Genomic DNA, 115,343 nt, shown 5'->3' with positions numbered 1-115,343 from the left:
CACGATCAACCCGGGCGCCCAGATCAGCCCACACTTCGACTCGATGCTCGCCAAGCTCACCTGCCGCGGCCGCGACTACGCCGCCGCCGTCGTGCGGTCCAAGCGCGCGCTGGCGGAGTTCCGCATTCGGGGCGTCTCCACGAACATTTCGTTCCTGCAGGCCGTGCTCGACGACCCCGACTTCGCCGCCGGTGACCTGAGCACCTCGTTCATCGACGAGCGTCCGGAGCTGCTGCGCGGCCGAGAGTCCAAGGACCGCGGCACCAAGATTCTCAACTGGCTGGCCGAGGTCACCGTCAATCAGCCCAACGGCGCGCCGCCCACCACGGTGCACCCGCGCGACAAGCTGCCCCAGCTCGACATCACCCAGCCGGCCCCGGACGGCTCACGCCAGAAGCTGCAGCTGCTCGGCCCGACCAAGTTCGCCGCCGACCTGCGCGGGCAGACCGCACTCGCTGTCACCGACACGACGTTCCGGGATGCCCACCAGTCGCTGCTCGCGACGCGGGTGCGTACCAAGGACCTCGTCGCTGTCGCCCCGTATGTGGCCCGGCTGACGCCGCAGCTGCTGTCGGTCGAAGCGTGGGGCGGCGCCACCTACGACGTGGCACTGCGTTTTCTCGGCGAGGACCCGTGGGAACGCCTCGCGAGCCTGCGTGAAGCCCTGCCGAACATTAACCTGCAGATGCTGCTGCGCGGCCGCAACACCGTCGGCTACACCCCGTATCCGACGGAGGTGACCGACGCGTTCGTTCGGGAGGCCACCGCCACCGGTGTGGACATCTTCCGCATCTTCGACGCCCTCAACGACGTGTCGCAGATGCGTCCGGCGATCGACGCGGTGCTGAACACCGGCACCGCCCTGGCCGAGGTCGCCGTCTGCTACACCGGCGACCTGCTCGACCCGGCCGAGAACCTCTACACCCTCGACTACTACCTGCGCCTGGCCGAGCAGATCGTCGCCAGCGGCGCGCACGTGATCGGTATCAAGGACATGGCCGGGCTGCTCCGTCCGAGCGCTGCCGAGAAGCTCGTTAGCGCGTTCCGTGAACGGTTCGACCTGCCCGTGCACGTGCACACCCATGACACCCCGGGCGGCCAGCTCGCGACGCTGCTCGCCGCGGCGCGCGCCGGTGCGGACGCCGTGGACGTGGCATCCGCTCCGATGGCCGGCACGACCAGCCAGCCGTCGGCATCCTCTCTCGTCGCCGCCCTCGCCCATACCGAACGCGACACCGGCATTTCGCTCAAGGCCACGACCGACCTCGAGCCGTACTGGGAAGCCGTGCGCACCCTGTACCGCCCGTTCGAATCGGGCCTGTCCGCCCCGACCGGCCGGGTGTACTCCCATGAAATTCCGGGCGGGCAGCTGTCGAACCTGCGCACCCAGGCCCTTGCCCTCGGCCTGGCCGACCACTTCGAACTGATCGAAGACATGTACACCGCCGCGAACACCATCCTCGGCCGGGTGCCCAAGGTCACCCCGTCGTCGAAGGTCGTCGGTGACCTCGCCCTCTACCTCGCCGCGGTGAAGGCCGACCCGGCCGACTTCGAGCAAAACCCGGACAAGTACGACGTGCCTGACTCCGTGATCGGATTCATGGCCGGCGAACTCGGCGAGCTGCCCGGCGGCTGGCCGGAGCCCTTCCGTACCAAGGTGCTCGCTGGACGCAACGTGCGCGTCGGCGTCACCGAGATCACCGCGGGGGAGCGCACCGCGCTCGAAGCCACGGGCGCCGAACGTCGCTCGATGCTCAACCAACTGCTGTTCCCGGCGCCGACCCGCCAGTTCGAACAGGTCAAGGAGACCTACGGTGACCTCTCGGTCATCGACACGCTTGATTACCTCTACGGCCTGCATCAGGGCCAGGAACACGCCGTCGAGATTGAAAAGGGCGTTCGCCTCTACGTCGGCCTCGAAGCCATCGGTGAAGCCGACGAGAAGGGCATGCGCACCGTCATGACCATCCTCAACGGCCAGCTGCGCCCCGTCTTCGTGCGCGACACCAGCATTACGGTGCAGACTAAAATCGCTGAGAAAGCGGATGCCAACCAGCCCGGCCAGATCGCCGCGCCCTTCTCCGGCGTGGTCACCCTGCAGGTCGAAGAAGGCGCCCAGGTCGAAGCCGGCCAGAGCGTCGCGTCGATCGAAGCCATGAAAATGGAAGCCGCGATCACCTCGCCGATCGCCGGAACCATCGAGCGGGTCGCCATCCCGCTCACCCAGCAGGTCGATGCCGGCGATCTGCTCGTGGTGGTGCGTCCACGCTAAGATTAGGGCCGTTATCGATCAGTTGAGGATGTGCCGTGCCAGACAAACGTACTGACGACCAGAGCGAGCCCGCGCGCCCCGTGTCGGCCACCGCCAAACGAACCCGGGACGAGCATCGCGGTACCGATGACCGCGGCGACGAGTACCACAGCGAGCTGCCACCGCACACGATCGACAACCTCGCAGCCTCCCTGCCCGAGAGTTTGAGCGTTCCCATCGACGTGCCCGCCGCTCCGCGGCGGGCCGTCGCCCTGGGGGGACTGAGCACCTCCGCGGCGACGGTCCGCGCCCTGCCGACCCCGGCCACCCACACCGTCGAAATCAACACGCCGGCCCCAGCCAGGGCGGCTGGCGCCAGTTCCGCCGTCGAATCGCTTTCCAGAACGGATGCCGCAGCGTCGGTTCAGCGCGATCGCATCCGCTCCGAAAACGGCTCAGCCCCCGAGTCGGCGTCCATGCTGACCTCGGATCGCCTGCTCACTGTGAACCGCAAGACCCGCAAGGCGCCGCAGGGCGCCTGGCCGGAATTCATCTACGCGCTCTCGCTGCACCTGGTCAATCTCGGCGACTCGCCCAAGGTGCGCGCCTACAAGGAGATGGATGAGCGCATTCGTCGCAAGTTCGAAGGCGGCACCCGGTTCGTGCCGATCCTCACCCGCAAGGGCGGCGTCGGCAAGACCACCGTCACGACGCTGCTCGGCATGGCGCTGGCCGACGCTCGCGACGACCGCATCATCGCGATCGACGCCAACCCCGACCGCGGAACGCTCTCCGAACGCGTGAGCAAGCAGACCCGCTCGACCGTGCGCGATGTCGTCTCGAAGGCCGCATCGATCGGCAACTTCACCGATTTCTCCACGCTCGTCTCGCGCGATGAAACCCGCCTCGACATTCTTGCTTCGGACACCGACCCGCTGCTCTCCGAAGCCTTCGATGAGAACGACTACAACGTCGTCGCCGACCTGGCCGCGCGTTACTACTCGATCGCCCTCACCGACTGCGGCACCGGCATTGTGCACTCGGTCATGCGCGCCACCCTGCAGCGGGCCGACTCAATCGTCATCGTCTCCGGCGGAAGCGTCGACGAGGCGCGTTTGGCCTCCGAGACCCTGACCTGGCTCGAAGCGAACGGCTACGGCGACCTCGTACGCAACGCGATCGTCGCGCTCAACACGGCCACGCAGGGCACCAACCTGGTGCGCCTCGAAGAGATCGAGTCACACTTCCGCTCGCGGGTGCGAGAAATCGTGCGCATTCCCTACGACCCGCAGCTCGCCGCCGGCAGCGTCGTGTCCTACAAGGACCTCAGGCCGATCACTCGGCTGGCTGCGCGCACCCTGGCCGAGCTCGTCGTCGAGGGTCTCCCCGCCGACCGCAGCGCCTAACCCGACCCGCACAGGGGATACGCTGAATCCGTTTGAACCAGTCGTGTCCTCCTGCTCAATCTGCCTCATCCGCTCACCCCGAGGAGTGTCCCCGTGCCCGAACGTCAGATCCGTCTCTTCGGGGATCCGGTACTGAAGACCGTCTCCGACCCCATCGACGGAATCGACGACCGCGTTCGCGGCCTCGTGCGCGACCTGGTCGACAGCGTGCGCCTACCCGGTCGGGCTGGCGTCGCCGCCTCCCAGATCGGTGTCAACCTGCGCGCCTTCAGTTACAACGTCGACGGCGACATCGGCTACATCCTCAACCCCACCGTCGTCGAACTCTCCGGCGAACCCGACTTCGTGGACGAGGGCTGCCTGTCCGTTCCGGGCCTCTGGTACCCCACCAAGCGCTACCCCTTCGCCCGGGTGACCGGAATCGACCTCGACAATAACCCGGTCGAGCTCTCCGGCACCGGAATTATGGCTCAGGCGCTGCAGCACGAGACCGATCACCTCGATGGCTTTCTTTACATCGACCGTCTCGACAAGGAAAACCGGCGAGCCGCGATGAGGGAAATCCGCGAGTCCAACTGGTTCTAGCCCCTGACCCCCGCGTACTGACCGGAGCGTGAACGGTCGGCGCTGACCCGGCACGGGCGAAGCCCCGTGAGATGAGGGAACGGGGTAAGTAATCCGCGGGGTTGTGAGTTCACGGTTTGAGCGATCAGCGGAGGGCTTTTCCCGGACCCGACCCGCCAAAAACCGCGCTGAGCCCGACCCACGCGGGCCGGGCCCAATCTCGAACTACTCCCGCAGCGAGATTCCCTCAGTCACCGGCGCGTTCGAGTACATCGTGTCGATCTCCTGAGCGAAGTCGCGCAGAATGATGTTGCGCTTGATACTCATCTTCGGCGTCAGGTGCCCGCTGTCCTCGGTGAGCTCGACCGAAAGCAGCGTGAACTTGCGAATCGATTCCGCCCGCGACACACCCTCATTGGCATGGTCGACCGCGCGCTGAATTTCTGCGAGCACGGTTTTATTGACGGATGCCTGTTCCAGCGTCATTCCGGCGTCCTCTTGATGGTTGTTCAGCCAGACCGGCAGCATGTCGGGGTCGAGGGTGATGAGCGCTCCGATGAAGGGCTTCTGGTCACCGACGACGATCACCTGTCCGACCAACGGGTTCGCCCGGATCGGGTCTTCGAGGGCGGCCGGAGCGACGTTCTTGCCGCCGGCCGTGACGATGATCTCCTTCTTGCGCCCGGTTATGGTGAGAAAGCCGTCGGCGTCGAAGTCGCCGATGTCGCCCGTTTTGAGCCAGCCGTCGTCGAAGGTGTCTGCCGTGGCCTGCGGGTTCTTCCAGTATTCTTTGAAGACGTTGACGCCCTTGACTTCGATCTCACCGTCGTCCATGACACGCACTGAAACGCCGGGCAGTGGCGGTCCGACCGTGCCGATTTTGGCCCGAGTGGCCAGGCCAACGTTGGCGGGGGCGGTCGTTTCGGTCAGGCCGTAACCCTCGAGAATGACGATGCCGAGGCTCTTGAAGAAGTGGCCGAGGTGGGCGCCGAGCGGGGCCGAGCCCGAGACGGCCCAGACGACCTTGCCGCCCATCGCAGCGCGCAGCTTGCTGTAGACGAGCTTGTCGAACAGGGCGAACTTGATCTTCATGCCGAGCGGAATCGACGTTCCCGCCTGTAGGAGCTTGGAATGCTCGACGGCGACGTGGGCTGCGGAATCGAAGATCTTGCCCTTGCCACCGGCCACAGCCTTCTGCTGAGCCGAGTTGTAGACCTTTTCAAACACCCGCGGCACGGCGAGCAGAAAGGTGGGCTGGAAGCTGCCCAGCGCCGCCAGGAGGGTTTTGGTGTCGGCCTGGTGCCCCACGCGCACCCCGGCGTGCACGCACAGCACCGAAATGAAGCGCGCGAAGACGTGGGCGGTCGTGATGAAGAGGAGGGTTGAGGCGCCCTCCGGGTGCACCAACACCTCTTTGAGTGCGACCGCTGCATTGCGGCTGGTCTCGAGGAAATTGGCGTGGGTGAGGACGCAGCCCTTGGGCTTGCCGGTCGAGCCGGACGTGTAGATCAGGGTGGCCATGTCATCGCCGACAGCGAGGTCGCGGCGGCGTTCGATTTCGGCGTCGGTGACGTTGACACCCCCGGCTACGAGCTTGTCCAGGTCGCCCAGGTTGATCTGCCAGACCGAACGGATGTCGCTGAGTTCCGGATGAACTTCATCGAATCGGGCGAAGTGATCGGCGGTCTCGACGATGACGGACGTGGCGCCCGAGTCGCTGAGGTTCCACTGCACCTGGCTCGGGGAGCTGGTCTCGTAGACCGGAACCAGAATCGCCCCGGCAAACCAGACCGCGAAGTCGATCAGGGTCCACTCGTAGCGCGTCTTGCAGATCAATCCAATCTTGTCACCTGGCTCAATGCCGGCGGCGACGAGGCCCTTGGCCAGCGCCACGACCTGGGCGTGGAATTCCTTCGTGGTGACGGGAAGCCACTGGCCGTTGCGCGGCAGAGAGAACAGAACGAGGTCTGGAGTCGCAGCGAGGCGGTCCATCAGGAGGTCGGTGATGTTGGCGCCGGGATCGGCGGGAACAACGGCGGGCATATCAAACTGTTTCACGGCAACTCCTTTGGTACCGGCTGAACGTGCCAACTGCCCAGCGCCTAAGAATTCTTAGGGTGAGCGGGTGTTTCGTCCAGCGGCAAACTGGTTTACTACACTCTAGAGGGTGTCCTGCACAGCCGCCCGGCTGGCAGGCACCGCTTCCCAAATGCCCCAAACGAAAGGTGCCCCGTGCACGCCATAGGTATCGATATCGGGGGCACCAAGATCGCCGGAGCGCTCGTCGACGAAGCGGGCACGATCATCCGCTCTGAGCGCACGCCGACCACCCCCGGCAACCCGCGCGAAATTGAAGACGCCGTCGTGGCCATGATTCAGAGCCTGTCCGAGGGCGAGAACATCGTCGCTGCCGGCGTTGCAGCGGCCGGGTTCATCGATTCTGCCCAGTCGACCGTGTATTACGCGCCGAACATCAATTGGCGTAACGAACCGTTCCGCGACAAGCTCGAGGCGCGCCTGGACCTGCCCATCATCATCGAGAACGACGCCAATGCCGCCGGCTGGGCCGAATTTCGCTTCGGCGCCGGACGCGCCTACACCGACATGGTCACCCTCACGATCGGCACAGGGGTGGGCGGTGCGATCGTGACCAACAACGCACTGTTTCGCGGTGGATTCGGCGCCGGCGCTGAACTCGGCCACCTGCGCGTCGTTCCCGACGGTCTGGCCTGCGGCTGTGGCGCCCACGGTTGCCTCGAGCAGTACGGCTCCGGCCGGGCACTGCTGCGCATCGCCAATGATTTTGCGGATGCAGGCGGGATCGGCCTCGGCTTGGCTGCTGCCCGCGAGCGGCGCGGCAAACTCACCGGCAAAGAGGTCGGACGGCTAATTCAGGACGGCGACGGCGGAGCCATTGCGGCTCTGCGCCAGCTCGGCGGCGCGCTCGGGCAAGGCTGTGCGAGTCTGGGCGCTGTGCTCGACCCGCAGGTCTTCGTGTTCGGCGGGGGAGTCGCCGCCGCCGGCGAGCTGCTCCTCGAGCCGATCCGGGCGGCCTACCTCGAACACCTTCCGGCCCGCGGGTATCACCCGGAGGCCGAGTTCGCCATCGCCCAGCTCGTCAACGACGCCGGCGTCGTCGGTGCGGCAGACCTCGCCCGACTGCACGCCGTGCGTTGAGTGGGCGTTGAGCGGGCGCTCAGCAGGCCTGGCGCGCGGGTGCGGGAGACCGCGGCGGTGACCGGTCTGGTCTGGCCGCGCGCGGCATCCGCTTGGATAGCGCAGGCGGACTAAGCTTTCACAGCAGGATGAAGGAGTGCGAATGTTCTATTGGATCATGAAGAACATCGTCATCGGCCCGCTGCTGCTCTCGCTGTTTCGCCCCTGGATCATCGGTCTGGACCACATTCCGAAGACCGGCCCGGTCATTCTGGCCAGCAACCACCTGTCGTTCATCGACTCGGTTTTTCTGCCGCTCGTCGTGCCCCGCCGCGTGGCTTTCCTGGCCAAAAGCGACTATTTCACCGGCAAGGGGCTCAAGGGCTGGGCAACGCGGCAGTTTTTGACCGCGGCCGGGCAGCTGCCGATCGACCGCTCCGGCGGCAAGGCCTCCGAAGATTCGCTCAATACCGGCTTGCGTGTCCTGCGGGATGGCCGAATTCTCGGCATCTACCCAGAGGGCACCCGCAGCCCGGACGCCCGCCTGTATCGGGGACGCACCGGTGTGGCACGCATGGTGCTCGAGTCGGGCGTCACGGTCATTCCGGTCGCCATGATCGACACCGAGAAGGCCATGCCCACCGGAACTCGTATTCCCCGGGTGCGCCGAATCGGAATCGTGATCGGCAAACCGCTCGATTTTTCCCGGTTCGAGGGCATGGAGGGTGACCGGTTCGTGCTGCGCAGCGTCACCGATGAGCTCATGCACGAGCTACGGCAGCTGAGCACGCAGGAGTACGTGGACGTCTACGCATCCTCCGTCAAAGAGAAGCGGGCCAGTCTTTCGCGATAGGCTGCCAGAAGTGCTGTCTGCGCCGTGCGCGTTGCAGCACCTCATCCATTTCGTAGCCGGCGCGCGTTACCGGTCCAGCAGAGAAAACAGGAACTATCCCGTGGTAGACCCCACCGAGCCCATTGTTGCCGCAGAAGCCTCTGTCATCACGGGTCTCGACCACTGGCGCACCCTACCGATCAAGCAGCAGCCGACCTGGCCGGACGCCGACAAGGTGGCCGCGGCATCCGCCGAATTGGCGACGCAACCGCCGCTGGTCTTCGCCGGTGAGGTCGACATTCTGCGTGACCGGCTCGCGCAGGCCGCCGGCGGGCAGGGATTTCTGCTGCAGGGCGGCGACTGTGCCGAAACGTTCAGCGGCGCCACCGCCGACCAGATCCGCAATCGGGTGAAGACCGTGCTGCAGATGGCGGTCGTACTCACCTACGGCGCATCGATGCCCGTGATCAAGATGGGGCGGATGGCTGGCCAGTTCGCCAAGCCGCGCTCGAGCGACTTCGAAACCCGCGGTGACGTTACCCTGCCCGCCTACCGCGGTGACATCGTCAACGGCTACCCGTTCACCCCCGAATCGCGCGAAGCCGACCCCGACCGGCTCGTCAAGGCGTACCACACGGCAGCATCCACTCTCAATCTCATTCGCGCGTTCACCCAGGGTGGCTTCGCCGATCTGAGGCAGGTGCACAGCTGGAACCAGGGCTTCGCCAAGAACCCGGCCAACCAGCGCTACGAGGGCCTGGCCAAGGACATCGACCGCGCCATCAAGTTCATGATCGCCTGTGGCGCCGACTTCGAAGCCATGCGGCGCACCGAGTTCTACACCAGCCACGAAGGCCTGTTGATGGACTACGAGCGCCCGATGACGCGCATCGACTCCCGCACCGGCACGCCGTACAACACTTCGGCGCACTTCATCTGGATCGGGGAACGCACCCGCGATCTCGACGGCGCCCACGTCGACTTCCTCTCCCGGGTGCGCAACCCGATCGGGGTCAAGCTCGGCCCGACCACGTCGGCCGACGACATGCTGCGCCTGGTCGACAAGCTTGACCCGAACCGGGAGCCTGGCCGCCTCACCTTCATCACCCGCATGGGGGCCGGCAAGGTGCGCGATGCCCTGCCGCCGCTGCTCGAGGCGATCAAGGCGAGCGAGGCGTCGCCGCTCTGGGTGACCGACCCGATGCACGGCAACGGTGTCACCACTCCGACCGGCTACAAGACGCGTCGGTTCGACGATGTCGTCGACGAGGTCAAGGGCTTCTTCGAGGCGCACCGCGCCGTCGGAACCCACCCCGGTGGAATCCACGTCGAACTCACCGGCGACGATGTCACCGAGTGCCTCGGCGGCTCCGAGCACATCGACGAGGCCGCCCTGGCGACCCGCTACGAGTCGCTCTGCGACCCGCGCCTGAACCACATGCAGTCGCTCGAGCTTGCCTTCCTGGTGGCCGAGGAGCTAGCTGCTCGCTAGCCTCTTCTTATCGACCGGGCCCGGGCCCGGAAAGCGGGCCCATGATCAATCGTGGGCCCGCTTTCACAAGGTGGGCCCAGTGAGCGGATGCCTGCATCCGCGTTCCTAGCGCGGCCCGCGTCGGAGGCGGGTCATTCGCTCCCCGCTCAAACATTGAGGTGTTCCGGGGCATTGCACGAAAAGCGTGCTCAACGCCCCGGAACACCTCAAAACTCGCAACTCCGCGAACAACCCGCCTCCGCCGCTTCCGCACAGCCGCTCTGAAGCCAGGGGTTTCGTCGCGCCGTGAGTTTTCGAGGCAGAGCCTCGTCGAGGTGTGAGTTTTGATCGTTTCAACGGCCGAAATCGGGCCGAAGCTCACGCCTCGGTGATCAGAACTCACGGTTCGGTGTTCAGAACTCACGGGTCGGCGAGCGGATGCCGCTCCCCGCGACCATCCGCGCCCCTTTAATGACGTCACTTGCCCCGGAAAGATCGGGGCCATATGGTCTCGTATTTGGCTGCGCTTTGCACTGGAGCCAGCAAACCGCAGGTCAGCGACGCTACGCGAGCTCGCCGGTCAGTCTGATTGTGGTTCCCTTTACCGCGGACGTACCAGCCGGAGGGTCGGTTGCCTTTATGACAATGGAGAATCCAGGTACGTCCCATAGTGCGCTGTAGTCGAGTTTGAATCCCAGTGCGCTGAGAGTGGCTTTGCCATCAGCCCAAGTCATACCCACGACGTTCGGCACGATGACCGGCTCGGGGCCGCGTGAGATTACGAGGGTGAGCGTGGCGCCCTCGCGAATCGTGCCCTCGGGAACCTGCGCGGTGATGACGTCGCCCTCGGGCACGGTGTCGCTGTAGGTCTGCTCGCCCGAGACGACGAGCAGGTTCTTTCCGGCCAGAATATCGGTGGCCTCGGCCACGGTCTTGCCGTCGACGTTTGGAATCGCCCCGAGCGACACGACGAGGTTCACGGTCAGGCCTTCGAAATACTCGCCACCGGCTGAGACATCGGCACCGTCGGTTTCCTTGCTCGCGGCCACGACGGTGCCCTCGGGCACGTCACCGTTGAAGACTGGGTCGATGCTGCCGACCACGGCCTTCAAATCGGTGATCAGAGCGGATGCCGCCTCCTGCGTAACGCCGGCCAGCGTGGGCAGCGTGATCGGTTGCAGGCCCTGGGAGACGATGACCGTGACCGGGCTGTCCTGGGGAACCCGGCTGCCGGCATCCGGATCGGTGCCGATGACGATCCCCTCGGCGACCGTGGCGCTGAAGGCACCACCGAGCTCGGGCTGGAGGCCGAGTTCAGTCAATTCAGCCGAGGCTGTTTCGGGGGAGGCCGACGCGAAATCGGGCAGCATCACGTCGGAGCCCGGGCCAGAGCCAAAGTACCAGCCGGTGCCGCCGAGAGCCGCAGCGACGAGAACGACGAGGGCGAACAGCCAGAATCCGCGGCGTTTGCGCTTGTCGGCCTTCTTACCCAGCAGCTCGCCGCTGTCGGGCGGTCCCACCGGGCCGGTGCCGACCGGGTGAAAGCCGAGCAGGGTTGCGGCGGGCGGTTTGGTGGGAGCGAGCTTGGGACCAAAAACCTGGGTTTCGGCATCCGCCAGAGCGTTGGCGCCGGTGAGCACGCTCGCGGGCAGCACCATGGTCGATTGCAGGGCCAGCTCCTGGGTGCCGCCACGCACGAGTGCGCTGACATCGTGCAGTTGGTCGAGCATGACCCGGGCGTCGCGGGGACGATCCTCTGGATCGCGGGCGGTGGCCCAGAGCACGAGTTCATCGAGTTCGCGGGGAATTGAGTCGACCTTGCTGCTCGGCATCGGCACGGTGTCATTGGCGTGCTGATAGGCGATCTGCATCGGGGCTTCACCCACGTACGGCTGCTCACCGGTCAGCATCTCGAACGTCATGATGCCGAGGGCGTAGATGTCGCTGCGGGCATCGGCGACGCCGCGGGTGACGAGTTCGGGGGAGAGATAGGCGATGGTGCCGAGCAGGGCCTGACCGGTGGCCGTGTTGTTGTTGACGGCGCGAGCCAGGCCGAAGTCGCTGATCTTAATGCGACCGTCGTCGGCCAGCAAGACATTCTCGGGTTTGACGTCGCGGTGCACGATGCCGGCCTTGTGGGCGGCGGCGAGCCCGCTGAGCACGGCTTCGAGAATGTCGAGGGTCTGTTCGGGGGTGAGCCGGCCGTAATCCTTGAGCAGGTCGCGCAGGGTGATGCCGGGCAGGTATTCCATGACCAGGTAGGCCATATCGGCGTCCTGGCCCTGGTCGAAGACGTTCACGACGTTCGGGTGTGCGAGCCGGGCGGCCGAGCGGGCTTCCTGAATGAAGCGGATCTTGAAGGCGCTGTCGTCGGCCAGATGGCCGTGCATGATCTTGATCGCGACGCGACGTTCCAGCCGCAAATCGGTGGCCAGGTAGACCGTGGCCATGCCGCCGCGCGCGATCCGCGAGCGCACCTGATACCGGCCGTCGATAAGACGGCCAATCATCGGGTCGGTCGAGGGAACGCTCACTCCTTGATTCTAGGTAATAGGGTGGCGACCCCGGCGCGCGGCGCGCAGGGTTCGCCGGGGAGACACCCGGTCGGGGCGCTGAATTCGGTCAGCCGATTTCGACGAGCCAGGCCTGCGCCGATGTTTCCCACTTCGCGTAGTAGTCGGGGTAGGCCGAAATCTGCACTGCCTGGGCGGCCTGGGTGACGGTCATCGACTCCCAGCCGGGGATGTCGAGCAGACCGCGCGTGATGTCGGGGTTGGGGTTGGACGCGCCGCCGAAGAAGGCCAGGCTGGCCCGTACCGGGTCCATGACCTGTTCCGGGGTGCCCCAGCCGGCGCTCGGGCGCTGTTGGAACAGCCCGAGGGAATCCCGGTCGCCGTAGTCGACATTGCGCAGCCCTGACTCCTGGGCGGCGGCGGCCAGCGCGATCACCAGACCGGCATTGTTCACGCCCGCGCCGCGCCCCGTCGCCACGATGGTTTGGGCGTTCTGGCGCATTTCGGCGGTCATCGGCGTGACGATGCCAGCGGTGGCGCGAGTGATGGAGGCCGCCGGGGCCACGGTCACGGGCAGGGTCAGAACCTGCCCGGGGTAGATGATGCTCGACCAGCCGAGTCCGTTGGCGTCGAGCACGGCCTGCACGCTCACCCCGGCCGCATCAGCGACCGCGGTGATGGTCTCGCCCGAGGCAATCGTGTGGGTGGCGGCGGCAACCGCAACCGCCGGTGCGACGTACACGGCGGCCTCCATCGCGGCAGCAGCGGCCAGCAGCACGACCTGGCCGGGGTAGATCACGCTGCTGCCGTCGAGGCCGTTCGCTCCAAGCAGGTCGGCGGTCTTCAGCCCGTGTGTGGCTGCAATGCCGCTGATCGTGTCGCCGCTCTGCACGACATAATTCGTCGAGACCGGTGCAGCGGATGCGGCCGGCGCCGCCGCCTGAGTCAGGGTCAAGACCTGGCCTGGAAAGATCAGGGCCCGGGAATCGAGACCGTTCAGTGCCAGCACGGCCGCCGTAGACAGACCGAACCGGCCAGCGATACCACTGACGGTGTCGCCGTCCACGACGGAGTACTGCGCCGGTGCGATCTGCACGGTGGCAGCGACCGACGTGGGAACGGCGGCGAGAACCGGAGTGGACTGGGCGAGCTTCGTTTTCAGTGGCTTCTTGGCGAGCCCCTGGGCTTCGGCGGGCGCTGCGAGGTTGAGGCTGATGGCCAGGGTGCTGACCAGCACAATGGGCACAGTGAGCAGGGCCTGGCGGGACCGCAGGTCTGCGGCCTTCTTCACCCGACGCTTCGTTCCGGTGGCAACAGGAGTGCCGGCACGATCAACAGCGCTCAGCTCAGCACCGCTCAGCTGAATACCGGCGTGTGCAGCGCCAGTCTGCGGAACGGTGGCGCGCGGTGCAGCCGGCGCCGCGGCATCCGTCTTAGTTTGTGTTTTCACCCTGGTCGACATGGTGCTCCGTTTCATTGTGTGCATCACGCTCGATGTGGACATCAAGTTCGCAGCAACGGCTGCGGTGCAGCAATCCCCACCTTGAGGTTTTCATAAATATGAGAGGGAGTCAATTGACACGGAGCCGCGAATTGGCACTGATCACGATAAAAAGCTCCACAAGGTTTTGTACCGGCCCCAAAATCATGGGAAGCTACCAACGTGAGTGATCTGTCTTCAGAGCCCGAGTGGCTTACTATTCCTGCCCTTGTCAACCTCCTCGGAATGAGCCAGAGCCGCGTGCGGCACCTGATCGACGACAAATACCTGCTGGCTATCCGGCGGGACAACGTCGTGTCGGTTCCCTCCCTGTTTCTGCGTGACGGAGCTCCCGTTCCGGAACTGCGCGGCACGCTGTTCGTGCTGGCCGATGACGGCTTCACCGACATGCAGGCCATGACCTGGCTGCTCGAGGTCGACGACAGCCTCGGCGTTGCTCCGATCGAAGCCCTCCGCGCCGGACGCAAGGCCGAGGTGCGCCGCGTCGCCCAGGCGCTCGCCTAAGCGCCTTCGGTACGGCCCGCCGGCGACCGGCGTGCGGCGCAAAATGACCTCATGATAAAACGGATGCGCCGATCACGACGGCTGCGCCGGTCAGTATGCCCGACGCGTCACGCGATCGGTCAGATCGAGCAGGGTCTGCCGGGCCGTTGCAGTGATCGGAGCGGTTTCCAGCACGTTCAGCGCTTCTGCGACCTGGGCGGCGATCAAAGTTTCGACCCGCTCGACCGCGCCGCTGGCCGTGATGAGCTCCTGAAGGGCGCGAATCTGCGCCTGATCGAGCGTCGGGTCGCCGAGCTGGGCATCCAGTGCCTGTCGATCCCGGTCGTTTAGCCGCTCCCGAGCCAGCGCGATCAGCACGGTGCGCTTGCCCTCGGTCAGGTCGTCCCCGCTCGGTTTTCCGGTCACCGCGGCATCACCGAACACCCCGAGCAGGTCGTCGCGCAACTGATAAGCCATTCCGAGCGGCAGGCCGAAGGCCCGCAGCGAGCTGAGCTGGTCGGCTGACGCTCCGGCCAGCGCGGCCCCGATCACGAGCGGAGCCTGCACGCTGTACTTGGCTGACTTGTAGACGATGACCCGCAGGGCACGGTCGAGCAGCTGCGATTCGGGCTGAGCCAGCCAGGCGCGTTCCTCGAGAATGTCGAGGTATTGCCCGGCCGTGACCTCGGTGCGCATGTGATTGAACTCAAGCCGAGCGCGCCGGGCCGACGGTCGGTCGGCGACCGCATCGAGTCCTTCGTCGAGCAGCTCGTCACTCCATCCGAGGAGCAGGTCGCCGAGCAGAATCGCCGATGCCCGTCCGAACGTGACCGGACCGCCGGACCAGCCCTCATTCTCGTGCAAACTTTCGAACAGTTTGTGGGCGCTCGGCGCCCCGCGTCGGGTGTCCGAGTTGTCAATAATGTCGTCGTGCACGAGCGCGGCGGCATGAAAAATTTCCAGGGCGCTGGCCGCCGAGACGACCGCCTCGAGCGGTACCGGGGCAGTGGATGCCGCGCCTCGCCCGCCGGCTGCGGCCGCCGGTGGTTTCGCCCCCGACTGGCCTGCATTTGGGCCCGTATCGGCCACACGGACGCTCTGCGCGCCCCAGTAACAAAACTGGGCTCGAAACCGCTTTCCACCGCTGAGAAACTGCCGTGAGAAGTCTGTTAGAGGCGTCAGATCGGAGCTGATCAGGGTCACAATTGGTTCGCGGGACATGAGGAACTCGTCGATGCGAGATTGAACCAAGTCGACCAGGCGTTTGCTTTCAGGCACTCGTATAGCCTAGCCACCATGGCGGGGTTAGAATTGAGTAGTTCGACCGTACCCGGTTCGAATTTTGCAGTTCAAATTTTTCAACCCACCCGCTCGATCCCGTAACTGGAAGGGAATGAGATGCCGCTTTCGGAACAGGAGCAGCGACTCCTTGAAGAGATGGAGCGCAGCCTCTATCACAACGATGCCAACTTCGTCGCCAGCGTTGGTGCGTCGCGACTTCGCCCGAACTATCGTTCCATCGCCATCGGTGTACTCCTCGCCGTCGCGGGCATTGTCGCGCTCATTCTGGGAGTAGCCATTGCCCAGCTCTGGCTCGGCATTCTCGGCTTCATCGTGATGTTCGGTGGCGTTCTCGTCGCCGTCTCGCCCGGCAAAGCCCTCCGTGGCGTTCCCGGACCGTCCGCACCCGGTCGTCGACCGGCGCAGGCCAAGTCCAACCAGGGGCTGATGGATCGCCTGAACGACCGCTGGGACCGCCGTCAAGACGGTCAGTAGCGCGAACGGTCAGTAGCGCGAACGGTCAGTAGCGCGAACGGTCAGTAGCGCGAACGGTCAGTAGTGCGAATGGCCTTTTGTCACCTGAGCTGAGTCCTCCACCGGGTTTCCAGAACTCAAGAATTTGCAGCCCCAAAGGGCCGATCATCCGATCGGCCCTTTTTTTGTGCCCAAAAACCAGCAATAGGCATCCATTTTCAATGAGTGTGCTCCCTTTTCCTCCACAGCAAGTGGCCAATGAATTCGGGGCAGTTTGCTGATTAGGTTCAGAAACAGGTCAGAATTCTTCGACAAGTGGTTGAAGGTGGAGTAAAGTGGAGACAGACCTGAATCTGGCCGGAAGAAAGGGGTACGCGTGTTCCTTGGCACGTACGCCCCCCGGCTCGACGAAAAAGGTCGAATCATTCTTCCCGCGAAATTTCGGGAGGAACTCTCCACCGGCGTGGTGATGACGCGCGGGCAGGAACACTGCATCTACGTGTTCAGCACCCGCGAATTCGAAACGCTCCATGACAAGATCCGTCAGGCCCCGGTCACGAGCAAGCAAGCTCGCGACTACCTCCGGGTGTTCCTGTCCGGAGCGAGTTCCGAAACGCCGGACAAACAAAACCGCGTCACCATCCCCGGCAATCTCCGCAGCTATGCGGGGCTTGACCGGGAACTGACCGTCATCGGCGCTGGCAGCCGAGTCGAGATTTGGGACAGCGAAGCGTGGGCCACATACCTCGCCGAGCAGGAAACCTCGTACGCCAACACGACGGAGGAGGTGATTCCGGGACTCTTCTAGCCCCTGGCGCCTGACTCCTCGCCGTTTTTGCCCTGACACACTTCCCCGGTGCCAGGACGAAATGGAGGGGAATCAGGCATCACGGACTTTCCCGGCATTATGGCCAGCAACGACATTCCCAGCAACAAGATCCACACCCCGGTACTGCTCGAACGCTGCGTCGAGCTGCTTGCCCCCGCGCTCGAACAACCCGGAGCCGTGCTCGTCGACGCGACGCTGGGAATGGGCGGTCACGCCGAAGCGATCCTGTCCCGCTTTCCGGGGCTCACGCTCGTCGGCCTCGACCGTGACACCGAGGCCCTCGCCATCGCCGAGGAACGCCTCAAGGGATTCGGCGACCGGGTCCACCTCGTGCACACCGTCTATGACGGCATCGGCGAAGCCCTCGACGGGCTCGGCATCACCGAGGTCGCCGGCGTCTTGTTCGACCTCGGCGTCTCCAGCCTGCAGATCGACCGGGTCGAACGCGGCTTTTCCTACTCGAAGGATGCCCCGCTCGATATGCGCATGGACGGCACCGCCGGCCTGACAGCCGCGAGCATCCTCGCCGATTACAGCGAACGCGACCTCAAGGGCATCTTTCAGGACTACGGCGAAGAGAAACTGTCCGCCCGCTACGCCAAGGCCATCGTCGAAGCTCGCGAAACGACTCCCTTCGTGCGGTCGGCACAGCTCGTCGACGTGATCACGAAGGCGACCCCGGTCGTGGTTCAGCGGCAGGGCCACCCGGCGAAACGAGTTTTCCAGGCGCTCCGCATCGAGGTCAACCAGGAGCTCGCCGTGCTCGAGCGGGCCATTCCCGCAGCGCTCGAACGCGTGCAGGTCGGTGGGCGCATCGTCGTCATGGCGTACCAGTCGCTCGAAGACCGCATCGTCAAACGGGCCCTCGCCGCGGCATCCGGTTCAACCGCCCCCGCCGGCCTGCCGGTGGAACTCCCCGAACACAAACCGCTCTTCAGCCTGCTGCTGCGCGGAGCCGAACTGGCATCCGACGAGGAGAAGGCCATCAACCCCCGCGCGACGCCGGTTCGGCTGCGCGCTGCTGAACGACTGAGAAGGGCCGCCGCATGAGCGACAACCTGGCACGCGTATCGTTTGCGGTCGAACGTGAAAAGTTCGAGACGCCGGAGCGTCGCCCCTTTCGCATCGTCTCGTCGAACCCGAGACGCCGGGCGCGCCCACGCATCTTCTATGCCCTCACCGCGGTGGCCGGCATGGCTGCGATCATCGTCGCCCAGCTGCTCCTGAGCGTGGGCATCTCCCAGGGAGCCTACGAGATCTCCAGCCTTCAGTCGAGCCAGTCCGAACTCGGCCGCACGGCCGCGGGCGTCAGCGAAGACCTCGTGCGGGTATCATCGCCGCAAAGCCTCGCCGCCAACGCCGAGGGACTCGGCATGGTCACCAACTCCAACCCCGTCTACCTGCGCCTGTCCGACGGCGCTGTTTTGGGCGCTCCGGCCTCAGCGTCGGGTTCGCAGGCCGGGGCGGCCAGCCTCGTTCCGAACGCCCTGCTGACCGGCACCGCCCTGCTGTCGCAGCTGCCCGACGACGCAGCGGCGGCAACGGGCGCTGTCGCGATCACGAGTGCTCCGGTAGTTCCTGCAGGACTCGCGGCGCCCACTACCCGATAGTTTCTCCGTGTCGACCATGATGGGCAGATGAGCGTGCGCAACAGCAGTGCCCGAACCAACCCGACCAACACCCGGTCCAGTCGTCGACGCACCTTTTTCACCATCGTCGTGCTGTTCGCCGTCATCGGTGTGTTCGTGGTGCGACTCGTCGATATTCAGGTGGTGCAGGCCGATTCGCTCACCAAGGACTCCGTGGGAAACCGTTCAGTCGGCCAGGTGATCTATGGCTCGCGCGGCGAGATCGTCGACGGGAACGGTGTGGTGCTTGCCGGAACGGTCATGCGCTACAACATCACCATGTCGCCGGTCAACGCCACCCCCTTCAAACGCACGGTCGACGGAAAAAAGGTCGAGGTCTCGGTGGCCGAGGCGGCCGCCGAAATCGGTGCCGCCACCGGGCAGACCGGTGACGCCATTCTGCTGACTATTTCCACCGCCCTGGAGGCCAACGCCAAGGCTAATTTCGCCTACATCGCCCAGAAGGTCGACGTCGACGTGCTGCGCGCCGTGCAGGAGCTGCACATTCCGTGGACGTACTCCGAGAACAGCCCGAGCCGGGTCTACCCGAACGGGGCCGTCGCCGGCAATCTGCTCGGCTTTCTGTCGGGGGAGGGAGTGCCGCAGGCCGGCCTCGAATCCGGGCAGGACGCCTGCCTGGCCTCCACCAACGGTTCGGAAACCTATGAAAAGGGAGCCGACGGCGTGCGCATCCCGGGTAGCAGCGTCACGAGCACCGAGGCCGTTGACGGCGGCGACGTCGTCACCACCATCGACTCCGACCTGCAATGGTTCGTGCAGCAGACCCTTGCCGCTCGGGCGCAAGAGACCGGAGCCGCCTGGGCGAACGCGGTCGTGCAGGACGCCAAGACCGGCAAACTCCTCGCCGTCGCCGACTACCCCTCTGTCGACCCGAACAATGTGGGCGGTACCGAAAACCCCGACGATCGCGGATCCCGGGCCTTTACCCAGTCTTTCGAACCGGGGTCGACCTTCAAAGCGCTCACCGCGGCATCCGTTCTCGATGCCGGCGTTGCCACACTCGATACCGGCGTCGTCTCGCCCTACCGCTACCTGCCCTCCAACGGCGCCAATATCAATGACAGCCACTCGCACCCCGACCAGAACATGACCCTCACCGGGGTGCTGATCGACTCCAGCAACACCGGCATGTCCAAGTTCGGCGAGATGCTCACCAATCAGCAGCGCTACGACTATATGAAGGCCTTCGGAGTGGGCACCGCCACGGAGACCGGATTCCCGCGCGAAGACGGCGGCATTCTGCACCCCGCCGACGAATGGGACAACCAGACCAGCTACGCGACCATGTTCGGGCAGGGCCTGACCACGAGCGCCCTTCAGATCGCCAGCATCTACCAGACCATCGCCAACGACGGCGTGCGCATGCCGGTGCAACTGGTGGAGGGCTGCAGGCAGGCCGACGGCACGCTGACCAATGTGCCCGATGCCACCGGCACCCGGGTGCTCTCCGAAAGCGCGGCGAACGACACGAGCGACGTGCTCGAGATGGTCTATCAGAAGAGCTGGGTGAACAGTAAGTGGAACATTCCGGGCTATCGCGTCGCCGCTAAGACCGGCACCGCCCAGATGCCCGACGGGCACGGTGGGTACTCTAGCGGGTACCTCGTTTCGGTTTCCGGGTTCGCCCCGGCCGACGATCCACAGTACGTCGTCTCGGTCAGCATCGCCGATCCTGTTAAACTGAACACATCTGCCGCACCGGCTCCGGTCTTCCAGGAGATCATGAGCCAGGTTTTGAAAAAGTATCGGGCGGTTCCCTCCGGCGCGAGTGCGCCCGATCTCTCGTCCACCTGGTAAGAAAGCGAGCCCTGCGTGTCTGAATTGGCGCCGTCGGCTCTCCGTCCCGAGCATCCCGTTCCGCGGTCGTTGTCGGGATTGGTTGCCGAATTTGATCTAGAACTACGTGGAGACATCGACGGTCTCGAAGTCACCGGGGTGAGCCTGAGCTCCCGCACGGTGCAGCCCGGTGACCTCTACGTCGGTGTACCCGGAGCGCACCTGCACGGAGCCACCTTCGCCGCCGCTGCGGCAGAGGCCGGTGCCGTGGCTATCCTGACCGACCCGGCCGGGGCGCTGCTGGCCGCGGGCAGCGGGCTCCCCGTGCTCGTCACCCCGGATGCCCGCGCAGCGCTCGGCGCCGTCTCCGGGTGGATCTACCGCACCGCCGACAACCCGGCGACCCTGTTCGCGGTGACCGGCACGAACGGCAAAACCAGCGTGGTCTACCTGCTCTTCGGCATCCTAAACCAGCTCGGCATCGTCTCTGGGCTGACCTCCACCGCCGAGCGCCGCATCGGTGACCTCGCCGTGACCAGTGCGCTGACCACCCCGGAGGCGAGCGAACTGCACGCCCTGCTCGCCCGCATGAACGAGGCCGAGGTGCGCGCGGTCGGCATCGAGGTGTCGGCCCAGGCGCTCAGCCGCTACCGGGTCGACGGGCTGGTCTTCGACGTCGCCGCGTTCACCAACCTCAGCCACGACCACCTAGACGACTACGCGGCGATGGACGACTATTTTCAGGCCAAGCTCGAGCTGTTCCAGCCCGACCGCTCGCACCGCGGCGTCGTCACCGTCGACACCGACTGGGGCCGGCGCATCGCCGACGAATGCCGCATCCCGGTCACGACGATCACCAACCACACGGACATTGACGCCGACTGGCGCATGACCGTGGTCGGTGAAACCGCCAGCCACACCGATTTCGTGCTCGACGGGCCGGACGGCCGGCGCCTGCGCACCCGGGTTCCCCTGCTCGGCTGGTACATGGCTGCGAACGCCGCCCTCGCCATCGTCATGCTGGTCGAATCCGGCTTCGACCTCGAGGCGATTCAGCACACCCTCGACCGAGACGGCGGCATCGTCGCTTACATTCCCGGCCGGGCCGAGCGCATCTCCGGCGACCGGGGCCCGCTCGTCTACATCGACTACGGGCACAGTCCGGACGCCTTCCTCAATACCCTCGAGGCCCTGCGCAAATTCACCCCCGGCAAGCTGATCATGCTGTTCGGCGCTGACGGTGACCGTGACACCACGAAACGCGCCGATATGGGCGCTATCGCTGCCCGGGGCAGCGATATCGTGGTCGTGACCGACTTTCACCCGCGCTACGAAGACGCCGCGAGCATCCGTGCTGTCTTGCTTGACGCAGCGCGCGCGGCCGTTCCCGACGGCGAGTTCTACGAGGTGGCCAACCCTCGTGCGGCATTCCGCACGGCGTTGTCACTGGCACACGAAGGAGACACCATTCTGTATGCCGGCCCAGGCCATGAGGACTACCACGAGGTACAGGGCAAGAAACTGCCCTACTCCGCCCGCGAGGATGCCCGCGAAGCGCTGCGTTCGGCGGGGTGGCTGTAAATGATTGCCCTCGCCCTGACCGAGATCAGCGAGGCCGTCAACGGTGCGCTGCACCTGGCCGGTCCGGCCGAAGCCGCTGACCAGATCAGCGGCTCGGTCCAGACTGACTCCCGCCTGATCGAGCCAGGCTCCATCTTCGTTGCCAAGCCCGGTGCGGTGACCGACGGCCACCTGTTCGCGCCGGTCGCCGCCGAGCGCGGTGCCGCCCTATTGATCGTCGAGCGAACGCTCGACCTGCCGGTCACCCAGATCGTCGTCGCCGATGCCGTGGCCGCGCTCGGCGCCCTCGCCGCGGCCGTGGTCGCCCGGGTACGCGCCGCCGGAACGCTCAAGGTGGTCGCCGTCACCGGCTCGAACGGCAAGACCACCACCAAGAACCTGCTGCGCAGCATGCTCGAACGGGTCGGCCCGACCGTCGCCCCGCGCGGATCCTTCAATAACCAGGTCGGCGCGCCGATGACCATGCTCGAAGTCACGGCCGAGACTCGTTTTCTCGTGATCGAGATGGGCGCCAGCAGCGAAGGTGCGATCGCGCACCTGGTGCGCCTGGCCCGGCCCGACGTGGGGATCGTGCTGACCGTCGGCCTCGCCCACGCCGGCGAGTTCGGTGATCTTGATGCCACCGTTCGCGCCAAATCCGAGATGGTCACCGACCTGCTGGAAACGGATGTCGCGGTGCTGAATGCAGACGATCCGCGCGTCGCGCAGATGGCCGCGCTCACCCCGGCCCGCATCGTGCGCTTCGGCGAGTACGGTCAGGTCGACGTGCGCGCGAGCGACCTGCATGGAGGCCGCACCGGCACAACGTTCACCCTGCACCTCGCCGGCGGGCAGAGCGCTCCGGTCGTGTTCCGGGTGCTCGGCGAACACCACGTTATGAACGCCCTCGCCGCTGCCGCCGCCGCTGAAGTACTCGGGGTCTCGCTGCCCGACATCGTCGCCGCGCTCGAGGCCACGACCCGGGCCGAACGCTGGCGCATGGAGGTTCTCGGCGGCAAGGACGATGTCACCGTCATCAACGACGCCTACAACGCAAGCCCCGACTCGATGAGCGCCGCGCTCAAGACTCTCGCCCAGATCGGCACCCCCGGAAAGCGCACCATCGCCGTGCTCGGCGAAATGGCCGAACTGGGCGAACTGGCCGGTGAGGAGCACGATCGTATCGGCCTGCTCGCCGTGCGCCTCAATATCTCGCAGGTGATCGTGGTCGGGCGGGGTGCCCGCCGCATGCACATCAGCACCATCAACGAGGGGTCCTGGGACGGTGAGTCTGCCTATGTCGACACGCCGGACGAGGCCTTCGAACTGGTGCGCAGCTCAGTGAATCCGGGCGATACCGTGCTCGTCAAGTCATCCAACTCCGCGGGTCTGCGGTTCCTCGGCGATCGACTGGGAGACTTGTTCTCGTGAGAGTCCTGCTACTGTCCGGCGCGTTTTCACTCGCCTTCACCCTGTTTCTGACGCCGCTGTTCATTCGGCTGTTCAAGAAGTTCGGCTGGGGCCAGTTCATTCGCGACGATGGGCCGAAGAGCCACCACGCCAAGCGCGGCACCGCCACCATGGGCGGAATCATCATCATCCTGGGTGTGTTGATCAGCTATTTCACCGCCATGCTGATCGAGCAACGACCGTTCACCCCCTCGCCGCTGCTCGTGCTGTTCATGATGGTCGGCCTCGGACTGGTCGGGTTTCTCGACGACTTTCTGAAGACCCGCAACCAGCGCAGTCTCGGCCTCGGCGGCTGGTCCAAGGTGCTCGGGCAGGTCATCGTCGCCGGTGCCTTCGGCGTGCTGTCGCTGCAATTCGTCGACCGCAACGGTCAGACCCCCGCCTCGACGAGCGTGTCCTTCATTCGGGACCTGCCGCTTGACTTCATGAAACTGGGCACGTTCATCGGCATCGCCGTGTTCCTGCTCTGGATCTGCCTGATCGTGGCCGCGACCTCGAACGGAGTGAACGTCACCGACGGTCTCGATGGCCTCGCCACCGGAGCATCCATTTTCGCCATTGGATCCTTCGTTGTGATCGGGTTCTGGCAGTCCAACCAGAGCTGCTTCGGGGGAGCGGATGCCGCCGACCAATACAAGTGCTACCTCGGCCCCGACTCCTTCGACCTCGCCATCGTCGCCGCAACCATCGTCGGCGGCCTGATCGGGTTTCTCTGGTGGAACACCTCACCGGCCAAGATCTTTCTCGGCGACACCGGCTCGCTCGCCCTCGGCGGGGCGCTGGCCGCCCTCGCCATTCTCAGCCGTACCGAACTGCTCCTCGTGCTCATCGGTGGCCTGTTCGTGATGGAAGCCGGCTCGGTCATCGTGCAACGCGCGTACTTCAAGATCACCCACGGTAAACGCATCTTCCTGATGAGTCCGGTCCATCATCACTTTGAGCTCAAGGGCTGGGCCGAAGTCACGGTTGTCGTGCGGTTCTGGATCATCGGCGGCCTGCTCGTCGCCGCCGGTGTCGGCTCGTTCTACCTCGAATGGCTGTCGCAATAGTGAACTCTGAAACCCCCGCTGCCGGCGACCGCCTGAACGGGCTGGTCAGCTGGCACGCCGACTGGCGAGGCCTGCGCGTCGCCGTGCTCGGTCTCGGCGTGACCGGCTTTGCCGCCGCCGATACCCTCGCGGAACTGGGCGCCGACGTGCTCGTGCTCGCCTCGCCGGGCGCCGACGAACGCTTCGACCTGCTGGGGGTTCTCGGGGTGCCGTTCGTGCAGGCTGACCTGCGTGAGGTGCCGGCTGAGCTGGCGGCGCAGCTACCGGAATTGATCATCGTCTCGCCGGGATTTCACCCAGATCATCCCCTGCTGCTCTGGGCGGTGGAGCACAACGTGCCGGTCTGGGGCGACATCGAGTTGGCCTGGCGGCTTCGCGACAAGGTCGGCACTCCGGCCGAGTGGATGCTCGTCACCGGCACCAACGGCAAGACCACCACGGTGCAGCTGACCGCCACGATGCTTGCCGCGCACGGCAGCCGGGTCGCCCCCTGCGGCAATATTGGCGTGCCCGTACTTGACGCCATTCGTGACCCGCAGGGCTGGGACGTGCTCGTCGTCGAACTGTCGAGCTACCAACTGCACCACTTGCCCGCAAACGGCCCGGGCGCCCTACGTCCCTGGGCCAGCCTCTGCCTCAACATCGCCGATGATCACCTTGACTGGCACGGCTCCGCTGCGGCCTACCGCGCGGACAAGGCGAAGGTGTACCTGAACACGGCGGTGGCCTGCGTCTACAACACAGCGGATGCCGCGACCCTCGCGATGGTGCAGGACGCCGACGTGCAGGACGGCGCCCGCGCGATCGGTTTCGGTCTCGGCGTGCCCGGACCGAGCGAATTGGGGATCGTCGACGGCATCGTCTGCGACCGGGCCTTTCTCGAGGACCGCTTCGAACGGGCCCTGGAACTGACCACCGTGCCGCACCTCGTCGCGGCCGGGCTCGGCGCCCCGCACGTGATCATGGACGTGCTCGCCGCGAGCTCCCTGGCCCGATCGTTCGGGGTCGAGCCGGCGACCATCCACCGCGCCCTCGAAACCTTCCACCTCGACGCACACCGCATCGAAACGGTCGCGATCGCCGACGATGTGGAGTGGATCGACGATTCCAAAGCCACCAACCCGCACGCCGCCGATGCCTCGCTGGCGGCCTATGAGTCAGTCGTGTGGGTGGTCGGCGGGCTGCTCAAGGGCGTCGACATCGCCGAGCTTGTGCAGAAGCACATCGGCCGACTACGCGGCGCCGTCATCATCGGCGTCGACCGGGTGGCAGTCCGCGAAGCATTCGCGCGACACGCCCCCGACCTGACCGTGTTTGAGATTGACGCGAACGACACTGTATCCAACGACGGCGAACCGGTGATGACGGCTGCGGTGCGGCTGGCAGCCTCGATCGCGCAGGCCGGCGACACCGTTCTGCTCGCACCGGCCGCCGCATCGATGGATCAGTTCGAGAGCTATGCCGAACGCGGCCGGCTTTTCAATCAGGCAGTACACGACTTCTTGGGCAGGTGACGCGGATGGTACAGGTGCCTCGCAACCCCGCCTCTCGCTCGCCCGGGCAGAACCAGGGCAGCACGGGCGCCACACCCGGAAAACGCCCCAATCCGGGTGCGCGCCCCGGGCGCCCGGCGCGGATTCCCGAACAGGCGGCGGCGGGCGGTGCACAGGTCCGAATCAATCTCGGTCGGGTGTTCAAGGCCGAGGGCGGCAACTACTTTCTGCTGCTCGGCACCACCCTGTTCCTGGTGGTTTTCGGTCTCATCATGGTGCTGTCGTCGTCGTCGGTCGATTCCTTTCTGGCCGATATGGGCTTCTTCGGCGGGATCCTGCGCCAGGGTATGTTCGCTCTGATCGGCATTCCGCTCATGCTCGTCGTGAGCTGGCTGCCGCTCGCTTTTTGGCGTCGCGTGGCCTGGCCGGCGATGCTGATCACCTGCTTCTTTCAGTTTCTGGTCGTGGCCACCGGCCTGGGCGTCGGCACCGGCGGCAACACCAACTGGCTGAACATCTTCGGCATTCAGTTTCAGCCGTCCGAGGGCATCAAGGTTGCCCTGGTCATCTGGCTCGGCGTGATCCTCTCCAAGAAGCAGCACCAGCTGCACGACTGGAAGCACGTGTTCATTCCAGTCTTCGGTGTCGGCGGCGGCGCAGCATTTCTCGTCATGCTCGGCGGTGACCTCGGAACCACGATGATCATGGCCGGCATTTTGTTCGGTGCGCTGTTCTTCGCCGGCGTCAAACTGCGCCTGCTCGCCGTACCGTTGCTGGTCGGCGTCGGCGCAGCGGTTGTGCTGGCCATCGCGAGCCCCAACCGGCTGACTCGCATCACGAGCTTTCTCAACGAGGGCTGCACGGAACTGGTCGGGGAGATCTCCTCGAGTTGCTGGCAGCCGCTGCACGGCACCTGGGCCCTGGCCAACGGAGGAATCTTCGGCGTCGGCCTCGGAAACTCCAAGGCCAAATGGTCCTGGTTGCCGGCCGCCGACAACGACTACATCTTCGCTATCATCGGCGAAGAACTCGGCCTGATCGGCTGCATTGTCGTTCTCGGCATGTTCATTCTGCTGGCCTTCGCCTTTTTGCGCATTATGCGCGCGGCCACGACCGTGCAGGCCAAGGTCTCCATCGCCGCCGCCATGGTTTGGATCATCGGACAGGCCTTCGTCAATATCGGCGTGGTGCTCGGGGTGTTCCCCGTGTTGGGTGTACCGCTGCCGCTCATCTCGGCCGGTGGTACTGCCCTGCTCACCACCCTCGTCGCGATCGGCATCGTGCTCTCCTTCGCCCGCGGCGACCGTTCGAGCGACGCCGAGAGCGCCTTTCACGACACCGATCTTATTGAGGCTGACCGAGCATGACTACCTACCTTCTGGCGGGCGGAGGCACCGCCGGCCACGTCAACCCCCTGCTCGCCGTCGCCGACCGCATTCGCGCCAGCGAAGCGGATGCCACGGTGTTGGTTCTCGGCACCGCCGAAGGTCTCGAGGCGCGCCTGGTTCCCGCCCGCGGCTACGAACTCATCGTCGTTCCCCGGGTGCCGTTTCCGCGCCGGCCGAACCGGGCGGCCCTGGCCTTTCTGCCACGCTTCAGCGCGGCCGTGCGCGGAGTGGCCGCGGTCATTCGCTCTCGCAAGGTCGACGTGGTCGTGGGCTTCGGCGGGTATGTCTCCACGCCGGCGTACCTCGCGGCCCGGCGTGCGGGGGTGCCGATTGTCATCCACGAGGCCAACGCCAAGCCGGGCCTGGCCAACAAACTCGGCGCCCGCCTGACCGAGTACGTCGGTGTCGCTTTCGCCGGCACCCCGATTCGGCACGCCCGCTTCGTCGGAATGCCGCTCCGGCCCGAAATCGAACAGCTCGACCGGTCGGCCGTTCGCGCCGAGGCCCTCGCGTTCTTCTCGCTTGAGGCCGATCGTCCCGTGCTGCTGGTCACCGGGGGATCGCTCGGCGCGCGCAAGCTCAACGCGACCATTCTGGCCTCGGCGCCCGCGCTCGTGGCCGCCGGCTGGCAGGTGCTGCACATCACCGGGTCCAATTCCGAGATCGTCGACCCCGGCGTGCCGAACTACCACCTGGTCGCCTACTGCGATCGCATGGACCTGGCCCTCGCCGTAGCCGATTTCGCCGTGACCCGGGCGGGAGCGGCGACGGTCAGCGAACTCTGCGCGCTCGGCATTCCGGCCGTATACGTGCCGTATCCGGTCGGCAACGGCGAGCAGCGCTTTAATGCCGCGCCGGTGCTGGCCGTCGGCGGCGGTGTGCTGATCGCTGACGCGGACTTCGTGCCGGCCTGGGTTCGCAGCGAGCTGGTGACCCTGTTGGGTGACCGGCCGCAGCTGGCGAAGATGGGGCGGGGGGCGGCATCCGTCGGTGTGCTGGACGGCACGGCCCGCATGCTCGACCTGGTGCACGGGGCGCTCACGACTTGAGTGTCGGTCGGCACGCGTAACCTAGTGCCCGCACGAACTGTTTTATTTGCTTCGATCGAGAAGAGCGCACCACCGTGATCAAACCAGACCTCACCCTGACCATTCCCGAGGACCTCGGACGTGTGCACTTCGTGGGCATCGGAGGCTCCGGAATGAGCGGAATCGCCCGCCTGTTCCTGAACCAGGGCTATACGGTCACCGGCTCCGACGCCAAGGATTCGCCCAACGTGCAGGCGCTGCGGGAACTCGGTGCGAGCGTGTTCATCGGTCACGATGCGGCCAATGTCGGCGCGGCCGACACCCTCGTCGTCACCGGCGCGCTCTGGCAGGACAACCCGGAGTACGTGCTCGCCAATGAGCGCGGCCTGCCGGTGCTGCACCGCGCGCAGGCCCTCGCCTGGCTCATTCGCGAGCACCGCCTCGTTTCCGTCGCAGGCGCCCACGGCAAGACCACCTCCACCGGAATGATCGTCACCGGGCTGCTCGGCCTCGGCCAAGACCCGAGCTTCGTCAACGGCGGCGTGATCGAATCCCTCGGGACGAGTTCCGCCAGCGGAGCCGACGACCTGTTCGTGGTCGAAGCCGACGAATCCGACGGCTCCTTCCTGCTGTACCGCACGGCGGTAGCCCTGATCACAAACGTCGACCCCGACCACCTCGACCACTACGGCTCACTCGAAGCGTTCGAGGCCGCGTTCGTCCAGTTCAGCACCAAGGCCAGCGAGCTCGTCGTCATCTCCTCCGACGATGTCGGCGCCGTGCGGGTCACCGCAACGATCACCGCCGGCCGGACCGAAGCGGATGCCGCCGCGCGCGTGATCACGTTCGGCGAGCACCCCGAGTCCACCGTCCGCGTGCACTCCATCACCACGACCGGTCCGGTGAGCTTCAGCGTCGCCTGGCAGGGTCAGGATTACAGCGCCACCCTGCGCATTCCCGGCAAGCACAACGCCATCAACGCGGCCGGCGCCTTCGCCGTGCTGGTCGGGCTCGGCTTCGAACCTGCGGCGAGCCTCGACGCGATCGCCGGCTTCGGCGGTACCCAACGCCGGTTCGAACTGCACGGCACCGTCGGCGGCGTCAGCGTCTACGATGATTACGCCCACCACCCGACCGAGGTCGCCGCAGCCCTCGCGGCCGCGCGCACCGTCGTGGGGGAGGGCCGCATCATCGCGGTGCACCAACCGCACCTGTACAGTCGCACCCGCCTGTTCGCCCAGGAATTCGCCGACGTGCTCGAGAACTTTGCCGATCAGACCATCGTGCTCGCGGTGTACGGCGCCCGCGAAGACCCGGAGCCCGGCGTGACCGGAGCGCTCGTGTCCGAGCGGTTCCGCGACCCGTTGCACGTCGCTTACGTGCCGGACTGGCAGGATGCCGCTGATTACCTCGCCAGCATCGCCCGCGAGGGCGACTTCGTGGTCACCCTTGGCTGTGGTGACGTGAACCGCATCGTTCCCCAGCTGCTCGCTGCACTCGAACAGGCACGCGGATGAGGTGGCGGTGAGGCGGCCGGCCGGCTTCGAGCGCCCGGCCAAGGCGACCCCGACCCCAGCGGCGAAACCGACTCGGGTTCAGTCGGACGCTCCGTCGACCCCTCAGCCCACTCCAGCGGCGAAACCGGCTCGCTCTCAGTCGTCGGTTCAGGCGACTCCAGCGGCGAAGCCCTCGCGTGCCCGGCCGCAGGCGGAGCCGAACCAGAAATCCGACGGCCCGACCGGCGCCGCCGCGGGTTCGGTAACGACCCCGAAGGCGTTCCCCCGGGGAGGCGCCGGCGGGAAGAGCGGGTCGCATGACCCCTCGACGGTGTCGCCGACACCGTTCGTAAAGCCGTCCTCGAAGCCGTTGCCCCAGAACTCGTCGACACCGTCCGCAACGTCGTTCGATGGCTCCCACACGACGACGGAGCCGATAGTCATCCCGGGGGCCGGGGCATCCGGTTCACCGGTTTCAGCAGATCTGAGCGAGCCTGTCACCGCGGCAGACCTGGCCGCACTCACGACCCCCAGGTCCACGACGGGCGCAGCAACCCCGGCGATGCCCGTGACCCGGCGGACGTCGACGACGGCCGCGCCAGCCGGGCTGCCGAGCGGCGGAACCGCGGGGGTCCGCGCAGCACGGTCGGTCTTGCGGGCAGCTCAGCGCGCCCGCAAACGCTTCGAACGCGCGGAGGTACGTCGGTTCACCGGGCGTACCCGGCGCCGTCGTATCGCCTGGATCGCCGGGGGCGGCAGCGTCGCTCTCACTTTTGGTCTCATCATCGGCGCCGCCTACTCGCCGCTCATGGCGCTGCGCACGATCGAGGTCGTCGGCACCAGCCGCATTCCCGCTGGCGACGTCGCGGCCGCCCTCGCCGACCAGCTCGGCACCCCGTTACCGCTTCTCGACGCGGACGAGGTCAAGACCGAACTCTCCCAGTTCAAGCTCATTCAAAGTTATGTCACCGAGAGTCGCCCGCCGGGCACGGTAGTGGTGCGGGTCATCGAACGGGTTCCGGTGGGCGTGCTCGCTGGTGCGTCCGGCTTCGACCTCGTCGATTCCGCTGGCGTCGTTGTGGAAACAACGCCGGAGCGCGCCGTCGGCTACCCGCTCATCGAAGCTCCGGATGGCGTCGACAGCGCCGGATTCACCGCCGCTGCCGCCGTGCTCGCCGTGTTGCCCGAAAGTATCCGCACGCAATTGGATTCCGTCACCGCCGTTACCACGGATGACGTTACGCTCAGCCTGCTCGGCGGCGAACGGGTGGTCTGGGGCAGCGCGGAGAAGTCGGAGTACAAGGCTGTCGTGCTCGCCGCTCTGCTGGTCGGCCACCCGGCCGGCACGGTCAACGAGTACGACGTCTCCTCGCCCGACAGCGCCGTGCTGCGCTAATGCGCCGTGAGCCTACCGCGACCGACTTGGGTGGCCGCTACGGTAACCGCAGCAGCGGCCATCCGCTTTGGGCGCGGGCGCGGTCGCGAGCATCGTTGGCGCATGAGGCGCAAAATAGACGGCCAAGCGGCTCGCAAGGAGCCGTGCGGAGGGTCGCGGCAACGGATTTTGCGTGTACTTCGCGACACGCGGGCGTGCCTCCCCATTCGCGCGCCTCGCCCGCATACTTTCGTAATCAGGAATTGCATACTCAGCATAACTTTAAACCTCGACTAGAGGTTTAGGGTTCCACCCGGAGGCCGGACGTGTCAAACAATCAAAATTATCTAGCCGTCATCAAGGTTGTCGGCATCGGCGGTGGTGGCGTCAACGCCGTCAACCGCATGATCGAACTGGGCCTCCGCGGTGTCGAGTTCATCGCCATCAATACGGATGCCCAGGCTCTGCTCATGAGCGACGCCGACGTCAAGCTCGACGTCGGTCGTGACCTCACCCGCGGCCTCGGTGCTGGCGCGGACCCCGAGGTGGGTCGCCGTGCCGCCGAGGATCACGCCGAAGAGATCGAGGAAGCCCTCGCCGGGGCCGACATGGTCTTCGTCACCGCCGGCGAGGGTGGTGGCACCGGAACCGGTGGCGCCCCCGTCGTTGCCCGCATCGCCAAGTCGATCGGTGCCCTCACCATCGGCGTCGTCACCAAGCCGTTCGGCTTCGAGGGCAAGCGTCGTCAGGCTCAGGCCGAGACCGGCGTTGCCTCGCTCAAGAACGAGGTCGACACCCTCATCGTCGTGCCCAACGATCGCCTGCTTGAGATCAGCGACCGCGGCATCAGCATGCTCGAGGCCTTCGCGACCGCCGACCAGGTGCTCCTCGCCGGCGTGCAGGGCATCACCGACCTGATCACCACCCCCGGACTGATCAACCTCGACTTCGCCGACGTCAAGTCGGTCATGCAGGGTGCAGGATCCGCACTCATGGGTATCGGCTCCGCTCGCGGCGCCGACCGTGCCATCAAGGCTGCCGAACTGGCCGTGGCCTCGCCGTTGCTTGAGGCCTCGATCGACGGCGCGCATGGCGTGCTGCTGTCGATCCAGGGTGGCTCCAACCTTGGAATCTTCGAGATCAACGACGCGGCCCGCCTCGTGCAGGAAGCAGTGCACCCCGAAGCGAACATCATCTTCGGAGCCGTCATCGATGACACCCTCGGCGACGAGGTACGCGTCACTGTTATCGCTGCCGGGTTTGATGGCGGCGAGCCCGGCGCCAAGGCGGTCGAGGTGCGGCGTGCCGACCTCGTTGCTGCCGGCATTGCGGCCGGTGCCGGTACGGCAGCCGGAGCGGCATCCGCTGGAGCAGCCGGCGCGCCGGCCACCGACTCGGGCAGCTACAGCGATGGCGAGCTTGCGGCCTCAGTCTGGGGTGGTTCCGACTCCGCGAACGGCGTCACCGTGGCTGACCCGGCCTTCGAAGAAGAGGCCGACGACCTGGACATCCCCGACTTCCTCAAGTAGGACGAGATCCCTCCCGGGGCCGACTCAGTCGGCCCCGGGTATCGTGCCTTAATCGCCTGAAACGAAACGAACCGAACATCATGAGCATGGTATCTCTAGGCGCGGCACCGGTCGATCTGGCCACCCGTCTCGAAACCGTGCGCTCTGGTGTGACCGACGCCGCCCGCGAGGCCGGTCGCGATGCGGCCGAGGTCACGACGATCGTCGTCACCAAGTTTCATCCGGTGTCGCTGATCGAAGCGTTGTACGCCCTCGGGGTGCGCCACGTGGGGGAGAATCGACACCAGGAGGCGCAGTCCAAGGCCGCTGAGCTCGCCGAGCTCTGCCTGACCTGGCATTTTGTCGGACAGGTGCAGGGCAAGAAGGCGCGCCAGGTGCGCGCCTACGCCGACGTCATCCACTCGGTTGATCGGGACTCGCTCGTGGCCGCACTCGCGTCGGGGGAATCGACCATCGATTGCTTCATTCAGGTCAATTTAACGGATGATGCGGCTCGCGGCGGCGTGGATCCCGCGAACCTGCCGGCCCTGGTCGACACCGTTCTCGCCGCGCCCGGCGTGCACCTGCTGGGGCTCATGGCCGTTGCGCCGCTGGCGGAGGAACCACGCCGCGCGTTTGCGCGCGTGCGCGAGCTCAGTGAGCAGATTCGCAGCCAGGCCCCCGCGGCCACGGCGCTGTCGATGGGTATGAGCCAGGACTACGCCGCTGCCGTGCTCGAAGGGGCGACACACCTAAGAATTGGCACCGCAATCACCGGTAATCGTCCGGCGTTCAGTTAATCTCGAAGAAGCAAACCAACACGGAGGTCGACATGTCCAACCCGCTCAAGAAAACCATGGTCTACCTGGGTCTGGCAGACGAAGAGCTGGAGTACCAGGTGCCCGCCGGCGCCCAAGGTGCTGCCAACACGAACCACGTGAGCGCGGTGCCGGCCCGTGGGCACGACAACACGCCCCACGGTACCGCCGCGCACTCCAGCGCAGCCCAGAACACCGCCGGTCGTGCACCGGTCACCCCCCTGCGCAAGACTTCGACCCCCCAGAATGTGGTTGCGTCCGAAATGAATGAAATTCTCACCGTTCACCCGCGCGCTTACAAGGACGCCCAGGTCATCGCCGAATCCTTCCGTGACGGCATCCCAGTCATTATCAACCTGTCGCAGATGAGCGACGGCGACGCTCGCCGCCTCATTGACTTTGCCAGCGGCCTGTCTCAGGGACTGTACGGCAAGATCGAGCGGGTCACCGCCAAGGTCTTCCTGCTGTCGCCGTCCCACGTCGTCGTCTCCGGCGACAGCACGACCGAAGAGGGCGCTGAGGACAGTTCCTTCTTCGCGCAAGGCTAAACTGAACTGTGACTGGTATACCGATTCTCGGGAATCTCTTCTACTTCCTGTTCTTTATGTACTTCCTCGTGCTGTGGGGTCGATTCATCATTGACCTCGTGCGCGGCGTGAATCGTTCGTGGCGGCCGCAGGGCTTCTTGCTCGTGCTGGTGGAGCTCGTCTACACGCTGACCGATCCGCCGGTGCAGTTCTTTCGAAAACTGGTACCGCCGCTTCGGATCGGTCCCATCGCGTTGGATTTCGGTTTCACACTGACGATGCTGTGCTGCATCGTGGGCATGTCTCTGTCGGGCTTACTGTAAATAGCCCCACCGGGGCATGTATCCTTGTCCGATGATGGTTCGCCGTGAGCCCATACTCGCTCGTCGGCAGCTCGGGTCGTTCCTAGGACCCAGTCATTCAACTGCTCAAGTCATTCATAGGCTCGCAGCAATCAATTGCTCGAGTAAGTCAAATGTTCGCAACAAATATTAGTTTTGAGGGTGAAAAGCCATGGCGCTAACTCCGGAAGATGTAGTCAATAAAAGGTTCCAGTCGACCAAGTTCCGCGAGGGATACGACCAGGATGAGGTCGATGACTTCCTCGATGAGGTCGTCGTTGAACTGCGTCGCCTGACCAAGGAAAACGAAGAACTGCGCGGCGGGGCCGGCTCCGAAGCTGCCCCCGCAGCCGAGTCCGCTCCGGTCGCGGCAGTGGTCGCCGAACCGGTTGCCGTCGCTGCGCCCGTGGCCGCGGCTGCGCCGATCGTACCGACGCCGATCGACGAGACCGCCGGCACGACCAACCTGCTGCAGCTGGCTCGCCGCCTGCACGAGGAACACGTCAAGGAAGGCGCCGAGAAGCGCGATGCCCTGATCGCTGAAGGTCACGCCACCGCCGCTCGCGTCATCGCCGAAGCCGAGATACAGCAGCGCGTTCAGCTGCAGAAGCTCGACCTGGAGCGCACGGCGCTCGAGGGCAAGATCGATGGCCTTCGCACGTTCGAGCGCGAGTACCGCCTCAAGCTCAAGAGCTACATCGAGGGTCAGTTGAACGACCTCGACGCGAGCTCGGTCGACTCGCCGTCGTCCGACTCGAGCTCGAAGCCCAGCTTCCAGGGCTTTGGAGCCTAGGGCCCGAACGAAGAAGCGTTCGCGAGCGCTTATCGTTCTAGCCCTCGTCGCGCTCGGCGTTTACGCGCTCGATCAAATCAGTAAGTATCTCGTCGTCGCGTCGATGACGGAGGGCTCCGTCATCCGGGTTCTGAACGATGTGCTGCAACTGCACTTCGTTCGGAACCCGGGTGCCGCGTTCTCCCTCGCAAGCGGATCCACCTGGATCTTTTCGATCATCGCCGCGGCCGTCGTGGTGTTCATTATCTGGTTCGCCCGGCGCATCCGCTCGCTCGCCTGGGGACTCGTCTTCGGCCTGCTGCTGGGCGGTGTGCTCGGCAACCTGACCGATCGCCTGCTGCGCGAGCCCGGTTTCGGACTCGGCCACGTCATCGACTTCATCTCAACGCCCTGGATGCTGCCGGCGATCTACAACGTGGCCGACATGGCCATCGTGACCAGCATGGCCATCTTCATGATCCTGACCATCCGCGGCATCGGCCTCGATGGCAACAAGGTCGTGGCCGAAAGCAAGAAGACCGTGTCAACCTTGAAACAAACGGATGCTTTGACTCCAGAAACACCCACCACCGCACCAACCGCAGCTGCACCGGCCGAAACACCGACCACCGAGCCGCGCCCATGACCGGCAGCTCGGAGAGTCGCTCCCTGCCCCTGCCCGACGGGCTGGAGGGCGTGCGCGTTGACGCCGGTCTGGCCAAGCTGTTCGGATTCTCCCGCAGCTTCGCCGCCGAGGTCTCCGAAGCCGGCGGCGTCGTGGTCGACGGCACCGTTGTCGGCAAGTCCGACCGGCTGCGAGCCGGAGCCTGGATCGAAGTCACCTGGCAGCCCAAGCAGCCGCTGCGCATCATCCCCATCGCTGTACCAGACCTGACGATCGTGCACGACGACGAGAGCATCGTCGTCATCAATAAGCCCGCCGGGGTCGCCGCGCACGCGAGCGTCGGCTGGACCGGGCCGACCGTTCCGGGCGCCCTCGCGGCGGCTGGATTCCGCATCGCGACCTCCGGCGCGGCCGAACGCGCCGGCATCGTGCACCGCCTCGACGTCGGCACCAGCGGACTCATGGTCGTGGCCAAGTCTGAGACGGCCTACACGGCGCTCAAGAAGGCCTTCCACGACCGCGAGGTGCAGAAGATCTACCACACCGTCGTGCAGGGTCATCCCGACCCGCTGACCGGAACGATCGACGCCCCGATCGGTCGCCACCCGCGGTCGGACTGGAAGTTCGCGGTCATGGCCGATGGCAAGCCGTCGATCACCCACTACGAGACTCTCGAAGCTTTCCCATACGGTTCTCTGCTCGAGGTACACCTGGAGACGGGGCGCACCCACCAGATTCGGGTGCACATGACGGCCCAGCGGCATCCGTGTGTCGGCGACGCCATGTACGGCGCCGATCCATCGATCACCGCCCGGCTCGGCCTGAAACGGCAATGGCTGCACGCCAAGCAGCTGGCTTTCACCCACCCGGACAGTCACGAATGGGTCACCTACAACGCCGACTACCCGGCCGACCTCTCGCACGCCCTCGGCGTGCTGCGCGGAGATTAGCCGCAGCCTCCGCTAGCCCAGAATCAAGCGAGGCGATCGACCCCATCGAACACCGTTCCATCAACTGCTCGGAGCAATCGTGAGTAACCCGGCCAGCGCGACCGACTCGTTCGTGCATCTGCACGTGCACAGTGAATATTCCATGCTCGACGGAGCGGCCCGGGTGAAACCCCTGATCAAGGCTGCCGTCGACGAGGGGATGCCGGCGGTCGCGATCACCGACCACGGCAACGTGTTCGGTGCATTCGACTTCTGGAAGAGCGCGACCGATGCCGGCATTAAGCCGATCATCGGCACCGAGGCGTACATCACGCCCGGCACCGATCGGCGGGACAAGACCCGGGTGCGCTGGGGCACGAGCGGCCAAAACCGGGACGACGTCGGTGGCGCCGGCTCGTACACCCACATGACGCTGCTCTCCGAAAACACCGAGGGCATGCACAACCTGTTCCGACTCTCGTCGAAGGCGAGCCTCGAGGGCTACTACTTCAAACCGCGCATGGACCGCGAGCTGCTCAGCCAGTTCTCCAAGGGCCTGATCGGCACCACCGGCTGCGTCGGTGGCGAGGTTCAGACCCGGCTGCGCCTCGGCCAGTATGAGGAGGCCAAGAAGGCCGCCGGTGACTTTCAGGACATCTTCGGCAAAGAGAATTTCTTCTGCGAGATCATGGACCACGGCATCGACATCGAACGCCGCACCATGACCGACCTGCTCAAGCTGGCCAAGGAACTTGACCTTCCGCTGCTGGCCACCAACGACTTGCACTACACCCACGCGCACGATGCGACCGCCCACGCAGCGCTGCTCTGCGTACAGTCGGCATCCACTTTGGACGACCCGAACCGGTTCAAGTTCGACTCCAATGAGTTCTACCTGAAGACCGCGGCGCAGATGCGGCATATGTTTCGGGACCACCCCGAATCCTGCGACAACACGCTGCTCATCGCCGAGCGCTGCGAGGTGGAATTCAACACCAAAGCCAACTACATGCCCCGCTTTCCCTGCCCGGAGGGCGAGAACGAGGAAAGCTGGTTCATCAAGGAGAACGAGATCGGGCTGGCCAAACGCTACCCGAAGGGCATCCCCGATGACGTGCGTAAGCGCGCGGACTACGAAATCGGCATCATCGTGCAGATGGGCTTTCCCGGCTACTTTCTTGTCGTCGCCGACTTCATCATGTGGTCCAAGCAGCAGGGGATCCGCGTCGGTCCCGGTCGCGGCTCGGGCGCCGGCTCGATGGTCGCCTACGCGATGGGCATCACCGACCTCGACCCGCTCGTGCACGGACTCATCTTCGAACGGTTCCTCAACCCCGACCGCGTCTCCATGCCCGACTTCGACGTCGACTTCGACGAGCGTCGCCGCGGTGAGGTCATCAAGTACGTCACCGAGAAGTACGGCGAGGAACGCGTCGCCCAGATCGTCACCTACGGCACGATCAAGGCCAAGCAGGCCCTGAAAGACGCCTCGCGCGTGCTCGGCTTTCCGTTCGGAATGGGCGACAAGCTCACCAAGGCCATGCCGCCGGCCATTATGGGCAAGGACGTGCCGCTGACCGGCATGTTCGATAAGGACCACCCGCGCTACCGCGAAGCGGCTGATTTTCGGGCCGTGATCGACAGCGATCCAGAGGCCCGCACCGTCTTCGACACCGCGCTCGGCCTGGAAAACCTCAAACGCCAGTGGGGCGTGCACGCGGCCGGCGTGATCATGTCGAGCGACCCCCTGATCGACATTATTCCGATCATGAAGCGTGAAGCGGATGGCCAGGTCGTCACGCAGTTTGATTACCCGGCTTCCGAAGCCCTCGGACTGATCAAGATGGACTTTTTGGGGCTGCGCAACCTCACCATTATCGACGACACCCTCGACAATATCGCTGTGAACCGCGGCCACCGGCCCGTGCTCGAAGACCTCGGCCTCGAAGACCCCGCCGCCTACGAACTGCTCGCCCGCGGCGACACGCTCGGTGTGTTCCAGCTCGACGGCGGCCCGATGCGGGCCCTGTTGCGGCTCATGAAACCCGACAACTTCGAGGACATCTCGGCCGTCATCGCGCTGTACCGCCCGGGGCCCATGGGCGCCAACTCGCACACCAACTACGCGCTGCGCAAAACCGGCGTGCAGGAGATCATCCCGATTCACAAGGAGCTCGAAGAGCCCCTCAAGGACGTCATCGGCACCACCTACGGCCTGATCGTGTACCAGGAGCAGGTTATGTCGATCGCGCAGGTGCTCGCCGGCTTCACGCTCGGTGAAGCCGACCTGTTGCGCCGGGCCATGGGTAAGAAGAAGAAGTCCGAGCTGGACAAACAGTTCGAGGGCTTCTCCAAGGGCATGCAGGACCGCGGCTATTCGATGGATGCCGTCACCACGGTCTGGAATATTCTGCTGCCGTTCTCCGACTATGCCTTCAACAAGGCGCACTCGGCCGCGTACGGCGTGCTCTCCTATTGGACCGCCTACCTCAAGGCCGTCTACCCGGCCGAGTACATGGCGGCCCTGCTCACGAGCGTCGGCGACTCCCGGGACAAGCTCGCGCTGTACCTCAACGAGTGCCGCCGCATGGGCATCCAGGTGCTAGCGCCCGACGTGAACGAGTCGATCGGATTCTTTGCGGCGGTGGGTACGGACATCCGTTTTGGTCTGGGTGCTGTGCGTAACGTCGGTTTCAACGTTGTGGAGGCCATTCGCGGCGCCCGCGAGGAGAAGGGGCGCTTCGAATCGTTTCACGACTTTCTACGCAAGGTGCCGCTGCCGGTGGCCAATAAGCGCACGATTGAATCATTGGTCAAGGCCGGGGCGTTCGACTCGCTCGGCGCCACCCGTCGGGGCATGGTCGAGATTCACGAGTCGGCCGTCGAGTCGGCCGTCAAGATCAAGCGTGAAGAGAGCAACGGCAATATCGGGTTTGACTTTGACAGCCTGTTCGACGAACCACAGGACACCGAACAGGTGCCAGACCGGCCGGAGTGGAGCAAGAAAGAGAAACTCGCCTACGAACGTGACATGCTCGGACTGTACGTGTCCGACCATCCCCTCGCCGGGCTGGAGATACCGCTCGCCAAGCACGCCAGCACCACGATCGCCGACCTGATCGCGTCGGAGTCGACCGAGGACGGCGACACGGTGACCGTGGCTGGCCTGATTACGAGCGTGCAGCATCGCATCGCGAAGAAGTCGGGCAACCAGTACGGCATGATTCAGGTCGAGGACTTCGGCGGCGAGATCACCGCCATGTTCATGGGCAAGGCCTATCTGGAGTTCGCGCCGGAGCTGATCAGCGATTCGGTCGTCGTGGTGCGCGGTCGGGTAAGCCTGCGCGACGACGGGATGAACCTGCACGCCTTCAGCGTGTTCCAGCCCGAACTCGGCCAAGGTTCGGACCAGAGCATGGTCGCGATCACGGTGGGGGAGGCGCGGGCGACGACCGACACGGTGAGCGCGCTCGGCGAGATTCTCCAGCGCCACGCCGGCGACGCCGAGGTGCGCCTCAAACTGGTCAAGGGTGATGTGGCGCGGGTGTTCGAGTTGCCGCACCGGGTGAAGGTGAGCGCGGACCTGTTCGGCGAGCTGAAGAGCATCCTCGGGCCCAACTGCCTGACCTGACCCGGTTCACTGGGCTGCAGATGACTGACAGGATGCCCGCTTAGGCTGGATACATGCACAAGCGAGAGCCGATCTACTCGACCGCTATCAGCGCCGGACGCGCCCTGTTCGGCGTGCTCCGGGTACGCCAGAACGTGACCGGGCTGGAGCAACTGCCCGCCACCGGCGGCGCCGTGCTCGCGATCACCCACTTCGGCTACCTGGACTTCGCCCTGGTCGAGTGGGTCACCTGGCTGCACAATCGCCGACACATCCGCTTCATGGCCAAGAAGGGCGCCTTCGACCAGCCGCTGGTCGGGCGGCTGCTGCGTGGCATGAAGCACATTTCCGTGGATATGGAGAGCGGCGGCGAGGCTTACGGGCAGGCCGTGACCGCGCTTCGCGAAGGCGAACTGCTTGGCGTGTTTCCCGAGGGCGGCGTCAACGCCTCGTTCACCGTGCGCCAGCTGAAGACCGGCGCGGTGCGCATGGCCCAGGCCGCGAACGTACCGATCATCCCGGTGGCCGTGTGGGGTGGTCATCGCCTGATGACCAAGAACCACCGCTCGACGCTGCGGCAACGTGTCGGCGTTCCGGTCAGCATCCGCTTCGGCACGCCGTTTCAAACGGATGCTGCCGGCCAGGACGATGACGCAGCGGTCGCCACCCTTCGGCTCCACGCTGCCCTGCAGTCCCTGGTCGATGCCCTGCAGTCGGAGTATGCGGTGCCGGGCTCTGGCCAGTGGTGGCAGCCCGCGCACCTCGGCGGAACCGCGCCGACCCCGGCCGAGGCCGCGATTGTCGAAGCCGAACGTCGTCGTCGCAAAGCCGCCGCAAAGTTAGCCGCCCAGAAGTAGCCGCGCGGCTCGACCAGGCCCGGACCAAGGGTGCCCGCGCTGGCGGGCACGGCCGCTACCCACAGGGAACCACGGCAGCTTTAGACGGCGGCGCCCGGTACCCGGTAGGTTCGCTCGTGGTAGAGCAGGGCCTCATCGTCGGTGCCCATGCCGCCGCCCTCGATCTGCACCACCACCACGGCGTTATTGTGCACCGATACCCGTTCGACAATCCGGCCGATCATCCAGCTGGTCACCCCGGTCAACACGGGAAGCCCATAGGGCCCCGGCTCCCAGTGATCACCGACGAAGCGTTCGGCATGTGGGCCGGCCAGTTTCTCGGCAATCGCCCGGTTCTGGGCCCCGAGCATGTGGATGACCACGCGCTCGGCCACAGCAATCGCAGCCCAGGAGCTGGCCGACCGGGCCATATTGAAGGTCGCCAGCGGCGGAACGGCCGAGAGTGAGGCGAGGGAGGTGGCGGTGAAGCCGACCGGACTACCGTCGGGCGCGAGCGTCGTGACTGCGGCGACCCCGGCGGCATGACGGCGGAACGCGTGCTTGAACGCCGCCAGGTCATCGGGAGCATTCGGGTCAGCTGCAAGCGGCGGGCCGGCGGGCAGAGTAATAGCGGCTTCACTAATGACTTGGGGTTCAACGTTGCTTTGCATACTCAACCAACAATCTGTTTCACCTTCAGCCTATTCCCGGGCACGGAGTGTCACGGCGTGTTCGGCAGTCCGAGCGGCTGCGCCGGTCGGCGCGCAGCGTTCACGGATAGGCTGGGACACGATGATCCAGACTATTGACCTTCGCGGCACAGAGCCGACCCCCGCCGACCTCCTGGCGTCCGTACCCCGCGCGCTGACCAGTGTCGCCGTCGCCGCCGATATCGCCGCCGAGCTCATTGCCGACGTGCGCGAGCGCGGCGAGGCTGCCCTGCTCGACCAGGCTGAACGTCTCGACCGGGTGCGCCCCGAGCAGGTGCGCGTTCCGGCCAGCCACATTGCCGACGCCATCGCCGGGCTCGACCCGGCCGTGCGCACCGCCATCACCGAGACCATCCGCCGGGTTCGCCTGGCCAGCGCCGCCCAGGTGCCCCCGCACGTGACTACCACGATCGAGGCCGGCGCCACCGTCACACAACGCTGGCAGCCGGTGAACCGGGTCGGCCTCTACGTCCCCGGCGGCAAGGCGGTCTATCCGTCCAGCGTCGTGATGAACGTCGTACCGGCGCAGGTCTCCGGCGTGCGCTCGATCGCGCTCGCATCGCCGCCGCAAAGCCACTTCGACGGCCGCGTGCACCCGACCATCCTCGCCGTAGCCTCGCTCCTCGGCGTCGATGAGATCTACGCCATGGGCGGCGCGGGCGCGATCGGCGCCCTCGCCTACGGCGTCGAAGACATCGGCCTCGACCCGGTGCAGATCGTCACCGGACCGGGCAACGTCTACGTTGCCGCCGCCAAACGCCTCATTCGCGGCCAGGCTGGGATCGATTCCGAAGCTGGCCCCACCGATATTCTCGTGATAGCGGATGCCGCCGCCGACCCGCTGCTCGTCGCCGCCGACCTGGTCAGCCAAGCCGAGCACGACGAGCTCGCCGCGGCGGTGCTCGTGACCGACTCGTTTGACCTCGCCGAGGCCGTGGCGGCGCGCCTCGCCGTGCTGGCAGCATCCACTACCCACAGCGAACGGGTTCGTGCTGCGCTCGGCGGCCGCCAGTCGGCGATCGTGCTCGTCGACAACCTGCAGATCGCGGCCGCGTTCAGCAATGCCTTCGGGCCGGAACACCTCGAAATTCAGACCGGCGACCCCGATGCCGTGCTGGCCGAGATTGAAAACGCCGGAGCAATCTTTCTTGGCCCGTATTCGCCGGTCAGCCTCGGCGACTACGTCGCCGGATCCAACCACGTGCTGCCCACCGGGGGACAGGCCCGGTTCTCCTCCGCACTCGGCGCCTACACGTTTCTCCGGCCGCAGCAGGTCGTTCGCTACAGCCGCGAAGCCTTGCAGGGCGTCGCCGGTCACATTGCGGCGCTCTCCAACGCCGAGGCGCTCCCCGCGCACGGCGACGCCGTGACCGCGCGGTTCGCTCCCCAGTAGGCCCCGTCGCGCGAGAGCGGCCTGCTCTCGCGGAGCAGCGGAGCAGCGGGGGATGCCGGGACCGGTAGACTGGCAGCACAATGTTTTGCCCGTTCTGTCGCCACCCCGATTCCCGAGTCATCGACTCGCGCACGAGCGACGACGGCCTCTCGATTCGTCGTCGTCGTCAGTGCCCCGAATGCGGTCGCCGCTTCAGTACCACCGAAACAGCGAGCCTGAACATTATCAAGCGCAGCGGCGTGGTCGAGCCGTTCAGCCGCGAGAAGATCGTCACCGGCGTTCGCAAGGCCTGCCAAGGCCGACCGGTCACCGACTCCGACCTGGCCATGCTGGCCCAGAAGGTTGAAGAGACGATTCGGCAGACCGGAGCGGCACAGATCGAGGCCAACGACATCGGGCTGGCCATCCTCCCGCCGCTACGCGACCTCGACGAGGTCGCGTACTTGCGCTTCGCGAGTGTGTATCAGAGCTTTGATTCTCTCGACGACTTCGAAAGCGCCATCGAGCAGCTGCGCACGGAGCACAAGGCCGCTCAGGCCAGCAAACGAGCGCAACCAGCGGATGCTGCCGGCGCCGCGGCCGCGTCAGCGGAGTCCACGTCCACCAGTTCCACTAAACCGTAGGTGTAAGGTCCAGGGCGCGATGTATCCACTTTTCTTCAAATTCGTGCTCACCAGGATGGACCCCGAGCGCGCCCACCACCTCGCGTTCATCGTCATCCGTCACCTGCCGAGCCTCGGAATCGGCCGCCTCGTGCACCGTTTCACCCGGCCGCGCACCGACCTCGGCGTCGACACCCTCGGCCTGCACTTCGACTCACCGTTCGGCGTCGCCGCTGGGTTCGACAAAGACGGCGAGGCCGTCATCGGACTCGGCCAGCTCGGATTCGGGCACGTCGAGGTCGGCACCCTCACCGCGCTCGCCCAGCCCGGCAACCCGACCCCGCGACTCTTTCGGTTGGTGGCCGACCGCGCCGTCATTAACCGCATGGGCTTCAACAACCACGGCGCCGCGGCCGCTGTCGATCGACTCGCTCGCGTGCGTGCCGTGCCGGGGCGCCCCGTGCTCGGCATCAACATCGGCAAGAGCCGTGTCACCGCCGTCGAGAATGCGACGGCCGACTACCTACAGAGCGCTAAAACCCTCGCCGCTCTCGCCGACTATCTCGTCGTCAACGTGAGCTCGCCCAACACTCCAGGCCTGCGCGGCCTGCAAGAGCTTGACCAGCTCGCCCCGCTGCTGATGGCGGTCAAACAGGCTGCCGGCGATACCCCGCTACTTGTGAAGATCGCCCCCGATCTGGCGGATGCCGAGGTGGCCCGCATCGCCACCCTCGCCGTCGAACTGGGCCTCGACGGAATCATCGCCACCAACACCACGATCTCCCGCACCGGCCTGAAAACGGATGCGGCGACCGTCGACGCAGCCGGAGCCGGCGGCCTGTCTGGCGCCCCGCTGGGGGCCCGCTCCCTCGCCATCCTGCACCAGATTCGCGCTGTCGTGCCGGCCGGGTTCTGTGTCATCTCGGTTGGCGGCGTCGACACGGCAGCCCAGGTCGCCGAGCGTCTCGCCGCCGGAGCCACCCTCGTGCAGGGCTACACCGCGTTCCTCTACCGCGGTCCGCTCTGGGCTCGCCAGATCAACCGCGGCCTCGACCGCCTGCTGGCGCCGACGGGCTGAGCGGCCGGGCCGGGCCAGTGCGGCGTAGAACCGGGCTAGCGGAGGCAACCCTTCTTTTTTAGACATCCGTTCGAAACAAAGTCGAACTCGAATCGATATCTGCCCCGCCTAAACTGCCATTTCTGGTGCTGTTCTGCCCAGGAAATTCATGATCCACAGCGTCTGTACCACCGCAGCGCCCTTGCACCCTCGAGAGGAATCCCGCAATGACACCATCCAGAGGCTTTTCCACCCATAATCGAGCGGTTGTCCGGGTGGTCAAGGGCGTCGCCACCGCCGCCGTGCTGGCCTTGGCACTGACGGCCTGCGCGGGCAGCGATACCCCGGATGCCGCGGGTACGGCCGGGGAGGGTGCCTCCTTCGGCGACGCGAGCATCCAGTTCAGCTGGATCAAGAACGCCGAGTTCATGGGCGAATACCTCGCCGATCAGAACGGTTACTTTGCCGAGGCCGGTTTCGATGCCGTGGACATGATCGAGGGTCCGGCGTCCATTGAAGCTGCCGTCATCTCGGGCAACGTCGACGTCGGCATCGGCAACGCCATCTCCACCGGAACGATCATCGCCAACGAGGGCGCTCCGCTGAAGATTATCGGCGCCACCTACCAGAAGAACCCGTTCACGATTCTTTCGCTCGCCGACAAGGGCAATATCGCCGGTCTCGACGATCTGCTGGGCAAGACCATCGGCGTGCAGGCGAGCAACCTGAGCCTGTGGGAAGCCTTCCTCGAAATCAACGACATCGACGAGGATTCCCTGACCACCCTTCCGGTGCAGTACGACCCGACCCCGCTGTTCAACGGTGAGGTCGACGGTTGGTTCTCCTACCTGACCAACGAGTCCATCGACGCCGAGCTTCTCGGGCTCGACCCGGTCAACCTGCCGCTGGCCGACTTCGGCCTGCCGTTCGTCGCCGAAACCCTCACCGTGACCGACGACGCGATCAAGAACGACCGGGAGAAGCTCAAGGCCCTGCTGGTCGCCGAGATCCGTGGCTGGACCGACGCTATCAACGACCCGGCCGCCGCGGCGAAACTCACCGTCGACACCTACGGGCCGACCTTCGATCTCACCATCGAGAAGGAAACCCGTCAGGCCGAGATTCAGTCCACCGACCTCGTGGTGAGCGCGGACACCCTGGCCAACGGGCTGTTCACGATCAGCTCTGAGCTGCAACAGCAGAGCATCGACACGCTCGAAGCGACCGGCCTGACGATCACGGCGAGCCAGTTGTTCGATCTCACCCTGCTCGCCGAGGTCTACGCCGAGAACCCCGACCTGCTCGCGTACAGCAAGTAGCAGCCCGGTCGGCCGGCTTGCGGGTCGCGTCAGTGTTCCGCAAGCCGGTCTGACCGGAACGTAAAATGGGTACCGGACGAGAACCAATCGCTGTCGCCGCTAAGGAGTAAGAAGACGTGAGTAGTACTGATGCCGGTGTTCGTGATTCAGCGGTCCGCGCCGAGGCGGAGGCGGCCGCTTCGGGAACCGGCCTGCATATCTCCCAGTTGCACAAGGTCTTCGCCGCCGGGCGCAAAGAGGTCGTCGCCCTCGACAATGCCAACCTGCACACCGACATGGGCAGTTTTCTCTCCCTGCTCGGGCCGTCCGGGTGTGGAAAATCCACCATTCTGCGCATCCTCGCCGGGCTCGAGCAGCCAACGAGTGGCACGACCAGGGTGGACGGCAAGAGCCCGCAGGAGCTGCGTGGCGGGCACCAGCTCGGCATCGCCTTCCAGGATTCCGCCCTCCTGCCCTGGCGCAGCGTGCGCTCGAATATCCGTCTGCCGTTCGAAGTCGCTCGCATTCCCGTCGACGATGCCTACATCGATGAACTGATCGCCCTCGTCGGACTGCAGGGCTTTGAGAAGGCCAAGCCCGCGCAGCTCTCCGGCGGCATGAAGCAGCGCGTGTCCATCGCCCGGTCGCTTGTACTCAAACCCTCGGTGCTGCTGCTCGACGAACCCTTCGGGGCCCTCGACGACATGACCAGGCAGCGTCTCAACCTTGAGCTGCTGCGCATCTGGACCCAGAAGCCGGCCACCACGCTCTTGGTCACCCACGGAATCGCCGAGGCGATCTTCCTCTCCGACCACGTCGCGGTAATGAGCGCACGTCCCGGTCGGGTCAAGGAAGTCATCGACATCGACCTGCCCCGGCCCCGGTTGCCGGAGATGATGCGTTCGCCCGAGTTTCACTCCCTGCATGACCGTGCCTCCGACCTGCTATTTAGCGATGCCGCCGTGCAGGGCGACGACCAGTGATTCGAAGTTCGCTGCGCGCCCTGCCCGCCTGGGCGACCGGGCTGATCGGGGTCGCCGGCGTTGTCGCACTGTGGTGGATCAGCGCCGTCACTGTCTTGGCCGAGGTCGGCTCGATGCCGGGCGGCGCGGTGCCGACCCCGCTGGATGTGCTCCGTCAACTGCTCAGCGATGGGCCGGCCTTCTACCTGCCGCACGTCAGCGTCACCGTGCTCGAAGCGCTCATCGGCTTCGCCTGGGGCAACGGGCTCGCCCTGGCCCTCGCCGGCCTCGTGCTGCTGCTGCCGCGCATCGAGAAGATCGCCATGCAGATCGCCGTGATCACCTACTGCATCCCGATCGTCGCCATCGGCCCGATCGCCTACATCGTGATCGGCGCGCCGAGCGCCGGCGACCCGGCGGGGACGGCGGTTTTTCTCGCGGCCATATCCGTGTTCTTCACGACCGTGATCGGTTCCCTGGTCGGTCTCAAGGCAGCGGATGCCGCGAGCCTCGACCTCATCACCGTGTACGGCGGCAGCAGATTCACGCAGCTGCGCAAGGTGCGCCTGATCGCGGGGCTGCCCAGTGTGCTGACGGCGCTGCAGATCGCCGCGCCGGCCGCCTTCATCGGGGCGATCCTGGGGGAGTACCTCGGCGGGGTCAGCCGCGGCCTCGGCATCGCCATGCTCGTGGCCGGTTCAACGGCCAACGTCGACCGGGTGTGGAGCCTCGCGCTCGTCGCAGGAGTCACCGCGGGGCTCGGCTACACGATTTTCGCCGTCATAGTGCGTTTCGCCACGCCGTGGACGACCGGACGGAGCAGTCGATGAGTTTCGCACGAGTCGCAGTCACGACCGTACTGCGCGGACTGCTGACCGGGCTCGTCACCCTCATTCTCGTGCTGCTCGCCTGGCAGGCACTGCTCCTCGTGCTGGACATTTCTCCCTTCCTGGCCAAGGGACCCCTCGACGTCTGGACCTGGCTCGTCACCGTTCCCGAGGCCGCCGATAATCGGGCCCTCATTCTGGGCAACCTCGTGGTGACCCTGAGCGACGCCTTTCTCGGGTTCGTCGCCGGGCTCACCTGTGCCCTGCTGCTCGCGGTCGTGTTCACCCTGTCGCGGGGTATCGAGCATGCCCTCATGCCCATCGCCCTGCTGCTGCGGTCGGTGCCGCTCGTGGCCCTCGTGCCGATCATCAGCCTCATCACCGGGCGCGGACTCACCACCGCGGTCGTGATGGGCGCCATCGTCGTTCTGTTCCCCGCCCTCGTGAACATCGCCTTCGGTCTGCGGTCCTCCTCACCGCAGATCAGCGATGTGATCACGGTCTACGGCGGCAGCGCCGTCACGACCCTGCGCAAGGTGGCATTGCCGAGCTCCCTGCCCTCGTTCTTCGCCGCGGTGAAGATCTCGGTGCCCGGCGCTATCACCGGGGCACTCTTGGCCGAGTGGCTGACCACCGGCCAGGGCCTCGGCAACTCGATCGTCGCCGCTGTCGCCAAGGTGCAGAATTCCGAGGTGTGGGCCTCGGTCGTGGTGATCACCATTGTCTCGCTCGCCCTCTACGGCCTGGCCCAGGTCGTCGAGAACCTGGTGCTGCGCCGCATGAGCATGGATCAGAGCACCGCGGGGTAACCCAACGCGATCACAATCGCTGGTCCTGTCAAAGCCGCTCAGATCAGGCCGGGCTCAAATCAGGCCGTGCTCGGCCAACTGGCTGGACAGGCTGGACCCATCGGGGCCGTACACCCAGGGGGCCTCAGGGCCGCCCTCGATGAGCACGGCGTCGCGGGAACGGCCGCCGGCGAGCACGGCCTCGCTCGCAGAGAGCTGGCGAATGGCCACGGCGGCGACGCTTCCGGGGTAGTCGCGTTGAAAGTCGCTGTAGATGGCTTCGTCGTGCTGGCCGTCGTCACCGATCAGAATCCAGCGGATTTGCGGAAACTGTTCGGCGAGCAGCCGCAGGTTGTCGCGTTTGTGGGCACTCCCGCTGCGGAACCAGCGGTCGTGTGTCGGGCCCCAGTCTGTCAGGAGCAGTGCCCCGGCCGGGTACAGGTTGCGGGAGAGAAAACGGGACAGGGTCGGTGCCACGTTCCAGGCTCCGGTCGAGAGATAGATGACCGGAGCACCCGGGGTGAACGACGCGAGCCGTTCCAGAAAGACCGCCATGCCTGGGGTCGGCACCCGGGCATGCTCGTCGAGCACAAACGTGTTCCAGGCTGCCAGCAGGGGCCGGGGGAGGGTTGTGACCATGACGGTGTCGTCGACATCAGAAACGACACCGTAGCCGACCGTTGGGGCAACGATGAAGATGGGGGCGTGCTGAACGTCGGAGAATTCGGTGTGCAGTCGGGCGACGTGCCACCCCGGGGGCAATGACACGGGCACCACGGTGTCGACGACCCCGCCCCGGTCGGCCTGCACGTGATGGGTTTGGCCATCGATCTCGATCGTGACCGTGACGTCATTGACCGGAACGCTTGTGAAGCTGCGCCAGCCTCGAATGCCGGCGTCGCGGCCATCCGCTCTCGGACGCTTTTGCCGTTTTTCCGGCTTGTCCGGCTTGGCCAGCAGAACGCGGCAGAGAATGCGCACCCACCCGGTGGAGCCATAGCCGGAATACGGAATGACGGTCGGTCGGTAGCCGCGGCGACGGGCGGAGTGTTCCCGCCGATCGTGCAGCCAATCCTCGATCCGAGCGGCACGGTGCATGATTCGCACGGGACTGGTCGCGTTCGGCGTGTTGTCTCGGGACTCTGGCACTCCCTCATTCTGCCATGCTTGCTGTGCATCCCCCGATCAGAGATGTATAAATGGGGTTTTACCCCGTATGATGATGACTTATCTTCAAGGGGGATAAATGCCGCTTAATGGCCTATTGGGTGAAGACGCTGGCGCCACACCACAGCAGGTGCGCGCTGAGCCGATTCAGCAGCGCAGCGCAGCACGGTTGTCCGGTTTGCTCGATGCCGCAGCTGCGGTCGTGGACGAGGTCGGTTTCGACCGCATCACGACGGCGATGATCGCTGAGCGTGCCGGTGCGTCGATCGGTACGGTCTATCGCTATTACCCCGACCGGGTGGCTGTTCTGCACGCCCTGCACGAGCGTGCCGTCGTGCGTTTTCGGCAGCGCGTCGTCGACGAGCTCGGCGCAAGCACCCTTACCACCTGGTGGGACGCTGTCGACTGTGTCGTCACGGCCTTCGTCGGTCTGTACCGTTCAGAGCCCGGCTTTCGCATCGTCAACTTTGATGACCGAGACGGTGTGCCGGCAGCGGATGCCGCGGCCGACGTTGATTTCTTCGCCCGCCGCCTGGCTGATGTGCTCGTGAACGAGTTCAATCTGCCCGCAGGCCCGGAGCTCATCTTTCGCCTCGAAGTCGCCGTCGAAATGGCCGACGCACTATTGGCACGTGCTTTCCACAGCGAGCCGCTCGGTGAAGAACGGTTTATCGCCGAGTGTCGGCTGGTGTTGCGCGAGTACCTCGACCGCTATTACAGCCCGCGGGCGCTCAGACTCCTCGCCGCTGCGTCGTAGCCTCTGCTCGTCATAGCGGCTCTGCGTCGATCTGCCGCTGCATTGCTCGGTGGGGTGGTCGGAATTTGAGGCAGTGGGTTGCCTGTTCGCTCCGGGATGAATTCTTTTTGCGCAATCTGTTTTGCCTGTCGCGTAGAAAAGTGGTTGGGTTAGCATCTGGTTTGTCTGACCCGACTTGATGCGAGGAGCGAGCCACCACGATGATTGAATTCCACTCGGTGACCAAACGGTTCCCCGACGGCACGGTTGCCGTCGATGGCTTCAGCCTCGTGCTGCCCTCGCGCAAAACCACCGTATTGGTCGGAACCTCGGGGTCGGGAAAGACAACGCTGCTGCGCATGATCAACCGGATGGTCGACCCGACGAGCGGGTCCATCGAGATTGACGGGGCCGATATAGGCACACTCGAACCGGTCAAACTGCGGCGTGGGATCGGCTACGTCATGCAGAACTCGGGGCTGCTTCCCCATCGCAAGGTCATCGACAACGTCGCCACCGTGCCGATGCTATCGGGGATTCCCAAGAAGAGAGCCCGCGCCGAGGCTCTGCAGTTACTCGACACGGTCGGTCTTGATCGATCGCTCGCCAACCGGTACCCGAGTCAGCTCTCCGGCGGCCAGCAGCAACGAGTCGGAGTGGCGCGCGGCCTCGCGGTCAATCCCAACATTCTGCTCATGGATGAGCCCTTCGGCGCCGTTGACCCCATTGTGCGGGCGGAACTGCAGCAGGAGTTGCTGCGCCTGCAGCGGGAACTCGGAAAAACGGTCGTGTTTGTGACGCATGACATTGACGAGGCCTTTTTGCTCGGCGACCAGGTGGTGATTCTGCGTACCGGCGGGCTGATCGCCCAGGTGGGGTCCCCGGCGGAGATCCTGGCCAATCCGGCAGACGATTTTGTGGCCACCTTTGTCGGAGCAGACCGCGGCAAACGCGTGCTGCACCTCGAGTCCCACTTGGACGGCGACGTGCTTGTCGACGCCGATGGACGGCTCGCCGGCGTACTCGCGGGTGGAACGTCCCCCAGTGCCGCCGCTGGAGCAAAGGCCGCGCCCGAAGAAAAGACCGCCCTCGAAGTAAAGGCCGGCCCGTTCGCGGGATCGGGTGCCCCGGCGCAGGGTGGGGATCCCCGGTGACCTGGATATGGTCAAACCTGGACCTCATCTGGGATCGCACTCTCGATCACGTCGTGCTGAGCGTTCCGCCCATCATCCTCAGTTTTCTCCTGGCTGTTCCCCTTGGCTGGCTGGCATACCGCTTCCGCGTTGGGCGCGGCATCATTCTCTCGGGCGTAGGCCTGCTGTACGCCGTACCCTCGCTCCCACTCTTCATTGTGCTTCCTTTCATCGTGGGAACGACCGTTCGTTCGCCGCTCAATCTCATCATCGCCCTGACGCTCTACGGTGTGGCGCTCATGGTGCGAGTGGTGGCCGATGGTCTCGCCTCCGTCGACCGAAACGTTCGACAGTCCGCGATGGCGGTGGGCTTCTCCGAGTGGACCCAATTCTGGCGGGTGGAGTTTCCACTCGCGGGTCCGGTCCTGCTGGCCGGGTTGCGGGTCGTCGCAGTGAGTACGGTCAGTCTCGCTACGGTGGGCGCTGTCATTGGTGCCCAGAGCTTGGGCAGTCTGTTCACCGACGGTTTTCAGCGCGGCATCCAGGCGGAAATCATTGCCGGGATTATCGCCACGGTCGTACTCGCCCTGGCACTGGACGGGGCTCTCGTTCTTCTCGGTCGTCTTCTCATGCCGTGGACGAGATCTGCGCCATCGACGGCGCGCGCGCCGTTGCGCTCTGACAAGGAGGCGGTGGCATGAACTTCTTTGCAGATGCAGTCGCGTGGCTGTTCGATCCGACCAACTATGTGGGATCGAATGCCATCGGCATCCGGGTATTGGAACACCTGGGCTTTACTTTACTCACACTTGTCTTTGCGTCCGTCATCGCCATACCGCTGGGCTTCTTCATTGGACACACCGGACGCGGGCGTGGCTTGGCTGTCGGAACTGCAGGCGCTTTCCGTTCCATTCCGACCCTGGGGTTGCTCACGCTTGTCGCTCTGTCGGTGGGAATCGGTCTGACCGCACCCTACGCGGCCCTCACGGTGCTCGCGATCCCACCCATTCTCGCGGGGGCATACACCGGCTTTGAAGCGATTGATCGCGCGACCATCGATGCCGCCAGAGCCGTGGGGATGTCGGAGGGGCAGATTGTGCGCAAAGTGGAGCTTCCGCTCAGCCTTCCCCTCTTGATGGGTGGGTTGCGCTCGGCCACGCTGCAAATCGTGGCCACCGCCACACTCGCTGCCTACGTGGCCGACATCGGACTGGGCCGCTTCCTGTTCACGGGGTTGAAAAATCTCGATTATGCGCAGATGCTGGGCGGGTCCATTCTCGTTATTCTGCTCGCGCTGCTGCTTGAGGGCATCTTTACGGTGCTTCAGAAATTGGTTGTTCCCCGCGGAGTTGCGGCCGGACGCCCCACAGACATCTGGGCCGGTTTCACCAAGCTGGCCCGGTGATGGAATTCGCCATCATGAAAGGAAAACGCATGTTCACAGCAAAAAAAGGCCGACTCACGCTCATCAGTGTGGTCGCGGTTGGGGCCGCAGTAGCCCTCGCAGGGTGCGCGTCCGGTGATCCCCTGGGCAGTGGAAGTGGCGCCACAAGCGCTGCCGACACGCTCGTTGTGGGTTCCCAGGACTACTACTCCAATGAGATCATCGCCGAGATCTACTCGCAGGCATTAGAGGCCAACGGTTTCACCGTCGACCGCACGTTCCGGATAGGCCAGCGCGAGGTGTACCTGCCCGAGCTGGAAGCAGGCGGCGTCGATGTATTCCCCGAATACACCGGTAGCCTGCTGCAGGCACTCGAACCGAACGCTGTCGGTGGCACGAGCGACGCGATCTACACCGAGCTTCAAGCGGCGCTTCCTTCTACCCTGCGCGTGCTGGACAAAGCGGCGGCCTCAGACCAGAATTCCTGGACCGTAACCCAAGCCTTCGCGGAAAAATACAACCTAACGGACATTGCGTCACTGAAGAATGTCACCGAACCGCTCATGGTTGGTGGCACCTCTGTGCTGGAGACACGTCCGTATGGGCCGGCCGCCCTCAAGGCGAAGTACGGCATCGAAACCGCCGGTTTCACCCCGATTGAGGATGGTGGTGGCCCGCTGACCGTTAAGGCTCTTGTTGACAACGCTATTCAGCTGACCAATATTTATACGGCAAGCCCCAACATCAAGTCAGACAAGCTCGTGGCCCTGAGCGACCCAGATGGTCTCTTCTTCTCGGACAACGTCGTGCCTTTGGTTTCCGAAAAGGTCACCGACAAGGCCGCGTCGGTACTGAACAAGATCAGTGCTGCCCTCAGCGCTGAGGACCTGGTGAGCCTCAACTCTGAGAGCGTCAATGACCAGAAGTCCGCTGAGGCCATCGCGGCGGCCTGGCTCGAAAAGGCAAACCTCTTCTAGCAGAATCGTTTCACCCAAAACCCTCATAACGTCCCTTCTTGGGCGGTGTGAGGGTTTTGTGCGTCTATGCCCGCAACAGCACGATGGCTGGGGCGAGGGCGAGCGCGATCGCGGTCACGAAGACGGCCATGGTGGCGAGGCGGGACAGGGGAAGAGCCTGGTTCATGAGCCGGTACACCCGCGGAGCGACGAGTGCGCGCTCCGGCGACGAGATCCATGGCTCGTCCGACTCGCCATCCGACGCCGCGGCGAGGACCTCCGGTTGTTGCCCCAGCCCCACGAGCGCGATAGCGGTAGCAAGTGTGCGGTCGTCCACGTCGCGGCGTGCGCGATCGTCAGCGATCATTTCAACCAAGAGCGCCACGGCATTTTCGGCGCGATTGGCGATGGGAAACCAGGGTAGGGCGCTGTGCCAACTCTTGAAGGCCAATAACACCAGGTGATGCTGCTGAACCAGGTGGGCTCGTTCGTGGGCGATCACCGCACGCACCTGGTCGGCGTCGAGCAGGCGGAGCAATCCCTTAGACAGCACCGTCGCGGAATGACCAGCACCGGGAAGGCAATAGGCGACCGGGGCAGGATGGTCGATGACGCGCATTCCCGGTTGGCCGTTCAGAGGATCGCTGAGCAGGGCGATGAGAGTGTAGTGGCGGCGTCGCTGTCGCTCGGCGCGCACGAAAGTGGCGACCAAATTCAACAGCAGGTGAGTGCTGAGCAGAATAGCTGCCCCGAGCGCGAGCACGTGGGTGAAACGCGTATCGGCCGGAAGAGTGCCGGACCGCAGGCTGTAGCCGAGGGCGATGACGCTCTGTGGCAGAGCATTACCGAACGGGACAAGACCGTAGAGCAGCAGGGAGCCGATCATCGACATGCCACCGGACAGGGCGATGGCCTGCCAGAGCACGAGGGCGACGTCCGGGGAGCGCGCGGGCCAATCCGAGCGGGCCAGCACCAACGGAAAAGGCCAAGCGAGAATCACGGCGATGACGCCAAGCAGGGCGGCGCTGATGATCATGGGTATCGCAGTTAAGGTCTGGCGGAGTTAGAGGTTGTCGGTCGTCGCAACGCCGAGGAGTTGGCGCAGCGTGTCTGCCTCCTGAGGGGTGACGCCTCCAATGAACCGCACGAGGGCCGCTTGGCGGTCCGGCACCTGCCCGAGTACCTCATGCATGAGCCCGGCCGTGTGGGTCGCACGGGTCATAACAGCGGTGTACGTGTGTGGGCGCACGCTGCGGTCGCGGGTCACGAAACCCTTTGTCTCAAGTCGAGACAACACCGTCAGAACGGTTGTGGTCGCAAGTGGCTTCGTGGGCTTGGTCGCAGGACCCGGGCGCATCAAAGAATCCTTGAGGTCGTTGGCGGTCAACGGTGTGGGGGAGTCCCACAGGACATCCATCAGAAGCCGCTCAAGCACGCCCAAATTCGCCATACGCAGCATCTTACGCGGTCGAACTGTAATTTCTACGTGTCGTAGAAAATTGCTGTCATATGCAGGTTTCTACACAGCGTAGAAGTGTAGTGTTCTACACAGCGTAGAAATTATGCGTAATGCGAATAAATGCTGGAGGGCATATGAACGAGTGGTTGGATCCGTTACTCCTCTCACGGTGGCAGTTCGGTCTTACGACCGTCTACCATTTCCTCTTCGTGCCTCTCACCATTGGCATGGCCCTCACGGTCGCCATCTTCCAGACGGCGTGGGTGCGCACCGACAAGGCCAAGTACTTGCAGCTGACGCACTTCTTCGGCAAAATCTTTCTGATCAACTTCGCCATGGGCGTCGTGACGGGAATCGTGCAGGAGTTTCAGTTCGGTATGAACTGGTCGGATTACTCGCGCTTCGTCGGTGACGTGTTCGGGGCCCCGCTCGCGTTCGAGGGCATCCTTGCCTTCTTCCTCGAGGCGACGTTCATCGGCCTGTGGATCTTTGGCTGGGACAAACTGCCGAAGAAGGTGCATCTCGCCACCATCTGGCTCACCGTGATGGGCAGCATCACGTCGGCTTACTTCATCCTCGCGGCCAACGCCTTCATGCAGAACCCGATCGCGTATACCATCAACGCGGAGAAGGGCCGGGCCGAGCTGACTAGCATCGGGGAACTGCTCACCAACCCGATCGCACTGGCGGCGTTCCCGCACACCATCTTCGCGTGTTTCATGGTGTCGGCAGGCCTGATCATTTCGGTGGCGGCCTGGCACCTGGCACGTAACCAGCATTTTGAGACCATGCGCCCAGCTCTCAAATTCGGTCTGTGGATGATGGTCCTGGCCGGCATTGGTACAACTCTCGCCGGCGACCAGCTCAGCCTCGTGATGGGTGAGGTACAGCCGATGAAAATGGCAGCCGCCGAGGCGCTCTACCACACGGCCACCGGAGCCAACGCGTCGTTCTCCCTCTTTACACTCGGCACGCCCGACGGTGTGCACGAACTCTTCTCGATCCGCATCCCGTACCTGCTCTCGTTCCTCTCGACCCACACCTTCGACGGCACCGTGCAGGGCATCAACAACTTGCAGGCGCAGTACGTTTCGACGTACGGCCCCGGCGACTACACGCCCACCATCTGGATCACCTATTGGGCGTTCCGCTGGATGATCGCTCTCGGTCTCGTACACATGCTCGTGGCCGTCGTTGGGCTGTTTCTCACCCGCAAGGGACGGATGCCGAAGCAGAATTGGGTATGGAAGCTCGCTATTTGGAGCTTCCCCGCTTCGCTACTCGCGATGACGGTCGGCTGGGTATTCACCGAAATGGGCCGCCAGCCGTGGCTCGTGTTTGGTCTGCTGAGAACGCAGGACGGCGTTTCACCCGGCGTGACCGGCGTGGAAATTCTCATCTCCCTGATCGCCTTCACGGTGCTCTACGGCATTCTCGTGGTGGTCGAGTTCAAACTCATCCTGAAAGCCGTTCAGAAGGGGCCGGACGATGCTCCGGTTCTCGACGCCGAGTCCGGCGAAGTCAAGCACACCGCCACGGTCTATTAAGACGGGTCGAGGGGAATACAAAATGGATCTCACAATTCTTTGGTTCTGGATCATCGCTGTCATGTTCGTTGGGTACTTCGTGCTCGATGGATTCGATTTTGGGGTCGGCATGTCTCTTCCATTCCTGGGCCGGGACGACACCGATCGCCGCGTTCTCATCAACACCATCGGTCCGGTTTGGGACCTTAACGAGACCTGGGTGATCGTGGCGGGGGCGTCGTTGTTCGCGGCGTTCCCCGAATGGTACGCAACGATGTTCAGCGGTTTCTACCTCCCGCTCGTGCTTATTCTGGTGGCCCTGATCGTGCGCGGGGTGTCGTTTGAATACCGGCACCAACGCCCCGAATCTTCGTGGAAGAAATGGTTTGACGGCATGATTATCGTCGGATCGGCCGTTCCGGCATTGCTCTGGGGTGTGGCTTTCGCGAACATCGTGCGCGGCGTGAACCTCGACGTCAACCACAACTACACCGGTACCTTCTTTGACCTACTCAACCCGTATGCCCTGCTCGGTGGGGTCACCACTCTGCTGCTGTTCTTTGTGCACGGTGTGGTCTTCATCTCGCTCAAAACCGAGGGTGACATTAGACTGCGGGCACGCAAGCTCGCCACCAAAGCCGGCATCCTGACGATCGTTGTCGCGGCTACCTTCCTGGTGTGGACAGTCTTTGCCTACGGCACCGTGGCATCCGCTCTTCTGGCCGCCGTGGCGGCTGGTGCACTGATCGCATCGTTCCTCGCCAACCTGCGCGGGGCCGAGCGGCTCGCATTCGGCTTGATGGCCGGCACTATCGGGTTGGTCGTGCTGAGCCTGTTCGCTTCGCTGTTTCCCGAGGTCATGCCGGCGAGTAACGACCCAGCCAACAGCCTGACCATCGCCAACGCCTCCTCGTCGGCGTACACGCTGGGTGTGATGAGCTGGACGGCACTGATCGGAATGCCCGTCATTCTGCTCTATCAGGGTTGGACCTACTGGGTGTTCCGCAAGCGCATTGGTCGGGCCCATATTGAGGTCTCTGTTCACTAGCTCGCCCCTGACGAGTGCCCCGTTGACCAGCACACCCGTGACACGGGCTGTGGGAGAATAAGCCAGTGCGCCCCCTGGATCCTCGCCTTCTTCGTTATGCCTCAGCGGCGCGCCGGTTTCTTCTCATTGGCGCGGTGCTCGGGTTCGCACAAACCCTCGTTGTCGTCGCCTTCGCGTGGTTTCTCACCCGAGCAATCACCCTCCTGGTGGCGGGGGAGCCCCTCACTGAGATCGTACCCACGCTGGTCGCCCTGGCCGCGGTCATTGTGCTGCGGTCTCTGCTGATCTGGTTGCTGGAAGTCGCGGCCAACCGCGGTGCGGCGCAGGTAAAGAGTCAGCTGCGCGCCAAGGTCATGGCCAAGCTCGCCGAGCGCGGCCCCGACTGGGTCGCCTCGCAGCAGAGTGCACGCCTGGCGACCGTTGTCACGACCGGCCTCGACGCACTCGACAACTACTTCGCGCGGTATCTGCCGCAGCTGTTGCTGACCGCGATCGCCACGCCGATTCTGATCGCGGTAATGCTCTGGCAAGACCTGCCCAGCGGCCTCACCGTCATCATCGTGATCCCGCTCATCCCCGTGTTCATGATTCTCATCGGCCGGGTCACCCAGTCGGTACAGCAGGACCAGTGGCAGGCACTGCAACGCCTCTCCACCGGGTTTCTCGACGTGGTCGGCGGCCTCGGCACCCTCAAGATCTACGGCCGGGAACGCCGTCAGTTTGATCGCATCCGTTCCATCACCGAGCAGTACCGCACCCGTACCATGAAGGTACTGCGGGTCTCCTTTCTGAGCGGCTTCGTGCTCGAACTGGCCGCGAGTCTCTCGGTCGCTCTCATCGCCGTGTCGATTGGCCTGCGGCTCATCGACGGCGAGCTGCTGCTCGGCGTCGGGCTGTTCGTCCTGCTGCTGGCCCCCGAGGCGTTTCTGCCGGTGCGCCAGGTCGGAGCGCAATTTCACGCCGCGGCCGACGGCCTGGCCGCTGCCGAAGAGCTGTTCAAGATTCTCGACGACGACTCCAATAAAGCGGATGCCCCGGCGTCGGTCGATCCTGCGGCTGCGCCGGTCGCGCTGGGAGGCCTCGGTGCCGGCGCGCTGCGCCTGGTCGACGTGTCTATTCGGCGCGGCGACACCGTCGTGATCGACCGGCTGGACGCCGAATTCGCCTCCGGGCAAATTAGCGTGCTGCGCGGCGTGAGCGGAGTCGGCAAGTCCACCCTCGTCGCCGCCCTGCTCGGCTTCGTACCCCTGACCGGCGCAGTGACGCTCGGCGGCGTTGCCGTGGCAGCCGGGCCGAGTCGGCCGTGGCTGGCCTGGGCCGGCCAGCGACCCGGCCTGGTCCGGGGAACGGTGGCTGAGAATGTGGCGCTGGGGGCGGCATCCGCTGGCCAGGGCACGCCCACCGGGACTCTGGTCGCTCAGGCCCTCGACTGGGCGGGGGCCGCTGAGGTTTCACCGGCCACGGTGCTCGGGGTCAACGGCGACGGGCTTTCGGGCGGGCAGGCGCAGCGCGTCGCCGCCGCGCGGGCGATCTACCGGGCCCTCGCGACCGAGTGCCAGGTCGTGATTCTGGACGAACCCAGTTCGGCGCTCGACGTCGACGCCGAGGCCGGCCTGCTGGCCGGGCTGCGCCGACTGGCCGATCAGGGCCGCGTCGTGATCGTGGTCAGCCACCGGCCGGGCGTCCTGGCCGCAGCTGACCATATGATCGAGCTGCAGGAGCTGATTCATGTCTGACCGGACGCCGAGCCCGACCGCGCGCGACGTACTGCGGCTCGCCCAGCCGCGCCCGCTCTGGTTCGCTCCAGGCCTGCTGGCCGGCGTGACGAGCGCCGTCATGGCGGTGGCGCTGCTGGCCTGCTCGGCCTGGCTCATTATCCGCGCCGCCGAAATGCCGTCCCTGGCCTATCTGGGCTTGGCCGTCGTCGGCGTGCGTGCCTTCGCCATCTTTCGGTCCGTGTTTCGCTACCTGGAGCGCCTGACCAGCCACGATGCCGCATTCCGGCAACTCGCCGAACTACGCCTGGGCATCTTTCGTCGTATCGTTCCGGTCGCCCCGGCCGGCCTGGCCCAGACCGGGCGCGGCGATCTGCTCACCCGCCTCGTGCGCGACGTCGATGACCTGCAGGACCTGCCGCTGCGGGTTGTGCAACCGCTGCTGGTCGCGGGAATCACCGCCCTGCTCAGCGTGATCGGCATCTGGCTGATCGTGCCGGCCGCCGGCATCACCCTGCTCGTCTGCCTGCTGTTGGCCGGAGTGCTCGGCACCCTCTTTTCCGGCAGCCTCGCTGCCCGGGCAGAGCGGGAGCTCGCACCGCTCCGCGGCACCCTCGCCGATGAGGTGCTCGAAATCGTGGAGAACCTCGACGTGCTCACCGCCTTCGACGCCCTCAGGCCGCGTCTCGCCGCGCTCGCCCGCACCGATGAGCGCCTGCGCCGGGCCACCCTGCGCCGCTCGGTCGGAGTGGGTGTGCAATCGGCCGTCGTTGCGCTGTTTGCCGGTGCGGCAACGCTGGGCGCGCTCTACTTCGGCATACCCGCGCTCAATGGCGGCGGCGGACTCCTCAGCCCGGACCTGCTCGGCCCGACCCTCATCGTCGCCGTGCTCGTGCCGCTGGCCGTATTCGAGGTGTTCGGAATGATTCCGCTCGCCGCCTCGGCCTGGCGCCAGGTGCGGGTGAGCGGGCGGCGCGTCGCCGAGGTTGTTCCGGCTTCGCCACCGGCTGAGATTCCCGTCGATGTTCCGAACCCCCGGCCGTTGCGGGCAACCCCGGTCATGCTCGAACTGACCGACCTGGGTGCCAGCTGGCCCGGCCAGACCGAACCGGGCGTGGCCGGTGTGACCCTTCGGCTCGCGCCGGGGGACCGGGTGCACCTGGCCGGACCGAGTGGTGCCGGCAAGACCACCCTCGCGCAGGCCCTGGTGCGGTTTCTTGACTACACCGGTTCGTACCGTCTGAACGGGGTCGAAGCCCGCCTGCTCGCTCAGACCGACGTGCGGCGGGTGGTCGGACTGTGCGAGCAGCGCCCGTGGTTATTTGACGACAGCATCCGTCAAAATCTGCTGTTTGCCCGCGATACTGCCACCGACGCCGAGTTGTTGGCCGTGCTGGCCCGCGTCGGACTGGCCGAATGGGTCGCAGCGCGCGGCGGCCTCGATGCCCGGGTCGGGGAGCGCGGCGCCCTGGTCTCCGGCGGACAGGCTCAGCGGATTGCCCTGGCCAGGGCCCTGCTGGCCGACTTTCCGGTGCTCATCGTCGACGAACCCACCGCGAACGTCGACAGTGCCCAGGCGGATGCCCTCGTGCGTGACCTGCTGAGAGCTGCGGCCGACGCCTACCGGGCCGTGCTGCTCATTTCCCACACGCCGGTGCCGGACGACCTGGTGACGGCCCGGGTGACCCTGCCCGCCCGGACTTAGTCCATGTGACGCAGCTCGCGGCGGTGCAGCCATTTCTTGATCAGGAACACCGCGAGTACGAACAGTGCGATCACGCCGACGAACAGGTAGCCGGCGAAGTGCAGGCTGCCGCTGAGCTCGCGGTAGCCGCCGGCCGCCGCCGATCCGACGGTGACATAGGCGAGTGACCAGATAACGCAGGCGGGCACGGTCCAGGCCATGAATGTGCGGTAGCGCATATGGCTCATTCCGACGGTGACCGGAATGAGGGAGTGCAGCACCGGCAGAAACCGGGAGATGAACACGGCCAAACCACCGCGCCGGTCGAGGTAGTTCTCGGCGCGAATCCAGTTGTGTTCGCCGATGCGGCGGCCTAGCCGGCTCGCGCGGATGAACGGTCCGAAGTGGTGGCCGAGCGCGAAGCCGATGCTCTCCCCGCCCAGGGCGCCGACGATCACGGCGAGCACGAGCGTGACAAATTCGACCGGGCCGGAGACCGCCGTGCTGGCGACGATCACTATGGTGTCGCCGGGAACGACCAGGCCGACCAGCACTGAAGTTTCCAGCAGCATGCCCAAAAAGGCCAGCAGTGTTCGAACGACCGGGTCGACGCTGGATACGGTGTCGAGGATCCACGTGAGGATGTCATTCATTTCGCTCAGCCTACGTGCTGCGCCTGAATCAACATGGACGGGCTCTCTGGCGGCCCGGGCGGCCAGCTGCGAAGGCTTCGTGCCTTGTGCGACCTTGGAGTCGCTGCGTCCTAGTAATCTAAAGGGGGGTACACCGGCGCTTTGTTGCGCGTGCACCTCGTATCAATCATGTCTAACCCCTGCAATGAATGAGAGTCACGTGGTTCACGAGCACGAAAGCGTCCGCATCGATTCGAGCGTTGAGAGCGACGAAGAAGTGTATGACTTCGCCGCGATCCAGGCGAAGTGGCAACCCATCTGGGAGGAGCTCGCTCCGTTCAAGACGAGCGGTGAGGGCGACACCCGCCCGCGCAAGTACGTGCTCGATATGTTCCCGTACCCCTCCGGCGACCTGCACATGGGTCACGCCGAGGTCTATGCGCTCGGCGACGTCGTCGCCCGCTACTGGCGCCACCAGGGTTTCAACGTGCTGCACCCGATCGGCTGGGATTCCTTCGGCCTGCCCGCCGAGAACGCCGCCATCAAGCGGGGCATCGACCCGCGCGGCTGGACCTACGACAACATCGCCCAGCAGAAGAAGAGCATGAAGCTCTACGCGACCAGCTTCGACTGGGACCGCGAACTGCATACGAGCGACCCCGAATATTACAAGTGGACCCAGTGGCTGTTCCTGCAGCTGTACAAGAAGGGCCTGGCCTACCGCAAGGACAGCTGGGTCAACTGGGACCCGATCGACCAGACCGTACTCGCCAACGAGCAGGTGCTGGCCGACGGCACGAGCGACCGCAGCGGCGCCGTCGTCGTGAAGAAGAAACTCACCCAGTGGTACTTCAAGATCACCGACTACGCCGACCGTCTGCTGGATGACCTCAATCAGCTCGAGGGCACCTGGCCGGCCAAGGTGCTCAACATGCAGCGCAACTGGATCGGCCGCTCCATCGGAGCGGATGTCGACTTCCAGGTCGAGGGACGCACCGAACGCGTCACCGTGTTCACCACCCGGCCGGACACGCTGTTCGGTGCGACGTTCATGGTCGTCGCCCCGGATTGCGACCTCGCCGCTGAACTCGTCGCCGAGGCGACGCCCGAGGTGCAGGAAGCCTTCCAGGATTACCTCGTGCAGGTTCAGCGCAGCACCGAGATCGAGCGTCAGGCCACCGACCGGCCCAAGACCGGCGTGTTCATCGGCCGCTACGCGATCAACCCGGTCAATGGGGAACGCCTCCCGATCTGGGCGGCGGACTACGTGCTTGCCGACTACGGCACCGGCGCGATCATGGCCGTGCCGGCCCACGACCAGCGCGACCTCGATTTCGCCCGCGCCTTCGACCTGCCCGTGCGCGTCGTCGTCGACACCAACTCGCCGGCCACCGGCATGATCCCGGTGATCACCCAGGGCATGCTCGACGGCACCGAAGAGCTGCCGGCGCTCGACCCGCTCAGCACCGGCATCGCTCTGGCAGGCGAGGGCCGCCTCATCAACTCCGGTCCGCTCAACGGCCTGAGCAAGATCACCGCGATCAAGCGCATCGTCGAGCAGCTCGCCGCCGACGGGCTCGGCCGGTCGGCTAAGAACTATCGTCTGCGCGACTGGCTGGTTTCCCGGCAGCGTTACTGGGGCGCTCCGATCCCGATCATCCACGGCGCCGATGGCGCAGAGATCCCGGTTCCCGAAGACCAGCTGCCGGTGCTGCTGCCGCCGGCAGAGGGCCTCGATCTGAAGCCGCGGGGAACGTCGCCGCTCGGCGGCGCGACCGACTGGGTCAACGTGCCGAACCCGATCGACGGCACGCCGGCGACCCGCGACGCCGACACCCTGGACACCTTCGTCGACAGCTCCTGGTACTTTCTGCGGTTCCTGAACCCCACGGACGACACCAAGGCCTTCGACCCGAAAGAGGCCGAGAAGTGGGCGCCCGTCGACCAGTACGTTGGCGGCGTCGAGCACGCCATTCTGCACCTGCTGTACGCGCGGTTCATCACGAAGTTCCTCTTCGACGAGGGCTATGTGAGCTTCACCGAGCCGTTCACGGCCCTGCTCAACCAGGGCATGGTGATTCTCGACGGCGCCAAGATGAGCAAGAGCAAGGGCAACCTGGTCTACTTCACCGAGGAGATCGAACGCCACGGCGTTGACGCCGTACGCCTCACGATGGCCTTCGCCGGCCCGCCCGAAGACGACATCGATTGGTCTGACGTTTCCCCGGTCGGCTCGGCCAAGTTCCTGGCCCGCGCCTGGCGCGTCGCCCGCGACGTCACGAGTGCGCCCGATGTGGAGTGGAAGACGGGCGACGTCACCCTGCGCCGTGTCACCCACCGGTTCTTGTCCGACGCACCCGGCCTGGTGGAGTCGTTCAAGTTCAACGTCGTCGTCGCCCGCCTGATGGAGCTCGTTAACGCGACCCGCAAGGTCATCGATACCGGTGCCGGGCCAGCGGATGCCGCCGTGCGCGAAGCCGCCGAAGCCACCGCCATGGCGCTGAACCTGTTCGCCCCCTACGCCGCGGAGGACATGTGGGAGCACCTCGGCTACGAGCCGTGCATCGCCCTCGTGCCGTGGCGCAAGGCCGAGCAGACCCTGCTCGTGCAGGAATCGGTCACCGCGGTCGTCCAGGTCGACGGCAAGATGCGCACCCTCCTCGAGGTATCGCCGAAAATCTCGAGCGAAGACTTGGAGAAGATGGCGCGGGAAGCCGCCGCGGTCATCCGTTCGATCGGTGATCGCGAGATCATCAAGGTGATTGTGCGCGTGCCGAAGCTCGTCTCCTTCGTCACCCGCCCATAGCGGAAGGCAAAATCGGGCCGCGGTCGATCCCTCGCAGGATCGGCCGGGGCCTTCTCCACAGGCCCGTCCTGCTTTCTCTGTGCACAGATGGGGCATCCGACCAGAAACGGATGCTTCGCGCGGCCTAGCCTGCGAGCATGCAGCCCGACCGGTTCCCCCTCGATCTGGAGCGCCTCGCTCCGGCCGCGGGGGGACGTCCCCGACTGCGAGTTGGCGTGGGAGCGGCCGTCGTGCTCCTGCTGCTCGCCCTCGTGGTCGCCGTCATCGTGTCGGCGGTGGGCCAGCAGGCGGGGCAGCGCACGGTCGGCTCGGAAACGCTATCGATCCCCACGGGCGGCAGCCTCGAGCCGTTTGATGCCGGTGAGAGCACAGCGCCGAATGACTCTGCCACGGACGCGATCATCTTCGTGCACGTTCTGGGGGCGGTTGCCCGGCCCGGCCTGTTCGAGTTGCGGGACGGCGCCCGGGTCATGGATGCGATCGCCGCCGCCGGCGGGCTGAGCGCCGAGGCCGACCCTGCCGGGGTTAATCTTGCCCGGGTCGTGAGCGATGGCGAGCAATTCTACGTGCCGCGGCAGGGCGAGGTGCCGCCGGGCGTCCCAGCGGCGGCCGTCTCCGGGGGAGCTGGCTCGCCCGCCGGCAAGGTCAACCTCAACTCGGCGACGCTCGCCGATCTCGACTCCCTGCCCCGCATCGGCCCAACCATGGCACAGCGCATCATCGACTTTCGCACGGCTAACGGGCGATTCACCAGCGTGGACGGCCTGCGCGATGTCACGGGAATCGGCGATAAAACGTTCGAGGCGCTCAAAGACCTCATTACGGTATGAGCCTCGACTTGCGGCTGGCGCTTCCGGCCCTGGCCGCGTGGCTCACTGCAGGGTTGCTGATCGGAGCGCCAGAGGGCGCCCGGTCCATCGCCCTGGTCCTGTGGGCAGCGGCCGGGGTGACGGCTGGCATCCTCGTGATGAAACGGATGCCGGCGCATTCCGTCGTGCTGGGGGCCGATGCGCCGCAGCCAGTTCGATCGGCAACCGATCGTGCGAGCGCTGTGCTGGCCAGCGGTCGTGCTGCTCGGCGGGTCGTGGAGCAGAATGCAGCGTCCCGTCGGCGGGGTCGTACTACCCCCGGAACGTCACCTCGGCCGGGTGACCGCTGGCAGACGCTCGGCGGCAGCATCGTGCTCTGCTGTGCGGCGGCGGCTCTTGTCGCCACTGCCGTCGGGGTATGGGCGCCGGTGCGCCTGCCGCCGGAGGTGCGCGCCGCCGCGGAGTCGCACGCGACGCTCACGGTCACGGTCACGGTCTGGTCGGTTCCGGTACCAGCCAAAGCTTTCATCGGCGGCGGTACGTCGGGGCGGGTGCGCTACCGGGCCACGCTCACGCAGTTGGACCTGCGCGGCGAATCGACGAGGGTGTCGACCCCGGTGGTGGTCTTCGCCGAGGCGGCCGGGGGAGGCGACGAACCCGAGATCGGCACCAGCCTGCGCCTGCGCGGCACCCTGCGCCCGACGGATCCGGGCGACGCGGCGGTCGCCTTACTGTTTGCCACCGACCCCGCTCAGGTAGCCGAGTCTCCGCCCTGGTGGCTGCAGTGGGCGAACGAGCTCCGCGCTCGGTTCGCGGCGGCCGCGACGAGCCTCCCCGGTGACGGGGGAGATCTGCTCCCCGGCCTGGCGATCGGCGACACGAGCGCGGTCAGCCCCGACCTCGATCAAGCCATGAAAACCAGCTCCCTGAGCCACTTGACCGCCGTTTCCGGGGCCAATTGTGCCATCGTCATCGCCGCGATCATGCTGCTCGGCGGCTACTTGCGGCTCGGTCGGAGCTGGCGCATTCTGCTGTCACTGGCGACGCTGCTCGGCTTTACCGTGCTGGTCACACCCGAGCCGAGCGTGCTGCGCTCGGCGGTCATGGCCACCCTCACTCTCGCGTCGATCGGCGCCGGCCGGCCCGGGCGAGGCGTGCCCACCCTGCTCATCGTGGTGATCGGACTGCTCGCGAGCGACCCGTGGCTGGCCCGCAACTACGGCTTTGCGCTGTCCGTGCTCGCGACCGCGGGGCTCCTCATTCTGGCCGGTCCGCTCAGCCGGCTGCTCAGCCAGTGGATGCCGCTGGCCCTGGCCGCCGTCATCGCCATTCCCCTGGCCGCCCAACTGGCCTGCCAGCCCGTGCTCATTCTGTTGAGCCCCAGCCTGCCGCTGTACGGGGTGCCGGCCAACATTCTCGCTGGTCCCGCCGCGCCGGTCGCCACGGTGGTCGGGCTGATCGCCTGCCTGACCCTGCCGGTGCTCCCGGGCGTAGCGTCGGGCCTGCTTGCCCTGGCCTGGCTGCCATCGGCGTGGATCGCCGCCGTGGCCCAGACCACGTCGACGCTGCCGGGCACCCGCCTGCCATGGCCGGGCGGAGTGCCCGGCGTATTGCTGCTCTCAGTCGTCACCTTGCTCACGCTCGTGGTCGTCCTGCGCGGCCCGGCAGCTCGCCCCGCCCGCTGGCCGACGGCGGTCCTCGCCGTGCTGCTGGTCGGCTTCGGAGGTTACGCCGGGTCGCTGATCGGCACCGGAATCGGCCGGGCCGCCTCCTTGCCGGCGAACTGGCAGATTGCAGCCTGCGATATTGGGCAGGGCGACGCCGTCGTCGTGCGCGATGGTGATCGGTACGGCCTGGTTGACGTCGGTCCCGACCCGAAACTGCTCGCGAGCTGCCTGGCCACTCTTGGCATCAGTCGTATCAATTTGCTCGTACTTACCCACTACGACCTCGACCATATCGGCGGGTTGGATGCTGTCATCGGCAAGGTCGATACCGCCCTGGTCGGGCAGCCGGAGAACGCGCAGGACGAACGCCTGCACGAGCGTCTCGCCGCTGGTGGAGCCGTCGTGCGTCAGACGGCTCGGGGTGATGCCGGCACGCTGGGCGGACTGCGCTGGAACATACTCTGGCCCGTCCGTGGAGCCACGACGATGCAGGCGGGCAACCCGGGCAGCATCACCATTGTGTTCGAAGGGCGGGGCATCCGTTCGATTTTTCTCGGGGATCTCGGCGAGGAATCGCAGAATGCCTTGCGGCGGGTCTCGCCGCCCGGCCGGGTCGACGTCGTGAAGGTCGCCCACCATGGCTCGGCCGATCAGAGCCCCGAGCTGTACGCCGAGTTGCGGGCCCGGGTGGGGCTGATCTCGGTCGGCGCGACAAACACCTACGGGCATCCCACTGACGCGCTGCTCAACGTTCTCGCTTCGGTGAAAACCGTGTCCGTGCGCACCGACCGGGAGGGGATGGCGGTGGTTGCGCCAGGGGACAACGGCACCCTCGTGCTCTGGACGGAGAAGATCACCGACCGCGGGCCGCCCGCGCCGCCGACGGCTGCCCCGGATGCTGCCGGGAGGGTCAGTCGTGCGCGTTAGGCTTGATCGACCACCCGCATGACACCCAAGGAGAGCGCTTTGGCCGCACGACCCGCCACGACCGGCTCCCGCTCCGGCAAGGCAGCCCCCGCCCGCGCGGCCAAGGGCACCGTCATTCCCCAGCTCGGCTGGCACCAGGTGCGTCCGGCACCGATCGTGCTCGTCTCGGGGACCGAAACGTTTCTCGCGGAACGCGCCATCCGTCAGCTCCGCGACTTTCTCAAACTTGAAGATCCCAGCCTTGAAATCAGCGACGTGCAGGCCGACAGCTACGCCCCCGGTGAGCTGCTCACCCTGGCGAGCCCGTCCCTGTTCGGCGAGCCGCGGCTGATTCGGGTCAGCAACGTCGAGAAGTGCAGCGACACCTTTCTCGCCGAGGCGCTCGACTACCTCGAGAACCCGGCCGACGACACCTACGTCGTGCTGCGACACGGCGGGGGAGTACGGGGCAAGAAGCTGCTCGACACCATTCGCAGCGGACTCGGTGGCGCCATCGAGGTGGTCTGTACCGAGCTCAAGAAAGACACCGAGAAGTACGAATTCGCGTCGAACGAGTTCAAGGCGGCCGGCAAACGCGTCACCGCGAGTGCGCTGCGGCAGCTTGTCGCCGCGTTCTCCGACGATCTGGCCGAACTCTCCGCCGCCTGCCAGCAGCTCATCGCAGACGCGACGAGCGAGGTCACCGAAACCACGGTCGACCGTTACTACGGCGGTCGGGTTGAAACCAACGCCTTCAAGGTTGCAGACTGGGCCATCGCTGGCCGCAATGGCGAGGCCCTCGTCACCCTGCGGCACGCCCTCACCTCCGGGGCCGATCCGGTGCCGATCGTCGCGGCCTTCGCTATGAAGATTCGCACCATGGCGAAGGTCTTCGGAGCCCGCGGCGGCTCTGCTCAGCTCGGTGCCCAGTTCGGTCTGGCCCCCTGGCAGGTGGAGCGCGCCCAGAAGGACCTGCGCGGCTGGAGCGACGAGGGCCTTGCTCGTTGCATCCTCGTGCTTGCCGAAACGGATGCCGCGGTGAAGGGTGCGGGTCGCGACCCGGTCTACGCTCTCGAGCGACTCATCGGCGTGATCGCCCGCCGCGGCGAGGGCTAGCGCCACCGGCAACGAGCGGGTCTCGGGGCTGCTGAGCCTGGTTCAACCTGCGCGGTTGACCGCAATACACGCCGAGTAATGGACCACTGCGTCACAGAGTTTGTGGTCAATTCGAGACCCAGGGACAGCGCCACTGCTGCACGAACGGGTTGCCAGGGACACAAAAAACCCCCGCCGAGGGGCGGGGGCTTATCTGCCACGAGGTGCAGCATCCGCTTTGACGAGCCGACGCAGACACCAGGTGCGGGTGGATCCAGCGTCGATTAGACCAGTGCGCCGACAGCCTTCGCGATGGCGGACTTCTTGTTCGCAGCCTGGTTCTGGTGGATTACACCCTTGCTGACGGCCTTGTCGAGCTTCTTGGAAGCAAAGGCCAGACCGACGACGGCCTTGTCTTTGTCGCCAGCGGCAATTGCGGTACGAGTCGCGCGGATCGCGGACTTGAACTCGCTCTTGACGGCCTTGTTGCGCTCCTGGGCCTTCTTGTTGGTGCCAATTCGCTTGATCTGCGACTTGATATTTGCCACGTTTTTTACGCTTTCGTTAGGTTCTAGTACGGACAGCCGCTCAGCGGTAGAGGGCGCTTCTGCGGCGAAAATCGTGCGGGGTGGGACCCAACACGCAAGCCAACCGCTAACGCTACCAGCAATTGGTCCGCCCCCAAAACCCGCCCGGTCGGTGGGAACCCCTTTTCGCTCGCGCGAGCGGATGTCGCCGCACCCTCCGTGCGCATGACCGCGCCCGATGTGGGTGACCCTACGCCGGTTGCCGTAGCGCGCACCGGTATCGGGCGCGCTCACGCGGGTGCGGTGTGCCATGAGTGCATTCGGGCACCCAACTCGGCCGCGGCAAGCGGATGCTGCGGCAAGCGGATGCCGCGGCCTCAGTTCGCCCGCGACACCAATCCGGCGACCCCCAACAGAATCGCCGTGAAGCGCTCCGGCTGGGCCAGGCTCGACAGATGCGTTGCTCCCGGCACCACGACGACCGTCCCGTTGCGGCAGGCGGAGAGAAAGCGCCGCTCGTTCAGCCGAAAGTGATCGAGCGCACCGTTGACCAACCAGACCGGGCCGGGATACGCCGCGAGGCTGGCCAGGGGAGTCAGCGTCGAGGTCGCCTGCAGGCCGGAATCCATCACGTCGAGTGCGGCGCCGCCCGCGAGTACATCGCGCGCCCCGGCCGCAGGTAGAAGGAGGCGCGCCAGACCCTCGTGCAGCCACAAGCCCCGATCGGGCAGGCGGTGAATCATTCGGGCCAGCAGCCGATACCCCTCGAGCAAAGCGCCCCTGGGAACTGCACTACAGCCGGCAGCGATCAGCCCGGCTACCCGATCGGGGTGCTCTGCGGCATAGGCGACGGCGTAGTAGCCGCCGAGCGAGAGCCCGACCAGCAGCACACTGCCACCGAGCGCCGCCACTCCGTCGTCGATGGCGGCGAGCGCGGCCGGTACCGTGAACGGCTCCGTCATCCGCTGCCCGTGGCCGGGCAGATCAATCGCGAGAACCCGGTGCCCGGCGGCACGCAGCTTCTTCTCCTGATACCGCCACATCGTGGCCGAGGCACGGATACCGTGAACGAGCAAAATTGGTACGCGTGACTCGGGAATCTCCATGCCCGCGAGCCTAGTCAGCCCCGATCACAGCGCATGCCGAGGCTGGAGCGATGACATCTGCACCCACGACCACGTTGACCGCCATCATCAATGCTCGCGTCGTTCCGGTGAACTTTTTGGTGTGCCAGGCCTCCCTGGCCGTGCAGGAAGGGCTGCCGGTGCAGACGACGCTCGAAGCGCTCACGGTCAACCCGGCCGCGATTCTCGGACTCGACTCCCGGGTCGGACCTCTCACCGTTGGACAGTCCCGCTGGCAGATAGTCGGCAGCCGGGGCCGCCGGTACCAGCGCTTGCGGGTCGGGGAGAACGCCAACCGCCGGAGCATGGAAGAATAGACGAACTATGTCACCGAGAGCCCTTCACGCGCTGGAACCGGCCGCCACGGCCCCCGAGTTCATCCGCAACTTCTGCATCATTGCCCACATCGACCACGGCAAGTCGACCCTCGCCGACCGGATGCTGCAGATCACCGGCGTCGTCGACGAGCGTTCCATGCGGGCCCAGTACCTGGACCGCATGGACATCGAGCGGGAACGCGGCATCACCATCAAGAGCCAGGCCGTGCGCATGCCGTGGGAAATGGACGGCGTCACCTACGCCCTCAACATGATCGACACCCCCGGCCACGTCGACTTCACCTACGAGGTCTCCCGCAGCCTCGCCGCCTGCGAGGGCGCCATCCTGCTGGTCGACGCGGCCCAGGGCATCGAAGCCCAGACCCTCGCCAACCTCTACCTCGCCCTCGAGAACGACCTCACGATCATTCCGGTGCTCAACAAGATCGACCTGCCGGCCGCCGATCCGGAGAAGTACGCCCGCGAACTCGCGAGCCTCATCGGCGGACGCCCCGAAGACGTGCTGCGTGTCTCCGGCAAGACCGGCGCCGGTGTTGAAGAGCTGCTGAACCTCGCCACGACGATGATTCCGGCGCCGAAGGGTAACCCTGATGCCGCCGCTCGCGCCATGATCTTCGACTCGGTCTACGACAGCTACCGTGGCGTCGTCACCTACGTGCGCATGATCGACGGCCATCTAAAGGCCCACGAAAAAATTCAGATGATGTCGACCAAGGCGACGCACGAGATCCTCGAGATCGGCGTCATCTCGCCCGAACCGGTGGAGAGCAAGGGCCTCAGGGTCGGCGAGGTCGGCTACCTGATCACCGGTGTGAAAGACGTGCGCCAGTCCAAGGTCGGCGACACCATCACGACCGCAGTGCGCCCGGCGACCGACGCCCTGCCCGGCTACGACGAACCGCAGCCCATGGTGTTCTCCGGCCTGTACCCGATCGACGGCAGCGATTATCCGGCGCTGCGCGAAGCACTGGACAAACTCAAGCTGTCTGACGCCAGCCTCGGCTACGAGCCGGAGACATCCGTCGCCCTCGGTTTCGGATTTCGCTGCGGGTTTCTCGGCCTGCTGCACCTCGAGATCATCACCGAACGCCTCGAACGTGAATTCAATATCGACCTCATCACCACGGCGCCGAGCGTGCCCTACGAGGTCACCACCGACGACAAGCGCACCGTCACGGTCACCAACCCGAGCGAATACCCCACCGGCAAAATTGCTAAGGTGCTCGAACCCATGGTCAAGGCCGCGATTCTCGCCCCGAAAGACTACGTCGGCGTCATTATGGAGCTGTGTCAGAGTCGCCGTGGCACCCTGCTCGGCATGGAATACCTCGGCGAAGACCGCGTCGAGATTCGCTACTCGATGCCGCTCGGTGAGATCGTGTTCGACTTCTTCGACATGCTCAAGGGCCGCACCGCCGGGTACGCCTCGCTCGACTACGAACCCTCCGGCGAGCAGGAAGCCGACCTGGTCAAGGTCGACATTCTGCTGCAGGGCGAACAGGTCGACGCGTTTTCCGCCATCGTGCACCGCGACAAGGCTTACGCCTACGGCGCGCTAATGACCGGGCGCCTGCGCAAACTGATTCCGCGCCAGCAGTTCGAGGTGCCCATCCAGGCCGCGATCGGTGCGCACATCATCGCCCGCGAGAGCATCTCGGCGATGCGCAAAGACGTGCTGGCCAAATGCTACGGCGGTGACATCTCGCGCAAGCGCAAGCTGCTGGAGAAGCAGAAAGAGGGCAAGAAACGCATGAAGATGGTCGGCCGGGTCGAAGTTCCCCAGGAAGCCTTCATCGCCGCGCTCAGCGGCGACATCGAGACCAAAGACAAGAAGTAAAGCGGATGCGCAGGGCCACCTTCACCGACGCCGCCGTCAGCTACGCTGCCATCGGCGGTACGCTGGCGCCCGACCTGATGAGCTATCCGCCCAAGGGCTACCGGCCGATGGAGCAGAGCGTCAGGCTCGGCAGTTCGCCGGAACGCTTTGAAGCCGCGACGAAGTTGCTGATGACGTGGGGAATCCAGCGCGGCAGCGGGATGGAGGTGACCGACCTCGAAAATGGAACCGGCGTGCAGTACACGCCGGTGACCTTTGGGCCTGACGGCGCGCCGGCGGGCGGGCAGCAGCATCCGGTCAATGAAGCGACCTTCGCTGAGGATGGCACCCCGTATATTGCGAACGGTATGACGGCCACACTCAAGATGCGGGTTGGACCGATCGGCGTGACCGCGCCGGTGCGGGTCGTTTACGTGATCGACGAGGCCGCCCGCATCGGGTTCGCCTACGGCACCCTGGCCGGTCACCCGGAGAGTGGTGAGGAATCCTTCATCGTCGAGCACCGCGAGGACGACTCGGTTTGGTTGACGATCCGCTCCTTTTCGCGGCCGAGCGCCTGGTATTACCGACTGGCGTGGCCGGTGCTGCGCTTTCAGCAGGCCAAATTCACCAAGTTGTATCTGCGGGCTTTGCACCCCGCGGGTGCGATCAAATAGAACGTACTGGAGCACCACCCATGGCCGGACCCCACCCCATCGGCGACCCGGCACCCGACGACGGCCTTCTGCCGGCCTCGGCAGCCGTCAACGCCGCTGAACGCGATTTCGGCGTCTACCTGCACGTGCCGTTCTGCCGGGTGCGCTGCGGCTACTGCGATTTCAACACCTATACCGCGACCGAACTGCGCGGCGTCAAGCAGAGCGACTACGCCAGCCAAGCCGTGCTCGAGGTTGAAGCCGCCAGCCGCATCCTCACCGCATCGGGTGTGCCCGAACGCCCGGTGGCAACGGTGTTCTTCGGGGGAGGCACACCCACGCTGCTGCCGGTCACCGACCTGGCGAAAATGCTCGGTGCCGTGCGCGACCAGTGGGGCTTGACCGACGACGCCGAAGTAACCACCGAGGCGAACCCCGACTCGGTCGATGCCGCCTACCTCGGCGCCCTCGCGGAGGCCGGATTCACCCGGGTGTCCTTCGGTATGCAGTCCGCCGTGCCGCACGTGCTGGCGACCCTGGAACGCACCCACGACCCGGAGCGGGTGCCCCTCGTGGTGGAATGGGCCCGCGCCGCCGGCCTCGACGTGAGCCTCGACCTCATCTACGGCACGCCGGGAGAGTCGCTCGCCGATTGGCGCACCAGCCTCGAACAGGCGCTCAGCCTTCACCCAGACCACCTCAGCGCCTATTCGCTCATCGTCGAAGACGGCACCAAACTCGCGCGGCAGATTCGCCGCGGCGAGATCGCCACGACCGACGACGACCAACAGGCCGACTTCTACGAACTCGCCGACGAACTGCTCGCCGCCGCCGGCTATGACTGGTACGAGGTCAGCAACTGGGCTACGAGCGACGCGCACCGCTCCCGCCACAACCTCGCCTACTGGACCGGCCAGGACTGGTGGGGCATCGGCCCCGGCGCCCACAGCCACATCGGCGGGGTGCGCTGGTGGAACGTCAAACATCCCGCAGCCTATTCAGAGCGGATGCTCGGCGGCCTGTCGCCGGCCGCCGGTCGCGAAACGCTCGATGCGCCCACCCGCGAACTCGAGCGCATCCTGTTGCAGAGCCGCATCCGCACCGGTATCCCGGTCGCATCGCTGTCAGCGGACGGACGCCGAGAGGTGGCCGGCCTGATCGCCGATGAGCTCGTCAACGCCAAAGCTGCCCTCGCCGGGACCATTGAACTGACCCTGCGCGGACGGCTTCTGGCCGACGCCGTGGTGCGTCGGCTGAGCGACTAAGAGCGTGCGCTAGCTGAAGAATCTGATGGTCAGCGGGTAGGAATACCCCTGGCCGCGGTTGGCCGCGAGTGCGGCGAGGATCGAGAAGATGATGCCGAGCACCCAGGCCACCGGCACAATCAGGTAGCCGATCAGGATCGCCGTCAACGCGGTGCCCACCACATAAACGATCATCAGGGTGATCTGAAAGTTCAAAGCCGTCGCACTGTGGGCACGAATGAACGGCCCACGATCGCGCAGCACGAGATAGCCGATGAGTGCGGGAACAAAGGCGAAGAGGATGCCGCCGACGTGAATCAGGGTCGCCCACATCTTCTCGTCGGCCGGACTCATCGGCGCCGGCGGGACGCTCTGCGCGTACGGGTTCTGCGGCGGGGTGGATTCATACGGATTTGTGCGTGAATCGTTCTCGGACATGCGGTCTCCTGTTCGAGCGTGGTCGGTCTGGACGCGGTGGATCTGGCGATGGGTTGCCGACGACATCCAGGGAAGAACCACTGCGTGCACTAGCACTGTGTGGGGTCGGACAAGCCAGGCCAGACCCCTCCAGACTAACCGTCCGAGATGCGTATTGGACCGGGCCGCGCGCTACTTGATCAGGCGAATCGCGACCGGATACCGGTAGTTCTGGCCGTCCTTGGCCTTCAGAAACCCAATGATCGAAAAGATGACTCCGGCCACCCAGAGCAGCCAGGTCAGGCCGATGAGCAGGCCGCCAATTCCGAAGGTGACGATCGCCAGGATGAACGAGACGATATTTATCGCGACGTATCCGATCACGAGGGTGATCTGAAAGTTGAGCGCCTCCTTCGCTTCGGTATTGGTGAGGCGGCCGCGGTCCTTGAAGACCAGCCAAATAATCAGCGACGGAAGAAAGCTCAGGATGCCGCCGAGGTGCGCAAACGAGGCCCATTGTCGGTCGTCGGCCTCCGAGAGTGGGGCTGCGGCTGTAGGGGTGCCGTATGGGCTGCCCGTACCGGGCTGCTGGCCATACGGCTGCTGCCCAGCATTAGGGTCACGGTAGTTGGAATCACCGGGAGGTTGTGCCTGTGGATCGCTCATGATCGTGCCTTTCACTGAACTCCGGGGGGAGCGTATAGCGGTAATTAAACGCTCGGTTCGCGATACTGGCAATGGGTGCGCTCAGCCGGAACACGGCCGGTCGCGATAGTATTGGCAGTCAGTGGATGCGAGTGCCAACGACGTGCCGGCAAACCTGCGTTCCGGTGCGCTCGAGGCGCGCCGACCCGGGGCATCCGCTCAATTGAAGTTGGACCGGAAAAAGAGGAAGGCGGGCGAAATGGTTTCCGACCGTGGGCTCGATGTGCTGCGCGTCATCGTGCAGGACTACGTCGCGTCCCGCGAACCCGTCGGCTCCAAATCCATCGTCGACCGGCATTCCTTCGGTGTTTCCGCCGCGACCATTCGCAACGACATGGCCCTGCTCGAAGAAGAAGAGCTCATCGCGGCGCCGCACACCTCCTCGGGGCGCATCCCGACCGATAAGGGCTACCGGGTCTTCGTCGACCACCTAGCCGACCTGCGTCCGCTGACCCCGGCCCAGCGTCAGGCCATTGAAACTTTCCTGGGTCACTCCGCCGACCTCGACGAGGTGCTCGTGCGCAGCGTGCGTTTGCTCTCGCAGCTCACCCACCAGGTCGCGCTCGTGCAATACCCCTCGCTGTCCCGCGCCAGGGTTCGGCACATCGAGTTCGTGCCGCTGACCGAGACGCGCATCCTGTCGGTGCTGATCACCGATTCCGGCGGGGTCGAGCAGCGAGTCATCGACCTTCCGCGAGCATTCGACGAGCAGACGCTCGGCGAACTGCGCGCCCGACTCAACGTCACGGTCGTTGGACTGGGCATGGCCGAGGCGAGCGTTGCCCTCGCCGCGAGCGTCTGGCCGGGATCGCCGGCGCTGCAGCCGATCGTCGACCTGATCACGCGCACCGTCGCCGACCAGGTCGGGGCCAACCGTCAGGAGAAGCTCGTCATGGCCGGAGCCGCAAACCTGGTGCGCACCGAAGACGACTTCTCCGGCAGCATCTATCCGGTACTCGAAGCCATCGAAGAACAGGTCGTGCTGCTGCGGCTGTTCGGCGAGATGGAGACCGACCAGCACGGCGTTTCGGTGAGTATCGGCCGGGAGAATGCGGCCTTCGGCCTGCCGGAAGCGAGCGTGCTGACCAGCGGCTACACCGCAGGCGGCAACCTGGCCCGGCTGGGCGTGCTCGGGCCGACCCGCATGGACTATTCCAACAATATGGCGGCCGTCCGCGCCGTCGCCCGGTACCTCTCCCGCCTGCTCGGCGAGACCTGAACTCTGTACCAATCAGGCTCTGTGCCATTTCGAACAACCATCATCAAAAAATCAAGGAGAGCCACCTTTGGCTGACCATTACGAAGCGCTTGGCGTTGACCGCGACGCGACCACCGACCAAATCAAGAAGGCCTACCGTCGCCTCGCCCGCGAGCTGCACCCCGACGTGAACCCCGGCGCCGAAGCATCCGAACGGTTCAAGAGCATCACGCACGCCTATGACGTGCTGAGCGACGCCAAGCAGCGCCAGAAGTACGACCAGGGCGGCGGCCAGAACGGCGGCTTCGACGGGCAGAACTTCGGCAACTTCGGCGACATCTTCGAGACCTTCTTCGGCGGCGGCGGCAGCAGCCGTGGTCCGCGCTCGCGCCGCGAACGCGGCCAGGACGCCCTGATTCGAGTCGACCTCGACCTCGACGAGGTCATCTTCGGCACGCACCGCGACCTGGAGGTCGACACGGCGATCGTCTGTGAGACCTGCAAGGGGTCCTGTTGCGCGCCTGGCACCTCGCCGATCACCTGCGACATCTGCCACGGCACGGGCAGCATCCAGCGCGCCGTGCGCTCCCTGCTCGGGAACGTGATGACGTCAAGCCCGTGCGGTTCCTGCCGCGGTTACGGCACCATCATCGCCACCCCGTGCATGACCTGCTCCGGTCAGGGCCGCATTCGCGCCCGCCGCACCGTTCCGGTCGACATTCCGGCCGGCGTCGACACCGGCCTGCGCCTGCAGATGCCCGGCAGCGGCGAAGCCGGCCCGGCTGCCGGTCCCAACGGAGACCTGTACCTCGAGATGAAGGTGCGCCATCACGACGTGTTCAGCCGTGATGGCGACGACCTGATGTGCTCGCTCGACGTGCCGATGACCAGTGCGATTCTCGGCACCACCGTCACCGTCAAGGCTCTCGACGGTGACATCGAGGTGGAGATTCGCCCCGGATCGCAGAGCTCCGAGGTACTCACGATCAAGGATCGCGGCATCACCAAGCTGCGCGGCAGTGGCCGCGGCGACCTCAAGGTCGGCATCCACGTGCTCACCCCGACCAAGCTCGACCACAAGGAACGCGACCTGATCGAACAGTTCGCAGCCCGCTACGCGGCTCCGGCGCCGACCCTGAGCCAGTACCAGCAGGGCTTGTTCGCGAAGCTGCGCGACCGGTTCCTCGGCTGACGTGGCACATTTCTACCTGCAGGAAACGCTCCGGGCGGCGCAGTGCCGCCCGGGGCAGGTGGTCACCGTGGACGGCGCCGAGGCGCGGCACGCGGTCACGGTGAGCCGGGTGCGCCCCGGGGACCGGCTCCGCCTGGGTAATGGGGCCGGGTTGCTGCTGGAGGGAGCCGTGCTGACGGCGGACGCTGTGCAGTTGACCCTGCGCGTCGATGACGCGAGCGAGACTGCGGCGGCGACGCCGCGCATCCGCTTGGTGCAGGCCCTCGCCAAGGGTGACCGGGACGAACTGGCCATTCAAGCCGCCACCGAACTCGGCGTCGACGGTGTCATCCCGTGGTCCGCAGCCCGCTCCATCACCAGGTGGGAGGGCGCGAAGATCGCCAAAGGCCACGAACGCTGGAGCAGCATCGTGCGTGAGGCCAGCAAACAGTCGATCCGGGCTTGGCTGCCCGATGTCGCCCAGCTGACCAGCACCAAGCAGCTGGCCGTTTTGGCCGCCACGACACGGATGCTGCTGCTCGACCCGACCGCGACCGGTCGCCTCACCGAGGTGGCCGTCCCCACCGACGACCGTGACATTCTGCTCGTCGTCGGCCCCGAGGGCGGAATATCGCCGGCCGAACTGCTCCTGCTCGAGCAGGCCGGCGCGAGCCAGGTACGCCTCGGCGACACCGTGCTGCGCACATCGACCGCGGGGCCAGCCGCCCTCGCAATCCTCAATGCAACTTTGGGTCGCTGGTAGAGCGTGCCGTTGGTAGTGCGTGCCGCTGATAGCGCCGCTTAAGATAGAGGTATGTCTTCTTCCGTCGCCCAACCGACCATTTTCAGCCGCATCATCGCGCGTGAGATTCCGGCGACGATCGTGGCCGAAACCGAGCACATCATCGCCTTCCTCGACATTGCACCCAAAGCCCCGGTGCACGTTGTCGTCACCACGAAAGACCCTCAGTATCAGAACGTGGTCGAGCTCGCCGCCGGCAATCCCACCCTGCTCGCCGAACTCGTCGCCGTGGCCGAGCAGATCGCGGTCGAACGCACCAACGGACAGTTCCGTCTGGTGTTCAACACCGGGGCGGCCGCCGGCCAGACCGTCTTCCACGTGCACGCGCACGTGCTCGGCAGCCCCGAAGCGTCTGATCAGCTGGGGGAGGACTCGCTTGGCGCCCTCTGATTCTTATAAAGCTGACTCCAACAGGGAGCTGCGCTTCACCGTTGACGGCGTCGCCATGGTGCGCCTGCTCGGCCCCGAAGACCGCTACCTGAACACCATCGAGGCCGCCTACCCGAAGGTCGACGTGCACGTGCGCGGCAACGACGTGACGCTCGGCGGCTCGGCCGACGACGTCGAGGCCGTGCGTCGCCTGATCGAGGAGCTGCAGCTGGCCTTGCGCACCGGCCACGACCTCGGCGAGACCGAGGTGGCCACGGCGGCACGGATGCTGGCTGCCGACAGTTCCGTGAGCCCATCCGCTCAGCTCGGCGCTCCAATTCTGACCGCCCGTGGCAAGAGTATTCGGGCCAAATCGATCGGCCAGAAAGAGTACATCGACGCGATCGACGACAACACGATCGTGTTCGGCATCGGACCGGCCGGAACCGGCAAGACCTACCTCGCCATGGCGAAGGCGGTGCGTGCCCTGCAGAACAAAGAGGTCGAGCGCATCATCCTGACCCGCCCGGCCGTGGAGGCCGGAGAACGGCTCGGCTTTCTGCCCGGCACGCTCACCGACAAGATCGATCCCTACCTGCGGCCGCTCTACGACGCGCTCGGCGAAATGCTTGACCCCGAACTGATCCCCAAATTGCTCGCGGCCGGCACGATCGAGGTCGCCCCGCTTGCCTACATGCGCGGTCGCACCCTGAACGCAAGCTTCGTCGTGCTCGACGAAGCCCAGAACACGACGCCCGAGCAGATGAAGATGTTCCTGACCCGCCTTGGCTTCGGCTCCAAGATGGTCATCACCGGCGATGTCACCCAGATCGACCTGCCGGCCGGCAGCAGCGGCTTGAAATTGGTGACCCGTGTGCTTGACGGTATCGACGACATCCACTTTTCCTATCTGACCAGTGCCGACGTTGTGCGGCACTCGCTGGTCGGGCGCATCGTCGACGCGTATACCGAGTACGACGCGCAGAAACAGGCCCTCCGCCAGGAGAGCGCCGAAGCGCGCGCATTTGCTACTCAAGGCCCCCAGCGCACCGGCAATGCGCCCGGCCGCAACCCGAAACGGAGTTCCAGTTGAGCATCGAAATCAACAACGAGTCGACCATTCCGGTCGATGAGGCAGCCATTCAGCGCCTCGCTGCCTTCGCGCTCGACACCATGCACGTGCACGCCGACGCCGAACTCGCCATTGTGCTGGTCGACGAGGGCGCCATGGAGCAGCTGCACGTGCAGTGGATGGATGAGCCGGGCCCCACCGACGTTCTGAGCTTTCCGATGGACGAACTACGCCCCGGTACCGAGGAGCAGGAGACCCCGCCCGGATTGCTCGGCGATATCGTGCTCTGCCCGCAGGTTGCCAAGGAGCAGGCTGAAACCGCCGGGCACAGCACCCTCGATGAGCTACTGCTACTGACCACGCACGGCGTGCTGCACCTGCTCGGCTTCGACCACGCCGAACCGGCCGAGGAGAAGGAAATGTTCGGCATTCAGCGCGACATTCTCATCGGTTTTGCCATGCAGGAACGACAACGCCCCTGATGCACATCGTGTGGTTTATTTACGCGGCCGTGGTTCTGGTCGTGTTTGCCGGTCTGATGGCCGCCGTCGACGCGGCGATCACGACCCAATCCCGGGCCGATATTGTCGGCCTGGTGCCGACTCGGCGGGCGAAACGGTCGCTCCGCGCGATCGCCGAGGACACCGGCGCACACCTGAATGCGATCAACTTCATTCGCATTACCGCCGAGACCACGGCCGCGGTCCTGGTGACCCTCGTTTTTGCGACCACCATCGAGGCCCTGTGGCTCGCGCTGTTGCTGTCGGCGCTGATCATGACCTCGGTTTCGTTTGTGCTGGTCGGTGCCAGTCCGCGCAGTGTCGGGCGGGCGCATCCGGTCGCCCTGCTGACGGCCACCGCGCTGCTCGTGCATGTTGCGCGCGTTCTGCTCGGACCGATCGCGAACGCCCTGGTCGCCCTCGGAAACCGCGTCACCCCCGGCCGTACCAAGCTGGCGACCTTCACCTCCGAAGACCAGCTGCTCAGCATGGTCGACGAGGCCACCGAACTCGACGTAATCGAGGAGGACGACCGCGAGCTCATCCACTCAATTTTTGAGTTCAGCGACACTGTCGTGCGGGAGCTCATGATTCCCCGCACCGACATGATCACCATCGACGCCGACGCGAGCATTGACGCGGCCATGGGCCTGTTCCTGAGCAGCGGTACCTCGCGCGTGCCCGTTCGGGGCGGCGAGGTCGACGACGTCGCCGGCATCCTTTACCTGCGCGACGTTGCCCGGCTGGTTTTTGAACGCCCGATCAATGCCCTGCAGCTGACGGTCGCAGAACTCGCACGTCCGGCCGTGTTCGTGCCGGAATCCAAGAAAGCCGACGATATGCTGCGGCAGATGCAGCTTGAGTCCAACCACCTGGCCATGGTCGTTGACGAGTACGGCGGCATCGCCGGACTGGTCACCCTCGAGGATCTGATCGAGGAGCTCGTCGGCGATATCTCGGATGAGTACGACCGCGATGTGGTCGAGTTCGAAGACCTTGGCGATGGGCATTTTCGGGTCAGCGCCCGACTGCCGGTCGACGAGCTCGGCGAACTCTTTGACCTCGAGCTCGACGACGATGATGTCGACTCGGTCGGTGGCCTTCTGGCCAAGGCACTCGGGCGACTGCCCGTCGCCGGGTCGGTCGCCTCGGTGAGCGGATTGAACCTCACCGCCGAACGCACCGAAGGTCGTCGTAAGCGCATCAGCACCGTGCTGGTGGAGCGCGACGAAGCGCTGATTGATGCGCAGACCGCATTTCTCACGGGAACGAATCGTAGCACAGTGTCTGATGATGAAGGAGAACGGTCATGACCGCAGCAACACCGGCGCACCCCGCCGATTACCGAGCGGGATTCGTCTCCTTCGTGGGACGCCCCAACGTGGGAAAATCCACGCTGACAAACGCGCTCGTGGGGGAGAAGGTCGCGATCACCTCGTCGAAGCCGCAGACCACCCGCCGCGCCATTCGGGGCATCGTGCACCAGAAGAACGGCCAGCTCATTCTGGTCGACACCCCCGGAATCCACCGCCCGCGCACCCTCCTCGGTGAGCGCCTGAACAGCCTGGTCACGGCGACCCTGGCCGGCGTCGACGTGATCGGCCTGTGCATCCCGGCCAACGAGCCGATCGGCCCGGGAGACAAGTTCATCAACGAGCAACTGGATGCCTTCCCGCGGGCCAAAAAGGTCGCCATCGTCACCAAGATTGATGCATCCTCCAAGACCAACGTCGCCAATCAGCTGCTCGCCGTCTCCCAGCTGCGGGATTGGGAGGCCATTGTTCCGATCTCCTCGACCAGCCGAATCCAGCTCGACACCCTGGCGACCCAACTCCTGCGCCTGCTGCCGCATGCGGATGCCCCGCTCTACCCGGCCGACACCGTCACCGACGAGACCCTCGAGTCGCGCATCTCGGAGTTCATTCGCGAGGCAGCCCTTGAGGGCGTCACCGACGAGCTGCCGCACTCGATCGCCGTGACCATCGACGACATCATCGAGCGTGATGACCAGGAACTGGTTGAGATTTACGCCAACCTGTTCGTCGAACGGGACAGCCAGAAGGGCATCATCATCGGCAAGTCGGGCAGCCGGCTGAAGGATGTCGGTACCCGCGCGCGTAAACAGATCGAACCGCTCGTCGGCAAGCGCGTCTTTCTGTCGCTGCGGGTGAAGATCGCCAAGGAATGGCAGCGCGACCCGAAGCAGCTCGGGCGCCTCGGCTTCTAACGCATCGGCCAATCGTTCAGTTCGGGTCATTTGCGGTCTGAATCTCACGCGTGGGCGCGTTCGTATGCTTCCGCTGCTTTACGGATCACGTGTGATTTCGTGATACGCCGTTGGCTGGCGACCCTGGTGGAGCGCGCTCGGTGAACGCGTCCAGAGCCTGAACCGCTCGTCAACCATGTTCATCCGGGTTTTGCGTTGTTCGAGGCGATCCCGTTACGGTCGAATGGGTGTTGCAGTGAATCTGCAGAGTTTCGAGTTCTACGGGGGTAGTCATCCGCTACGCAAGAATTGCACTTTCGACCGGATTCGCGCTGGTCTATCTAGTGGCGGTGGGATTCATCGCCCTGCGGGCAGAGGCGGTGACGTCAGGGGTAGTTCTCGGTTGGGACAACACGGTGATCTCGGCTACCAACGTCGGTTCGCCGTGGTTGCAAAATCTTTTTGTGGCCGGGCTGTGCGGCTTGCTGATCTTCTGGTGCGTGCGCGACAGCAGCGGTGATGAGCCCATCCGTGTTTACCCCGCTCTGTGCGCGTTCGGTGTGTTGATCCTCGGCACTGTCTGGTTTTCAGTCACGAAGGACTATTCCTTCGTCCCCTACACTGTCGGGGGTCCGCTCGAGGCCCAAGCTAATCCCGTCGGCATGTGGGCCGAAGCCGGTGCGCTGAGTCCTGCAGTGCATGCCAGCATCGAAACCTCCGGCTGGAACATCGACATGCGACACGGAAGGCCCTGGGTCCGCGGACCCCTCATCTTCGACCCCACCCAAACCTGGCGCCCCGCCGGCCAAAACTGTGCCGCCACCCCCGCCGAGAAACCCCACTGGGAGAAGTAGGCCTACCGCTGATCGAGATCCCTGACGTGGGTCTCGATCATGCGTTCCTCGCGACTCGACCAGCGCGTCGGGGCTCGTGGTTTGACCGGTGGGTGGGGGCTCGCGCATCGACCGGCGGGCGGGAACTGGCGCCTCTACCAGCGTGTGCGCATTCCACCAGCGGCACGGTGACGGTTTTCAGGCCGGCAACCATTGGGCTCACGGTCCGATCGGCGGGGGTGCGCGCCGCCAGGTGGATCCTCGGGAACGTTAGCAGCATGTCGGAACCACCCCATCGTTGGTCGAGCCCGTCGAGACCGCCATCTCCTGACCGGTCGCGATCTGCGGTGCCGGCCACGGTCCTACCGGTCGGACCGGGAGGTGCCGCCCGGGCACGACTGCGCTACCCGGTGAAAGACTGGGCGCAGGAATCGTCCTGGGCCGTGTGGTCGGTGAGCCCGTCCAGAGCGGGAACGGTTGGTTCCTGGGTAGCGACGGCGGTTTCGATCCGCGTCGGCGCTGACGTTTCGACCGGCACCGGGGCATCCGTTGTCGGGGCACGCCCGGACGAGGTTTCCGGATCGGGCTTCGTGCTCGTTCAAACTGACCTCGGTCTCGGGACTCGGGCAGGCGCAGCCGCTCGCCGACGCCAGCGTTGCGACGTGGTCGAAACCAGGCCAAACGGTGCTAGCCTGAAAATGTGTTGAACGGTGCGCTCCTCCTTAGCTGCCGCGACGGGTCCTAATCTAAAGGCCTCCCTCGTCGCGGCGTTCGTCGTTGGCTGTGCGACACCCACGAGGAAACAGGATCATGAAGAACAATCAGACCGCGTCCACCCTGCCGATTCACCGCTACCGCCCGTACCACGAGCAGTTCGCCGTCGAGCTGCCCGACCGTACCTGGCCGAATAAGCGCATCACGGTTGCACCGCGTTGGTGCGCGGTCGACCTGCGGGACGGCAACCAGTCGCTCATCGACCCGATGAGCCCCGAGCGCAAGCGCATCATGTTCGACCTGCTCGTGCGCATGGGCTACAAGGAGATCGAGGTGGGCTTTCCCTCGGCGAGCCAGACCGACTTCGACTTCGTGCGCAGCCTCATCGACGAGAACGCCATCCCCGACGACGTCACGATCCAGGTGCTGACCCAGGCTCGCGAACATTTGATCAAGCGCACCTACGAGTCGATCACTGGCGCCAAACAGGCCATCGTGCACTTCTACAACTCCACCAGCATTTTGCAGCGCGAGGTGGTGTTTCGCGAGCAGAAGCAGGGTATCGTCGATCTGGCCCTGTTCGGGGCCCGCCTGTGCAAGCAGATGGAAGCGACCATTCCCGGCACGACCATCTACTACGAGTACTCGCCCGAGAGCTTCACCGGCACCGAACTCGACTTCGCCGTCGACATCTCCAATCAGGTCATCGAGATTTTGCAGCCGACCCCGGAGCGCAAGGTCATTATCAACCTGCCGGCGACCGTCGAAATGGCCACGCCCAATGTGTATGCCGATTCCATTGAGTGGATGAGCCGTCACCTGACCCAGCGCGAGAACGTGTTGATTTCGCTGCACCCACACAACGACCGCGGCACCGCGATTGCCGCCGCCGAACTCGGCTACCTGGCCGGTGCCGACCGCATCGAAGGCTGCCTGTTCGGCAACGGTGAGCGCACCGGAAACGTCGACCTCGTCGCCCTCGGCGTGAACCTCTTCACGCAGGGAATCGACCCACAGATCGACTTCAGCAACATCGACGAGATCAAGCGCACCGCGGAATACTGCAACCAGCTGCCCGTGCCCGAGCGCAACCCGTGGGCTGGCGACCTCGTCTTCACCGCGTTCAGCGGTTCGCACCAGGACGCCATCAAAAAGGGCTTCGAAGCGATGGATGTCGATGCTGCCAAACAGGGCTGCACGGTCAACGACCTGGTCTGGGCCGTTCCGTATCTGCCGATCGACCCCAAGGACCTCGGCCGCAGCTATGAGGCTGTGATTCGGGTCAACTCGCAGTCCGGCAAGGGCGGCGTCGCATACTTGCTCAAAACCGACCACGCCCTCGACCTGCCACGCAAGCTGCAGATCGAGTTCTCTGGCGTCGTGCAGGCCAAAACGGATGCCGAGGGTGGCGAGGTCACCAGCGAGCAGATCTGGGACATCTTCAACGACGAGTACCTGCCGGCCACGGTCAAGAACCCGGAAGCCCAGTGGGGCCGGTTCGAACTGCACTCCACCCGCACCTCGAGCGATCTGTCCGGCACCGTCGACCTCGCGGTCGAACTTCGTGACGGCGACACCGTGGCGCAGGCCACCGGTTCCGGCAACGGCCCGATCAACGCGTTCCTCGGCGTCATGGCCGAGCGCGGCATCGCGATCACGCTCTACGACTACGTCGAGCACGCGCTGTCGGCCGGGGGCGACGCCCAGGCTGCCGCCTATGTCGAGCTCGACGTGAACGGCAAGCGTTACTGGGGCGTCGGCATCGACGCCGATATCTCCACCGCTTCGCTCAAGTCGGTTGTCTCCGCCGTCAACCGCGGCATTCGCGCCGAGGTTGGCGACCGGGAGCTGTCCGCCGTTTAAGCTGACAGCATCCGCTCAAACGCAACACACGAAAGCCCAGACTCTGCAGTCTGGGCTTTCGTTGCACCATCCGGGTGCGGTCGGGGGCCTGGCTGTGTGCTGGGTACTAAGCCAGGGCTGGCAGTTGCGACGTTCGGTTTGGTGTACGGGTGCCGAGGAGGACGCGACAATCGTTGATTGCATGGTCCAGCAGGACATACAGCCGGGCGTCCGGGTCGGAAATACACGCCTCGCTGATGCCCTGCACGGCGACGCGAATGATCGTGTCGGCGGTGCGCGGCGTGAACTTGGTGTGCGACCAGGAATGCACGCTGCCAAGGAAGTCACGCGCCCACCGTTCGGCGTCTGGCGCTTGCTGCAGAGCAGTCCGAATGAGCGGGCCGATCCGCTCGGCGAACTGCGGGTCAAGAACGGATGCGTTCCGCTCGCAGGTCAGCACGCCCACGGCGAGCGCGCGCTGGCGTTCCAGGCTCGCTGTCGGAAGGGCTTCGCAGCCAGCGCGCAGGGCGACCACGATTTCGATTCGCTTGTCGACGCGCTGATCGGAACTGGTCAGGCCGATGACCGACGGAATCAGCAGGGCGAGTCGTGACCTGGCACCGTCGGAACTGCAATCGTTGACCATCCGGGCGAGCGAGGCCAGCACCGGGTGGGTGCAGGCCGGGTGGTCGCTCCAGGACTCGCCGGCGAGGTAGGAGGCGAACTCCATGAAGCAGCCGCCACTTTTCGGAGTACGGTGCTTGCCTCGCGACAGCACGGGCATAATGTCGGGCAGACTGCCCTGGACTGGTTTCATGAAAAACCTCCACACCACGGGGACTACGTGCTCTAAGTTTCCCCCCATCTGCCCGGAAAGACCAGAGCCTGATGCGACTAGGGACACATTTTCAGCGACCGGAGGCATCCGTTTGGCAGGTACTCGAGCCGTGACCGAAGTCTGCGCGACGGAGTGGGATAATTACCTGTGCCTGTCTACCGAGATGAAGCCGTCGTGCTGCGCACCCACAAGCTGGGTGAAGCCGACCGCATCGTCACCATGCTCACTCGAGCGCACGGCAAGGTGCGCGCCGTGGCCAAGGGCGTGCGCCGCACCGGCTCCAAGTTCGGCGCCCGGCTGGAGCCGTTCATGGTCGCCGATGTGCAGCTGTACGAGGGCCGCAGCCTCGACATCATCACGCAGGCCGAGTCCCTCGGCTCCTACGGCGCCCTGATCACGGCCGACTACGGCAGCTACACCGCGGCGAGCGTCATGGTCGAAACGGCCGACAAACTCACCGAATCCGAGGGGTCGCTGCAGCAATACCTGCTGCTCGTCGGTGCGCTGCGGTCGCTGTCCCGGCAGGAGCACGGCTCCCACCTCACCCTCAACTCCTATTTATTACGTGCCGTGTCGATGGCCGGCTGGGCGCCGAGCTTTCAGGACTGCGCCCGCTGCGGCGCCACGCAGTCAAGTGATGGCGGGCAACACTCGGCCATGGTCGTGCAGCTCGGTGGCATCGTCTGCGACTCTTGCGCGCCACCCGGGTCGCCGCGGTTCGACGCAGCGACGATCGGCCTACTCAGCGCCCTGCTCACCGGAGACTGGGAGCACGCCGCGGCGAGCCCAGATCGCACGCAAAACCAGGCCGCCGGAGTCGTCGCCGCCTACACCCAGTGGCACCTGGGCCGCGGGCTTCGCTCGCTGGAACACGTCGCCCGATGATGGCCAGCCTGTTCGGCCATAAACCGTTCACCCACAAGGACGCCGTCGCGTTCAAACCGCTCGACTGGACCGGCCTGTACCCGCCCGATCTGCCCCGCAAGGTCGTACCGGAGCATGTCGCCGTTGTCATGGACGGCAACGGCCGCTGGGCCAATGGCCGGGGCCTCACCCGGATCGAAGGGCACAAGGCCGGCGAGGCAGCCCTGCTCGACGTCGTCGCCGGAGCCATTCAGATCGGCGTCAAAAACCTCAGCGTGTATGCCTTCTCCACCGAAAACTGGAAGCGTTCGCCCGACGAGGTACGTTTTCTGATGGGCTTCAACCGGGACGTGCTGCACCGCCGCCGCGATCAGCTCAACGAGTGGGGCGTGCGGGTCAGGTGGGCCGGGCGCAAGCCGAAGCTGTGGGCATCCGTTATTAACGAGCTGCAATTTGCCGAGAAACTCACCGCGGGCAATGACGTGCTCACCCTCACGATGTGCGTGAACTATGGCGGGCGCACCGAGATAGCGGATGCCGTGCGCGCGCTGGCCGAGGATGTCGCCGCCGGCAGGCTGAAGCCGTCGGGAATCACCGAGAAGACCATCGCCAAGCAGCTGTACGTGCCCGAGCTGCCCGACGTCGACCTGTTCGTGCGCAGCTCGGGGGAGCAGCGCACCAGCAACTTCATGCTCTGGCAGAGCGCCTATGCTGAGATGGTTTTTCTCGACACCCTGTGGCCGGACTTCACCCGAGTCGACCTGTGGCACGCGGTCGAGCTGTATGCCGCCCGCAACCGTCGTTATGGCGGAGCGGTCGACACCCCGACGGCCTGAATATTTTGGTTGGGGAATACCGGGGCCCTGCGCCCCGTTGGCCCGAGTGTGACTGATACTTCTAGTACCGAAGCGACCGCATCCGTGAGCACCGACACCATCAAGGTGGACATCTGGTCCGATGTGCAATGCCCCTGGTGCTACATCGGTAAACGCAAGTTTGAGGCCGGTGCCGCCCAGTTCGACGGCACCGTCGAGGTCGAGTATCACAGCTTTGAACTGTCACCCGATACCCCGGTCGATTACGCCGGAACGCCTGTGCAGTACCTCAGTGAAAAGAAGGGTATGCCCCTCGCCGAGGTGGAGCAGATGCTCGAGCGTGTCACCGGCATCGCCGAGAGCGTCGGCCTGCACTACGACTACGACTCCGTGCACCAGACCAACACCGTCATTTCGCACGAACTGCTGCACTACGCCAAGGCGCACGGCCGTCAGCTCGAGATGAAGGAGCGCCTACTCAAGGCCTACTTCATCGATGGCCGCCACGTTGGCCGGATCGAAGACCTCGCCGACCTCGCCGCCGAGATCGGACTCGACCGAGCCGACGTCGCGCGGTCACTCACCGCCCACGAGCACCTCGCCGCGGTCAAGGCCGACGTGGCACAGGCCGGCGCCTACGGCATCCAGGGCGTTCCGTTCTTCGTGATCGACGGCCGCTACGGCATTTCCGGCGCGCAGGATCCGACGGCGTTCACTCAGGCGCTCGACCAGGCCCGCGCCGACCGCTCGGCCAAGGCCGGGGCCGACGACGTCCCCGCGTAACCCGATACCCACCGAACTCGCGTAGCCTGACGGGTAAGCAACCAGCTGTACCCGCAGACTTCACCGTTTCACCCAATTGATTCAAGGAGATAACTCATGACTGACACCATCACTACCCCGCCCGTCTTCACCGACGCGGCCGGCCGGCCCACCATTGAGCTCTTGGGCGCACCCGCCGCAACCGACGAAGCCGCTGGCTCCTGCTGCGGTGGCGGCTGCTGCAGCTGATCTGAGCCCATTTCGTCAACAGCGCAGCTGCCGTACGCCCCTTTCCTGGCCCGGCAGCTGCGTTTCTGTGTGCGCCCGGCATCCGCTCTGCAGAGGATTCGGAGCACCACGCGCTTTCTGGGAGAATTGACCCACCATGACTTCACCTACTTCCGCCGACGACCAGCGGGCGCCGATCGGCCAGTTGGCCGTTGGTCCGCTCAGTATCGGCCCGCTCACGCTTGACGTGCCCGTGGTGCTCGCGCCGATGGCCGGCATCACCAATACCGCATTTCGCCGGCTGTGCCGCGAATACGGCGCCGGACTGTTTGTGAGCGAGATGATCACCTCGCGCGCGCTCGTCGAACGCAACACCGAGACCATGCGCTTGATCACCCATCATGAGAGCGAAACCACCCGCTCCATTCAGCTCTACGGTGTCGACCCGAAAACGGTGTCCGAGGCCGTGACCATGCTCGTCGCTGAGGACCGTGCCGATCACATCGACCTCAACTTCGGCTGCCCGGTTCCCAAGGTCACCCGCAAGGGCGGGGGCGCTGCCCTGCCGTGGAAGATCGGCCTGTTCCGTCAGATCGTGGAGGCCGCAGTGACTGCGGCCGGGCCGATTCCGCTGACCGTGAAGATGCGCAAGGGCATCGACGCCGACCACCTCACCTACATTGAGGCTGGCAAGGCCGCCGCCGGAGCCGGCGTCGCCTCCATCGCCCTGCACGGCCGAACGGCCGCCGAGTTCTACTCCGGCCACGCCGACTGGTCGGCAATTGAGAAGCTCAAGAACGCCATCAGTGACGTGCCTGTGCTCGGCAACGGCGACATCTGGTCGGCCGACGACGCCCTGCGCATGGTCAGTGAAACCGGATGCGACGGCGTCGTCGTCGGGCGCGGCTGCCTCGGCCGTCCGTGGCTGTTCGGCGACCTCACCGCTGCATTTCGCGGTCAGGAACTCAAAGCCGAACCGGGGCTCGGCCAGGTCATCAACGCCTTCCGCCGCCACGCCGAACTGCTCACCGAATACTTCGACAGCGAAGACCGGGCCTGCCGCGACATTCGCAAGCACGTCGCCTGGTACTTCAAGGGCTACCCGGTCGGCGGCGATCTGCGCGCGAGCCTGGCGATGGTGCAGTCTCTCGCGCAGCTCGACGACCTGCTCGGCACCCTCGACGCCTCGCTGCCTTACCCGGGCTCAGACGTTGAGGGTCCGCGCGGGCGCGCGGGAACACCGAAGAAACCGTCGCTGCCCGAGCACTGGCTCGAGTCTCAGGATCTTTTCGGGGCGGAGCGACTGAATTTGACCGAGGGCGAAGGGGATACCAGCGGTGGCTAACAAAACCGGATACAGCGAGACCGACGAGGCCCGCTGGTTTCCCGAAGAGCACTACTCGCGGCGCAGTGACTTTGCCCGCGACCGCGCCCGACTGCTGCACTCGAGCGCTCTGCGGCGCCTCGCGGCCAAGACGCAGGTCCTCAGTCCCACGGCGGGGCTCGACTTTGCCCGCAACCGACTGACCCACTCGCTCGAGGTCGCCCAGGTCGGGCGGGAGATCGCATCCCGCCTCAACGTCGACCCCGACATCGTCGATACCGCCTGCCTCGCGCACGACATCGGGCATCCTCCCTTCGGACACAACGGCGAGAAGGCGCTCAGCCTGTGGTCGGAAGACATCGGCGGCTTCGAGGGGAACGCGCAGACCCTGCGATTACTCACCCGGCTCGAGCCGAAGGTGTTTGGGCCCGACGGGCGAAGCTACGGACTCAACCTGACCCGGGCGAGCCTCGACGCAAGCTGCAAGTATCCCTGGCCAGAAGGATCCTCGGTCTATGACCCGAGCGGGCGGGCCAAGTTCGGGTTCTACCAGGACGACCTGGCCGCGTTCGAGTGGCTACGCGAGGGAGCGCCCGACCGGCAACTCTGCATCGAAGCCCAGGTGATGGACCTCTCCGACGACATCGCGTACAGCGTGCACGACTTCGAAGACGCCATCGTCAACGGCTACGTCGACGTGGCAGCCCTGAGCAGCCGCGCAGATCACGACGAACTCCTCGCCACCATGTCGGAGTGGATCGGCGACCAGACCAGCGCCGAGGACCTGGCGACCGCGTTCAACCGGCTCGACTCCCTCGATGTCTGGATGGATTCCTGGACCGCCGGGCGACGCGACCAGGGCCACCTCAAGAACCTCACCAGCCAGCTCATCGGCCGGTTCAGCAGTGCTGCCGTACACGCGACCAAAGAAGCCCACCCCGGTGCGAACATGCTGCGGTTCGGGGCGAATGTGATCGTGCCGCGCGAGATCCAGGCCGAAATCTCGGTGCTCAAGGGCATTGTCGCGGCCTTCGTCATGACCCGCAATACCCGCAAGCCCATCTACGTGCAGCAGCGCCAGGTGCTCACCCTGCTCGCCGAAACCCTGCACCAGTCCGGCGACGAACACCTTGACCCCGGCTTTCGCGAAGACTGGCACGCCGCCGAGGACGATGCCGCTCGCAAGCGCGTCATCGTCGACCAGGTCGCGAGCCTCACCGACCAGTCCGCCCTGGCCTGGTACGAGCGCTTGGTGCAGGGCTAGCGCTCTGCCCGGTTTGAAGGCTCGACGCGCCGAGCGGCTCCTTCAAGCTCGATAAGCTGAACGGATGGCTACCCGCATTAATCCGAGCATCCTCGCCGCCGATTTCGCCAACTTTGAGAGCGAGCTTTCCCGCATCCGCTCCGCCGACCTCGTGCACGTCGACATCATGGACAACCACTTCGTGCCGAACCTCACCTTCGGGCTCGGCATGGTCGAGCGGCTGCAGCAGGTGTCGCCGCTGCCGCTGGACATCCACTTGATGATCGACGACCCGGAACGGTGGGCGCCCGGCTACGCCGAGGCCGGAGCCTACTCGGTCACCTTTCACGCCGAGGCGACGACCGAGCCGGTGGCGCTGGCCCGGCGGCTGCGGCAGATCGGCGCCCGCGCCGGCATCGCGCTCAAGCCCGGTACCGACGTCACGCCGTACCTCGACCTGCTCGACGAGTTCGACCAGGTGCTCGTGATGACCGTCGAGCCCGGTTTTGGCGGCCAGAGCTTCATGGAAGAGACCATGCCGAAGCTTTCCCAGCTGCGATCACAGGTGGAGAAGACCGGACTCGACGTCTGGCTGCAGGTCGACGGCGGCATCACCGCGCAGACCATCGAGATCGCAGCCCGAGCCGGTGCAGACACCTTCGTGGCCGGGTCCAGTGTGTTCGGGGCCGCGAATCCGGCCGCTCAGATCGACCTGCTGCGCGAACGCGCGGCGAGCCACCGTCACGGGCGGGTAGCCTAGAGTCGTGAAAACTTTCGATGACCTGTTCGTAGAACTCAGCGACAAGGCCCGCACCCGCCCGGAGGGCTCCGGCACCGTTCGCGAACTCGACGCCGGCGTGCACGCCATTGGCAAGAAGATCGTCGAAGAAGCGGCCGAAGTGTGGATGGCCGCCGAGTTTCAGAGCGATGACGAAACATCTGCCGAAATCTCCCAGCTGCTTTATCACCTGCAGGTCATGATGATCGCGAAGGGCCTCTCCCCGGCGGACATCTACCGACATCTGTGACCCGCGCCAGCTCATCCGCTGGTATCCGTCATAAATTTGTCTGGCACGAAAAACCGAGAGAGTACCCCCATGCTGAGAATTGCCGTGCCCAACAAGGGCTCGTTGTCTGAAACCGCCGCGCAGATGCTCGCCGAGGCCGGCTACACCGGTCGTCGCGACCCGCGCGACCTCGTCACCGCCGATCCGCGCAACGGGGTGGAATTCTTCTACCTGCGTCCGCGCGACATCGCCACCTATGTCGGCTCCGGCGCCCTCGACGTCGGAATCACCGGGCGCGACCTGCTGCTGGACTCCCACTCCAAGGCGCAGGAAATCGCCAGCCTCGACTTCGGCGACTCTACCTTTCGCTTCGCCGGACCGGCCGGCCGCTTCACCGAGCTGAAGGACCTTGACGGCCTGCGCGTCGCCACGAGCTATCCCGGCCTGGTCGAACGCTTTCTCGCCACCCACTCGGTGACCGTCGACCTGGTCGAACTCGACGGGGCCGTTGAATCGGCGGTTCAGCTCGGGGTAGCGGATGCCGTCGCCGACGTTGTCTCCACCGGCACCACACTGCGCAAGGCCGGCCTCGAAATCTTCGGACCGGTCATCCTCGAATCCACCGCCGTGCTGATCAGCTCCACCAACGACAAGGCCGGAATCGCGACGCTGCTGCGCCGCCTGCAGGGCGTGCTCGTGGCCCGCCAATACGTGCTGCTCGACTATGACATTCCGGTCGCGCTGCTCGACACGGCCGCTGCGCTTGCCCCCGGAATCGAATCGCCGACCGTGTCCTCGCTGCACGACCCTGAGTGGGCCGCCGTGCGCGTTATGATCGCCCGACTGGACATGAACAACGTGATGGACGAGCTCTACGCCATCGGTGCCAGAGCCATTCTGGTCACCACCATTCACAACGCCCGCCTCTAAGCACACGAAAGAGGACAACCAGCCATGAGCCTGAGTGTGCGCGTCATTCCCTGCCTCGACGTGGCCAACGGTCGTGTCGTCAAGGGCGTCAATTTTCAGAACCTGCGCGACGCCGGCGATCCGGTCGAACTCGCCCGTCGCTACTACGAGCAGGGCGCTGATGAGTTGACCTTTCTCGACGTGACGGCGACCGTCGATAACCGTTCGACGACCTACGACGTCGTGAGCGCGACCGCCGAGCAGGTCTTCATTCCCCTCACCGTCGGCGGCGGCATCCGCAGTGTCGAAGACGTCTCCCGGCTGCAGGCTAGCGGCGCCGACAAGGTCGGATTGAACAGCGCGGCCATCGCCCGTCCGGCGCTGATCGCCGAGATCGCCGATCGCTTCGGCGCCCAGGTGATTGTCCTCAGCCTCGATGTGAAGCGATCCGCTCGCACGGAGAGCGGCTTCGTCGTCACGACCCACGGCGGTCGCACCGAAACCGACCTGGATGCTGTGGCCTGGGCCCGGCAGGCGATCGAACTCGGCGCGGGGGAACTCCTGGTCAACTCGATCGACGCCGACGGGACCAAGGCGGGCTTCGATACCGATCTCATTGCGCTCATGCGCGCCAACAGTCGGGTTCCGGTGATCGCTTCCGGCGGGGCCGGGCGCGTGGAGGACTTTCCCCCGGCGATCCGGGCCGGCGCGGATGCCGTGCTGGCGGCATCCGTTTTTCACAACGGACAATTGACCATCGATGATGTCAAGCGGGAGCTCGCCGCCGAGGGAATGCTGGTGCGCTAATGGCCGATGAACTGAACGCCAAACTCACCGATCAGCTCGACGCCGCGGTGTTCAACGACGCTGGGCTGCTGCCCGCGGTCATCCAGCAGTGGGACACCCACGAGGTGCTCATGCTCGGCTGGATGAACCGGGAAGCGCTGCGCCGCACCCTGACGGAGGGGCGCGTCACGTTCTGGTCGCGCAGCCGACAGGAATTCTGGCGCAAGGGCGATACCTCCGGCCACGCCCAGTACGTGCACTCCGCTGCCTTCGACTGCGACAACGACACCCTGCTGGTGCAGGTCGACCAGGTCGGAGCCGCCTGCCACACCGGCAGCCACACCTGCTTCGACGGGCGCGACCTCGGCGTGACCACCATGGAAAGGCCCACGGAATGACCGGTAACCCTGCAGGATCCCGCACCGCCGGCTCGACCACCCGCATCCAATTCGATGCACTGATCGGCGAGCACCGGGTCATTCCGGTTATCCGTGAACTCTTCGCCGACGGCGAGACCCCGGTGGGCATCTACCGCAAGCTCGCCAACGGGCTGCCCGGCAGCTTTCTGCTCGAGTCCGCCGAGCAGGGCGGCATCTGGTCGCGATTCTCCTTCGTCGGTGTTTCCTCCTTCGGAGTGCTCACCCAACAGGGCGACGAGACCCGCTGGATTGACTATGGGCTCTCCGCCGAGCGCGCACTCGGGTCTGCGGTCTCCCTCGGACCGCTCGAGGCGCTGGCGTACCTGTTCGACCGCTGGCAGACGCCGCGGCTGCCCGAACATCCGCCGCTGACCGGCGGGCTGGTCGGTTTCATCGGCTGGGAGGCGATTCGCCAGATCGAACGCCTGCCGCACCAGCCGCCGGCCGACTATGACGTTCCGGGCCAGTCCTTCAGCTTTGTCGCCGACTTGGTCGTGCTCGACCACAAATACGGCACCGTGCAGCTCATCGCCAACGTGCTGAACGATGGCACCGACACGCCCGACGAGCTCTGGGCTGCCGCGAGCGAGCGCCTCGATTCGCTGCAGGGTCGACTCGCGGCGCCCAGCGAAGCGTGGCTAGCCGAGGTCGACCTGCAAGTACCGAGCTCGCCGCGCAATCGCACCACCCGCGACGACTTTCTCACCGCAGTCAATATCGGCAAGCAGCACATCGTCGACGGCGATGTGTTTCAGGTGGTCATCTCGCAGCGCTTCGACCAGGTCTGCACCGCGCACCCCATCGACGTCTACCGGGTGTTGCGCAGCCTAAACCCCAGCCCGTACATGTACCTGCTCAGCCTCGAAACGCACGAAGGCGACCCATACTGGATCGTCGGATCCTCGCCGGAAGCTCTGGTCAAGGTGCAAGACCAACGCGTCTTCACCCACCCGATCGCCGGTTCCAAACCGCGGGGAACGACACCGGATGCCGACGCCGACTACGCGATCGAGCTCGCCGAAGATCCCAAGGAACGGGCCGAACACCTCATGCTCGTCGACCTCGCCCGCAACGACCTGCTCAAGGTGTGCACGGCCGGCTCGGTCGAGGTGACCGAGTTCATGCGTATCGAACGATTCAGCCACATCATGCACCTCGTCTCCTCGGTCGAGGGCAACCTGGTTCCCGGCAAGACCGCGATCGACGTCTTCCGCGCCACCTTCCCGGCCGGTACGCTCTCTGGCGCGCCGAAACCGCGGGCGCTCGAGATCATCGACGCCCTCGAACCGGCCCAGCGCGGCGTGTACGGGGGAGTGGTCGGCTACTTCGGTTTCGCGGGCGACGCCGACCTCGCCATTGCCATCCGCACCGCCACGATCAAGGACGGTATCGCGCGAGTGCAGGCCGGCGGCGGCGTCGTGACCGATTCCGACCCCGCGTCCGAGTACCAAGAGTCGCAGAACAAGGCGGCAGCCCCGCTGCGAGCCGTCGCCGTCGCCAACGCCATGCGGAGGGTGCACTAATGGCAGAACGGATGTCAGCGCGTCGCCTGAAACTCGTTTTCATCCTCTCCGTTCTGGCGGCGAGTTCGCTCGCCATGCTGGCCTGGACCCAGGTCTGGGTGCAGGCCGAAGTCGGACTCCCCGATGCCGGCACCCAGGTCTTGGAGATCGACGGAGCCATTGCCGCGCCGGCGTTGACCGCCCTCGCGCTCTCCGGCTTCGCCCTCGCCGCGGCGCTCACCATCGCCGGGCGCCTGATTCGCATCGTGCTCGGTGCCCTCGAGGTTCTCCTCGGCTTCTCGGTGTTCCTCGCCGCGTTCCTGGCGGTGCGAGACCCCGCCGATGCCAGCGCCGCAGCGGTGACCGCCGCCACGGGAATAGCCGGTCACGAGTCGATTCAGTTGAGCGTGCTCGGCACGGTCATCACACCCTGGCCGTTCGTGGCGATGGGTGCTGCGATCGTCATGGCGGGTGTTGGTGTGGCCATTATCGTCACGAGCGGTCGGTGGCCGGGTCCGACCCGTAAGTATCAGGCCGTTCGGTTTGAACAAGTGGCTTCGCCCCACGGCGCACAACCACTGGCAACCCCGGCCGAGCCCGCCGCGAACGACTCCGTCGGCGACTGGGACGACCTCAGCCGCGGCGGTGACCCGACCGTACGCTGAAGCGCTCGCATCCGCTCCGCTAGACTTAACGTGCTTGTCAACGTGCACAGCAGAATGTATTTACGAGGAGAACCATGAGCATCGATACGTCAGATCCCGGACACGGCCACTCCCCGGCGGCCTGGACCGCTGTCATCATCATGCTGGTGGCGTTCACCATCGGTACGACCGCATTCTTCTTCGAGCTGCCCTGGTTGGTCTGGGCCTCCTTCGGCCTGCTGCTCGCCGGTCTCGTTGTTGGCTATGTGATGAGCAAGGTTGGCTATGGCGTAAACACCATGACCGCCACGCCGCACGGTCACTGACCCGCTGCGCGGCCACCTGGTGCTCCAAGAACTTCTCGCCGGCGCGGTTTCCGACGCCGAAGAACGCCTACTCACCCGCCCGTTCGCGAGCGTGGAAGCCGCTGCGCGCGTCCGCCCGCCCGCACTCGATGCCCTGCACGCCCTTGCTCCAACCGAACGGGTCAAGATTCTCGCCGAGATCAAACGGGCGAGCCCGAGCCGCGGCGCCCTCGCTGCCATCACCGACCCGGCAGCGCTGGCTGTCTCCTATGAGTCCGGCGGGGCAAGCGCCATCAGCGTGCTCACCGAGGGACGACGCTTTCACGGCTCGCTGACCGACCTTGAGCAGGTGCGCGCTGCGGTGAGCATTCCGATTCTGCGCAAGGACTTCATTGGAACGCCGTACCAGGTGTTCGAGGCCCGCGCGGCCGGAGCCGATCTGGTGCTGCTCATCGTCGCCGCTCTCGACCAGGCCACCCTGCTGTCCCTGCACGACCTCATCCGTGAGCTCGGCATGACGGCGTTGGTTGAAACGCACAGTGGGGATGAGGTCAGTCGCGCCCTCGACATCGGCGCCAGCCTGGTCGGGGTCAACGCCCGGGACCTGTCAACCTTTGAACTTGACCAGAACCTTTTCGGCACCCTCGCCGACAAAATCCCCTCCGGCGTTATTCGCGTCGCTGAGTCCGCCGTCAAGACAGCAGCGGATGTTGCGCACTACCGCGCAGCCGGAGCCGATGTTGTCCTGGTCGGCGAAGCGCTTGTTACGAGTGATCCCATCCGAACCCTCTCTGAGTTTTTGGCGGTATAAATGTCTTTACGAGAAGAATCCTTACGTGCAGAATCCGGCCCATATTTCGGGGAATTCGGCGGCAGGTTCGTGCCCGAGTCCCTCGTTGCAGCGCTCGATGAACTCACCGCGGAATACGAACTCGCCAAGAAGGATCCAGCCTTCGCCGCGGCGCTGATGGACCTGCACATCAATTACACCGGTCGTCCGTCGATCATTACCGAGGTGCCGCGCTTCGCCGAGCACGCCGGTGGCGCCCGCATCATTCTCAAGCGTGAAGATCTCAACCACACCGGTTCGCACAAGATCAACAACGCTCTCGGCCAGGCTCTACTCACCAAGCGCATCGGTAAAACCCGAGTCATCGCCGAAACCGGAGCTGGCCAGCACGGAGTTGCCACCGCCACTGTCGCCGCCCTGTTCGGGCTCGAATGCGTCGTCTATATGGGCGAGGTCGACACCGAGCGGCAAGCACTGAACGTGGCCCGCATGCGCCTGCTGGGTGCCGAGGTCGTTCCGGTTAAGTCCGGCTCCCGCACCCTGAAGGACGCGATCAACGACGCCATGCGCGACTGGGTCACTAACGTCGAGACGACCAATTATATTTTCGGAACCGTGGCCGGGCCGCATCCGTTCCCCGCCATGGTCCGCGACTTTCAAAAGATCATCGGCGAGGAGGCTCGCCAACAGGTTCTCGACCTGACCGGCAGCCTGCCGGATGCCGTCACGGCCTGTGTCGGCGGCGGCTCAAACGCCATGGGCATCTTCCACGCGTTTCTGGACGATGCCGATGTCGCGTTGTACGGCTACGAAGCGGCCGGAGACGGCGTCGATACACCGCGCCACGCAGCGACCATCACCAAGGGACGCCCCGGTGTGCTGCACGGCGCCCGCAGCATGCTGCTGCAGGACGAAGACGGCCAGACCGTTGAATCGCACTCGATCTCAGCGGGCCTTGACTATCCCGGCGTCGGCCCCGAGCACGCCTGGCTCGACAGCATCGGCCGGGCCACGTACCTGCCGATCACCGACGACGACGCGATGAGCGCCCTGCGGCTGCTCAGCCGTACGGAAGGAATCATCCCAGCGATCGAGTCCTCGCACGCCCTGGCCGGCACGCTCGAGCTCGGCCGGAAGCTCGGCCCGGACGCGACCATTCTGATCAACCTCAGCGGCCGCGGCGACAAAGACATGGAAACAGCCGGCCGGTACTTCGACCTGCTCGACGAAGGCGCGGAACAATCATGACGGTCACAGCACCCAACGACACCGTGAGTACGGTCGAACAGACCATCGCACGGCGGCGCACCGAGGGCGGCGGCGCTCTCATCGGCTACCTGCCGGTCGGTTTCCCGACCCTGACTGAGAGCATTGACGCCGCCGTGGCACTCGTCGCCAACGGTGTCGACATCATTGAACTCGGTCTGCCCTATTCCGACCCCGTCATGGACGGCCCGGTCATTCAGGCTGCCACGCAGCAGGCCCTGGCGAACGGCTTCAAGCTGCGCCACGGATTCGAAGCCGTCAAGGCGATCACCGCACAGGTCGACGCCCCCATTCTCGTGATGACCTACTGGAACCCGGTGGTGCAGTACGGCGTCGAGCGTTTCGCCGAAGACCTGCGCGCCGCGGGTGGTGCCGGCCTGATCACCCCCGACCTTATTCCCGACGAGGCCGCAGACTGGATGACCGCGAGCGTACGCACCGGACTGGACCGGGTCTTCCTCGCCGCGCCGTCCTCCTCGGACGCCCGATTGGTGCAGGCGATTGAAGCCAGCCGCGGCTTTGTTTACACCGTCTCGACGATGGGTACAACCGGCGCCCGCGCCGGGGTCGATTCTGCTGCTCGTATTCTGGTGGAACGCCTCCGCGCTGTCGGCTGCACGAGCGCCTGTGTCGGGCTGGGCATCTCGACTCCCGAGCAGGTACGGGAAATTCTCGGCTATGCCGACGGCGCCATCGTTGGGTCGGCCCTCGTGAAGGCGCTCACCGACGGGGGAGTCACCGCCGTAGCGCGGCTGGCCCTCGAACTCGCCGCGGGCGCGAGCGATATTCGCCCGGCCTCCGCGTCCCAGTAATCGCAGGCGCGTTTTACACTAAATTGTTCGAGGCGTTCGATTATTTTCGCCCCAAGTGACGCGAGTCACGATGAAAGGTAGTACCTAGGTGTTGTTGAGTCTCCTGAGCACGAGTATCCCGAGCCCCGAGTGGCAGTTCTTCGACCTCGGCCCGTTCCGCATCCACGCCTATGCGCTGTGTATTCTCGCCGGCATCGTCCTCGCCACCATCATCACCTCGCGCCGCCTGACCACGCGCGGTGCCGAGCCGGGCGTTGTACTCGACATCATCCTCTGGGCCGTTCCCCTCGGCATTGTCGGAGCCCGCATTTATCATGTTCTGACGCACCCGGGAGACTACTTCTTTGATGGAGCGGACCTGCTCCGCACCCTGTACATTTGGGAAGGCGGAAACGCCATCTTCGGGTCGCTGATCGGCGGCGCCGTCGGCGCCTATATCGGCTGCCGGATGGCCGGCATCCGTTTCTGGAGCTTCGCGGATGCTGTTGCTCCCGCTTTGTTGGTCGCCCAGGCCACCGGTCGGCTCGGCAACTGGTTCAACCACGAGCTGTTCGGGCTGCCGACGACCCTGCCGTGGGGGCTGGAAATCGAGTCCGGCAATGCCGCCTTCCCGGTCGGACTGCCGGCCGACACACTGTTCCACCCGACTTTTCTGTACGAAATCATCTGGAATCTGATCGGCGTCGCCGTCATTCTCTACCTCGAGCGTAAATTTCGTCTGCGTTTCGGTCAGACGCTCGGCGTATATCTCATCTGGTATGGACTGGGTCGCAGCTTTTTTGAGTCGATTCGCATTGACCCGAGCGAGATCTACTTCGGAATCCGCACCAATGTCTGGGCCGCTCTGGCCGCCATCGTGCTCGGCCTGGTGATCATCCTCGTGCAACGTCACCGTCACCCCGGACTAGAGCTCAGCGCCTATGTTCCCGGTCGGGAATGGAATGGCCCGGACGCTGGGGTAGAATTAGATGACAGCGATTCGGATGATCTTGATCAAAGCTCCGCGGATCAGAGCGATGATGCCGATGAACACACCGAATCACCCGAGGCCGCAGCCACAAGCACGAGCGCGTCGCGTCTGTAGACTCACGTCGGTTGAATCCCAACCGACGCACTCGTAGCGCTGCCCGGTCAGGGCAAACTCGAACAGGGCCGAACCCGATCAGGGTTCCCGCTACAACTCCCTGCACACATTTCCTTCGGGCCAGCGTCGTCCCTTACTGCTAGTCATTTCGTGAGGACGGTCTCAATGCCGCAGAAACCTCTCTATTCCCGCTTCAGCAGCATGCCCGAAGCGGCCGGTTTGTACGACCCCGCCGCCGAACGCGATGCGTGCGGCCTTGCCATGGTGGCGACCCTGCGGGGCACCGCCGGGCACGACATTATCACCCAGGCCCTCGACGCGCTGCGCAATCTTGAACACCGCGGTGCGGTCGGTTCCGACGCTGGAACCGGTGACGGTGCCGGCATTATCACCCAGATACCGGACGCCTTCCTGCGCGCCGTGACGGATTTCGCGCTTCCCCCCGTTGGCCAGTACGCCGTCGGTAACGTCTTTCTGCCGATCGACCCGACCGCGCGCACGGCCATCAAGCGGGCCATCAGCCTGATCGCCGACGAGGAAAGCCTCACCATTCTCGGCTGGCGGGAGGTTCCGGTGCATCCGGAAGACCTCGGCAGCCAGGCGCGTGCGAACATGCCGGCTATCCAACAGCTGTTCGTGCAGAGCACCCGAACGACCGAGTCCGGCGACCTGCTCGGCGACATCGCGCTCGACCGACAGACCTTTCGGCTGCGGAAGCGGGCCGAGCGTGAGCTCGAGATCTATTTCGTCTCGCTGTCCTGCCGCACCCTGGTCTACAAGGGCATGGTCACCACCTTGCAGCTCGAACCGTTCTACCCCGACCTGTCGGACGAACGATTCGTATCGACGCTCGCCCTGGTGCACTCGCGTTACTCGACCAACACTTTCCCGTCCTGGCCGCTCGCCCAGCCGTTCCGCATGATCGCCCACAACGGCGAGATCAACACGGTGCAGGGAAACCGCAACTGGATGCGCGCCCGCCAGTCCCAGCTCGAGTCCGAGCTGCTTGGTGACCTCGCACCCCTGCTGCCGATCGTCACGCCCGGCGCGAGCGACTCGGCGTCCTTCGATGAGGTCGTCGAACTGCTCAGCCTGTCGGGTCGGTCCCTGCCGCACGCCATCATGATGATGGTGCCCGAGGCCTGGGAGAACCAGACCGACCTCGACGACGAACGTCGCGACTTTTACGAATATCACTCCATGCTCATGGAACCGTGGGACGGACCAGCTGCGATCGTCTTCACCGACGGCTCTCTCGTCGGCGCCACCCTCGACCGCAACGGCCTGCGTCCCGGTCGCTACCTCATCACCGACGACGGCCTCGTCGTGCTCGCGAGTGAGATCGGCGTGCTCGGAATCGACCCGGCGCGGGTTGTGCGCAAGGGCCGCCTGCGCCCCGGCCAGATGTTCCTGGTCGACACCGTGGCCGGCCGCATCATCGACGACCGGGAGATCAAGGCCGAACTGTCGGCCAGTGAACCCTGGGGCGACTGGCTGCAGAAGGGACGCATCAACCTCAAGGACCTGCCGGAACGGGAGCACATCGTGCACCCACCGGCATCCGTTGTACGTCGTCAGCGCACCTTCGGCTACACCGAAGAAGAGGTGCGCATGCTGCTCACCCCGATGGCACGCACCGGAGCCGAACCACTCGGCGCCATGGGTAGCGACACCCCCATCGCGGTTTTGAGCGACCGCCCGCGCCTCATGTTCGACTACTTCACCCAGCAGTTCGCGCAGGTCACCAACCCGCCACTCGACTCGATTCGCGAGGAAGTCGTCACGAGCCTCAAGCTCGGCCTCGGCCCTGAGCGCAACCTGCTCACGGCCGGTCCGGAACATGCCCGTCAGGTCATTCTCGATTTTCCGGTCATCGACAACGATGAACTGGCCAAGATCCAGCACATCGACCCCGCTGTCGGCAGCCGGACCACCACGACCATTCGCGGCCTGTACCGGTTCGAGGAGGGCTCAGACGCCCTGGCTAAGCGCCTCGCCGCGATCTGCGTCGAGGTCGACGAGGCGATCGAAGCCGGCGCGCTGTTCATCGTGCTGAGTGACCGCGACTCCAACCAGGACCTCGCCCCGATCCCGTCGCTGCTCATGATCGCCGCCGTGCACCACCACCTGATCCGCACCGAAAACCGCATGAAGGTCGGCATCGTGGTCGAGGCCGGCGATGTGCGCGAGGTGCACCACGTGGCCCTGCTCATGGGTTACGGCGCCTCAGCCGTCAATCCGTACCTCGCCATGGAAACCTGCGAAGACCTCGTGCGCAGCGGCATCATCACCAACGTCACGCCCGAAAAGGCCGTGCGCAACGTGATCAAGGCTCTCGGCAAGGGTGTGCTCAAAATCATGTCCAAGATGGGCATCTCCACCGTGTCGTCCTACGCTGGTGCCCAGACCTTCGAAGCCGTCGGCCTCGCCCAGTCCTTCGTCGACCAGTACTTCACCGGCACTACGAGCAAGCTCGGCGGCGTCGGCATCGACGTGATCGGTGTCGAAAACCTGGCCCGGCACGCATCCGCTTACCCAATGGATGCTGCGGTGACCGCACACGAGCGCCTCGCGACCGGCGGGGAATACCAGTGGCGCCGGGACGGTGCCCCACACCTGTTCAACCCGGAGACCATCTTCCGGCTGCAGCACGCCACCCGCACCAAGCGCTATGACATCTTCCGCGAGTACACGAAGATGGTCGACGACCAGGCTGAATCGCTCATGACGCTGCGCGGTATGTTCACCCTCAGCGCCGGCCAGCGCACGCCCGTGCCGCTCGACGAGGTCGAATCGGTGTCGCAGATCGTGAAGCGGTTCTCGACCGGAGCGATGAGCTATGGCTCGATCTCGCAGGAAGCGCACGAAACCCTGGCGATCGCGATGAACCGCCTCGGCGGCAAGTCGAACACCGGCGAGGGCGGCGAAGACCTCGACCGTCTGCTCGACCCGACTCGGCGCAGCGCGGTGAAGCAGGTCGCCTCGGGGCGGTTTGGCGTGACCAGCATGTACCTGACCCACGCCGACGATATCCAGATCAAGCTCGCGCAGGGCGCCAAGCCCGGTGAGGGCGGGCAGCTGCCGCCCACCAAGGTGTACCCGTGGATCGCCCGTACCCGGAACGCCACGGCCGGCGTCGGCCTCATCTCGCCGCCGCCGCACCACGACATCTACTCGATTGAAGACCTCAAGCAGCTCATTTTCGACCTGAAGCGGGCCAACCCGAAGGCGCGCATCCACACCAAACTGGTCAGCCAGTCCGGTATCGGCGCCGTCGCGGCGGGGGTCGCCAAGGCGCTCTCCGACGTGATTTTGATCAGCGGGCACGACGGAGGAACGGGCGCGAGCCCGGTCAACTCGCTCAAGCACGCCGGCACGCCGTGGGAACTCGGCCTCGCCGAGACGCAGCAGACGCTTATGCTCAACGGCATGCGCGACCGCGTTGTGGTGCAGGTCGACGGCCAGCTGAAAACCGGACGCGACGTTTTGATCGGTGCCCTGCTCGGCGCCGAAGAATTCGGTTTCGCCTCAGCCCCGCTCGTGGTCGCCGGCTGCATCATGATGCGCGTCTGCCACCTTGACACCTGCCCGGTCGGTGTCGCTACCCAGAACCCGGACCTACGCAAGCGCTTCAATGGTCAGGCCGACCACGTCGTGAACTTTTTCGAGTTCATCGCCCAGGAAGTACGCGAGTACCTCGCCGAACTCGGATTCCGCAGCCTTGACGAGGCCATCGGACACAGTGAAGTCCTGAACGTGAACCGTGCGCTCACCCATTGGAAGGCACAGGGGCTGGACCTCTCGCCCATTCTGAGCGGACCGGATTTCTCCGAGAGCGAACCGCGCAAGTGGGCCAGGGCCCAGGAGCACGAACTCGAGAAACACTTCGACAATGAGCTGATTCGCCGAAGCCGGAGCGTACTCGAACATGGCGGCACGGTGCAGATCGATCTGCCGATTCGCAATACCGAACGCGCCGTTGGCACCATGCTCGGCCACGAGGTCACCCTGCGGCACGGCGAAAACGGCCTGCCCGCTGGGTCGATCGAGGTCAGGCTGACCGGTTCCGCCGGACAGTCCTTCGGGGCGTTCCTGCCGAGCGGGATCACTCTGCGGCTCGAGGGCGAATCCAACGACTACGTCGGCAAGGGCCTGTCGGGCGGACAGATCATTGTGCGCCCCGACCGAACCAGCCAGTTTCCTGCCGAGGACAACGTCATCGCCGGCAACGTCATCGGTTACGGAGCCACACAGGGCAGCATGTTCATTCGCGGTATCGTCGGCGAACGGTTCCTGGTGCGCAACTCCGGTGCCGTCGCCGTCGTCGAGGGCGTGGGGGACCACGCGCTCGAGTACATGACCGGCGGAGTCGCCCTCATCCTCGGCGAGACCGGGCGCAACCTCGGTGCCGGCATGAGTGGTGGCACGGCCTACGTCTACGGACTCACCGCCGAACGGGTCAACCGCGACGCGCTCACCTCGGGGGAGTTGCGGCTGCTTGCTCTCGACAGCGTCGACCGTGAAATCGTGCGCGACCTGCTCAAACAACACCGGGACCAGACTGACTCGGCACTTGCCAAGCGGATGCTGGAAAACCTGCAAGAAACCATGAACGCTTTTGTCAAGGTGCTGCCGCGCGACTACGCGGCCGTGCTGGAGACCAGGCAGACGGCCGTCGACGAGGGACTCGATCCCGACGGTCTCGTTGTTTGGAATCGAATTTTGGAGGTAACCAATGGCTGATCCGAAGGGATTTCTTAAGGACACGGAACGTGAGCTTCCCGCTCGACGGCCTGTGGCCATCCGCTTGATGGACTGGAAAGAGGTCTACGAGCAGGGTGACGCGGCCGTACTCAAACGGCAGGCCGGCCGCTGCATGGACTGCGGCGTACCGTTCTGTCACCAGGGCTGCCCGCTCGGTAACCTCATTCCCGAGTGGAACGACCTGGTCTGGCGCGACGAGGGCCGAGCGGCCATCGAACGCCTGCACTCGACCAACAACTTTCCCGAGTTCACCGGACGGCTCTGCCCGGCGCCCTGTGAATCGTCGTGCGTGCTCGGCATCAATCAGCCTGCCGTCACCATCAAGCAGGTCGAGGTGTCGATTATTGACCAGGCCTTCGCCAAGGGCTGGGTGCAGCCGCAACCACCCGGACGCCTGACCGGCAAGACTGTCGCCGTCGTGGGCTCCGGCCCCGCCGGCCTGGCCGCAGCCCAGCAGCTGACCCGCGCCGGCCACACGGTCGCCGTGTTCGAACGCGACGATCGTATCGGTGGGCTGCTGCGCTACGGCATTCCCGATTTCAAGATGGAGAAGAAACACCTCGAACTGCGCCTCGCGCAAATGACGGCGGAGGGAACCCGTTTCCGCGCCAACGTCAACATCGGTGTGGACATCACCTGGGACGACCTGCGCGCCCGGTATGACGCCGTCGTGGTGGCGACCGGAGCCATGGTTCCCCGGGACCTGCCGATTCCCGGGCGCGACCTGCCCGGTGTGCACTTCGCCATGGAATACCTCGTGCAGCAGAACAAGTTAGGCGCCGGCGGAAGCCTCGAAGCACAGATCACCGCTGAGGGCAAGCACGTCGTGGTGCTCGGTGGTGGTGACACCGGAGCGGACTGCATCGGCACAGCGCACCGCCAGCTGGCAGCATCCGTCACCAACCTGGCGATCGGCAAGCAGCCGGGCACGACTCGCCCGGACAGCCAGCCGTGGCCGATGTCGCCGACCCTGTTCGAGGTGTCGAGCGCTCACGAAGAGGGCGGCACCCGCCAATACCTCGCGTCGACGGTCGAATTTCTGGCCAACGACTTCGGTGAGGTGCGTGCCATTCGCATTGCCGAAACCGAATACCTCGACGGACGTCGCGTTCCCAAGGCCGGCACGGAGAAGGAAATTCCTGCTGACCTCGTGCTGCTCGCGATGGGGTTCACCGGGCCGGAATCGGACGAACTCAGCCACCAGCTGAAGCTTCCCTTCGACAACCGCGGCAACGTGGAACGCGACGGTAACTACCAGACCAGCCACGAGGGTGTCTTCGTCGCCGGGGACGCCGGTCGCGGACAGTCCCTGATCGTCTGGGCCATCGCTGAAGGACGAGCCGCAGCGGCCGCGGTTGACCAGTTCCTGGAAGGCAAGACGCAATTGCCCTCTCCCGTGAAGCCGACCGACCGGTCCTTCGCTCTCTAACCCTGAGTTTTCCCTCACTACGCTGTAATTGCGCCCTCCGGGCGCGGAAATTGGAGATTCACCAGTATGAGACGCGCAAAAATCGTTGCCACCCTCGGGCCGGCAGCGTCCAGCTACGAGCAGATCAGGGCGCTCATTGACGCGGGCGTTGACGTCTGTCGCATGAACCTGAGCCACGGCAACTATCAGGTACACGAAAGCGTGTACGCCAACGTGCGCAAGGCCGCGAACGACTCTGGCCGCGCCGTCGCCGTCATGGTCGACCTACAGGGCCCGAAGATTCGTCTCGGCAAGTTCGAGGGCGGCCCGTACGACCTCGCCGTCGGCGATATCTTCAAGATCACCACCGAAGATGTGCTCGGCACCAAGGAACTGTCCGGCACGACCTTCAAGGGTCTGCCGCACGATGTGCACCCGGGCGACTTTTTGCTCATCGACGACGGCAAGGTCAAGGTGCAGGTCGTTGAAACGGATGGCGTCGTCGTCACCACCAAGGTCATCGTCGCCGGTCCCGTCTCCAACAACAAGGGCATCAACCTGCCCGGCGTGGCCGTCAACGTGCCCGCCCTGTCAGAGAAGGACGAAGCGGACCTGCGCTGGGGCCTCCGCCTCGGCACCGACCTGATCGCGCTCTCCTTCGTGCGCAGCGCCGAGGACATCACCCGCGTGCACGAGATCATGGCCGAAGAAGGCCGTCGCGTTCCGGTGATCGCCAAGATCGAAAAGCCGCAGGCCGTCGACAACCTCGAAGAGATCGTCGACGCCTTCGACGCGATCATGGTCGCCCGTGGCGACCTCGGAGTTGAGCTCCCGCTCGAAGCCGTGCCGATCGTGCAGAAGCAGGCCGTTGAGATCGCCCGCCGCATGGCCAAGCCGGTCATCGTCGCCACGCAGATGCTCGAATCCATGATTCTGAGCCCGGTGCCCACCCGCGCCGAGACCAGCGACGTCGCCAACGCCGTGCTCGACGGTGCGGATGCCGTCATGCTCAGCGGTGAGACCAGCGTCGGAGAGTACCCCGTCGTCACGGTGCAGACGATGGCTCGCATTGTGGAATCCACCGAGATTCACGGCCTGGAGCGCATCGGCAAGCTCACCAATCGTCCGCGCACCCAGGGTGGCGCCATCACTCTGGCCGCCATCGAGGTCGCCGAGTTCGTTGACGCCAAATTCCTGTGCATTTTCACCGAGTCCGGAGACTCAGCGCGACGAATGTCGCGGCTGCGGTCCAAGATTCCGATGCTGGCGTTCACGCCGGAGCCGGGCATCCGTCGTCGTCTGGCCCTCACCTGGGGCATCCAGACCTACCTGGTGGAGCCGGTGACCCACACCGACGCCATGTTCGGTCAGGTCGATGACATTCTCATCGGTCAGGGCCTCGCTGAAATCGGTGACAAGGTCGTCGTCATCTCCGGTTCCCCTCCCGGAATTGTCGGCTCGACGAACGACATTCGCGTGCACCGCGTGGGCGACGCCCACAACGAGGTCGCACCGGCGTACGTCAAGAAGTAAGCCTTAACGCGAAAAGCCCCGCCCGATCATCTCGGGCGGGGCTTTTGTGCGTGTGGTTGCGTGTGGTTGCGTGTGGTTGCGTGTGGTTTAGAGAACGGGCGGCTTCGGCGCCCGCGCGTCGAGCCATTCCTGGTGCTGCCGCAGCCCCGAGCGGATGGCGTTTCGAATCACGAAATAGGCCGCCCAAAACCCCAGTGCGATCAGCGCCGGATAGATCAGTAAAGACAGGTAGCCCCAATACGCCATGTTATTCATCATCGGTCCAGCCTGACAGGTGCGGGCGTGTCAACACAAACTGGCCGTGATTTCTGGTACCGGTGGTGGGACTCGAACCCACACGTCCTTGCGAACAAAGCATTTTGAGTGCTCCGCGTCTGCCATTCCGCCACACCGGCTTACAACTACTCGTTCAGAATACCGTAGGCTTTCCTCGTGACCGACCAAGACAGCACCCCCACCCCTCCGCGCCGCGTTGTCGTCGCTGAGGATGAATCCCTCATCCGCCTCGACATCGTCGAGATTCTGCGCGACAACGGCTTTGAAGTCGTCGGCGAAGCCGGTGACGGAGAAACTGCGGTCGCCTTGGCACGGGAGCTCCGCCCCGACCTGGTCATCATGGACGTCAAGATGCCCCAGCTCGACGGCATCAGCGCGGCTGAACGCCTCTCCAAGGAGCACATCGCTCCGGTGGTTCTGCTGACCGCATTCAGCCAGAAGGAACTGGTGGAGCGCGCCACTGAAGCCGGCGCCCTCGCTTACGTCGTCAAGCCCTTCACCCCCAACGACCTGCTGCCGGCCATCGAGATCGCTCTCTCGCGCTACAGCCAGATCATCACCCTCGAGGCCGAGGTCGCCGACCTGGTCGAACGGTTCGAGACCCGTAAGCTCGTCGATCGGGCCAAGGGCCTGCTGAACGAGAAGATGGGCTTGACCGAGCCGGAGGCCTTCCGCTGGATTCAGAAAGCCTCGATGGACCGTCGCCTCACCATGCACGACGTGTCGCAGGCGATCATCGAGCAGCTCAGCGCCAAGAAGTAGCGGCACTCATCAGATAGAACGGCCCGGCAGATTCTGCCGGGCCGTTGTGCGTTGTGGCCGGGACGGGTGGCCGGCTGGCGGTTCGAATTGTATGTCGGTGGTGTCCGATACGCTCGAAAAAGAGCAAGGGTGGGCGCATGTTTTTACTGGACGGCAGCGTGGTGACGAGCGCAAGTGACCTGAGTGCTGCATCCGTTTGCGAATTTGCCTTCCTGCGCCGCATCGACGCGCGGCTCGGCCGCATCGACGTCGTGCCCGACCCGGTAGACGCCATGCTCGAACGCACGTCCCGGCTCGGTGACGAGCACGAACACCGGGTACTCGAGCGGTACCGGCTCGGCCAATCTGTGGTCGAAATTGCCCGTCCAGAGCGGATGGACCGCCCCGCCCTCGAGACCGCCGCCGACGACACGCGGCTCGCTTTCAGCACTGGCGCTGAAGTCGTCTTTCAGGCCACGTTCTTTGACCCCGACTTCGGCTCGCCCACTGCAGACATCGTCTTCCTCGGGTTCGCCGACTTCATCGTGCGCCAGAGCGACGGTTCCTGGCTGCTGCAGGACACCAAACTCGCCCGGCATGCCCGGGTTGCAGCGCTGCTGCAGCTCGCCGCCTACGCCGAGCAACTGGAGCGCATCGGAGTTGCCACGGCTCGTTCGGTCGAACTGCTGCTCGGCGACGGTTCCGTGAGCGTGCACCGCCTCGCCGACATTCGGCCGGTCTATCGCAAACGCCGGCAGCGTCTGGTGCAGATCATTGCCGAGCGTCTCGCCGACACCGTCGCCGTCGCCTGGGGAGACCCGCGGTACACCGTCTGCGGGCGTTGTGCCAGCTGTGAGACCGAGGTGCAGGAGCAGCGCGATCCGCTGCTGGTTGCCGGGCTGCGGCTTTCGCAGCGTGCCCGGCTGGCGGCCGGCGGCATCCGCACCATTGACGACCTCGCGGCATCGACCGGCAGTACCGACGGAATGGCCGAGTCAACGCTCACTGCCCTGCGCACGCAGGCGCGGCTGCAGCTGCAGGCGGTGGCGGGCACTGCCCCGCCGGTTGACCTGTACAACGCGGGTGCACTGATGGTGCTGCCCGAACCGAACCCCGGCGACATCTTCTTCGACTTCGAGGGCGACCCGCTCTACGCGGAGGGAGCCGGGTCTGAGGGAGACGTGACGGAAGGCAGCGCGACCGCGGGCACCAGCACGCAGTGGGGCCTCGACTACCTGTTCGGACTGGTCGACACCGATGAAACCTTTCATGCCTTCTGGGCACACAGCTGGGCCGAGGAGCGCGTGGCGCTCACCGACTTTCTGGCTTACCTCGCCGATCGCCGAGCTCGGTTTCCGGGCATGCACGTGTACCACTACGCCGCGTACGAGCGCACCCACCTACTCAGCCTGGCCGCTCGGCACGGCGTCGGCGAAGACCAGATCGACCAGCTGTTGCGTGAGAACGTGCTGGTCGACCTGTACCCGGTGGTTCGCAAGACGATGCGCGTGGGGTCGCGTTCCTACTCGATCAAGAAGCTCGAACCCCTCTACATGGGCGCCGAGTTGCGCGGTGGCGAGGTCACCAACGCGGCCGATTCCATCACCGAATACGCCGCAGCCCGCGACCTGCACGAGCACGGAGATCGGGCCGAAGCGCAGCGCATGCTCGACTCCATCGTCGACTACAACCGCTACGACTGCGTGTCAACGCTGCGCCTGCGCGACTGGCTGCGCGCGCTGGCACGCGGGGCCGGCATCCGCACTGCTGGCACGCCACTCGAAGCGGATGCCGACACGGTAGAGCCGTCGCCGGTGCGGGACGCCCTGCTCGCCCTCTCGGCCCCGGTCGGCCATGCCCCGCGCAGCATCGACCAGACCGCGGCCGCCTTCGCTGCCGCCGCGATCGACTATCACCGGCGTGAGCAGAAGAGTTTCTGGTGGGGGCACTACTTTCGACTCGAGTACCCGATCGACGAATGGCAGGACACCCGCGACGTGCTCGTCGTTGAAAACGTTGCCGTGGAACGTGACTGGTTTCGTGAGGGTAAGCAGCGCGTCGACCGCCGGCACCTATGGCTGCGCGGACGACTTGCACCCGGCAGCAGTATCAAACCGGGCGACCAGACCGGCCCGTACCTGCTCTACGACTACCCGGGGCCGTTCCCCAACCCGGATACCTCCGACGGCGCGCGCACCCACCGCGCCGTGAAAGTGCTCCAGGTCAGCGACGACGGTGGCGTCTTGGTCGAAGAGACGCTCCTCAAAGACGTTGCTCGATACGATCACCGGCCGAGCGCCCTCGCGCCGGCTGCCCCGCCGCGGCCGATGCAGCAGAAGCCCGCCATCGATGAATGGGCCGCTGCCATCGTCGACGCCCAGCCGCGCTGGCCGAGCGACCCGATGGTCGACATTCTGCGCCGCACTCCGCCGCGTACCCGCACGGGGCAGCTGACGGCCGTTGCGGCCGCCGGCACCACGATCGACGCCGTCATTGCGACGCTGCTCGACCTCGACCACTCCTACCTCGCGATTCAGGGGCCGCCCGGGACCGGCAAAACCTATCTCGGTGCCCACGTCATGACCGCGCTCGTGCAGCAGCACGGTTGGAAGATCGGTGTCGTCGCGCAATCCCATGCGGTCGTGGAGAACCTGCTCGGCGCTGTCGTTTCGGCGGGGCTCGATCCGGACCTCGTCGGCAAGGTGACGAAGACCGGGGCCGACCCGGCCGATGCCGCCTTCACTGTACTGCCGAAGGATGGCCAGCTGCTCTTCGCGCTCGACCATGCCGCGACCGGATTCGTGATCGGCGGCACCGCCTGGGACTTCAGCAATCCGGCCCGCGTGCCACGCCACAGCCTCGATCTGCTGGTCGTCGACGAAGCCGGGCAGTTCTCACTCGCTTCGACGATCGCGTCGAGTGTGGGCGCCCAGAACCTGCTGCTGCTGGGCGACCCGCAGCAACTACCGCAGGTCAGTCAGGGCACCCATCCCGAGCCAATCGACCAGTCCGCGCTCGGCTGGGTCGCCGCCGGCCACGACGTGCTGCCCGCCGACCGGGGCTATTTTCTCGCCGAAAGTCGCCGCATGCATCCGGCGGTGACCGCTCCCGTCTCCCGACTGTCCTATGGCGGCCTGCTGCGCGCCAACCCGGTCACCTCGACCCGGTCGCTCGCCGGCGTTGCGCCCGGTGTGCACGCGGTGCCCGTCGTGCACACCGGCAACGCCATCTCCGCACCCGAAGAAGCTCATGTCGTGGTAGACCTCGTGCAGACCACGCTTGGCCGGCTGTGGACCGACCCGAGTGCCGACCGGCTGAATGACTCGCTGACCGAAGCCGACGTGATCGTCGTCACGCCGTACAACGCCCAGCTCACCCTGGTGCGGCAGTCCCTCGACGCTGCAGGTTACCCGGGCGTGCGAGTTGGCACCGTCGACAAATTCCAGGGCCAGGAGGCCGCCGTCGCGATCGTTACGCTTGCGGCCAGTTCGGCCGAGGATGTGCCGCGCGGCCTGTCGTTCCTGATCATGAAGAACCGCCTGAACGTCGCCATCTCACGCGCGAAATGGGCCGCGTACCTGGTCTATTCGCCGGCGTTGACCCAGTATCTGCCGGTGACACCGGCCGGTGTCACCGAACTCAGTGCGTTCATCAGCCTGGTGGAGCCGGACCCCGCAGAAAAGTCAGACCGCGCGGAAAAGCCCGGCTACGCAGCCAACTAGGCGCGCGGCGGCAGGTCCTTGATGATATTGGTGATGCGAATCGTCGAGCAGCGTCGACCGGCGTCGTCGGTGACCACGATCTCGTGCGTGGTGAGCGTACGGCCGAGGTGAATCGGCGTGCAGACCCCGGTCACGTAGCCCGACGTCGCCGAGCGGTTGTGCGAGGCGTTGATCTCAATGCCTACGGCGAGCTTGCCCGGTCCGGCGTGCAGATTTGCTGCCATTGAGCCGAGGGACTCGCCGAGCACGACGTAGGCGCCGCCGTGCATGAGCATGGCTGGTTGCGTGTTGCCAGCCACGGGCATCCGTGCCACTGCCCGGTCAATCGTGAATTCGGTGAACTCAAGCCCCATCTTGTCGGCGAGGTCTCCGCAACCGCGCTGCTGAACCCAGGCG

Annotated in this window: 104 protein-coding genes and 1 tRNA gene (2 of these 105 running past the window's edge); 86 read left to right on the top strand and 19 right to left on the bottom strand. The window is 65.3% G+C overall.

All coding sequences use genetic code 11. The features are described 5' to 3' along the window. The 3 genes from E3T43_RS06325 to def all read left to right on the top strand — a co-directional run. Positions 1 to 2,272: the 3' portion of a pyruvate carboxylase gene (locus E3T43_RS06325; RefSeq protein ID WP_134471725.1), read on the top strand. It extends 1,133 nt beyond the left edge of the window; 2,272 of the gene's 3,405 nt are visible here — the last part of the coding sequence; the start codon falls outside the window, past its left edge; the stop codon is at positions 2,270 to 2,272. 35 nt (positions 2,273 to 2,307) lie between these two features. Next, positions 2,308 to 3,657, top strand: a complete 1,350-nt coding sequence (locus E3T43_RS06320) for a MinD/ParA family protein (RefSeq protein ID WP_241978843.1) — start codon at positions 2,308 to 2,310, stop codon at positions 3,655 to 3,657. 93 nt (positions 3,658 to 3,750) lie between these two features. Next, positions 3,751 to 4,242 carry a peptide deformylase gene (def, locus tag E3T43_RS06315; protein WP_134471724.1) on the top strand — a complete coding sequence of 164 codons (492 nt, stop codon included), beginning with the start codon at positions 3,751 to 3,753 and terminating at the stop codon, positions 4,240 to 4,242. A 204-nt stretch (positions 4,243 to 4,446) separates the two neighbouring features. Here the strand turns inward: def and E3T43_RS06310 are convergent, their stop codons facing one another. After that, on the bottom strand, positions 4,447 to 6,279 hold the full coding sequence (locus tag E3T43_RS06310; RefSeq protein WP_134471723.1) for a long-chain fatty acid--CoA ligase: 1,833 nt from the start codon (positions 6,277 to 6,279) through the stop codon (positions 4,447 to 4,449). A 174-nt stretch (positions 6,280 to 6,453) separates the two neighbouring features. Here E3T43_RS06310 and E3T43_RS06305 point away from each other — a divergent pair, with 174 nt between their 5' ends. From E3T43_RS06305 to E3T43_RS06295, 3 genes are all read left to right on the top strand, one after another. After that, complete coding sequence (locus E3T43_RS06305; RefSeq protein WP_134471722.1) at positions 6,454 to 7,398, top strand: ROK family glucokinase; 945 nt, start codon at positions 6,454 to 6,456, stop codon at positions 7,396 to 7,398. Between the two features lie 142 nt (positions 7,399 to 7,540). After that, complete coding sequence (locus tag E3T43_RS06300) at positions 7,541 to 8,230, top strand: 1-acyl-sn-glycerol-3-phosphate acyltransferase (protein WP_134471721.1); 690 nt, start codon at positions 7,541 to 7,543, stop codon at positions 8,228 to 8,230. Between the two features lie 100 nt (positions 8,231 to 8,330). Further along, positions 8,331 to 9,701, top strand: a complete 1,371-nt coding sequence (locus E3T43_RS06295) for a class II 3-deoxy-7-phosphoheptulonate synthase (RefSeq protein ID WP_134471720.1) — start codon at positions 8,331 to 8,333, stop codon at positions 9,699 to 9,701. A gap of 542 nt (positions 9,702 to 10,243) precedes the next feature. On the opposite strand, the gene pknB is transcribed toward E3T43_RS06295, so the two are convergent. Continuing rightward, positions 10,244 to 12,214, bottom strand: a complete 1,971-nt coding sequence (pknB, locus tag E3T43_RS06290; RefSeq protein WP_134471719.1) for a Stk1 family PASTA domain-containing Ser/Thr kinase — start codon at positions 12,212 to 12,214, stop codon at positions 10,244 to 10,246. A gap of 88 nt (positions 12,215 to 12,302) precedes the next feature. Then, entirely contained in the window at positions 12,303 to 13,643 is a 1,341-nt protein-coding gene (locus tag E3T43_RS06285) for a LysM peptidoglycan-binding domain-containing protein (RefSeq protein WP_241978842.1), read from the bottom strand. Positions 13,644 to 13,856: 213 nt separating this feature from the next. On the opposite strand from E3T43_RS06285, the gene E3T43_RS06280 reads away from it, so the two are divergent. Continuing rightward, positions 13,857 to 14,198, top strand: a complete 342-nt coding sequence (locus E3T43_RS06280) for an Rv2175c family DNA-binding protein (RefSeq protein ID WP_092450557.1) — start codon at positions 13,857 to 13,859, stop codon at positions 14,196 to 14,198. A 90-nt stretch (positions 14,199 to 14,288) separates the two neighbouring features. Here the strand turns inward: E3T43_RS06280 and E3T43_RS06275 are convergent, their stop codons facing one another. Continuing rightward, positions 14,289 to 15,455, bottom strand: a complete 1,167-nt coding sequence (locus E3T43_RS06275) for a polyprenyl synthetase family protein (RefSeq protein ID WP_134471717.1) — start codon at positions 15,453 to 15,455, stop codon at positions 14,289 to 14,291. Between the two features lie 120 nt (positions 15,456 to 15,575). On the opposite strand from E3T43_RS06275, the gene E3T43_RS06270 reads away from it, so the two are divergent. The 12 genes from E3T43_RS06270 to murC all read left to right on the top strand — a co-directional run bounded on the left by E3T43_RS06270 (position 15,576) and on the right by murC (position 29,691). Further along, positions 15,576 to 15,953 carry a DUF3040 domain-containing protein gene (locus E3T43_RS06270; RefSeq protein ID WP_134471716.1) on the top strand — a complete coding sequence of 126 codons (378 nt, stop codon included), beginning with the start codon at positions 15,576 to 15,578 and terminating at the stop codon, positions 15,951 to 15,953. Between the two features lie 355 nt (positions 15,954 to 16,308). Further along, entirely contained in the window at positions 16,309 to 16,740 is a 432-nt protein-coding gene (gene mraZ / locus E3T43_RS06265; RefSeq protein WP_092339873.1) for a division/cell wall cluster transcriptional repressor MraZ, read from the top strand. A 114-nt stretch (positions 16,741 to 16,854) separates the two neighbouring features. Then, positions 16,855 to 17,811 (top strand): 16S rRNA (cytosine(1402)-N(4))-methyltransferase RsmH, encoded by a 957-nt coding sequence (rsmH, locus tag E3T43_RS06260; protein WP_370449896.1) that lies wholly within the window; start codon positions 16,855 to 16,857, stop codon positions 17,809 to 17,811. Then, the gene (locus E3T43_RS06255) at positions 17,808 to 18,371 is read left to right on the top strand and encodes a hypothetical protein (RefSeq protein ID WP_134471715.1); all 564 of its coding nucleotides are present in this window, start codon (positions 17,808 to 17,810) and stop codon (positions 18,369 to 18,371) included. The genes rsmH and E3T43_RS06255 overlap by 4 nt, the downstream gene beginning before the upstream one ends. A 27-nt stretch (positions 18,372 to 18,398) precedes the next feature. Then, a complete protein-coding gene (locus E3T43_RS06250; protein WP_134443118.1) occupies positions 18,399 to 20,207 on the top strand; it encodes a penicillin-binding protein 2 in 1,809 nt (602 codons plus the stop codon). 15 nt (positions 20,208 to 20,222) lie between these two features. Next, on the top strand, positions 20,223 to 21,767 hold the full coding sequence (locus tag E3T43_RS06245; protein ID WP_134443117.1) for a Mur ligase family protein: 1,545 nt from the start codon (positions 20,223 to 20,225) through the stop codon (positions 21,765 to 21,767). Beyond that, entirely contained in the window at positions 21,768 to 23,177 is a 1,410-nt protein-coding gene (gene murF / locus E3T43_RS06240) for a UDP-N-acetylmuramoyl-tripeptide--D-alanyl-D-alanine ligase (RefSeq protein WP_134443116.1), read from the top strand. Further along, a complete protein-coding gene (mraY, locus tag E3T43_RS06235; RefSeq protein WP_092450543.1) occupies positions 23,174 to 24,265 on the top strand; it encodes a phospho-N-acetylmuramoyl-pentapeptide-transferase in 1,092 nt (363 codons plus the stop codon). The genes murF and mraY overlap by 4 nt, the downstream gene beginning before the upstream one ends. Continuing rightward, a complete protein-coding gene (gene murD / locus E3T43_RS06230) occupies positions 24,265 to 25,779 on the top strand; it encodes a UDP-N-acetylmuramoyl-L-alanine--D-glutamate ligase (protein ID WP_241978841.1) in 1,515 nt (504 codons plus the stop codon). Before mraY ends, murD begins: the two co-directional genes overlap by 1 nt. Positions 25,780 to 25,784: 5 nt before the next feature. Next, positions 25,785 to 27,125, top strand: coding sequence for a putative lipid II flippase FtsW (gene ftsW / locus E3T43_RS06225; protein WP_134471713.1), 1,341 nt, complete (start codon positions 25,785 to 25,787; stop codon positions 27,123 to 27,125). Further along, entirely contained in the window at positions 27,122 to 28,195 is a 1,074-nt protein-coding gene (locus E3T43_RS06220; RefSeq protein WP_134471712.1) for a glycosyltransferase, read from the top strand. The genes ftsW and E3T43_RS06220 overlap by 4 nt, the downstream gene beginning before the upstream one ends. A 74-nt stretch (positions 28,196 to 28,269) precedes the next feature. After that, complete coding sequence (murC, locus tag E3T43_RS06215) at positions 28,270 to 29,691, top strand: UDP-N-acetylmuramate--L-alanine ligase (protein ID WP_134471711.1); 1,422 nt, start codon at positions 28,270 to 28,272, stop codon at positions 29,689 to 29,691. A gap of 147 nt (positions 29,692 to 29,838) precedes the next feature. Here the strand turns inward: murC and E3T43_RS06210 are convergent, their stop codons facing one another. Next, on the bottom strand, positions 29,839 to 30,114 hold the full coding sequence (locus E3T43_RS06210; protein WP_134471710.1) for a hypothetical protein: 276 nt from the start codon (positions 30,112 to 30,114) through the stop codon (positions 29,839 to 29,841). A 118-nt stretch (positions 30,115 to 30,232) separates the two neighbouring features. Between E3T43_RS06210 and E3T43_RS06205 the strand changes: the two genes are divergently transcribed. From E3T43_RS06205 to E3T43_RS06160, 10 genes are all read left to right on the top strand, one after another. After that, positions 30,233 to 31,066 carry an FtsQ-type POTRA domain-containing protein gene (locus tag E3T43_RS06205; protein WP_134471709.1) on the top strand — a complete coding sequence of 278 codons (834 nt, stop codon included), beginning with the start codon at positions 30,233 to 30,235 and terminating at the stop codon, positions 31,064 to 31,066. 305 nt (positions 31,067 to 31,371) lie between these two features. Continuing rightward, entirely contained in the window at positions 31,372 to 32,574 is a 1,203-nt protein-coding gene (gene ftsZ / locus E3T43_RS06200; RefSeq protein ID WP_134443110.1) for a cell division protein FtsZ, read from the top strand. An 80-nt stretch (positions 32,575 to 32,654) separates the two neighbouring features. Continuing rightward, positions 32,655 to 33,353 carry a YggS family pyridoxal phosphate-dependent enzyme gene (locus E3T43_RS06195; protein ID WP_134471708.1) on the top strand — a complete coding sequence of 233 codons (699 nt, stop codon included), beginning with the start codon at positions 32,655 to 32,657 and terminating at the stop codon, positions 33,351 to 33,353. Between the two features lie 32 nt (positions 33,354 to 33,385). Next, complete coding sequence (locus E3T43_RS06190; RefSeq protein WP_134443108.1) at positions 33,386 to 33,919, top strand: cell division protein SepF; 534 nt, start codon at positions 33,386 to 33,388, stop codon at positions 33,917 to 33,919. A gap of 8 nt (positions 33,920 to 33,927) precedes the next feature. Then, complete coding sequence (locus tag E3T43_RS06185) at positions 33,928 to 34,221, top strand: YggT family protein (protein ID WP_241977903.1); 294 nt, start codon at positions 33,928 to 33,930, stop codon at positions 34,219 to 34,221. Between the two features lie 190 nt (positions 34,222 to 34,411). Then, on the top strand, positions 34,412 to 35,032 hold the full coding sequence (locus tag E3T43_RS06180) for a DivIVA domain-containing protein (protein ID WP_134443107.1): 621 nt from the start codon (positions 34,412 to 34,414) through the stop codon (positions 35,030 to 35,032). After that, on the top strand, positions 35,022 to 35,657 hold the full coding sequence (lspA, locus tag E3T43_RS06175) for a signal peptidase II (RefSeq protein WP_134443106.1): 636 nt from the start codon (positions 35,022 to 35,024) through the stop codon (positions 35,655 to 35,657). Before E3T43_RS06180 ends, lspA begins: the two co-directional genes overlap by 11 nt. Then, positions 35,654 to 36,586, top strand: a complete 933-nt coding sequence (locus E3T43_RS06170) for an RluA family pseudouridine synthase (RefSeq protein WP_092450518.1) — start codon at positions 35,654 to 35,656, stop codon at positions 36,584 to 36,586. The genes lspA and E3T43_RS06170 overlap by 4 nt, the downstream gene beginning before the upstream one ends. Positions 36,587 to 36,728: 142 nt before the next feature. Beyond that, positions 36,729 to 40,196, top strand: a complete 3,468-nt coding sequence (dnaE, locus tag E3T43_RS06165) for a DNA polymerase III subunit alpha (RefSeq protein ID WP_241978852.1) — start codon at positions 36,729 to 36,731, stop codon at positions 40,194 to 40,196. 53 nt (positions 40,197 to 40,249) lie between these two features. Continuing rightward, positions 40,250 to 41,032, top strand: a complete 783-nt coding sequence (locus E3T43_RS06160) for a 1-acyl-sn-glycerol-3-phosphate acyltransferase (RefSeq protein ID WP_134471706.1) — start codon at positions 40,250 to 40,252, stop codon at positions 41,030 to 41,032. Between the two features lie 80 nt (positions 41,033 to 41,112). Here the strand turns inward: E3T43_RS06160 and E3T43_RS06155 are convergent, their stop codons facing one another. Beyond that, positions 41,113 to 41,682, bottom strand: a complete 570-nt coding sequence (locus E3T43_RS06155; RefSeq protein ID WP_134443103.1) for a flavin reductase family protein — start codon at positions 41,680 to 41,682, stop codon at positions 41,113 to 41,115. A gap of 121 nt (positions 41,683 to 41,803) precedes the next feature. Here E3T43_RS06155 and hisD point away from each other — a divergent pair, with 121 nt between their 5' ends. From hisD to E3T43_RS06120, 7 genes are all read left to right on the top strand, one after another. Continuing rightward, positions 41,804 to 43,114, top strand: a complete 1,311-nt coding sequence (gene hisD / locus E3T43_RS06150) for a histidinol dehydrogenase (protein WP_092450509.1) — start codon at positions 41,804 to 41,806, stop codon at positions 43,112 to 43,114. Between the two features lie 80 nt (positions 43,115 to 43,194). Continuing rightward, on the top strand, positions 43,195 to 43,737 hold the full coding sequence (gene nrdR / locus E3T43_RS06145; RefSeq protein WP_134443102.1) for a transcriptional regulator NrdR: 543 nt from the start codon (positions 43,195 to 43,197) through the stop codon (positions 43,735 to 43,737). Between the two features lie 19 nt (positions 43,738 to 43,756). Then, a complete protein-coding gene (locus tag E3T43_RS06140) occupies positions 43,757 to 44,794 on the top strand; it encodes a quinone-dependent dihydroorotate dehydrogenase (RefSeq protein ID WP_134443101.1) in 1,038 nt (345 codons plus the stop codon). A 206-nt stretch (positions 44,795 to 45,000) separates the two neighbouring features. Continuing rightward, positions 45,001 to 46,092 (top strand): ABC transporter substrate-binding protein, encoded by a 1,092-nt coding sequence (locus tag E3T43_RS06135; protein WP_134443100.1) that lies wholly within the window; start codon positions 45,001 to 45,003, stop codon positions 46,090 to 46,092. Between the two features lie 116 nt (positions 46,093 to 46,208). Further along, positions 46,209 to 47,054, top strand: coding sequence for an ABC transporter ATP-binding protein (locus tag E3T43_RS06130; RefSeq protein ID WP_134471705.1), 846 nt, complete (start codon positions 46,209 to 46,211; stop codon positions 47,052 to 47,054). Next, a complete protein-coding gene (locus E3T43_RS06125; protein WP_241978840.1) occupies positions 47,051 to 47,863 on the top strand; it encodes an ABC transporter permease in 813 nt (270 codons plus the stop codon). Before E3T43_RS06130 ends, E3T43_RS06125 begins: the two co-directional genes overlap by 4 nt. Further along, positions 47,860 to 48,669 carry an ABC transporter permease gene (locus tag E3T43_RS06120; protein WP_134443098.1) on the top strand — a complete coding sequence of 270 codons (810 nt, stop codon included), beginning with the start codon at positions 47,860 to 47,862 and terminating at the stop codon, positions 48,667 to 48,669. The genes E3T43_RS06125 and E3T43_RS06120 overlap by 4 nt, the downstream gene beginning before the upstream one ends. Before the next feature lie 54 nt (positions 48,670 to 48,723). On the opposite strand, the gene E3T43_RS06115 is transcribed toward E3T43_RS06120, so the two are convergent. Further along, the gene (locus E3T43_RS06115; RefSeq protein ID WP_134471799.1) at positions 48,724 to 49,746 is read right to left on the bottom strand and encodes an App1 family protein; all 1,023 of its coding nucleotides are present in this window, start codon (positions 49,744 to 49,746) and stop codon (positions 48,724 to 48,726) included. 148 nt (positions 49,747 to 49,894) lie between these two features. Between E3T43_RS06115 and E3T43_RS06110 the strand changes: the two genes are divergently transcribed. The 5 genes from E3T43_RS06110 (at position 49,895) to E3T43_RS06090 (ending at position 54,045) form a co-directional block, all read left to right on the top strand. Beyond that, on the top strand, positions 49,895 to 50,572 hold the full coding sequence (locus E3T43_RS06110) for a TetR/AcrR family transcriptional regulator (RefSeq protein ID WP_134471704.1): 678 nt from the start codon (positions 49,895 to 49,897) through the stop codon (positions 50,570 to 50,572). A 200-nt stretch (positions 50,573 to 50,772) separates the two neighbouring features. Further along, positions 50,773 to 51,705 (top strand): ABC transporter ATP-binding protein, encoded by a 933-nt coding sequence (locus E3T43_RS06105; RefSeq protein ID WP_134471703.1) that lies wholly within the window; start codon positions 50,773 to 50,775, stop codon positions 51,703 to 51,705. Then, positions 51,702 to 52,385: an ABC transporter permease gene (locus E3T43_RS06100; protein ID WP_134471702.1), complete on the top strand. Its 684-nt coding sequence runs from the start codon at positions 51,702 to 51,704 to the stop codon at positions 52,383 to 52,385. The genes E3T43_RS06105 and E3T43_RS06100 overlap by 4 nt, the downstream gene beginning before the upstream one ends. Further along, positions 52,382 to 53,089, top strand: coding sequence for an ABC transporter permease (locus E3T43_RS06095; protein ID WP_092450489.1), 708 nt, complete (start codon positions 52,382 to 52,384; stop codon positions 53,087 to 53,089). The genes E3T43_RS06100 and E3T43_RS06095 overlap by 4 nt, the downstream gene beginning before the upstream one ends. 29 nt (positions 53,090 to 53,118) lie before the next feature. After that, entirely contained in the window at positions 53,119 to 54,045 is a 927-nt protein-coding gene (locus tag E3T43_RS06090) for an ABC transporter substrate-binding protein (RefSeq protein ID WP_134443096.1), read from the top strand. 64 nt (positions 54,046 to 54,109) lie between these two features. Here E3T43_RS06090 and E3T43_RS06085 read toward each other — a convergent pair whose 3' ends face one another. Both E3T43_RS06085 and E3T43_RS06080 read right to left on the bottom strand, forming a co-directional pair. Then, positions 54,110 to 55,060 carry a M56 family metallopeptidase gene (locus tag E3T43_RS06085; protein WP_134471701.1) on the bottom strand — a complete coding sequence of 317 codons (951 nt, stop codon included), beginning with the start codon at positions 55,058 to 55,060 and terminating at the stop codon, positions 54,110 to 54,112. A 27-nt stretch (positions 55,061 to 55,087) separates the two neighbouring features. After that, positions 55,088 to 55,474 (bottom strand): BlaI/MecI/CopY family transcriptional regulator, encoded by a 387-nt coding sequence (locus E3T43_RS06080; RefSeq protein ID WP_134471700.1) that lies wholly within the window; start codon positions 55,472 to 55,474, stop codon positions 55,088 to 55,090. Between the two features lie 143 nt (positions 55,475 to 55,617). Here E3T43_RS06080 and E3T43_RS06075 point away from each other — a divergent pair, with 143 nt between their 5' ends. The 4 genes from E3T43_RS06075 (at position 55,618) to cydC (ending at position 61,477) form a co-directional block, all read left to right on the top strand. Then, positions 55,618 to 57,030 (top strand): cytochrome ubiquinol oxidase subunit I, encoded by a 1,413-nt coding sequence (locus tag E3T43_RS06075; RefSeq protein WP_134471699.1) that lies wholly within the window; start codon positions 55,618 to 55,620, stop codon positions 57,028 to 57,030. A 22-nt stretch (positions 57,031 to 57,052) separates the two neighbouring features. Next, a complete protein-coding gene (cydB, locus tag E3T43_RS06070; RefSeq protein ID WP_134471698.1) occupies positions 57,053 to 58,057 on the top strand; it encodes a cytochrome d ubiquinol oxidase subunit II in 1,005 nt (334 codons plus the stop codon). 65 nt (positions 58,058 to 58,122) lie between these two features. Beyond that, positions 58,123 to 59,793: a thiol reductant ABC exporter subunit CydD gene (gene cydD / locus E3T43_RS06065; protein ID WP_134471697.1), complete on the top strand. Its 1,671-nt coding sequence runs from the start codon at positions 58,123 to 58,125 to the stop codon at positions 59,791 to 59,793. Next, the gene (gene cydC, locus E3T43_RS06060; RefSeq protein ID WP_134471696.1) at positions 59,786 to 61,477 is read left to right on the top strand and encodes a thiol reductant ABC exporter subunit CydC; all 1,692 of its coding nucleotides are present in this window, start codon (positions 59,786 to 59,788) and stop codon (positions 61,475 to 61,477) included. The genes cydD and cydC overlap by 8 nt, the downstream gene beginning before the upstream one ends. Here cydC and E3T43_RS06055 read toward each other — a convergent pair. Then, positions 61,474 to 62,109 (bottom strand): DedA family protein, encoded by a 636-nt coding sequence (locus E3T43_RS06055; RefSeq protein WP_092450475.1) that lies wholly within the window; start codon positions 62,107 to 62,109, stop codon positions 61,474 to 61,476. The two genes, cydC and E3T43_RS06055, sit on opposite strands and share 4 nt — an antisense overlap. Before the next feature lie 199 nt (positions 62,110 to 62,308). Between E3T43_RS06055 and leuS the strand changes: the two genes are divergently transcribed. The 4 genes from leuS (at position 62,309) to holA (ending at position 69,392) form a co-directional block, all read left to right on the top strand. Then, positions 62,309 to 64,894 (top strand): leucine--tRNA ligase, encoded by a 2,586-nt coding sequence (leuS, locus tag E3T43_RS06050; RefSeq protein WP_370449885.1) that lies wholly within the window; start codon positions 62,309 to 62,311, stop codon positions 64,892 to 64,894. Positions 64,895 to 65,031: 137 nt separating this feature from the next. Then, the gene (locus tag E3T43_RS06045) at positions 65,032 to 65,724 is read left to right on the top strand and encodes a helix-hairpin-helix domain-containing protein (protein ID WP_134471695.1); all 693 of its coding nucleotides are present in this window, start codon (positions 65,032 to 65,034) and stop codon (positions 65,722 to 65,724) included. After that, a complete protein-coding gene (locus E3T43_RS06040) occupies positions 65,721 to 68,297 on the top strand; it encodes a ComEC/Rec2 family competence protein (RefSeq protein ID WP_134471694.1) in 2,577 nt (858 codons plus the stop codon). Before E3T43_RS06045 ends, E3T43_RS06040 begins: the two co-directional genes overlap by 4 nt. Positions 68,298 to 68,336: 39 nt before the next feature. Next, a complete protein-coding gene (holA, locus tag E3T43_RS06035; RefSeq protein ID WP_241978839.1) occupies positions 68,337 to 69,392 on the top strand; it encodes a DNA polymerase III subunit delta in 1,056 nt (351 codons plus the stop codon). Positions 69,393 to 69,655: 263 nt separating this feature from the next. Here holA and rpsT read toward each other — a convergent pair whose 3' ends face one another. After that, positions 69,656 to 69,919, bottom strand: coding sequence for a 30S ribosomal protein S20 (gene rpsT / locus E3T43_RS06030; RefSeq protein ID WP_092448491.1), 264 nt, complete (start codon positions 69,917 to 69,919; stop codon positions 69,656 to 69,658). A gap of 356 nt (positions 69,920 to 70,275) precedes the next feature. Next, a complete protein-coding gene (locus E3T43_RS06025; protein WP_134443085.1) occupies positions 70,276 to 71,004 on the bottom strand; it encodes an alpha/beta fold hydrolase in 729 nt (242 codons plus the stop codon). A gap of 50 nt (positions 71,005 to 71,054) precedes the next feature. Between E3T43_RS06025 and E3T43_RS19680 the strand changes: the two genes are divergently transcribed. From E3T43_RS19680 to hemW, 4 genes are read left to right on the top strand one after another with little or no spacing between them, the layout of a single operon-like run. Then, positions 71,055 to 71,339, top strand: a complete 285-nt coding sequence (locus E3T43_RS19680) for a hypothetical protein (protein ID WP_370449884.1) — start codon at positions 71,055 to 71,057, stop codon at positions 71,337 to 71,339. Between the two features lie 7 nt (positions 71,340 to 71,346). Continuing rightward, positions 71,347 to 73,197: a translation elongation factor 4 gene (lepA, locus tag E3T43_RS06015; RefSeq protein ID WP_134443084.1), complete on the top strand. Its 1,851-nt coding sequence runs from the start codon at positions 71,347 to 71,349 to the stop codon at positions 73,195 to 73,197. A 5-nt stretch (positions 73,198 to 73,202) separates the two neighbouring features. Then, a complete protein-coding gene (locus E3T43_RS06010) occupies positions 73,203 to 73,853 on the top strand; it encodes a DUF1990 family protein (protein WP_134443083.1) in 651 nt (216 codons plus the stop codon). A 20-nt stretch (positions 73,854 to 73,873) separates the two neighbouring features. After that, positions 73,874 to 75,097 carry a radical SAM family heme chaperone HemW gene (hemW, locus tag E3T43_RS06005; protein WP_134471692.1) on the top strand — a complete coding sequence of 408 codons (1,224 nt, stop codon included), beginning with the start codon at positions 73,874 to 73,876 and terminating at the stop codon, positions 75,095 to 75,097. Positions 75,098 to 75,106: 9 nt separating this feature from the next. Here hemW and E3T43_RS06000 read toward each other — a convergent pair whose 3' ends face one another. After that, a complete protein-coding gene (locus E3T43_RS06000; RefSeq protein ID WP_233195382.1) occupies positions 75,107 to 75,514 on the bottom strand; it encodes a DUF4870 domain-containing protein in 408 nt (135 codons plus the stop codon). A gap of 171 nt (positions 75,515 to 75,685) precedes the next feature. Further along, positions 75,686 to 76,159, bottom strand: coding sequence for a DUF4870 domain-containing protein (locus tag E3T43_RS05995; RefSeq protein WP_134471691.1), 474 nt, complete (start codon positions 76,157 to 76,159; stop codon positions 75,686 to 75,688). A 238-nt stretch (positions 76,160 to 76,397) separates the two neighbouring features. Here E3T43_RS05995 and hrcA point away from each other — a divergent pair, with 238 nt between their 5' ends. The 9 genes from hrcA to E3T43_RS05950 all read left to right on the top strand — a co-directional run bounded on the left by hrcA (position 76,398) and on the right by E3T43_RS05950 (position 84,370). Continuing rightward, on the top strand, positions 76,398 to 77,417 hold the full coding sequence (gene hrcA, locus E3T43_RS05990) for a heat-inducible transcriptional repressor HrcA (protein ID WP_134469355.1): 1,020 nt from the start codon (positions 76,398 to 76,400) through the stop codon (positions 77,415 to 77,417). A gap of 67 nt (positions 77,418 to 77,484) precedes the next feature. Continuing rightward, positions 77,485 to 78,588, top strand: a complete 1,104-nt coding sequence (gene dnaJ, locus E3T43_RS05985) for a molecular chaperone DnaJ (RefSeq protein WP_134443079.1) — start codon at positions 77,485 to 77,487, stop codon at positions 78,586 to 78,588. 1 nt (position 78,589) lies between these two features. After that, complete coding sequence (locus E3T43_RS05980; RefSeq protein ID WP_134443078.1) at positions 78,590 to 79,330, top strand: 16S rRNA (uracil(1498)-N(3))-methyltransferase; 741 nt, start codon at positions 78,590 to 78,592, stop codon at positions 79,328 to 79,330. A gap of 51 nt (positions 79,331 to 79,381) precedes the next feature. Next, positions 79,382 to 79,759, top strand: coding sequence for an HIT domain-containing protein (locus tag E3T43_RS05975; protein WP_134443077.1), 378 nt, complete (start codon positions 79,382 to 79,384; stop codon positions 79,757 to 79,759). Between the two features lie 55 nt (positions 79,760 to 79,814). Next, entirely contained in the window at positions 79,815 to 80,831 is a 1,017-nt protein-coding gene (locus E3T43_RS05970) for a PhoH family protein (protein WP_134471798.1), read from the top strand. Further along, positions 80,828 to 81,292, top strand: a complete 465-nt coding sequence (gene ybeY, locus E3T43_RS05965; RefSeq protein ID WP_092448504.1) for an rRNA maturation RNase YbeY — start codon at positions 80,828 to 80,830, stop codon at positions 81,290 to 81,292. Before E3T43_RS05970 ends, ybeY begins: the two co-directional genes overlap by 4 nt. Further along, a complete protein-coding gene (locus tag E3T43_RS05960) occupies positions 81,292 to 82,623 on the top strand; it encodes a hemolysin family protein (protein WP_174843076.1) in 1,332 nt (443 codons plus the stop codon). Before ybeY ends, E3T43_RS05960 begins: the two co-directional genes overlap by 1 nt. Continuing rightward, positions 82,620 to 83,537, top strand: coding sequence for a GTPase Era (gene era / locus E3T43_RS05955; RefSeq protein WP_092448506.1), 918 nt, complete (start codon positions 82,620 to 82,622; stop codon positions 83,535 to 83,537). Before E3T43_RS05960 ends, era begins: the two co-directional genes overlap by 4 nt. 323 nt (positions 83,538 to 83,860) lie before the next feature. Continuing rightward, positions 83,861 to 84,370 carry a hypothetical protein gene (locus E3T43_RS05950; protein ID WP_206751394.1) on the top strand — a complete coding sequence of 170 codons (510 nt, stop codon included), beginning with the start codon at positions 83,861 to 83,863 and terminating at the stop codon, positions 84,368 to 84,370. Between the two features lie 382 nt (positions 84,371 to 84,752). Here E3T43_RS05950 and E3T43_RS19480 read toward each other — a convergent pair whose 3' ends face one another. Continuing rightward, positions 84,753 to 84,887: a hypothetical protein gene (locus E3T43_RS19480; protein ID WP_255454176.1), complete on the bottom strand. Its 135-nt coding sequence runs from the start codon at positions 84,885 to 84,887 to the stop codon at positions 84,753 to 84,755. Positions 84,888 to 85,159: 272 nt separating this feature from the next. Here E3T43_RS19480 and leuA point away from each other — a divergent pair, with 272 nt between their 5' ends. Then, positions 85,160 to 86,926 (top strand): 2-isopropylmalate synthase, encoded by a 1,767-nt coding sequence (leuA, locus tag E3T43_RS05945; protein WP_134471689.1) that lies wholly within the window; start codon positions 85,160 to 85,162, stop codon positions 86,924 to 86,926. A gap of 106 nt (positions 86,927 to 87,032) precedes the next feature. On the opposite strand, the gene E3T43_RS05940 is transcribed toward leuA, so the two are convergent. After that, positions 87,033 to 87,722, bottom strand: coding sequence for a hypothetical protein (locus tag E3T43_RS05940; protein ID WP_198414318.1), 690 nt, complete (start codon positions 87,720 to 87,722; stop codon positions 87,033 to 87,035). Positions 87,723 to 87,890: 168 nt separating this feature from the next. On the opposite strand from E3T43_RS05940, the gene recO reads away from it, so the two are divergent. The 21 genes from recO (at position 87,891) to pyk (ending at position 110,208) form a co-directional block, all read left to right on the top strand. Further along, positions 87,891 to 88,628, top strand: coding sequence for a DNA repair protein RecO (gene recO / locus E3T43_RS05935; RefSeq protein ID WP_134471688.1), 738 nt, complete (start codon positions 87,891 to 87,893; stop codon positions 88,626 to 88,628). Next, positions 88,625 to 89,443 carry an isoprenyl transferase gene (locus E3T43_RS05930; protein ID WP_241978838.1) on the top strand — a complete coding sequence of 273 codons (819 nt, stop codon included), beginning with the start codon at positions 88,625 to 88,627 and terminating at the stop codon, positions 89,441 to 89,443. The genes recO and E3T43_RS05930 overlap by 4 nt, the downstream gene beginning before the upstream one ends. A gap of 48 nt (positions 89,444 to 89,491) precedes the next feature. Beyond that, positions 89,492 to 90,205: a DsbA family protein gene (locus tag E3T43_RS05925; RefSeq protein WP_198414317.1), complete on the top strand. Its 714-nt coding sequence runs from the start codon at positions 89,492 to 89,494 to the stop codon at positions 90,203 to 90,205. A gap of 96 nt (positions 90,206 to 90,301) precedes the next feature. Further along, positions 90,302 to 90,433, top strand: a complete 132-nt coding sequence (locus tag E3T43_RS19475; protein ID WP_255452953.1) for a hypothetical protein — start codon at positions 90,302 to 90,304, stop codon at positions 90,431 to 90,433. A 136-nt stretch (positions 90,434 to 90,569) separates the two neighbouring features. Then, positions 90,570 to 91,757: a tRNA dihydrouridine synthase DusB gene (gene dusB / locus E3T43_RS05920; protein ID WP_134471687.1), complete on the top strand. Its 1,188-nt coding sequence runs from the start codon at positions 90,570 to 90,572 to the stop codon at positions 91,755 to 91,757. Next, the gene (locus E3T43_RS05915) at positions 91,750 to 93,000 is read left to right on the top strand and encodes a deoxyguanosinetriphosphate triphosphohydrolase (RefSeq protein WP_134471686.1); all 1,251 of its coding nucleotides are present in this window, start codon (positions 91,750 to 91,752) and stop codon (positions 92,998 to 93,000) included. The genes dusB and E3T43_RS05915 overlap by 8 nt, the downstream gene beginning before the upstream one ends. A gap of 64 nt (positions 93,001 to 93,064) precedes the next feature. Then, a complete protein-coding gene (rpe, locus tag E3T43_RS05910; protein ID WP_134471685.1) occupies positions 93,065 to 93,739 on the top strand; it encodes a ribulose-phosphate 3-epimerase in 675 nt (224 codons plus the stop codon). A 4-nt stretch (positions 93,740 to 93,743) separates the two neighbouring features. Continuing rightward, positions 93,744 to 94,007: a phosphoribosyl-ATP diphosphatase gene (locus E3T43_RS05905; protein ID WP_092107778.1), complete on the top strand. Its 264-nt coding sequence runs from the start codon at positions 93,744 to 93,746 to the stop codon at positions 94,005 to 94,007. A 69-nt stretch (positions 94,008 to 94,076) separates the two neighbouring features. Continuing rightward, entirely contained in the window at positions 94,077 to 94,916 is an 840-nt protein-coding gene (gene hisG / locus E3T43_RS05900) for an ATP phosphoribosyltransferase (RefSeq protein WP_092448520.1), read from the top strand. Positions 94,917 to 94,940: 24 nt separating this feature from the next. Then, positions 94,941 to 95,702, top strand: a complete 762-nt coding sequence (gene hisF, locus E3T43_RS05895) for an imidazole glycerol phosphate synthase subunit HisF (protein WP_092448521.1) — start codon at positions 94,941 to 94,943, stop codon at positions 95,700 to 95,702. Beyond that, positions 95,702 to 96,079: a phosphoribosyl-AMP cyclohydrolase gene (hisI, locus tag E3T43_RS05890; RefSeq protein WP_134471684.1), complete on the top strand. Its 378-nt coding sequence runs from the start codon at positions 95,702 to 95,704 to the stop codon at positions 96,077 to 96,079. Before hisF ends, hisI begins: the two co-directional genes overlap by 1 nt. Continuing rightward, positions 96,076 to 97,623, top strand: coding sequence for an anthranilate synthase component I (locus E3T43_RS05885; RefSeq protein ID WP_134471683.1), 1,548 nt, complete (start codon positions 96,076 to 96,078; stop codon positions 97,621 to 97,623). The genes hisI and E3T43_RS05885 overlap by 4 nt, the downstream gene beginning before the upstream one ends. After that, the gene (locus E3T43_RS05880; RefSeq protein WP_134471682.1) at positions 97,623 to 98,267 is read left to right on the top strand and encodes a Trp biosynthesis-associated membrane protein; all 645 of its coding nucleotides are present in this window, start codon (positions 97,623 to 97,625) and stop codon (positions 98,265 to 98,267) included. Before E3T43_RS05885 ends, E3T43_RS05880 begins: the two co-directional genes overlap by 1 nt. A gap of 74 nt (positions 98,268 to 98,341) precedes the next feature. Next, positions 98,342 to 98,572: a DUF6704 family protein gene (locus E3T43_RS05875; protein WP_092448525.1), complete on the top strand. Its 231-nt coding sequence runs from the start codon at positions 98,342 to 98,344 to the stop codon at positions 98,570 to 98,572. Between the two features lie 19 nt (positions 98,573 to 98,591). Beyond that, positions 98,592 to 99,362 (top strand): indole-3-glycerol phosphate synthase TrpC, encoded by a 771-nt coding sequence (trpC, locus tag E3T43_RS05870; RefSeq protein ID WP_134442159.1) that lies wholly within the window; start codon positions 98,592 to 98,594, stop codon positions 99,360 to 99,362. Further along, the gene (gene trpB / locus E3T43_RS05865; protein WP_134471681.1) at positions 99,363 to 100,589 is read left to right on the top strand and encodes a tryptophan synthase subunit beta; all 1,227 of its coding nucleotides are present in this window, start codon (positions 99,363 to 99,365) and stop codon (positions 100,587 to 100,589) included. After that, a complete protein-coding gene (gene trpA, locus E3T43_RS05860) occupies positions 100,586 to 101,419 on the top strand; it encodes a tryptophan synthase subunit alpha (RefSeq protein WP_134471680.1) in 834 nt (277 codons plus the stop codon). The genes trpB and trpA overlap by 4 nt, the downstream gene beginning before the upstream one ends. Positions 101,420 to 101,513: 94 nt before the next feature. Then, positions 101,514 to 102,503 carry a prolipoprotein diacylglyceryl transferase gene (gene lgt / locus E3T43_RS05855; RefSeq protein ID WP_134471794.1) on the top strand — a complete coding sequence of 330 codons (990 nt, stop codon included), beginning with the start codon at positions 101,514 to 101,516 and terminating at the stop codon, positions 102,501 to 102,503. A gap of 165 nt (positions 102,504 to 102,668) precedes the next feature. Continuing rightward, positions 102,669 to 107,246, top strand: a complete 4,578-nt coding sequence (gene gltB / locus E3T43_RS05850; protein ID WP_134471679.1) for a glutamate synthase large subunit — start codon at positions 102,669 to 102,671, stop codon at positions 107,244 to 107,246. Continuing rightward, positions 107,239 to 108,696 (top strand): glutamate synthase subunit beta, encoded by a 1,458-nt coding sequence (locus E3T43_RS05845; protein WP_134469005.1) that lies wholly within the window; start codon positions 107,239 to 107,241, stop codon positions 108,694 to 108,696. The genes gltB and E3T43_RS05845 overlap by 8 nt, the downstream gene beginning before the upstream one ends. 66 nt (positions 108,697 to 108,762) lie before the next feature. Beyond that, positions 108,763 to 110,208 (top strand): pyruvate kinase, encoded by a 1,446-nt coding sequence (gene pyk, locus E3T43_RS05840; RefSeq protein WP_134469004.1) that lies wholly within the window; start codon positions 108,763 to 108,765, stop codon positions 110,206 to 110,208. Positions 110,209 to 110,295: 87 nt separating this feature from the next. Here the strand turns inward: pyk and E3T43_RS18685 are convergent, their stop codons facing one another. Both E3T43_RS18685 and E3T43_RS05835 read right to left on the bottom strand, forming a co-directional pair. Next, the gene (locus E3T43_RS18685; protein ID WP_166791245.1) at positions 110,296 to 110,466 is read right to left on the bottom strand and encodes a hypothetical protein; all 171 of its coding nucleotides are present in this window, start codon (positions 110,464 to 110,466) and stop codon (positions 110,296 to 110,298) included. Positions 110,467 to 110,517: 51 nt separating this feature from the next. Further along, positions 110,518 to 110,603: transfer RNA gene (locus E3T43_RS05835), tRNA-Leu, on the bottom strand. 37 nt (positions 110,604 to 110,640) lie between these two features. Between E3T43_RS05835 and E3T43_RS05830 the strand changes: the two genes are divergently transcribed. Together E3T43_RS05830 and E3T43_RS05825 are read left to right on the top strand one after the other, a co-directional pair. Further along, positions 110,641 to 111,246 (top strand): ANTAR domain-containing response regulator, encoded by a 606-nt coding sequence (locus tag E3T43_RS05830; RefSeq protein WP_035879545.1) that lies wholly within the window; start codon positions 110,641 to 110,643, stop codon positions 111,244 to 111,246. A gap of 137 nt (positions 111,247 to 111,383) precedes the next feature. Beyond that, a complete protein-coding gene (locus E3T43_RS05825; RefSeq protein WP_134471678.1) occupies positions 111,384 to 114,947 on the top strand; it encodes a bifunctional RecB family nuclease/DEAD/DEAH box helicase in 3,564 nt (1,187 codons plus the stop codon). Here the strand turns inward: E3T43_RS05825 and E3T43_RS05820 are convergent. Then, positions 114,944 to 115,343: the 3' portion of a hotdog fold thioesterase gene (locus E3T43_RS05820; protein WP_134471677.1), read on the bottom strand. Its footprint extends 26 nt past the window's final position; only the last 400 of its 426 coding nucleotides appear in the window; its start codon lies beyond the right edge, outside the window; it ends in the stop codon at positions 114,944 to 114,946. The genes E3T43_RS05825 and E3T43_RS05820 overlap by 4 nt on opposite strands.

It is taken from the genome of Cryobacterium sp. Hh7 (assembly GCF_004403155.1).
Classification (GTDB): domain Bacteria; phylum Actinomycetota; class Actinomycetes; order Actinomycetales; family Microbacteriaceae; genus Cryobacterium; species Cryobacterium levicorallinum.
Note: the sequence above shows the minus strand (reverse complement) of the source record. Positions and strands in the feature narration are given on the sequence as shown.

Coding starts and splice junctions, on each gene's coding strand:
- E3T43_RS18685 (WP_166791245.1), bottom strand. CDS start 110,466: ATGATGAATAACATGGCGTATTGGGGCTACCTGTCTTTACTGATCTAT.
- hisG (WP_092448520.1), top strand. CDS start 94,077: ATGCTGAGAATTGCCGTGCCCAACAAGGGCTCGTTGTCTGAAACCGCC.
- E3T43_RS05880 (WP_134471682.1), top strand. CDS start 97,623: ATGGCAGAACGGATGTCAGCGCGTCGCCTGAAACTCGTTTTCATCCTC.
- E3T43_RS06250 (WP_134443118.1), top strand. CDS start 18,399: ATGAGCGTGCGCAACAGCAGTGCCCGAACCAACCCGACCAACACCCGG.
- E3T43_RS06195 (WP_134471708.1), top strand. CDS start 32,655: ATGAGCATGGTATCTCTAGGCGCGGCACCGGTCGATCTGGCCACCCGT.
- E3T43_RS05995 (WP_134471691.1), bottom strand. CDS start 76,159: ATGAGCGATCCACAGGCACAACCTCCCGGTGATTCCAACTACCGTGAC.
- E3T43_RS06205 (WP_134471709.1), top strand. CDS start 30,233: ATGCCCGTGACCCGGCGGACGTCGACGACGGCCGCGCCAGCCGGGCTG.
- E3T43_RS06120 (WP_134443098.1), top strand. CDS start 47,860: ATGAGTTTCGCACGAGTCGCAGTCACGACCGTACTGCGCGGACTGCTG.
- E3T43_RS06090 (WP_134443096.1), top strand. CDS start 53,119: ATGTTCACAGCAAAAAAAGGCCGACTCACGCTCATCAGTGTGGTCGCG.
- E3T43_RS06300 (WP_134471721.1), top strand. CDS start 7,541: ATGTTCTATTGGATCATGAAGAACATCGTCATCGGCCCGCTGCTGCTC.
- hisF (WP_092448521.1), top strand. CDS start 94,941: ATGAGCCTGAGTGTGCGCGTCATTCCCTGCCTCGACGTGGCCAACGGT.
- E3T43_RS05930 (WP_241978838.1), top strand. CDS start 88,625: ATGATGGCCAGCCTGTTCGGCCATAAACCGTTCACCCACAAGGACGCC.
- E3T43_RS19475 (WP_255452953.1), top strand. CDS start 90,302: ATGACTGACACCATCACTACCCCGCCCGTCTTCACCGACGCGGCCGGC.
- E3T43_RS06140 (WP_134443101.1), top strand. CDS start 43,757: ATGTATCCACTTTTCTTCAAATTCGTGCTCACCAGGATGGACCCCGAG.
- E3T43_RS05845 (WP_134469005.1), top strand. CDS start 107,239: ATGGCTGATCCGAAGGGATTTCTTAAGGACACGGAACGTGAGCTTCCC.
- E3T43_RS05960 (WP_174843076.1), top strand. CDS start 81,292: ATGCACATCGTGTGGTTTATTTACGCGGCCGTGGTTCTGGTCGTGTTT.
- E3T43_RS06085 (WP_134471701.1), bottom strand. CDS start 55,060: ATGATCATCAGCGCCGCCCTGCTTGGCGTCATCGCCGTGATTCTCGCT.
- hisI (WP_134471684.1), top strand. CDS start 95,702: ATGGCCGATGAACTGAACGCCAAACTCACCGATCAGCTCGACGCCGCG.
- E3T43_RS06095 (WP_092450489.1), top strand. CDS start 52,382: ATGAACTTCTTTGCAGATGCAGTCGCGTGGCTGTTCGATCCGACCAAC.
- cydB (WP_134471698.1), top strand. CDS start 57,053: ATGGATCTCACAATTCTTTGGTTCTGGATCATCGCTGTCATGTTCGTT.
- lepA (WP_134443084.1), top strand. CDS start 71,347: ATGTCACCGAGAGCCCTTCACGCGCTGGAACCGGCCGCCACGGCCCCC.
- E3T43_RS06000 (WP_233195382.1), bottom strand. CDS start 75,514: ATGTCCGAGAACGATTCACGCACAAATCCGTATGAATCCACCCCGCCG.
- E3T43_RS06255 (WP_134471715.1), top strand. CDS start 17,808: ATGAGCGACAACCTGGCACGCGTATCGTTTGCGGTCGAACGTGAAAAG.
- E3T43_RS06105 (WP_134471703.1), top strand. CDS start 50,773: ATGATTGAATTCCACTCGGTGACCAAACGGTTCCCCGACGGCACGGTT.
- E3T43_RS06010 (WP_134443083.1), top strand. CDS start 73,203: ATGCGCAGGGCCACCTTCACCGACGCCGCCGTCAGCTACGCTGCCATC.
- trpB (WP_134471681.1), top strand. CDS start 99,363: ATGTCTTTACGAGAAGAATCCTTACGTGCAGAATCCGGCCCATATTTC.
- E3T43_RS06190 (WP_134443108.1), top strand. CDS start 33,386: ATGTCCAACCCGCTCAAGAAAACCATGGTCTACCTGGGTCTGGCAGAC.
- era (WP_092448506.1), top strand. CDS start 82,620: ATGACCGCAGCAACACCGGCGCACCCCGCCGATTACCGAGCGGGATTC.
- E3T43_RS05970 (WP_134471798.1), top strand. CDS start 79,815: ATGGTGCGCCTGCTCGGCCCCGAAGACCGCTACCTGAACACCATCGAG.
- E3T43_RS19680 (WP_370449884.1), top strand. CDS start 71,055: ATGACATCTGCACCCACGACCACGTTGACCGCCATCATCAATGCTCGC.
- hemW (WP_134471692.1), top strand. CDS start 73,874: ATGGCCGGACCCCACCCCATCGGCGACCCGGCACCCGACGACGGCCTT.
- E3T43_RS06025 (WP_134443085.1), bottom strand. CDS start 71,004: ATGGAGATTCCCGAGTCACGCGTACCAATTTTGCTCGTTCACGGTATC.
- E3T43_RS06180 (WP_134443107.1), top strand. CDS start 34,412: ATGGCGCTAACTCCGGAAGATGTAGTCAATAAAAGGTTCCAGTCGACC.
- leuA (WP_134471689.1), top strand. CDS start 85,160: ATGAAGAACAATCAGACCGCGTCCACCCTGCCGATTCACCGCTACCGC.
- E3T43_RS06055 (WP_092450475.1), bottom strand. CDS start 62,109: ATGAATGACATCCTCACGTGGATCCTCGACACCGTATCCAGCGTCGAC.
- E3T43_RS06040 (WP_134471694.1), top strand. CDS start 65,721: ATGAGCCTCGACTTGCGGCTGGCGCTTCCGGCCCTGGCCGCGTGGCTC.
- E3T43_RS05875 (WP_092448525.1), top strand. CDS start 98,342: ATGAGCATCGATACGTCAGATCCCGGACACGGCCACTCCCCGGCGGCC.
- E3T43_RS06155 (WP_134443103.1), bottom strand. CDS start 41,682: ATGCAAAGCAACGTTGAACCCCAAGTCATTAGTGAAGCCGCTATTACT.
- E3T43_RS05975 (WP_134443077.1), top strand. CDS start 79,382: ATGTCTTCTTCCGTCGCCCAACCGACCATTTTCAGCCGCATCATCGCG.
- E3T43_RS05885 (WP_134471683.1), top strand. CDS start 96,076: ATGACCGGTAACCCTGCAGGATCCCGCACCGCCGGCTCGACCACCCGC.
- hisD (WP_092450509.1), top strand. CDS start 41,804: ATGATCCAGACTATTGACCTTCGCGGCACAGAGCCGACCCCCGCCGAC.
- rpe (WP_134471685.1), top strand. CDS start 93,065: ATGGCTACCCGCATTAATCCGAGCATCCTCGCCGCCGATTTCGCCAAC.
- hrcA (WP_134469355.1), top strand. CDS start 76,398: ATGGTTTCCGACCGTGGGCTCGATGTGCTGCGCGTCATCGTGCAGGAC.
- E3T43_RS06080 (WP_134471700.1), bottom strand. CDS start 55,474: ATGGCGAATTTGGGCGTGCTTGAGCGGCTTCTGATGGATGTCCTGTGG.
- E3T43_RS06210 (WP_134471710.1), bottom strand. CDS start 30,114: ATGACTATCGGCTCCGTCGTCGTGTGGGAGCCATCGAACGACGTTGCG.
- E3T43_RS06045 (WP_134471695.1), top strand. CDS start 65,032: ATGCAGCCCGACCGGTTCCCCCTCGATCTGGAGCGCCTCGCTCCGGCC.
- E3T43_RS06135 (WP_134443100.1), top strand. CDS start 45,001: ATGACACCATCCAGAGGCTTTTCCACCCATAATCGAGCGGTTGTCCGG.
- E3T43_RS06270 (WP_134471716.1), top strand. CDS start 15,576: ATGCCGCTTTCGGAACAGGAGCAGCGACTCCTTGAAGAGATGGAGCGC.
- E3T43_RS06075 (WP_134471699.1), top strand. CDS start 55,618: ATGAACGAGTGGTTGGATCCGTTACTCCTCTCACGGTGGCAGTTCGGT.
- murF (WP_134443116.1), top strand. CDS start 21,768: ATGATTGCCCTCGCCCTGACCGAGATCAGCGAGGCCGTCAACGGTGCG.
- E3T43_RS05940 (WP_198414318.1), bottom strand. CDS start 87,722: ATGAAACCAGTCCAGGGCAGTCTGCCCGACATTATGCCCGTGCTGTCG.
- gltB (WP_134471679.1), top strand. CDS start 102,669: ATGCCGCAGAAACCTCTCTATTCCCGCTTCAGCAGCATGCCCGAAGCG.
- E3T43_RS06160 (WP_134471706.1), top strand. CDS start 40,250: ATGCACAAGCGAGAGCCGATCTACTCGACCGCTATCAGCGCCGGACGC.
- dusB (WP_134471687.1), top strand. CDS start 90,570: ATGACTTCACCTACTTCCGCCGACGACCAGCGGGCGCCGATCGGCCAG.
- E3T43_RS06110 (WP_134471704.1), top strand. CDS start 49,895: ATGCCGCTTAATGGCCTATTGGGTGAAGACGCTGGCGCCACACCACAG.
- E3T43_RS05825 (WP_134471678.1), top strand. CDS start 111,384: ATGTTTTTACTGGACGGCAGCGTGGTGACGAGCGCAAGTGACCTGAGT.
- ftsW (WP_134471713.1), top strand. CDS start 25,785: ATGGTACAGGTGCCTCGCAACCCCGCCTCTCGCTCGCCCGGGCAGAAC.
- cydC (WP_134471696.1), top strand. CDS start 59,786: ATGTCTGACCGGACGCCGAGCCCGACCGCGCGCGACGTACTGCGGCTC.
- dnaE (WP_241978852.1), top strand. CDS start 36,729: ATGCTCGACGGAGCGGCCCGGGTGAAACCCCTGATCAAGGCTGCCGTC.
- E3T43_RS06220 (WP_134471712.1), top strand. CDS start 27,122: ATGACTACCTACCTTCTGGCGGGCGGAGGCACCGCCGGCCACGTCAAC.
- pyk (WP_134469004.1), top strand. CDS start 108,763: ATGAGACGCGCAAAAATCGTTGCCACCCTCGGGCCGGCAGCGTCCAGC.
- E3T43_RS06170 (WP_092450518.1), top strand. CDS start 35,654: ATGACCGGCAGCTCGGAGAGTCGCTCCCTGCCCCTGCCCGACGGGCTG.
- E3T43_RS06115 (WP_134471799.1), bottom strand. CDS start 49,746: ATGCACCGTGCCGCTCGGATCGAGGATTGGCTGCACGATCGGCGGGAA.
- nrdR (WP_134443102.1), top strand. CDS start 43,195: ATGTTTTGCCCGTTCTGTCGCCACCCCGATTCCCGAGTCATCGACTCG.
- trpA (WP_134471680.1), top strand. CDS start 100,586: ATGACGGTCACAGCACCCAACGACACCGTGAGTACGGTCGAACAGACC.